The 115,343-nt window shown below is 36.4% G+C and carries 104 protein-coding genes and 2 tRNA genes (2 of these 106 running past the window's edge); 54 read left to right on the top strand and 52 right to left on the bottom strand.

Annotation, left to right across the window (positions count from 1 at the left end; genetic code table 11):
- The 5 genes from ABN763_RS11890 to ABN763_RS11910 all read right to left on the bottom strand — a co-directional run.
- A protein-coding gene (locus ABN763_RS11890) for a sodium:solute symporter (protein ID WP_410485689.1) crosses the window boundary here: on the bottom strand, positions 1 to 611 show its beginning. Its footprint begins 1,057 nt before the window's first position; the window shows 611 of its 1,668 coding nt (coding positions 1-611); it begins with the start codon at positions 609 to 611; its stop codon lies beyond the left edge, outside the window.
- A gap of 6 nt (positions 612 to 617) precedes the next feature.
- The gene (gene xylA, locus ABN763_RS11895) at positions 618 to 1,940 is read right to left on the bottom strand and encodes a xylose isomerase (protein WP_410485690.1); all 1,323 of its coding nucleotides are present in this window, start codon (positions 1,938 to 1,940) and stop codon (positions 618 to 620) included.
- A gap of 12 nt (positions 1,941 to 1,952) precedes the next feature.
- Positions 1,953 to 3,437 carry a xylulokinase gene (locus tag ABN763_RS11900; RefSeq protein ID WP_410485691.1) on the bottom strand — a complete coding sequence of 495 codons (1,485 nt, stop codon included), beginning with the start codon at positions 3,435 to 3,437 and terminating at the stop codon, positions 1,953 to 1,955.
- 71 nt (positions 3,438 to 3,508) lie between these two features.
- A complete protein-coding gene (locus tag ABN763_RS11905) occupies positions 3,509 to 6,163 on the bottom strand; it encodes a glycoside hydrolase family 3 C-terminal domain-containing protein (protein WP_410485692.1) in 2,655 nt (884 codons plus the stop codon).
- A 207-nt stretch (positions 6,164 to 6,370) separates the two neighbouring features.
- Positions 6,371 to 7,546, bottom strand: a complete 1,176-nt coding sequence (locus ABN763_RS11910) for a glycoside hydrolase family 5 protein (RefSeq protein WP_410485693.1) — start codon at positions 7,544 to 7,546, stop codon at positions 6,371 to 6,373.
- A 409-nt stretch (positions 7,547 to 7,955) separates the two neighbouring features.
- On the opposite strand from ABN763_RS11910, the gene hemN reads away from it, so the two are divergent.
- Positions 7,956 to 9,317, top strand: a complete 1,362-nt coding sequence (gene hemN / locus ABN763_RS11915; RefSeq protein ID WP_410485694.1) for an oxygen-independent coproporphyrinogen III oxidase — start codon at positions 7,956 to 7,958, stop codon at positions 9,315 to 9,317.
- 12 nt (positions 9,318 to 9,329) lie between these two features.
- Here the strand turns inward: hemN and ABN763_RS11920 are convergent, their stop codons facing one another.
- The 9 genes from ABN763_RS11920 to ABN763_RS11960 form a co-directional block, all read right to left on the bottom strand.
- Positions 9,330 to 10,037: a sulfite exporter TauE/SafE family protein gene (locus ABN763_RS11920; RefSeq protein ID WP_410485695.1), complete on the bottom strand. Its 708-nt coding sequence runs from the start codon at positions 10,035 to 10,037 to the stop codon at positions 9,330 to 9,332.
- Entirely contained in the window at positions 10,037 to 10,483 is a 447-nt protein-coding gene (locus tag ABN763_RS11925) for a FixH family protein (RefSeq protein ID WP_410485696.1), read from the bottom strand. The genes ABN763_RS11920 and ABN763_RS11925 overlap by 1 nt, the downstream gene beginning before the upstream one ends.
- A 58-nt stretch (positions 10,484 to 10,541) precedes the next feature.
- On the bottom strand, positions 10,542 to 11,963 hold the full coding sequence (gene ccoG, locus ABN763_RS11930; RefSeq protein ID WP_410485697.1) for a cytochrome c oxidase accessory protein CcoG: 1,422 nt from the start codon (positions 11,961 to 11,963) through the stop codon (positions 10,542 to 10,544).
- A 54-nt stretch (positions 11,964 to 12,017) separates the two neighbouring features.
- Positions 12,018 to 12,998 carry a cbb3-type cytochrome c oxidase N-terminal domain-containing protein gene (locus ABN763_RS11935; RefSeq protein ID WP_410485698.1) on the bottom strand — a complete coding sequence of 327 codons (981 nt, stop codon included), beginning with the start codon at positions 12,996 to 12,998 and terminating at the stop codon, positions 12,018 to 12,020.
- Positions 12,995 to 13,189 (bottom strand): cbb3-type cytochrome oxidase subunit 3, encoded by a 195-nt coding sequence (locus ABN763_RS11940; protein ID WP_410485699.1) that lies wholly within the window; start codon positions 13,187 to 13,189, stop codon positions 12,995 to 12,997. The genes ABN763_RS11935 and ABN763_RS11940 overlap by 4 nt, the downstream gene beginning before the upstream one ends.
- 3 nt (positions 13,190 to 13,192) lie before the next feature.
- Positions 13,193 to 15,397, bottom strand: coding sequence for a cytochrome-c oxidase, cbb3-type subunit I (gene ccoN, locus ABN763_RS11945; RefSeq protein WP_410485700.1), 2,205 nt, complete (start codon positions 15,395 to 15,397; stop codon positions 13,193 to 13,195).
- A gap of 15 nt (positions 15,398 to 15,412) precedes the next feature.
- On the bottom strand, positions 15,413 to 15,601 hold the full coding sequence (ccoS, locus tag ABN763_RS11950; protein ID WP_410485701.1) for a cbb3-type cytochrome oxidase assembly protein CcoS: 189 nt from the start codon (positions 15,599 to 15,601) through the stop codon (positions 15,413 to 15,415).
- 86 nt (positions 15,602 to 15,687) lie between these two features.
- Positions 15,688 to 16,071, bottom strand: a complete 384-nt coding sequence (locus tag ABN763_RS11955; RefSeq protein WP_410485702.1) for a hypothetical protein — start codon at positions 16,069 to 16,071, stop codon at positions 15,688 to 15,690.
- Positions 16,071 to 18,497 carry a heavy metal translocating P-type ATPase gene (locus ABN763_RS11960; protein WP_410485703.1) on the bottom strand — a complete coding sequence of 809 codons (2,427 nt, stop codon included), beginning with the start codon at positions 18,495 to 18,497 and terminating at the stop codon, positions 16,071 to 16,073. Before ABN763_RS11960 ends, ABN763_RS11955 begins: the two co-directional genes overlap by 1 nt.
- A 153-nt stretch (positions 18,498 to 18,650) precedes the next feature.
- Between ABN763_RS11960 and ABN763_RS11965 the strand changes: the two genes are divergently transcribed.
- The 4 genes from ABN763_RS11965 to ABN763_RS11980 all read left to right on the top strand — a co-directional run bounded on the left by ABN763_RS11965 (position 18,651) and on the right by ABN763_RS11980 (position 21,417).
- Positions 18,651 to 18,872, top strand: a complete 222-nt coding sequence (locus ABN763_RS11965) for a hypothetical protein (RefSeq protein WP_410485704.1) — start codon at positions 18,651 to 18,653, stop codon at positions 18,870 to 18,872.
- Between the two features lie 177 nt (positions 18,873 to 19,049).
- Entirely contained in the window at positions 19,050 to 19,358 is a 309-nt protein-coding gene (locus ABN763_RS11970) for an HPF/RaiA family ribosome-associated protein (RefSeq protein WP_410485705.1), read from the top strand.
- A gap of 121 nt (positions 19,359 to 19,479) precedes the next feature.
- The gene (locus ABN763_RS11975; protein WP_410485706.1) at positions 19,480 to 20,583 is read left to right on the top strand and encodes an adenylate/guanylate cyclase domain-containing protein; all 1,104 of its coding nucleotides are present in this window, start codon (positions 19,480 to 19,482) and stop codon (positions 20,581 to 20,583) included.
- 87 nt (positions 20,584 to 20,670) lie between these two features.
- Positions 20,671 to 21,417 carry a sulfite exporter TauE/SafE family protein gene (locus ABN763_RS11980; RefSeq protein ID WP_410485707.1) on the top strand — a complete coding sequence of 249 codons (747 nt, stop codon included), beginning with the start codon at positions 20,671 to 20,673 and terminating at the stop codon, positions 21,415 to 21,417.
- A 368-nt stretch (positions 21,418 to 21,785) separates the two neighbouring features.
- Here ABN763_RS11980 and ABN763_RS11985 read toward each other — a convergent pair whose 3' ends face one another.
- The 4 genes from ABN763_RS11985 to ABN763_RS12000 form a co-directional block, all read right to left on the bottom strand.
- On the bottom strand, positions 21,786 to 24,374 hold the full coding sequence (locus ABN763_RS11985) for a zinc-dependent metalloprotease (protein ID WP_410485708.1): 2,589 nt from the start codon (positions 24,372 to 24,374) through the stop codon (positions 21,786 to 21,788).
- Positions 24,375 to 24,520: 146 nt separating this feature from the next.
- Entirely contained in the window at positions 24,521 to 26,902 is a 2,382-nt protein-coding gene (locus ABN763_RS11990; protein ID WP_410485709.1) for a T9SS type B sorting domain-containing protein, read from the bottom strand.
- 133 nt (positions 26,903 to 27,035) lie between these two features.
- On the bottom strand, positions 27,036 to 27,620 hold the full coding sequence (locus ABN763_RS11995; protein WP_410485710.1) for a DUF1287 domain-containing protein: 585 nt from the start codon (positions 27,618 to 27,620) through the stop codon (positions 27,036 to 27,038).
- Between the two features lie 3 nt (positions 27,621 to 27,623).
- Positions 27,624 to 30,104 carry a M14 metallopeptidase family protein gene (locus ABN763_RS12000; protein ID WP_410485711.1) on the bottom strand — a complete coding sequence of 827 codons (2,481 nt, stop codon included), beginning with the start codon at positions 30,102 to 30,104 and terminating at the stop codon, positions 27,624 to 27,626.
- Positions 30,105 to 30,330: 226 nt separating this feature from the next.
- Between ABN763_RS12000 and bshC the strand changes: the two genes are divergently transcribed.
- Entirely contained in the window at positions 30,331 to 31,932 is a 1,602-nt protein-coding gene (gene bshC, locus ABN763_RS12005) for a bacillithiol biosynthesis cysteine-adding enzyme BshC (RefSeq protein ID WP_410485712.1), read from the top strand.
- 277 nt (positions 31,933 to 32,209) lie between these two features.
- Here the strand turns inward: bshC and ABN763_RS12010 are convergent, their stop codons facing one another.
- A complete protein-coding gene (locus tag ABN763_RS12010) occupies positions 32,210 to 32,755 on the bottom strand; it encodes a pyridoxamine 5'-phosphate oxidase family protein (protein ID WP_410485713.1) in 546 nt (181 codons plus the stop codon).
- Positions 32,756 to 32,912: 157 nt separating this feature from the next.
- Here ABN763_RS12010 and ABN763_RS12015 point away from each other — a divergent pair, with 157 nt between their 5' ends.
- On the top strand, positions 32,913 to 34,286 hold the full coding sequence (locus tag ABN763_RS12015) for a pyridoxal phosphate-dependent decarboxylase family protein (protein ID WP_410485714.1): 1,374 nt from the start codon (positions 32,913 to 32,915) through the stop codon (positions 34,284 to 34,286).
- Positions 34,287 to 34,368: 82 nt separating this feature from the next.
- Here the strand turns inward: ABN763_RS12015 and ABN763_RS12020 are convergent, their stop codons facing one another.
- From ABN763_RS12020 to ABN763_RS12030, 3 genes are all read right to left on the bottom strand, one after another.
- Entirely contained in the window at positions 34,369 to 36,324 is a 1,956-nt protein-coding gene (locus ABN763_RS12020) for a thiol-activated cytolysin family protein (protein WP_410485715.1), read from the bottom strand.
- 81 nt (positions 36,325 to 36,405) lie between these two features.
- On the bottom strand, positions 36,406 to 38,067 hold the full coding sequence (locus ABN763_RS12025; protein ID WP_410485716.1) for a hypothetical protein: 1,662 nt from the start codon (positions 38,065 to 38,067) through the stop codon (positions 36,406 to 36,408).
- Positions 38,068 to 38,396: 329 nt separating this feature from the next.
- A complete protein-coding gene (locus ABN763_RS12030) occupies positions 38,397 to 40,271 on the bottom strand; it encodes a tetratricopeptide repeat protein (protein ID WP_410485717.1) in 1,875 nt (624 codons plus the stop codon).
- Between the two features lie 353 nt (positions 40,272 to 40,624).
- Here ABN763_RS12030 and ABN763_RS12035 point away from each other — a divergent pair, with 353 nt between their 5' ends.
- The 5 genes from ABN763_RS12035 (at position 40,625) to ABN763_RS12055 (ending at position 45,290) form a co-directional block, all read left to right on the top strand.
- The gene (locus ABN763_RS12035) at positions 40,625 to 41,290 is read left to right on the top strand and encodes a hypothetical protein (RefSeq protein WP_410485718.1); all 666 of its coding nucleotides are present in this window, start codon (positions 40,625 to 40,627) and stop codon (positions 41,288 to 41,290) included.
- A complete protein-coding gene (locus ABN763_RS12040; protein ID WP_410485719.1) occupies positions 41,290 to 42,024 on the top strand; it encodes a hypothetical protein in 735 nt (244 codons plus the stop codon). Before ABN763_RS12035 ends, ABN763_RS12040 begins: the two co-directional genes overlap by 1 nt.
- A gap of 218 nt (positions 42,025 to 42,242) precedes the next feature.
- The gene (locus ABN763_RS12045; protein ID WP_410485720.1) at positions 42,243 to 44,159 is read left to right on the top strand and encodes a tetratricopeptide repeat protein; all 1,917 of its coding nucleotides are present in this window, start codon (positions 42,243 to 42,245) and stop codon (positions 44,157 to 44,159) included.
- Positions 44,149 to 44,787 (top strand): response regulator, encoded by a 639-nt coding sequence (locus tag ABN763_RS12050; protein ID WP_410485721.1) that lies wholly within the window; start codon positions 44,149 to 44,151, stop codon positions 44,785 to 44,787. Before ABN763_RS12045 ends, ABN763_RS12050 begins: the two co-directional genes overlap by 11 nt.
- Positions 44,788 to 45,059: 272 nt before the next feature.
- Positions 45,060 to 45,290, top strand: a complete 231-nt coding sequence (locus tag ABN763_RS12055; protein ID WP_410485722.1) for a hypothetical protein — start codon at positions 45,060 to 45,062, stop codon at positions 45,288 to 45,290.
- Between the two features lie 67 nt (positions 45,291 to 45,357).
- On the opposite strand, the gene ABN763_RS12060 is transcribed toward ABN763_RS12055, so the two are convergent.
- From ABN763_RS12060 to ABN763_RS12070, 3 genes are all read right to left on the bottom strand, one after another.
- Positions 45,358 to 47,730: a hypothetical protein gene (locus tag ABN763_RS12060; protein ID WP_410485723.1), complete on the bottom strand. Its 2,373-nt coding sequence runs from the start codon at positions 47,728 to 47,730 to the stop codon at positions 45,358 to 45,360.
- A gap of 164 nt (positions 47,731 to 47,894) precedes the next feature.
- Positions 47,895 to 49,622, bottom strand: a complete 1,728-nt coding sequence (locus tag ABN763_RS12065; protein WP_410485724.1) for a thrombospondin type 3 repeat-containing protein — start codon at positions 49,620 to 49,622, stop codon at positions 47,895 to 47,897.
- Positions 49,623 to 49,853: 231 nt separating this feature from the next.
- Positions 49,854 to 51,710, bottom strand: coding sequence for a tetratricopeptide repeat protein (locus tag ABN763_RS12070; RefSeq protein ID WP_410485725.1), 1,857 nt, complete (start codon positions 51,708 to 51,710; stop codon positions 49,854 to 49,856).
- Between the two features lie 200 nt (positions 51,711 to 51,910).
- On the opposite strand from ABN763_RS12070, the gene guaA reads away from it, so the two are divergent.
- Genes guaA through ABN763_RS12090 form a run of 4 tightly spaced genes read left to right on the top strand, consistent with a single transcriptional unit; the run spans position 51,911 to position 56,634 of the window.
- A complete protein-coding gene (gene guaA, locus ABN763_RS12075; RefSeq protein ID WP_410485726.1) occupies positions 51,911 to 53,443 on the top strand; it encodes a glutamine-hydrolyzing GMP synthase in 1,533 nt (510 codons plus the stop codon).
- Between the two features lie 4 nt (positions 53,444 to 53,447).
- Positions 53,448 to 55,661 (top strand): LysM peptidoglycan-binding domain-containing protein, encoded by a 2,214-nt coding sequence (locus ABN763_RS12080; protein ID WP_410485727.1) that lies wholly within the window; start codon positions 53,448 to 53,450, stop codon positions 55,659 to 55,661.
- Positions 55,658 to 56,068 (top strand): OsmC family protein, encoded by a 411-nt coding sequence (locus tag ABN763_RS12085; RefSeq protein WP_410485728.1) that lies wholly within the window; start codon positions 55,658 to 55,660, stop codon positions 56,066 to 56,068. Before ABN763_RS12080 ends, ABN763_RS12085 begins: the two co-directional genes overlap by 4 nt.
- A gap of 17 nt (positions 56,069 to 56,085) precedes the next feature.
- Positions 56,086 to 56,634 (top strand): DUF922 domain-containing protein, encoded by a 549-nt coding sequence (locus ABN763_RS12090; protein WP_410485729.1) that lies wholly within the window; start codon positions 56,086 to 56,088, stop codon positions 56,632 to 56,634.
- A 35-nt stretch (positions 56,635 to 56,669) separates the two neighbouring features.
- Here the strand turns inward: ABN763_RS12090 and ABN763_RS12095 are convergent, their stop codons facing one another.
- From ABN763_RS12095 to ABN763_RS12105, 3 genes are all read right to left on the bottom strand, one after another.
- Complete coding sequence (locus ABN763_RS12095; protein ID WP_410485730.1) at positions 56,670 to 57,248, bottom strand: hypothetical protein; 579 nt, start codon at positions 57,246 to 57,248, stop codon at positions 56,670 to 56,672.
- A 183-nt stretch (positions 57,249 to 57,431) separates the two neighbouring features.
- Positions 57,432 to 58,010 carry a hypothetical protein gene (locus ABN763_RS12100; RefSeq protein ID WP_410485731.1) on the bottom strand — a complete coding sequence of 193 codons (579 nt, stop codon included), beginning with the start codon at positions 58,008 to 58,010 and terminating at the stop codon, positions 57,432 to 57,434.
- 61 nt (positions 58,011 to 58,071) lie between these two features.
- A complete protein-coding gene (locus tag ABN763_RS12105) occupies positions 58,072 to 58,710 on the bottom strand; it encodes a GDSL-type esterase/lipase family protein (RefSeq protein WP_410485732.1) in 639 nt (212 codons plus the stop codon).
- 41 nt (positions 58,711 to 58,751) lie between these two features.
- On the opposite strand from ABN763_RS12105, the gene ABN763_RS12110 reads away from it, so the two are divergent.
- Positions 58,752 to 58,985, top strand: coding sequence for a DUF3820 family protein (locus ABN763_RS12110; RefSeq protein WP_410485733.1), 234 nt, complete (start codon positions 58,752 to 58,754; stop codon positions 58,983 to 58,985).
- A gap of 71 nt (positions 58,986 to 59,056) precedes the next feature.
- Here ABN763_RS12110 and ABN763_RS12115 read toward each other — a convergent pair whose 3' ends face one another.
- Positions 59,057 to 59,767 (bottom strand): DUF4197 domain-containing protein, encoded by a 711-nt coding sequence (locus ABN763_RS12115; RefSeq protein WP_410485734.1) that lies wholly within the window; start codon positions 59,765 to 59,767, stop codon positions 59,057 to 59,059.
- Positions 59,768 to 59,802: 35 nt separating this feature from the next.
- Here ABN763_RS12115 and ABN763_RS12120 point away from each other — a divergent pair, with 35 nt between their 5' ends.
- From ABN763_RS12120 to ABN763_RS12130, 3 genes are all read left to right on the top strand, one after another.
- Complete coding sequence (locus tag ABN763_RS12120; protein WP_410485735.1) at positions 59,803 to 60,744, top strand: MBL fold metallo-hydrolase; 942 nt, start codon at positions 59,803 to 59,805, stop codon at positions 60,742 to 60,744.
- A gap of 153 nt (positions 60,745 to 60,897) precedes the next feature.
- Positions 60,898 to 64,347, top strand: coding sequence for a methylmalonyl-CoA mutase family protein (locus tag ABN763_RS12125; RefSeq protein ID WP_410485736.1), 3,450 nt, complete (start codon positions 60,898 to 60,900; stop codon positions 64,345 to 64,347).
- Positions 64,348 to 64,506: 159 nt separating this feature from the next.
- The gene (locus ABN763_RS12130; protein WP_410485737.1) at positions 64,507 to 65,859 is read left to right on the top strand and encodes an MFS transporter; all 1,353 of its coding nucleotides are present in this window, start codon (positions 64,507 to 64,509) and stop codon (positions 65,857 to 65,859) included.
- 7 nt (positions 65,860 to 65,866) lie between these two features.
- Here ABN763_RS12130 and ABN763_RS12135 read toward each other — a convergent pair whose 3' ends face one another.
- Positions 65,867 to 66,262: a hypothetical protein gene (locus ABN763_RS12135; RefSeq protein ID WP_410485738.1), complete on the bottom strand. Its 396-nt coding sequence runs from the start codon at positions 66,260 to 66,262 to the stop codon at positions 65,867 to 65,869.
- Positions 66,263 to 66,376: 114 nt separating this feature from the next.
- Between ABN763_RS12135 and ABN763_RS12140 the strand changes: the two genes are divergently transcribed.
- Positions 66,377 to 66,823, top strand: a complete 447-nt coding sequence (locus ABN763_RS12140) for an Lrp/AsnC family transcriptional regulator (RefSeq protein WP_410485830.1) — start codon at positions 66,377 to 66,379, stop codon at positions 66,821 to 66,823.
- A 1-nt stretch (position 66,824) separates the two neighbouring features.
- Here the strand turns inward: ABN763_RS12140 and yidD are convergent, their stop codons facing one another.
- From yidD to folE, 3 genes are all read right to left on the bottom strand, one after another.
- Positions 66,825 to 67,070 (bottom strand): membrane protein insertion efficiency factor YidD, encoded by a 246-nt coding sequence (gene yidD, locus ABN763_RS12145; protein WP_410485739.1) that lies wholly within the window; start codon positions 67,068 to 67,070, stop codon positions 66,825 to 66,827.
- Between the two features lie 25 nt (positions 67,071 to 67,095).
- Complete coding sequence (gene cysS / locus ABN763_RS12150) at positions 67,096 to 68,577, bottom strand: cysteine--tRNA ligase (protein WP_410485740.1); 1,482 nt, start codon at positions 68,575 to 68,577, stop codon at positions 67,096 to 67,098.
- Between the two features lie 80 nt (positions 68,578 to 68,657).
- Complete coding sequence (gene folE / locus ABN763_RS12155) at positions 68,658 to 69,335, bottom strand: GTP cyclohydrolase I FolE (RefSeq protein WP_410485741.1); 678 nt, start codon at positions 69,333 to 69,335, stop codon at positions 68,658 to 68,660.
- Between the two features lie 132 nt (positions 69,336 to 69,467).
- On the opposite strand from folE, the gene ABN763_RS12160 reads away from it, so the two are divergent.
- Positions 69,468 to 71,288, top strand: coding sequence for a T9SS type B sorting domain-containing protein (locus ABN763_RS12160; RefSeq protein WP_410485742.1), 1,821 nt, complete (start codon positions 69,468 to 69,470; stop codon positions 71,286 to 71,288).
- Between the two features lie 2 nt (positions 71,289 to 71,290).
- On the opposite strand, the gene ABN763_RS12165 is transcribed toward ABN763_RS12160, so the two are convergent.
- Together ABN763_RS12165 and ABN763_RS12170 are read right to left on the bottom strand one after the other, a co-directional pair.
- The gene (locus ABN763_RS12165; protein ID WP_410485743.1) at positions 71,291 to 72,820 is read right to left on the bottom strand and encodes an OmpP1/FadL family transporter; all 1,530 of its coding nucleotides are present in this window, start codon (positions 72,818 to 72,820) and stop codon (positions 71,291 to 71,293) included.
- A gap of 40 nt (positions 72,821 to 72,860) precedes the next feature.
- The gene (locus tag ABN763_RS12170) at positions 72,861 to 74,015 is read right to left on the bottom strand and encodes a hypothetical protein (RefSeq protein ID WP_410485744.1); all 1,155 of its coding nucleotides are present in this window, start codon (positions 74,013 to 74,015) and stop codon (positions 72,861 to 72,863) included.
- A 102-nt stretch (positions 74,016 to 74,117) separates the two neighbouring features.
- On the opposite strand from ABN763_RS12170, the gene proS reads away from it, so the two are divergent.
- From proS to rpsT, 4 genes are all read left to right on the top strand, one after another.
- Positions 74,118 to 75,596, top strand: coding sequence for a proline--tRNA ligase (gene proS, locus ABN763_RS12175; protein ID WP_410485745.1), 1,479 nt, complete (start codon positions 74,118 to 74,120; stop codon positions 75,594 to 75,596).
- 98 nt (positions 75,597 to 75,694) lie between these two features.
- Positions 75,695 to 75,766, top strand: a tRNA-Glu gene (locus tag ABN763_RS12180).
- A gap of 33 nt (positions 75,767 to 75,799) precedes the next feature.
- A tRNA-Glu gene (locus ABN763_RS12185) sits at positions 75,800 to 75,874 on the top strand.
- A 33-nt stretch (positions 75,875 to 75,907) separates the two neighbouring features.
- Positions 75,908 to 76,159, top strand: coding sequence for a 30S ribosomal protein S20 (rpsT, locus tag ABN763_RS12190; protein WP_410485746.1), 252 nt, complete (start codon positions 75,908 to 75,910; stop codon positions 76,157 to 76,159).
- 234 nt (positions 76,160 to 76,393) lie between these two features.
- Here rpsT and rho read toward each other — a convergent pair whose 3' ends face one another.
- Complete coding sequence (rho, locus tag ABN763_RS12195) at positions 76,394 to 78,004, bottom strand: transcription termination factor Rho (protein ID WP_410485747.1); 1,611 nt, start codon at positions 78,002 to 78,004, stop codon at positions 76,394 to 76,396.
- A 242-nt stretch (positions 78,005 to 78,246) separates the two neighbouring features.
- Between rho and ABN763_RS12200 the strand changes: the two genes are divergently transcribed.
- A complete protein-coding gene (locus ABN763_RS12200) occupies positions 78,247 to 78,675 on the top strand; it encodes a DUF4293 domain-containing protein (protein ID WP_410485748.1) in 429 nt (142 codons plus the stop codon).
- A 182-nt stretch (positions 78,676 to 78,857) separates the two neighbouring features.
- On the opposite strand, the gene ABN763_RS12205 is transcribed toward ABN763_RS12200, so the two are convergent.
- Positions 78,858 to 79,574 carry a peptidylprolyl isomerase gene (locus ABN763_RS12205; RefSeq protein ID WP_410485749.1) on the bottom strand — a complete coding sequence of 239 codons (717 nt, stop codon included), beginning with the start codon at positions 79,572 to 79,574 and terminating at the stop codon, positions 78,858 to 78,860.
- A gap of 3 nt (positions 79,575 to 79,577) precedes the next feature.
- On the opposite strand from ABN763_RS12205, the gene ABN763_RS12210 reads away from it, so the two are divergent.
- Positions 79,578 to 80,219: an NUDIX hydrolase gene (locus ABN763_RS12210; RefSeq protein ID WP_410485750.1), complete on the top strand. Its 642-nt coding sequence runs from the start codon at positions 79,578 to 79,580 to the stop codon at positions 80,217 to 80,219.
- Between the two features lie 54 nt (positions 80,220 to 80,273).
- Positions 80,274 to 81,077 (top strand): lysophospholipid acyltransferase family protein, encoded by an 804-nt coding sequence (locus tag ABN763_RS12215; RefSeq protein WP_410485751.1) that lies wholly within the window; start codon positions 80,274 to 80,276, stop codon positions 81,075 to 81,077.
- 31 nt (positions 81,078 to 81,108) lie between these two features.
- Here ABN763_RS12215 and ABN763_RS12220 read toward each other — a convergent pair whose 3' ends face one another.
- Together ABN763_RS12220 and ABN763_RS12225 are read right to left on the bottom strand one after the other, a co-directional pair.
- Positions 81,109 to 81,741 carry a hypothetical protein gene (locus ABN763_RS12220; protein ID WP_410485752.1) on the bottom strand — a complete coding sequence of 211 codons (633 nt, stop codon included), beginning with the start codon at positions 81,739 to 81,741 and terminating at the stop codon, positions 81,109 to 81,111.
- 4 nt (positions 81,742 to 81,745) lie between these two features.
- On the bottom strand, positions 81,746 to 82,240 hold the full coding sequence (locus ABN763_RS12225; protein ID WP_410485753.1) for an RNA polymerase sigma factor: 495 nt from the start codon (positions 82,238 to 82,240) through the stop codon (positions 81,746 to 81,748).
- Between the two features lie 129 nt (positions 82,241 to 82,369).
- Between ABN763_RS12225 and ABN763_RS12230 the strand changes: the two genes are divergently transcribed.
- Complete coding sequence (locus ABN763_RS12230; RefSeq protein ID WP_410485754.1) at positions 82,370 to 83,653, top strand: NAD(P)/FAD-dependent oxidoreductase; 1,284 nt, start codon at positions 82,370 to 82,372, stop codon at positions 83,651 to 83,653.
- A gap of 6 nt (positions 83,654 to 83,659) precedes the next feature.
- Here the strand turns inward: ABN763_RS12230 and ABN763_RS12235 are convergent, their stop codons facing one another.
- Together ABN763_RS12235 and ABN763_RS12240 are read right to left on the bottom strand one after the other, a co-directional pair.
- Positions 83,660 to 84,358, bottom strand: coding sequence for a lysoplasmalogenase (locus tag ABN763_RS12235; protein ID WP_410485755.1), 699 nt, complete (start codon positions 84,356 to 84,358; stop codon positions 83,660 to 83,662).
- A 95-nt stretch (positions 84,359 to 84,453) separates the two neighbouring features.
- Positions 84,454 to 85,137, bottom strand: a complete 684-nt coding sequence (locus tag ABN763_RS12240) for a lysoplasmalogenase (protein WP_410485756.1) — start codon at positions 85,135 to 85,137, stop codon at positions 84,454 to 84,456.
- A gap of 193 nt (positions 85,138 to 85,330) precedes the next feature.
- On the opposite strand from ABN763_RS12240, the gene ABN763_RS12245 reads away from it, so the two are divergent.
- A complete protein-coding gene (locus tag ABN763_RS12245; protein WP_410485757.1) occupies positions 85,331 to 87,481 on the top strand; it encodes a TonB-dependent receptor domain-containing protein in 2,151 nt (716 codons plus the stop codon).
- On the opposite strand, the gene ABN763_RS12250 is transcribed toward ABN763_RS12245, so the two are convergent.
- Complete coding sequence (locus tag ABN763_RS12250) at positions 87,463 to 87,963, bottom strand: GNAT family N-acetyltransferase (protein WP_410485758.1); 501 nt, start codon at positions 87,961 to 87,963, stop codon at positions 87,463 to 87,465. The genes ABN763_RS12245 and ABN763_RS12250 overlap by 19 nt on opposite strands.
- Before the next feature lie 104 nt (positions 87,964 to 88,067).
- Between ABN763_RS12250 and ABN763_RS12255 the strand changes: the two genes are divergently transcribed.
- From ABN763_RS12255 to ABN763_RS12305, 11 genes are all read left to right on the top strand, one after another.
- Entirely contained in the window at positions 88,068 to 88,484 is a 417-nt protein-coding gene (locus ABN763_RS12255; RefSeq protein ID WP_410485759.1) for a DUF2141 domain-containing protein, read from the top strand.
- A gap of 118 nt (positions 88,485 to 88,602) precedes the next feature.
- Positions 88,603 to 89,235: a hypothetical protein gene (locus ABN763_RS12260; RefSeq protein ID WP_410485760.1), complete on the top strand. Its 633-nt coding sequence runs from the start codon at positions 88,603 to 88,605 to the stop codon at positions 89,233 to 89,235.
- Entirely contained in the window at positions 89,235 to 90,614 is a 1,380-nt protein-coding gene (locus tag ABN763_RS12265; RefSeq protein ID WP_410485761.1) for a 2TM domain-containing protein, read from the top strand. The genes ABN763_RS12260 and ABN763_RS12265 overlap by 1 nt, the downstream gene beginning before the upstream one ends.
- A gap of 110 nt (positions 90,615 to 90,724) precedes the next feature.
- Positions 90,725 to 91,072 (top strand): 2TM domain-containing protein, encoded by a 348-nt coding sequence (locus ABN763_RS12270; RefSeq protein ID WP_410485762.1) that lies wholly within the window; start codon positions 90,725 to 90,727, stop codon positions 91,070 to 91,072.
- 8 nt (positions 91,073 to 91,080) lie between these two features.
- Entirely contained in the window at positions 91,081 to 91,407 is a 327-nt protein-coding gene (locus ABN763_RS12275; RefSeq protein WP_410485763.1) for a 2TM domain-containing protein, read from the top strand.
- A 12-nt stretch (positions 91,408 to 91,419) separates the two neighbouring features.
- The gene (locus ABN763_RS12280; protein ID WP_410485764.1) at positions 91,420 to 91,746 is read left to right on the top strand and encodes a 2TM domain-containing protein; all 327 of its coding nucleotides are present in this window, start codon (positions 91,420 to 91,422) and stop codon (positions 91,744 to 91,746) included.
- 24 nt (positions 91,747 to 91,770) lie between these two features.
- The gene (locus ABN763_RS12285; protein WP_410485765.1) at positions 91,771 to 92,913 is read left to right on the top strand and encodes an amidohydrolase family protein; all 1,143 of its coding nucleotides are present in this window, start codon (positions 91,771 to 91,773) and stop codon (positions 92,911 to 92,913) included.
- Positions 92,914 to 92,986: 73 nt separating this feature from the next.
- On the top strand, positions 92,987 to 93,745 hold the full coding sequence (locus ABN763_RS12290) for a LytR/AlgR family response regulator transcription factor (protein ID WP_410485766.1): 759 nt from the start codon (positions 92,987 to 92,989) through the stop codon (positions 93,743 to 93,745).
- Positions 93,746 to 93,839: 94 nt separating this feature from the next.
- Positions 93,840 to 94,205 carry a MauE/DoxX family redox-associated membrane protein gene (locus tag ABN763_RS12295; RefSeq protein ID WP_410485767.1) on the top strand — a complete coding sequence of 122 codons (366 nt, stop codon included), beginning with the start codon at positions 93,840 to 93,842 and terminating at the stop codon, positions 94,203 to 94,205.
- Between the two features lie 22 nt (positions 94,206 to 94,227).
- Positions 94,228 to 94,551, top strand: coding sequence for a hypothetical protein (locus tag ABN763_RS12300; protein WP_410485768.1), 324 nt, complete (start codon positions 94,228 to 94,230; stop codon positions 94,549 to 94,551).
- An 18-nt stretch (positions 94,552 to 94,569) separates the two neighbouring features.
- Positions 94,570 to 94,941 (top strand): VOC family protein, encoded by a 372-nt coding sequence (locus ABN763_RS12305; RefSeq protein ID WP_410485769.1) that lies wholly within the window; start codon positions 94,570 to 94,572, stop codon positions 94,939 to 94,941.
- A gap of 15 nt (positions 94,942 to 94,956) precedes the next feature.
- Here the strand turns inward: ABN763_RS12305 and ABN763_RS12310 are convergent, their stop codons facing one another.
- From ABN763_RS12310 to ABN763_RS12330, 5 genes are all read right to left on the bottom strand, one after another.
- Positions 94,957 to 95,511 carry a DUF1572 family protein gene (locus tag ABN763_RS12310; RefSeq protein WP_410485770.1) on the bottom strand — a complete coding sequence of 185 codons (555 nt, stop codon included), beginning with the start codon at positions 95,509 to 95,511 and terminating at the stop codon, positions 94,957 to 94,959.
- On the bottom strand, positions 95,512 to 96,534 hold the full coding sequence (locus ABN763_RS12315; protein ID WP_410485771.1) for a YncE family protein: 1,023 nt from the start codon (positions 96,532 to 96,534) through the stop codon (positions 95,512 to 95,514).
- Between the two features lie 7 nt (positions 96,535 to 96,541).
- Positions 96,542 to 96,952: a peptide-methionine (R)-S-oxide reductase MsrB gene (msrB, locus tag ABN763_RS12320; protein WP_410485772.1), complete on the bottom strand. Its 411-nt coding sequence runs from the start codon at positions 96,950 to 96,952 to the stop codon at positions 96,542 to 96,544.
- Positions 96,945 to 97,445, bottom strand: coding sequence for a peptide-methionine (R)-S-oxide reductase MsrB (msrB, locus tag ABN763_RS12325; RefSeq protein WP_410485773.1), 501 nt, complete (start codon positions 97,443 to 97,445; stop codon positions 96,945 to 96,947). The genes msrB (ABN763_RS12320) and msrB (ABN763_RS12325) overlap by 8 nt, the downstream gene beginning before the upstream one ends.
- Positions 97,446 to 97,554: 109 nt before the next feature.
- A complete protein-coding gene (locus ABN763_RS12330) occupies positions 97,555 to 98,115 on the bottom strand; it encodes a collagen-like protein (RefSeq protein ID WP_410485774.1) in 561 nt (186 codons plus the stop codon).
- Positions 98,116 to 98,252: 137 nt separating this feature from the next.
- Between ABN763_RS12330 and ABN763_RS12335 the strand changes: the two genes are divergently transcribed.
- Both ABN763_RS12335 and ABN763_RS12340 read left to right on the top strand, forming a co-directional pair.
- Positions 98,253 to 99,071 carry a M48 family metallopeptidase gene (locus ABN763_RS12335; protein WP_410485775.1) on the top strand — a complete coding sequence of 273 codons (819 nt, stop codon included), beginning with the start codon at positions 98,253 to 98,255 and terminating at the stop codon, positions 99,069 to 99,071.
- Between the two features lie 94 nt (positions 99,072 to 99,165).
- Positions 99,166 to 100,470, top strand: a complete 1,305-nt coding sequence (locus ABN763_RS12340; protein WP_410485776.1) for an MFS transporter — start codon at positions 99,166 to 99,168, stop codon at positions 100,468 to 100,470.
- A gap of 127 nt (positions 100,471 to 100,597) precedes the next feature.
- Here the strand turns inward: ABN763_RS12340 and ABN763_RS12345 are convergent, their stop codons facing one another.
- The 4 genes from ABN763_RS12345 to ABN763_RS12360 are packed head-to-tail and all read right to left on the bottom strand — an operon-like array spanning position 100,598 to position 103,554.
- Positions 100,598 to 101,332 carry a head GIN domain-containing protein gene (locus ABN763_RS12345; protein WP_410485777.1) on the bottom strand — a complete coding sequence of 245 codons (735 nt, stop codon included), beginning with the start codon at positions 101,330 to 101,332 and terminating at the stop codon, positions 100,598 to 100,600.
- A 26-nt stretch (positions 101,333 to 101,358) separates the two neighbouring features.
- Positions 101,359 to 102,453, bottom strand: a complete 1,095-nt coding sequence (locus tag ABN763_RS12350) for a hypothetical protein (RefSeq protein ID WP_410485778.1) — start codon at positions 102,451 to 102,453, stop codon at positions 101,359 to 101,361.
- Positions 102,434 to 103,006 (bottom strand): hypothetical protein, encoded by a 573-nt coding sequence (locus tag ABN763_RS12355; protein WP_410485779.1) that lies wholly within the window; start codon positions 103,004 to 103,006, stop codon positions 102,434 to 102,436. The genes ABN763_RS12350 and ABN763_RS12355 overlap by 20 nt, the downstream gene beginning before the upstream one ends.
- Positions 102,997 to 103,554 (bottom strand): RNA polymerase sigma factor, encoded by a 558-nt coding sequence (locus tag ABN763_RS12360; RefSeq protein WP_410485780.1) that lies wholly within the window; start codon positions 103,552 to 103,554, stop codon positions 102,997 to 102,999. The genes ABN763_RS12355 and ABN763_RS12360 overlap by 10 nt, the downstream gene beginning before the upstream one ends.
- A 285-nt stretch (positions 103,555 to 103,839) precedes the next feature.
- Between ABN763_RS12360 and lon the strand changes: the two genes are divergently transcribed.
- The 4 genes from lon to ABN763_RS12380 all read left to right on the top strand — a co-directional run bounded on the left by lon (position 103,840) and on the right by ABN763_RS12380 (position 108,694).
- Positions 103,840 to 106,290, top strand: a complete 2,451-nt coding sequence (lon, locus tag ABN763_RS12365; protein ID WP_410485781.1) for an endopeptidase La — start codon at positions 103,840 to 103,842, stop codon at positions 106,288 to 106,290.
- A gap of 54 nt (positions 106,291 to 106,344) precedes the next feature.
- Positions 106,345 to 107,043 carry a (d)CMP kinase gene (gene cmk / locus ABN763_RS12370; protein WP_410485782.1) on the top strand — a complete coding sequence of 233 codons (699 nt, stop codon included), beginning with the start codon at positions 106,345 to 106,347 and terminating at the stop codon, positions 107,041 to 107,043.
- A 62-nt stretch (positions 107,044 to 107,105) separates the two neighbouring features.
- Positions 107,106 to 107,933 (top strand): LytR/AlgR family response regulator transcription factor, encoded by an 828-nt coding sequence (locus ABN763_RS12375; protein WP_410485783.1) that lies wholly within the window; start codon positions 107,106 to 107,108, stop codon positions 107,931 to 107,933.
- Between the two features lie 113 nt (positions 107,934 to 108,046).
- Entirely contained in the window at positions 108,047 to 108,694 is a 648-nt protein-coding gene (locus ABN763_RS12380; protein WP_410485784.1) for a CPBP family intramembrane glutamic endopeptidase, read from the top strand.
- A gap of 90 nt (positions 108,695 to 108,784) precedes the next feature.
- On the opposite strand, the gene ABN763_RS12385 is transcribed toward ABN763_RS12380, so the two are convergent.
- A complete protein-coding gene (locus ABN763_RS12385) occupies positions 108,785 to 109,165 on the bottom strand; it encodes a LysM peptidoglycan-binding domain-containing protein (RefSeq protein WP_410485785.1) in 381 nt (126 codons plus the stop codon).
- A gap of 299 nt (positions 109,166 to 109,464) precedes the next feature.
- Here ABN763_RS12385 and tgt point away from each other — a divergent pair, with 299 nt between their 5' ends.
- From tgt to ABN763_RS12415, 6 genes are all read left to right on the top strand, one after another.
- Entirely contained in the window at positions 109,465 to 110,595 is a 1,131-nt protein-coding gene (tgt, locus tag ABN763_RS12390) for a tRNA guanosine(34) transglycosylase Tgt (protein WP_410485786.1), read from the top strand.
- 3 nt (positions 110,596 to 110,598) lie between these two features.
- Positions 110,599 to 111,678: an LptF/LptG family permease gene (locus ABN763_RS12395; protein ID WP_410485787.1), complete on the top strand. Its 1,080-nt coding sequence runs from the start codon at positions 110,599 to 110,601 to the stop codon at positions 111,676 to 111,678.
- A complete protein-coding gene (locus ABN763_RS12400; protein ID WP_410485788.1) occupies positions 111,665 to 112,555 on the top strand; it encodes a DMT family transporter in 891 nt (296 codons plus the stop codon). The genes ABN763_RS12395 and ABN763_RS12400 overlap by 14 nt, the downstream gene beginning before the upstream one ends.
- 59 nt (positions 112,556 to 112,614) lie before the next feature.
- The gene (locus ABN763_RS12405; RefSeq protein ID WP_410485789.1) at positions 112,615 to 113,568 is read left to right on the top strand and encodes an acetyl-CoA carboxylase carboxyltransferase subunit alpha; all 954 of its coding nucleotides are present in this window, start codon (positions 112,615 to 112,617) and stop codon (positions 113,566 to 113,568) included.
- 170 nt (positions 113,569 to 113,738) lie between these two features.
- Positions 113,739 to 115,283: a replicative DNA helicase gene (gene dnaB / locus ABN763_RS12410; RefSeq protein WP_410485790.1), complete on the top strand. Its 1,545-nt coding sequence runs from the start codon at positions 113,739 to 113,741 to the stop codon at positions 115,281 to 115,283.
- A protein-coding gene (locus ABN763_RS12415; protein WP_410485831.1) for an asparagine synthetase B crosses the window boundary here: on the top strand, positions 115,267 to 115,343 show its beginning. The gene runs 1,240 nt beyond the window's last position; only the first 77 of its 1,317 coding nucleotides appear in the window; the start codon lies at positions 115,267 to 115,269; its stop codon lies off the right edge, out of view. Before dnaB ends, ABN763_RS12415 begins: the two co-directional genes overlap by 17 nt.

Below are 115,343 nucleotides of genomic sequence, written 5' to 3' on the forward strand. Positions count from 1 at the left end.
ACTTCTTGAAGTCCAAGAAAGGTGATAATAAGTGATCCAACAATAAGTATAACAGTTTGTAAGGTCTCTGTATAAATAACAGCTTTCATCCCACCAATAATTGTATAGATACCCGTAAAAATGACAATACCAATAGCACCACCCCAAAAGGAAACACCTAATAATTCAGAGACTACAATGCCTCCAGCATAAATGGTTACAGAAACTTTAGTAATTACATATCCTACTAATGAAAAAACGGATAAGAACCATCTTGATCTGCTGTCAAAACGTTTCTCAAGAAATTCAGGCATGGTGAATGCACCACTTCTAATATAAAAAGGAAGGAATAACCATCCTAAAAGTAATACTATCCATGCGTGCAACTCGTAATGTGCCATGGGAGTTCCAGATTCGAATCCTGTACCGGCCAATCCTACAACATGTTCTGAACCGATATTGGATGCAAAAATAGATGCCCCAATCACAAACCAACCTACGTTGCGTCCTGCTAGAAAGTAATCTTCTGTATTCTTATTTTTCTGCAGAATTACCCATACTGCTACTCCTACTAAGGCCAAGAAATAAATGCCCAGAACAATCCAATCACCAAATTCTAAAACCGACTCCATATTTCGTTAAATGTATTGGTTGATAATGTTTTCAAACAATTCTTGTTTACCGCTTACAAGTGGTAATTCACCATTTTCTCTAGCGATATCGTACAATTGATTGAAATCAAGGGAGCCTTGTTCAAATGCTTTTCCAGAGCCGTTATCGAACGAAGCGTATCTTTCCGCTCTTAACTTATTGTAGTTAGACGAAGAAGCTATTTTATCTGCGGTAATTAATGCACGGGCAAAAACATCGGCACCGCCTATATGTGCTAAAAAGATATCTTCAATATCCGTAGAGTTTCTTCTTATTTTGGCGTCAAAATTGATTCCGCCTCCTTGTAAGCCTCCTGCCTCTAAAAATACCAACATGGCTTCGGTCACTTCGTATATGTTATTTGGGAACTGATCGGTGTCCCAACCGTTTTGATAATCACCGCGATTGGCATCGATACTACCTAACATACCGGCATCCGCGGCTACCTGTAATTCATGTTGAAATGTATGTTGCGCTAGTGTAGCATGATTTACCTCAATATTAATTTTAAAGTCTTTTTCTAATCCGTATTGCCTTAAAAACGCAATAGATGTTGCTGTATCAAAATCATACTGATGTTTCATCGGCTCCATAGGTTTGGGTTCAATGAAAAAAGTACCTTCAAAGCCTTGAGTCCTCGCGTAATCTCGAGCTTTTGCTAAAAACATCGCCATATGATCTTGTTCCCGTTTCATGTTGGTATTGAGCAGACTCATATACCCTTCACGACCACCCCAGAAAACATAGTTCTCACCACCTAGTTCAATCGTAGCATCTAATGCTAATTTTACCTGTCCTGCAGCTCTGGCTACTACATTGAATTCCGGATTTGTAGCGGCTCCGTTCATGTATCTAGGGTTGGAAAAACAATTGGAAGTACCCCACAACAATTTGATACCGGAGTCCTGTTGTTTTTGCTTTAAATAAGAAACGATTTGTTGTAATCGATGTTCTGATTCAGTGAATGATGACCCTTCTTGAATGAGATCATAGTCATGAAAACAATAGTAGTCAAACCCTAATTTGGAGATGAGTTCAAAAGCAGCGTCAGCTTTTTGCTTAGCCGCTTCTAAAGCGTCACCGGCAATATCCCATTGATGTTGTAATGTACCAGGACCAAAAGGGTCTGCACCTGTTCCACAAAACGAGTGCCAATAGGCGACAGCAAACTTAAAATGCTCTCGCATAGTTTTTCCTGCAATGATTTGATCAGGATTGTAATATTTGAATGCCAAAGGGTTATCAGAATCTTTTCCTTCATACTTGATGGTATCAATCGATTTGAAATATGTATTGTTAGTGCTTGCCATTATGTTGTTTTCTTAATTTAAAATTTTGTGTAATGTTGCCTTCCACCGCTCATAGGCCTTGGTGTAAACCGCCTTTTCTTTAATAGGTTTAAATGTTTTAAGATAGTCATTGTTAGTAACCACTGTACTAAAGTTGTCGAAGGCTTTATCTGCCATCCCCGCTGCTCGGGCGGCTCCAACAGCACCAGTGGTGTTGTATAATTCAATTTCTTGGTCAATTAGGGTAGCTACTGTATTTGAAAAGATAGAAGACCTAAATAGGTTATCGTTACCTGTTCTTATCAAATTGATAGGTGTATGATCGTTTTTTAAAATTTCCATACCGTATACAAATGAAAAAGCGATTCCTTCAAGGGCGGCTCTACATATATGAGGTTGCGTATGTTTATTAAGATTGATGTTACTTAAGTGACTGCCAATAGTTTTATTGTCAAACATTCTTTCCGCACCATTTCCGAAAGGAATGAGCTGCAGATTATCTGCTCCTACAGGTACTTCCGCTGCGTGCGAATTCATTACTTCATAAGAATTCTTTGAGAGGTTTAAAATATCTTTCAGCCATCGGTATTGTATTCCTGCTCCATTAATGCAAAGTAATTTGCCTATTCTTGGTGCCGCCTCGGTATGATTAACATGAGCAAAATTATTCAGTTTTATACCTTCCGATGATTTCAGATTATCAGATATTGCATACAGCACTCCCGATGTACCACCAGTCGCTGCAACTTCACCTGGATTTAAAACATTAAGTGCCAAAGCATTATTAGGTTGGTCTCCCGCACGATATAGAATAGGAGTTCCTTTTCGTAAACCACTTTCCAAGGCACCTTTTTCAGAAACTTTTGATTGTACACTAAAGGTATCAACAACTTCAGGCACAAGCGAATGGTCAATTCCGTAATGGTCTAACACCTGTTTAGCGGGTTCAGAGCTCTTAAAATCCCAAAGCACTCCTTCAGAAAGGCCAGCTATTGTGGTATTTATTTCCCCTGAAAATTTATAAGCAATAAAATCACCAGGAAGCATGAACTTATCAATTTTGTCATAGTTAGCAGGTTCATTTCTCTGCACCCATGCTAGTTTAGAGGCTGTAAAATTTGCAGGAGAATTTAGCATGTGTTCCATACATGTTGTTTCGCCGATTTGTTTAAAAGCCTCCTCGCCTAAAGAAACGGCTCGACTGTCACACCAAATGATAGCGTTTCTAATAACTTCTCCATCACTGTCGACCGTGACCAAACCATGCATTTGATACGCAATACCTACACCTTTTATTTGTTTGTTGGTTATGTTGTTTTCTTTTAAAAGACGTTTAGATGCGTTACATACATGGTTCCACCACATGTTGGGGTTTTGCTCTGCCCAAAGAGCATGATCACTTATTATTTGCATCTCTTTAGCAGGTTCTTGAATGGTACATACAGCCTTTGCAGTAATACCATCTACCAAAGAAGCCTTAACTGAAGAACTACCAATATCAAAACCGATATAAAACATTGTAGTTAGGTATTACTAATTGTTGCAGTTTCATTTTATATGTATGAAAATACTAAAAGAAAATAAGGAGATTATAATTTTATGGGATTTCCGGAAATGGTGATATCTTCTACCACTACCTTAGCATCCCTAATTCGTGTTTCTGATGATTGTGCACCACCAGCTGAAATTTTGTATTCTCCGGGTTGTACTACCTTTTCTCCGTTATTATTAACAATACTTAGTTGATCTTTTTTAATAGTAAACGAGAGTGTTCTTTTTTCACCTGCTTTAAAATATGTTCTGTCGAAAGCGACCAGTGTTTTATGAGGGTTAAAAGAATCTGCATTTGGGTTTTCAATATATATCTGAACAACTTCTTCACCAGCTAGTGCCCCAATATTTTCGATATCGACAGTTATTTCAAGATTGTTACCTGATTCAATCTCATTAAGGACTTTCAGATTACTATATTTAAATTTTGAATAGCTCAGGCCATAACCGAATTCATATAACGGGTCTCCCTTAAAGTAGCGATAGGTTTTTCCTTTCATGTCATAATCGCTAAACGGCGGAATGTCGTTGATGTCCTTGTAGAAAGTTACCGGTAATCTTCCTGCCGGGTTGTAATCACCAAATATAACATCGGCGATAGCCGTACCTCCAGCTTGTCCGGGATACCATGCTTCGATAATAGATGCAACATTATCGTTTTCCCAATTAACAGAAAGTGCACTACCATTCAATAATACTAAAACGGTAGGTTTGCCTAATGCATTTATTTTCTTTATCAAATCGGTTTGAGTTTTTGGAAGCTTTGTATGTACACGATCACCACCGGAGAATCCATCTACTTTAACCTTCATTTCTTCACCTTCTAAAAGCGGACTTATTCCCATACACAAAACAACCACATCAGCATCTTTTGCATTGGCAATAGCTTCTTGCTGTAAATTATCGTTCGGTGATTCCCAAAGTAATCTCATGATTGCATGCTCGGTATTATCCTGAACACACTCAAAGCGAATCTTATATTGTTTACGAGCTTCTAGTTTGACATATTCATATATTTTTTTAGGGTGATGTACATCATGACGCTCCATTAAAAGCTTATCATCTAAAAACAACTTCATTGAAGAGAATGCCTCACCACCTAAGGCATAATTTCCTGTTTTATCAACAGAAAGGATACCTGTCCATTTAACAGCGTATTGGTCATAGCTCATATCATCAAATGGGGGAGTGGTACGCCATGTAAAATCTACGGTCTTATCTACTCTAGCGTGTTTCGGATTTCCTTCAAATGAAACATTGTCGTAGTACTCACCTTTTAATCCATTAACTTCTAAAGTACTGTCTGTAAATAATACCGATTCGGGCATAGCTTCGAATACTGGAAGTCCTTCTGCTAACTTACAACCTACTGCATACGTGATCTCGGCATTTGGTAGTTTTTGTTTTATTCCCGCCAAAGGGGTAATCGGTACTGTTGGATATCCGTTGTAGTTTCCTAATAACACCTCTAGATCATCAGCATTTGAACCAATCACGGCAACTTTTGTTACATCATTTTTATTTAGTGGAAGCAGATTATTTTCATTTTTAAGAAGCACTATTGATTTGCGTGCAGTCACTAATGCTGCCAGACGATGCTTTTCAGAATCAACAACGTCAAAAGGAATATGTTCATATTTAATAGCACCTTCAGGGGCAAACAAGCCAAGTTTTAATCGTGCAATTAATAATCGTTCAAGTGACACATCTAGTTCTGCTTCAGTAATCAAACCATCTTTGACCGCTGCTACTAAGGCAGGATACGAATCGCCACAATTTAAATCCGTACCAGCTTTTACTGCCACAGCAGAAGCTTCTTTCGCATCTGCACTTATTTCATGTGCTCCTTGATTATAAAAATCTTTAATTGCCCAACAGTCAGAAACGACATAGCCATTAAAACCCCAGTCGTCGCGTAACAGATTATTTAGTTCCTTGTTTCCACAACAGGGTTCTCCGTTATAGCTATTATAGGCACACATGATGGAATAAACCCCTGCTTCTTTCACTACTTTTTCAAAATGTGGGCTATACGTATTTAAAAAATCTTGTGGGCTAGGCACTGCATTAAAACTATGTCGATCTGCCTCCGGTCCGCTATGCACGGCAAAGTGTTTAGCAGTGGCAACCAATTTCAAATAATTTGGGTCATCACCTTGTAGCCCTTTAATAAATCGTACTGCTAGTTCTCCTGCCAGATAAGGATCTTCACCATATGTTTCCATGCCACGGCCCCATCTAGGATCACGAAAAATATTAATATTCGGTGTCCAATACGTCAGGCCTTGATAAATACCGCGCTTGCCTCTAGAAGCAAATTCATGGTGCTTTGCCCGGGCTTCATCTGATATAATGGCTGATATCTCTGACATTTGATTTTTGTCAAATGTTGCTGCCAAACCAATGGCCTGTGGAAATACCGTAGCCTTTCCGGCACGACCAACACCATGCAAGCATTCATTCCACCAGTTGTACTCCGGTATATCAAGCCGCTTTATTGCGGGCGACTCATAACTCATTTGTGATACCTTTTCTTCTAAGGTCATTGCCGCAATAAGTTCTTTTGCTTTTTGCTCAAAATTAATTGTAGGTGTATTTTCTTCCACTTTTGTTTTTGTATCAGATGAAGAATTAGAACATCCGAGGACAACAAATAAGACAGTTATTAATACGATGTATTTAATTGCATTCATTTAGGTTAGTTATAAACAGTTAGGATATAGATATTATTCAGCGTTCATTTCGTCTATCGATCAGGTAATTTAAATAAAGCATACCGCTCCTTCGGTATAAAACAGTTTACGTTTTTACCCGTTTTAATCGAAATGAAGAAAACTTAAGTTAATGATTTATAAGCAAACACCAAGATTATCTTGATATCACTACTATATTATGAAGGGTTATTCATAGGCCTTAACTATTGCATCAGCAATTTCGCCAAATGGCCAACTTAAGGTCTGTCTGTTAAAAATAGCCAGCCCATCATTAGAAACGCCACTATTCCCATTATCCCACCAAACACTGGCCAAACCTCTTTCTGCTGCGGCATTGGCGTAAAATGAAGCATGTTCCAGACGGTCAGCGGTATTATTTTGATTTCCTGAACTCCATTCGCCTAAAACAACTGCTTTGCCATTATCGACAAACTTGGCTTTAATACGATCCATTTCGGCAATAAGTTGTGCCTTGTCATCATCTGTACCCCACGTGCTATCAGTACCTTCCAACGTAAATGGAAACGGGAAATATGAATGAAGTGAAACTATAGTGTTCACATCGTTATTGGGTATTACCAAAGCATTCATTGTTATTGGTAAGGTGCTGGCAGCATAGGTAGATATCATAATCTTTCGGGTACTATTATTACCTCCGGTGGCTCTGATGGCATCAAGACTCGTTTTATGGTATTGGTTCACCATATCCCTTCCTTCTGCGGTACCTCCGCTCCATTCTTCAGCAGAATTTTCGAAACGTGGCTCGTTCAAAGTTTCAAAAATTAGATAATCACTATAATTCTTAAATCGATTTGCTACTTGAGTCCATAACTTAGAAAGTCGTGCTTTCACTGCATCGCCTTCATTGTAGGTAGGAATAATCCAGGTGTCATCATGATGCACATTGATGATTACATACATATTATTGGCTCTACCATAGTTAACTACTTCTTCAACACGATCTAACCAATCTTTTTCGATAGTGTAATTGGGTGCAGTACCTTGGTGAAAACGCCATGTTACAGGAACTCTTAGGATGTTAAAACCTCTGTTGGCCACTTCATCGATCATAGCTTTAGTAGTAACTGGATTACCCCATACTGTTTCGTTATCTCCTTCGGCATCTAAGCTGTTTCCTAAATTCCAACCTATTTTCATTTCGGCGACAATCTCCATTGAAGAGAGCCCTCTCATGGTACCATTATCAAACTCACTCGCTTCATTATCTCCGTTATCCGGATTTTCATCAACGGGTTGTTCCTCGACTGAGTCCTCTGTAGGAACAACAGTAACATTAACCGATTCAGAACGGCATGACAGCATCAAAAAGATTGTGATCAGAATAAAAGCGGAGTATTTCATGGTAGTCGCAATTTTAATTACAAAATTAACTGAATTAGTATCGATATATATACCAGATTTGATGTAAAAATTAAAAGAGATGTTGTATTTGGTGCTTCCTATCATACAACATAAACCTGAGACGCCTTAGCTAACAGTATGCTCAATTAGTAATTGTAATAATCGAGTTTTAAAGGTAAGTACCAGACTTTGCATAGTTCCTGCTGAATGGTAGATCGTTTTTCACCTTTTTAAATTATTTGAATGACAAATGTCATCTTTTTCATAACGGGGGTATCCTAGATTTGCGAAAGTTAAAAATTTGAAGTGTTGGGTACCATTCTTTCTAGTGCACTAAATCCTTTTTGATGCACTATTAAAACCGTATCATCAAAGTTCGAACAATCCTCTTAATACGTTATTATTGACCATGTGTACATTAGTTTCAAAATACAACGTAGCGGGACCTCGCTACACTAGTTACCCAACTGTTCCTTATTGGGACCAAGATCTGTTTAGCTTGCAAAGTTGGAAAACATCAGTCAAACGTAGCTTTGATGAAAGCAATGAACATGAGGGAACAAGCCTTTATATCCATCTTCCTTTTTGCGAAAGCATGTGCACCTTTTGCGGTTGCACTAAACGTATTACCAAGAATCATCAATTGGAAATCCCATATATCAAAAGTGTTTTGAAGGAGTTCAATATGTATGTAAATCTAATGGGACGCCGACCTACAGTCTCACAAATTCATTTGGGAGGAGGCACTCCCACTTTTTTTTCGCATGCGAATTTAAAATTCCTAATTGAAGGTATTTTTAGAATTGCAAATAGGGCAGAAAAGGTTGAATTTAGTTTTGAAGGACATCCTAATAATACTACCAAAGAGCACTTGGCTGTTTTGGCGGAAAGCGGTTTTACGCGGGTATGCTACGGAGTTCAAGATTACAACATTATGGTGCAAAAGGCTATTAATAGAGTACAGCCGTTTGAAAATGTAAAAGACGCAACCGTTAAGGCAAGAGAACTGGGCTATACTTCAGTTGGGCATGATATTATATACGGACTCCCTTTTCAGACTAAAGACCACGTGAAAAATACCATTGAAAAAACGATAGAATTAATGCCTGACCGTATTGCTTTTTATAGTTATGCTCATGTACCATGGATAAAGGGAAATGGTCAACGCGGATTTAAAGAGGAAGATCTTCCATCACCAGATCAAAAACGTTTGCAGTATGAGATGGGAAAGAAGATGCTATTAGATGCTGGTTATGACGAAATAGGTATGGATCACTTTGCATTACCTACTGATGATTTAAGTATTGCAAAAAGAAATGGCACTCTTCATCGTAATTTTATGGGCTATAGCGCTAGTAAAACTAAATTGATGATCGGCTTGGGCGTATCTGCTATTAGTGACAGTTGGTATGGTTTTGCACAAAATACAAAGAGTGTAGAAGCATATCAGGATCTGATTAATAACGATGTTTTTCCAGTGTATAGGGGGCATATACTTACTCAAGAAGATCTAATCATTAGAAGGCATATCCTTAATATAATGTGCTCTTTTAAAACAACTTGGGAGAGTGAAGCAGCCTTTTTTCCTGAGCTTCCTGATATTGTTACGAAGCTACTAGAACTGGAAAAAGACGGGTTGGTTGTTATAAGTCCTAAAAAAATTGAAGTTACAGAAAAAGGTAAACCGTTTGTACGCAATATCTGCCTTCCATTTGACATCAGATTACAGCGAAAAAAGCCGGATACAAAGCTTTTTTCAATGACCGTATAATTAAGTTCTTTGTTAATGGCAGCTTTGTTGGGAACTTACCTGCTCAACCGCTACGGTATTCGATGGAGAAATATAGGGTATACCTAATCCCAATCCTCTTAAAACAAATAATAGTCCTATAATCACAACAAACATAGGTATCCACTGCAAGATTCTTCTTTTTACTTGCTGTTTTAAAAAATTACCCAAATAAATAGCAGTAGTCATTAATGGGATAGTACCGAGTCCAAAAACTGCCATGTAGAGACTTCCTTCAACTATTTTCCCGCTGCCAATAGCACCGAAAATTGCTAGGTAGACCAAACCACAAGGTAATAACCCGTTCAGAAAACCAAGGGTAAAAAAAGTTCCTGGATCCTTTTTTTTTAACTGCGCGCCCATGGTCGATTTTAATTTGGATACCACTGTGTAAATTGGTTTTGAAAATTGATACCTTCCTAAAAATCGTTTAGGAATTAGCATTAGAGTAATCATTAGGAGTCCTATTATAATAGATAGGCGTTGTTGAAACCCAAATAACTCGAGCCGGCTACCTAGCCACCCAAACAGTAGTCCTAATAAGGCATAGGTGCCAATCCTACCAGTATGGTAACTGACAATTTCAAAGAAACGCTTGGTTTTGTTCTTTCTATCAAGAGGTAGTAGGAAAGCTATAGGACCACACATTCCCACACAATGGAAACTTCCTAAAAGCCCTAATATGAATGCTGTATAAATCATCAGTATAAAATTGATTTTTTATAGAGATAGGTTTTGTTATTGGTCTCCCATTGTATAGTAATGTTCCAGCGACCATCGACCAGTCTTTGGTCAGGTATGAGCAAATTAGATCCGGATAGGACTAATGGAAAGTCAAAATCCAGTTTCTGGTTCGACGGTCTGTAAAGGAACACTGTACCTTTCGTGTTTTCATTCTTAATTTCTTCAGGAAAATTAATTAGCCAACCTTTGGTTGTTTTCTGTCCCGTCAGTGCGGTAGAAAGATTGTTTAAGTTGCTTTCCTGATCTATCTCATTTTGGTATACCATTTCTTTCGCATAGTACTCTTCGGTTACCAAATCGTGATGGTATGCGTTGTCGGTGCTCATTGTAATAACCAAATACAAGATAAATCCCATAAAGCCTATCATTGCTACCACGATTCCTTTTCCCCAATTCCATTTCATATTTAATTTTTTTAGTACGACTCTAATTTTTACCACATTATTTTCGCTGCTGATCGGTCTAGTTATAACTTCTAGGTCCAAGAAAAGCAGTGGTTGTTGTTTCTATTAAATCTTCTTTACTATATACGCCTATTTCTAATTGATCTTTATCACCTTCTAGTGCGCTTGCATTAAGCTCAATGAAAAGTGTACCTTCTGCCAAGCCTTGCTGCGGAACACTGAATCGCTCATGTGAAACTACTTTAATGGTACCCTTATGTGACAATAGCTTAAAGGTGACATTGGCAATATCCTTATTTGTTTTGTTAACCAACTTATAGGTATATACATTGCTGATAATATTATTGGCCTTATGCTCATAAAGTTGTCCAGGTAAACGCAGAATACGTGCTTCCAAATCGTTTCGAAGAAAAAGCATTCCCACTAACACTGAAATGAGAATTGCAAGAACTGCACTGTAACCTTTAAGCCGGGGGCTAAAAGTGAATTTGGCTTTCTTTTCTATGTTTTCCTCGCTTGCATAACGTATTAACCCTTTGGGTAACCCCACATTTTCCATCATTTTATCGCATGCATCAATACAGGCAGTACAATTAATACATTCTAATTGGGTACCATTCCGTATATCTATTCCGGTAGGACAGACATGTACACATTGAAAACAGTCAATACAATCTCCTTTCCCTGTGCTAGGTCGATCTTCGTTCTTTTTAAACTTTGCGCGACCAGCCTCTTTTTCACCTCGTTTATGATCGTATGCCACCACGATCGATTTATTATCTAATAGTACACCTTGTAGTCTGCCGTAGGGACAAGCGATAATACATACCTGTTCTCTAAACCAGGCGAATACAAAATAAAATACTCCGGTAAAAATGAGTAGGGATATAAAGGTGCTTAAATGACTTGCTGGGCCATCAGTAACATAACGCAATAACTGGTCACTCCCAATTAAATAGGCTAGAAACACATTAGCAATCAAAAAAGAGATGATAAAAAAGACCCCCCATTTTAATGTGCGTTTTCTGATTTTTTCACCATTCCACGGCATTTTATTCAACCGAATTTGCTTACCTCGATCACCATCTATCCAATACTCGATACGCCTAAATACCATTTCCATGAAAATGGTTTGGGGGCATACCCAACCGCAAAATAAACGTCCGAATGCTACGGTAAAGAATACGACAAATACCACTCCGATAATCATCATAATTACAAAAAGATGAAAATCTTGCGGCCAAAATGGCTGACCGAAAATATTGAAGCGTCTTTCTAGTACATTAAACATCAAAAATTGATTTCCCTCAATTTTCAAAAAAGGGGATACAAAGAGTATCGCCAATAGCCCATAGCTTACTAGTTTGCGCCATTCGTAATAACGCCCCTCCGGCTTTTTTGGATATACCCAAGCTCTTTTACCCTCATCGGTAACAGTGCTTATACTATCTCTAAATATTTCGTTTTCGGGTGTTTCCATTACGTGCTTTGGCGCATAATTACAACGAAGCGATGCTATTTTACACAGCTCTAATTATTGGTCGTTAAGGTTTGCAGTGACCTCATTTGAAGCTTCAGTTTTTGTCTCTTCGTTTTCCATTGGGGTCTCTGGACTATCTGTTGGTATTTCTTCTACTGCATCTGGATCAATCCAAATTTCACCTTCTGCAGCTTTGGGATCTGCAGGAGCTGTACCTTGTAAACTCAATATATAACTAGCTACTTGAGCCATTTCAGCAGGTTTCAATTCAGTTTTCCAGGGTACCATACCTTTTCCTGCGCGCCCTCCTTCTGAAATAGTATTGAAAACATTTTTAATACCACCTCCCAAAATCCAGTGTTTGTCAGTTAAATTAGGTCCTATCCCACCACCGCCATCAGCTTTGTGACAGGCAACACAACGTTCGTTAAATATGGTTTTTCCGGTTTTAAGATCCCCAGCATCGGTTAGTAATATTACCGTGTTGACATCTACTAAGTCTTTTGCTGTTTTTTTCCATTCTTCAATTTCAGCTTTGGCGATAGCTACTTCATATTCATACTCTTCATCCTGCGTATAATCATTATAAATATGGAATCTTACTAAGTAAATAACACCAAAAATGATAGTGGCATAGAAGCCATATAACCACCATGGTGGTAAGCGATTATCTAGCTCTTTTATACCGTCATAGTTATGATCTAGAATAATCTCATGTTCTTCTTCAATAGGTTTACTTCCAAGAAGTTTTTTATAAGTTTCCTTAACCCATTTAAACTGGTTTTCCTCAGCTAAAGCCGCTTTTTCATCATACTCTTTTTTAGCATTTTCATTTAATGATAAATAGAGTACACGTTGTAATGCTGCTACGCAAACTTCTCCAATAATCATTAATAAAGTAAGCAAGCTTACTGCCGCCCAATACCAGAGTTTATAGAATGCTTCCGTGGGATCATCGGGAGAGGCTATGTACATTAATAAGATTCCGGATACAATTGCGAAAACCAATATCCTTATATATGCTGCTGTTTTCATAATTCAGTTGGATTTATGATGATATCATCATCAAGTGGAATATTACTTACTTCGTTAATGTGCTTCTTCTTTGCCGTAAACACCCACCAGAATAGGGCTGTAAAAAACAAGAAGAATATGATGAGGGAGATGATAGGGTAGATGGTGACCCCATCTATCTGTTCTAAATTTTGTTTTACAAACTTCAACATGGCTTATTGGTTTATGTTTAGTGCAGTTTCAGCTGCATTTTTTACTTTAATATCCGTTCCCAGTCGCTGTAAATATGCAATAAGAGCGACTACCTCTCGATTTCTCATATCGATAAACTCCTCACCATTTTCTTTCGCATATTTTTTATCAGCTTCGTAAGTTTTGACAAAGTCAGGGTCAGCGTACAAGTTTTTTTCAATTTGTATGCCTTGCTCCGTCATCCATTGTTGAGCACGCTCGATATCTTCCATTGTGTATGGAACACCAAGTGTTTGCATGGCTTTCATTTTAGCTTCTGTCTTAGTCTTATCAAGTGGATTTTTGATAAGCCATTTGTACGATGGCATAATGGAACCAGATGAGGTACTCTGTGGGTCGTAGAAGTGATTCAAATGCCAATTATCGCTATACTTGCCGCCAACCCTCAATAGATCAGGTCCGGTTCGCTTGCTTCCCCATAAAAATGGATGGTCATAAACAAACTCACCAGCTTTTGCATATTCACCGTAACGTTCGACTTCACTTCTAAAGGGTCTGACCATTTGTGAATGACAGGCATTACAACTTTCTCTAATGTAGAGATCTCGCCCTTCAAGTTCCAGTGGAGTATAAGGTTTCACACTTGAAATTACCGGTACATATTCATCGACCATTAGCGATGGAATAATTTGAACCATACCACCAATAAGAATGGCAATAGTAGCAAAGATGGTAAGCTTCACAGGACGACGTTCTAACCATGTATGATATCCTTCTTTAGTAGTTCGTTTTTTGGTTACCTTTTGAAGCGGAGCAGCTTCAGCTAGCTCATCCGTTACTTTTTTACCTGCCCTCGCGGTCATGATAACATTATAAACACCAATAAGAGCTCCTACTACAAACATGGTTCCACCAATGGCACGCATCCAGTACATTGGGATAATTTCACTTACAGTTTCTAGGAAATTACCATACACCAGCGTACCGTCAGGGTTGAATTGTTTCCACATGGATGCCTGTACAAAACCAGCTACATACATTGGTAATGCATATAAAATGATACCTAAGGTTCCTACCCAAAAATGAACATTCGCTAACTGTACAGAGAATAATCGCGTTTTAAATAGTTTAGGGATTAACCAATAGATCATACCAAAAGTCAAGAAGCCATTCCAAGCTAACGCTCCTACATGCACGTGGGCAATGATCCAGTCACTAAAGTGTGCTATAGCATTTACATTTTTAAGAGAAAGCATTGGCCCTTCAAATGTTGCCATACCGTAACCAGTAATAGCTACTACCATAAATTTTAGAACAGGATCAGTGCGTACTTTATCCCATGCTCCGCGAAGGGTTAATAAACCATTAATCATACCACCCCAGGAAGGTGCAATGAGCATTATTGAGAAAGCCACTCCTAGGTTCTGCGCCCAGTCTGGCAAGACAGAATATAATAAGTGATGTGGTCCAGCCCAGATATATATAAAAATAAGTGACCAGAAGTGTACAATGGACAGTCGGTAAGAATATACTGGTCGGTTAGCCGCCTTCGGTACAAAATAATACATGAGTCCCAAAAAGGGTGTGGTCAAGAAAAAAGCTACGGCATTATGACCATACCACCATTGGACAAGCGCATCTTGCACACCTGCATATACGGAGTAACTTTTAAGCGCGCTGACTGGTATCTCAATACTGTTTACTATATGAAGTACAGCAACCGTTACAAATGTTCCCAAGTAAAACCAAATAGCCACATATAAATGTCGTTGACGTCTTTTAAGAATTGTACCAATTAGGTTGGCGCCAAACGCTACCCAAACTAAGGCAATAGCAATGTCAAATGGCCATTCTAGCTCAGCGTATTCTTTAGAAGTTGTATATCCTAAGGGAAGAGTAATTGCTGCACCAACGATGATAGCCTGCCATCCCCAAAAATTAAAATTGCTTAACCAATCTTTCCACATTCTGGCTTTGAGCAATCTTTGAGAAGAGTAATATACCCCGGCAAAAATGGCGTTACCTACAAAGGCAAAAATCACAGCGTTGGTATGCAGTGGTCTAAGCCTGCCAAAACTTAACCATGAGATACCATCGGTTAAGTTGGGAAACAAAAACATAAATGCCAGTAGGAGTCCTACTGTCATTCCAATAACGCCCCAGAACAGTGTTGCCACAATGAACTTTCGCACTATTTTGTTGTCATAATAAAACTGTTGTACTTCCATAGTTATTTTTAATTTCTAGGATTCTTTTTCGGTTGTTGTCTGTTTATTATTGGCTGAAAGCCGAATTTCATCATCAAAAAGCATGCGTACAGAAGGAGTATAGGTGTCGTCATACTGCCCCTTTTTAACTGAAAAAACGAAGGCAATAAAAAATACGAGTGCCACTAAAACACTAATTGCTAAAAGCAAGTAAATAATACTCATACCTTACTGAATTTGGCCGTAAATCTAATTTTCATGTTTCTTTAAAAAGATGATAATTGTCAGCTTCTCTTTTTTTTTAAATTATTTCAATTTTCTATCTGGTTTAGAGCGACTTGTGCTTTTTTGTGTATGGTTTTTAATCGTTTAATTAATGGGCTGCTTACGATTCCTGCAAAAGGACAAGCGGACTTATAATGCTGCTCAAATTGTACTATTGCTGTACTAATATTTTTCAACATATTGGTTAATTGGGTTTCAGTAACATTCGGTAGCTTTCTTGTGGATTGTTGCTTGCACAAGTTTTCAAGTTGCATCTCTAATTGTTCTAAAAAATCGATTGCATCTGGGTCCTTTTTTTTATGGGAAGCCTTATAGAATAGACGAGACAGTTTATGTACTTCGTAATGGTTACTTGAAAGCGGAAAAGCATTAAAGAGCGTATTTTTTTCAGTAGTAAGTTGAATATTCATTAGTTGATAATTTTTGATTTTTTAGTTAGCTGTTTAGAAACTATATAGGTGAACAAAGTGGTAAAAACCACAATACTAATAGAGCTTAGCGGCATTAAAATAGCGGCTATTACTGGTTTTAAATGACCTGTCACAGCAAAACCTAAACCAATAAGATTGTAGAATAATGAGAATACAAAGGCATATTTTATGATACTAATTCCCTTCTTAGAAAGTGCCAAAAATGTGGGTAGTATACTAAATTGAGAGGCATCTAAAATACCATCACAGGCCGGCGAGAATACGTTGATGTTTTCTGACAAAGCCAAACCAACATCACTTTGTGCCAGAGCTCCTGCATCGTTAAGTCCATCGCCCAACATCATAACTTTCTTTCCTTGTTTTTGTAGGTTTTTTATGAATTGAAGCTTGTCTTCCGGTTTTTGGTCAAAATAATATTCGGTTTGTTTTGGTAGTAGATTAGAAAGAATCTTTTGTTCACTGTCGTTATCGCCGGAGAGCACGATAATGCTATAAGATCTTCCTAAAGAACTTAAAGTGTTTTTTAAGCCTGCCCTATATTTACTAAAAAAAGTATAGTAACCTTTATAATCTTCTTTAGTCGCAACATGTACTCTTGTTGCATTTTGTTCAATCGTACCTGCTGGATTATTTTTTGAGTTTGATTTATTTACATAAGAGTAACTTCCTGCATAAATGCGTTTTTCTGCTTTAGCACCAGAAATTCCTTTCCCCACTTCTTCTTCAAAGTCGTCTAAAGTATAGATGTTTTTCCCCTTTAACCATTGATATAAAGCCCGACTTAAAGGATGATTTGATGAACGTAAGGTACTGGTAAGCAAACTTTGTTCTTGATTGGTTAAAGTCTGACCATCGTATGTAATATTATTTTTAGTTCCTGTGGTAAGTGTACCTGTTTTATCAAATACCAGTGTATCTAGCTGCGCCATACGCTCGATCACTTCAGCGTTTTTAAGATATAATTTGTAGTTCCCAAAGTACCGTAAGAGATTACCCAGAGTAAAAGGTGCTGCCAGTGCAATTGCACAAGGACATGCAACTATAAGAATGGCGGTAAATACATTTAAAGCTTGAGCGGGTGCATACCAGAGCCAAAATACCAGTGCTGATAGGGCGATGCTAAGTACAATAAAGGTAAAACGTTTACTTATTTGATCTGTAAGTGACTGAAATGGTGTTGAATTTCCGAGATTGAATATATCTCTTGACCAAAGTTGTGTTAAATAGCTTTGTTCAACAGCTCGTACTACTTCGAGTTCTATGCTACCGCCTTCCTGTTTACCACCTGCGAATACTTTATCTCCAGAAACTTTCGCTACGGGTTGTGCTTCGCCGGTTACAAAACTGTAGTCTATAAAAGCATTACCTGAGATTAGAACGGCATCAACAGGAATTAGTTCGCTATTTCTAATTATAATACGATCACCAGCTTTTAATTCTCGTACTTGAGTTTGTTGTTCCTCTTGGGCACCGTTGTTTTTTGATTTAACTAATTGTGTTACCGCCAGCGGAAAGTATGACTTGTAATCTCGCTCGAAAGAAAGGTAGGCGTATGTTTTTTGCTGAAAGAATTTTCCAAGAAGTAAGAAAAAAACCAGACCTGCTAAACTATCGAAAAAGCCAGTTCCTAAATCCAATACAATCTCTATTGTAGAGCGAATGAAGAGCACCCCAATACCCAAGGCTATAGGTACATCAATATTGATTATCCTAGAACGTAATCCTTTAAATGCTGAGGTAAAATAGCTTTGCCCAGAATAGAATACTACAGGTACAGCAAAAGCGAACATGAGCCATCTAAAAAGATGCTTAAATCGCTCTAACCAAAACTCACTAACCTCAAAATACTCTGGAAACGAAAGAAACATGATGTTCCCGAAGGCAAAACCGGCCACTCCTAATTTGTAAATTAAGCTACGGTCCGTACGTTTTTTTGATTTGTTTTCGTCCTCAAGCGATATATAGGGTTCATATCCTAAACGAGCTAGAAGCCGCACAAGTTCGAAAAGAGTCAGGTAATTCGGATTGAATTGAATGCTGACAGTTTTTTCAGGAAAGTTGACTTGAGCATTAATGACACCATGATGAATTTTACCCAAATGTTCTAGTATCCAGATACAAGAGCTACAGTGAATTGATGGTATTAATAGGTTAGTTATTTGAATGTCCTGCTCGTCAAATTCAAGAAGTTTTTTTGCGATTTTTTCATCTTTAAGAAAATCGAATTTGCCTTCAAATCGAGATGGAGTTATGCCGGGAGATTGCTCTAAATCATAGTAATACGTTAAGTCACTCTCTTTAAGAATGTCGTAAACCGTCTTGCAGCCATGGCAGCAGAAGTATTTGTCCTGGTCAATAACTGGTGCGTCCTCGCAGTCATCACCACAATGGAAACAATTTTCCATATGTTAGAAATCTAATTTACTTATACCTAGGGGCAAATTTGGGTATTAAGTATTTCAGAAAAGATGATTATTGTCATCTACTGCTTAGGAATTTGTGAGTACATTAAGTGCTTTGTTTAATTATTTGTTATAAATTGTAAACAAAAAATAGATATGAAGTTCAATGGATTACACTGGCTTGGTATAACCACTTTATTGTTAATAACGGTCACTATTTTTGTATCGATGAAGCTGTCATTTGGACTCATATTTTATATTACAGTATTGGGTCAGTTACTTCTTATATATGCGGTTTATAAAGTATTGACCGATAATTATACTACTGACAAAACATTTGAGGATTTTTATGAAGACCGCCCAGATCTAGGTAAGTAGGTAATTTTCTTTTTGAAAAGTCACGTGATATTTTATTTCTAGAATTTTCACACGCAAGTGACATTTGTCATCTTTTGCATTATTTACAATAGCTAAGTTTATCTAAGTGAATAGTAAGTTATCGAACTAGACTATTTTAAATTTAATAATTGAGTTAACCATTTTAAGCAATAATGCATGAACAATAACATCAGAGTACAATTTGTAAAAATACCAGTGAGCGAAAGTCTTAATACTTATATTGAAAATAAAGTTTCTACATTAATAGAGCATTATCCATTTATTAAGAGCGGGACCGTGTTTATAAAAAAAGAACTGAAAAATATTGAACGAGAATGTGTTTGTGAACTAGAGCTTCACGTTCCCGGGAAACAACTTTTTGCGTCTAGTAACGAGCGTCACTTCGAAGCGGCGGTAAAAGAAACAATCAAGCAAATGACCCACCAGCTTAAACGAACCAAAGAGACGGTGTTTGTAAGACATTAATAACATATTTCCCATATATTCAAAAGCCATGAGCAACCTTGTTTCATGGCTTTTTTTCTGAACCCTAATAGCGTCATCTTATAATTATTCTAATGTAAGAGTATTTACTTACCTTGTTTCAATGAAGCTTTCTGCTAAATTTATCTGGAACCTTAAACGCATCATCCCATTTGGGATAATTTGGTTTTTTCTAGGTGTGCTTTTTTTACTGGTTGAACATTTGGCTTTGGGGCATCAGTCTAATGCATTAGATTCTGCCATAAAACTACAAACAGATGTGGTCATTTTCGCATTGTTAGTCATCACTCTAATAGGATTAATACTTGGTACGATCGAGGTATTGTGGTTGAAACGATTATTTGAAAAAAAGCAGTTCACCACAAATATTATAGGTAAGTTTTTTATCTACATCTTATTTTTCTTGCTGGTGATTTTTATCACGTATCCAATTGCTGCGAGCTTAGAGCTTGAAACGTCAATTATAGATAAGAGAGTGTGGGATAAATACGCTTATTTCTTTTTTAGTATTACTAATTTAAGTGCGATGATTCAATTGAGTTTTTCATTGCTTATATCATTGTTTTATGCTGAGATCAGTAATAATGTAGGGCAGAATGTTTTGCTTAATTTTTTCACTGGAAAATATCACAAGCCAATAGTCGAAGATCGAATTTTCATGTTTGTCGATATGAAAGATTCTACACCAATAGCGGAGTCTTTAGGTCATAAAAAGTACTTTGCTTTGCTTCGTTCTTACTATAATGACTTTTCTAATGCGATTATTGAGAATTATGGAGAAGTATATCAATATGTAGGAGATGAAATTGTAATCACCTGGAAATTGCAAAAAGGAATTGTGAACAATCGATGTATTCGATGCTTTTTCGATATGAAAAGCGACTTGAAAAAGAAAGATAAAAGGTATAAATCTACATATGGAATTTCGCCAAGTTTTAAAGCAGCACTTCATTATGGCAAGGTGACTACAGGGGAAATTGGCGCCTTAAAAAAGGATATTTTTTTTACAGGTGATGTGCTTAATACAACTGCACGAATTTTGGGACTTTGCACTATTTATAAAAAAGATCTTTTGGTATCTCAAAATTTGGTAGATAAATTATTGCTAAAGGAAGAATTTGATAGCCTTAATATTGGGAATATGGAACTAAAGGGTAAAAAGGAGACTGTTAAGGTCGTTGCGATTAGCAATAAACCTTTAAAATAGCATCAAGATTAAATTTTATTGCCATTTAAATTGAATATTCATTGGACGACCTTATTTTAGAACTAAATTTCTTTAGCATTATTCTGAATGCCTGTTGAACCAAGTTTATTTTATCTGTTTTTAGCAATTCTTCCCGTGGTTGCATTTTTATATGCTGCTGTGGGACATGGAGGTGCTAGTGGATATTTGGCATTGATGTCATTGTTTTCGTTTATGCCCGAAACAATGAAACCGACTGCGTTATTACTCAATCTATTTGTGGCTGGTATTGCCTTTTACCATTATTATAGAAGCGGTTATTTTAATAAAAAGCTCTTTTTGTACTTCGCAATTTCGTCAATACCTCTCGCTTTTTTTGGAGGAACGATGAATATTGATGCGGATGTATATAAAAAGATATTGGCCATACTTTTGATCTTTGCCATTTTAAAAATGCTGAATATTTTTGGAAAAGAAAGTAATACGGTAAAAGAAGTTAGATTATGGCAGGGATTGTTGGTTGGAGCGTTCATAGGCTTTTTTTCAGGTTTGATAGGAATAGGTGGTGGGATCATTCTCAGCCCGGTAATCTTGCTATTACATTGGGGTAATATGAAAGAAGCGGCAGCAGTATCTGCTCTATTTATTTGGGTGAACTCAGCTGCTGGACTAGCGGGACAGTTTAGCAATAATGGAATGGTATTGAACGAATGGTCGGTTGTAATGGTTGCGATAGCGTTAATTGGTGGAACATTAGGAGGCTATTATGGTAGTAAGAAAATGAGCAATAACCGTTTAAGGTATTTATTAGCTTTTGTGCTGGTCCTTGCATCATTGAAACTCTTCTTAACCTAATTAATCTATTGTATAAAAAAAATGAACTTTATAACTACCAATAAAAAGCACCCCTTTGAGTTAACAAAGTAGGTGCTTTCCTAACAATAACGTTGGTTAGTGTGCTTGTATTTTAGATTTGGTCACAAAATCACCAAAACTGTCTTTATATAAAATGTACTTAAGTGTCTGATTTATAACTCAAAGTTAATCGTTTTTTTGTCATTAAAAACAAAAGTATAATTAATGAAATTGATCATTAAAAACCTACTTTAATAAACTTTAGTGACGAATTGGTTTAAATGTTACTTTTTGCCTAACAGTATAAAAGCGTATAAAAAAGCCGTTGATGTTATCAACGGCTTTTATTCTCAAATTATGAGTAATCTTTATTTGATCTCTTTCAAAGTATTGTTTACCAATGTTTTTAAATGAGATTTATGCGCTTTGGTCGATACGTTTCCACTATTATTAGATGCCATTTGTCCAATCTTTTTAAGATTGTAAAGTGCCATCGATTTTGTAGCGTTGGTATAGCGACTGCTAGATTTTCCAGTTAATACTTCTATTAACATATTGGTATATTCTAATTGAAGGTTTTGGCGGAAAGAATTAACAGACCCATAAATGTCTGCAGCGAAGATACCATTATTCAATTCTGTCATATATTCAGCAAGGTCATATTTGTTGCCGTATAATTCTGAATCCGAAATACGTTGTAAAGTATTAGGATGCATTATATGGCGTAGTACATTACGTTGAAAGCGTAATACGGTTGCATGAATCTTAGGATCTTCTGGCCCGCCAAAGAAGTTATAACCTCTTCGTTGTCTCGCTAAATAATTATAAAGCTCATTCGGAGTTTTAAACGCGTTTTTGCCAAAAATATGGGTATTTATCGCCTTCATTGCTCGTTTCTGATCTTCGTAACTTACCGGAGTATATGGCTGAGTTTCTCCTGCTTGACCTGCCATGGCACGATCTACATAAACACCACCAATAAAACGCGACATTACATTACCAGCTTGTGCATATTGGCCCATTAAAATGGCATGTGCAATCCGCAAGTCATTATAAGTTTTACCTTTTTGAGTATATCGATCTTTAAGTTTACCAAACATGCGATTTACTAGTTTGATACGATCGATTGAGTATGTTATCTGATCATTAGAGAGATCACCAGTATTCACTCTTGGGTCAATCGCCTTACCCGGAGCTCGCATATCATCAGCATCATTACCAAAAATAAGCTCAGGCTTTGTTGATTGCTCTAACAATGCGTTCATTTCGGACTCATTCTTAAAAGGCTGATAACCGTACTGAATAGCCCAAACATCATAAGGCCCTACTGTAGTACTGTAATAATGTCCTTGTTTTGCAGGGTCATTTGTTACATTAATAGCCGTATAATCCATTACAGATCCGACTAAGGCTTTTCCCTTAATAAAATCAGGATCGCTAAGCTGTGCAGGGCTAAATAATTGACTCGCTTTCATGTTATGGTTAAGTCCTAATGTGTGACCTACCTCATGCATAATTAATTCTAGCATAGCCTCTTTCTTAAGGCCTTCCATTGCCAATGCATCTGCATTATTAAGAGCCAAAGCTGCCCTACCAAACTGCGTATTGTACTGCATCATTTGACCATAAGAGCAATAAGTATGGTTTTTCTTGTTTCTCCAATCTAGATGCATGTCTTTTCCTTGAGCGGTTACATCATCAAATAACTTTTCAACACGCACCCGGTTTGTGTGATATACAAACTCTAACATGATATCAGCTCCCATGATCTGTCCTGTCTTTGGGTTTACAAAGCTGGGTCCGTATCCGCCAAAAGGAGGTTGAGGTGATGAGGTCCATCGTAAAACGTTGTAGCGAATGTCACCTGCATCCCAATCAGCATCATCCGGTTGTACTTTTACTACCATTGCATTTTTAAACCCTGCTTTTTCAAAAGCAATATTCCATCGTAAAACGCCTTCTTTTATGGTTTCTCTAAATTCAACAGGAGTTGTATTCTCTATCCACCATGTAATAGGCTCTACAGGCTCAGATACTGCTGCGCTAGGATCTTTCTTAACTAAGTTCCATCGGTGAATCATGTCACGGTAATTCGTTGCACTAACCGAAGTCATATCGTTAGTTTGTGTCATGAAATACCCCACACGAGGATCATCGTATCTTGGCTCATAATCGTTTTCAGGTACTGCGATAAAACTGTGGTAAACGTCCACTCTTACATTTCTTCCATCCGTTACTGCATTACTTCCTCCGTTTAATACGGACGATTTTGAATATACATATGATACAGCTACATCGGTATTTTCAGGATAGTTTCGAATCGTTTTTATTTTGGTTTTTCCCTTGTCAAGATTACCAAGGGTAAAATCAGTTGGACGGCTTCCCGGAAAACGGGGTGGTTTTACTTGCGACAGTGTTTCCTTAACAAAAAGGTCTCCCGCTTTTATCAGATAAAGTCCCTTTTCCTTATCATGTGCTTCTATCTTAAAACTCGCTAAAGGAGCTTCACTAATATTTGCTTTTTTTGCTTTTGATAATGCACTATTTTCATCAAAATGGTACCCATAATTTTGGTATTCAAACTCAATTTTATCGTAAAACTTTTTTACTTTAAAAATTCGAGAACCACCATATGCACCTCTAAAACTAAAAGCGTCTAATACACCGTTTTCTATTTGATTGAAGTAGATAAATTCTTTGTCAAGCTGATCTTCTTTTACCAGTAATTGAATAGACCCGTTGGTAGTATCGCGGTAAATTGTGAAAAGCCCTTCGATTTTTTCACTGGCTTTTACAAGGTCTTCAATTTTTTTCTCCTTACTTTTTTTAGGAGCAGCAGCTGCTTCCGTTTGACCTTTTTTCTTTTTCTTTTTACGTTGTGCTTGTGCATCAGGTGTTGCAAATACCAAACATGCTGCGAGTAACAACATTTTTGATACAGTTGAAATCGATTTCATATTTTAAATTAGATTGATTAGAACAAATCTATAATTAGCCAAGCTAGCTTTATCATAAATTTTGGTTAAACTTCTAGTTTAAAGACGTCAAAAATGAGCCGTTGTTACATTCTACATAAAAATAACACAGATTCATTAGGAATATGCTAGCGTTTTAAGCTAAAATGCCCTTTTAAGTTACGACCATCTTCCAAAGTAATAGAAAACCAATAATCAGATGCTGGCAGAAATTGACCATTAAAGGTGCCATCCCAACCTGTGGCAAGTGGGCTCATTTGTTTTAACAGTTTTCCCATTCGGTTATAAATATAGATAACACTATTGGGTTGAAATTGTTCATTAACCCCGAGCATTTGCCAGGTATCATTATAGCCATCGCCATTTGGCGTAAAGAATTTGGGGAAACCGATCACCGATATTTGTTGATCGACGGTACCGCATCCATTTTTATCACGAACAAAAACATCATGAAAACCTGCGGAAACGTTATTAAAGGCGTTACTGTCCTGATAAGGACCGTTTGGAGTGTCTAACGCGTACTCATAAATGCCTTCTCCTGATACGGTTACTATTACTGTATTGTTGGTGGTACCATCATTGATTTCTATATTGGTAAAGGAAGCAATATTAGATTCATTGACCTGAAAAGTCTCTGTTTTTTGACACTGCACACCGTTTTGAGTTTCAAAAACAGTTAGCGAATAGGTTCCGCCAGAATCTATGCTAAACGTTTGATTCGTACCTAAAACAGTTGGGCTACCGTCTTGACGCCATTCATAAGCTTCGAAAATGCCACCATTGACAACTAATGGGTCATCAGGCAAAGAATTAAGACATACTTGATAAGTTTCTTGTAAAATAGGATCGGGAAGCTCATTAACAATTAATGCTACGGCTTCGATACCTTGGCAGTTTTGCATACCGCCCTCAGCGCGAACCCACACCGTTGTTTGTTGGGTAATAAGATCATCAGGAAGTTCATTTTGTTCAAACTCGGCATCGGCCAGCGTGGGGTAGAAGGCTAATGAAATATTAGCAGCTAAACCAAAATTAGTTCGTATTTGGTTTTTCTTTTCACTAAGATCAAAAGTGGCATTATTATCTAAAGGTACGCCATCACTATCCTCGCAACTAATCATAGGTGATATTGCGCCTAAATTTGCACCTACCGCATTAATGAATAAATTGGTAACGCTACTACAATTTTCTGGAGTGGTGACCACTACAAAGATCTCTTGACCTAAAGTATTGTTTTGATATGGTGCGTTTGCATCAATAGCATTTCTTGCTAAAGAGGCGTCCGCATTCGTTTCGTAAAAGCTTAACGTATAATTTGTGCCTACAGCCACTAGATCGTAAGCTTGATTCAAATTAAAATTACCAATACCATCATTATCGTTGTCACATTGTTCAAGAGTATTCCCACTTAAAATTTCAGGGGGGGTGTTGACTTCAATGTCAAAAGAAGTTGTTGAAAAACAATCGGGATTTCCATTTTCTTGCAAACGAATGAAAATGGTTTCAATTGCGCTGGTGTTTGTGTAATTTGTAGACAGACGATCGATATCGTTCTCTGCATTTTCTAAGCTAGCATGATAGGTAATCGTATAATCAGTATCAAGTAAGGTGCCCAATACAGTGCTGTTTACTTGAGAAAGATCTGTTGTTACAATCGCATCGAAATTATCATCGCAAATGCGTAGAATATCGGGTTGCTCAATTGGAGGATTCGCAATTCTTAATTGAAAATCTGTAACATTAAAACAATCACCACTATTTTCTTGTACACGTGCATAAATCTGTTGTGATGGGCCAGAAAAACTGTAGTTAGATACTATTGGATTGATGCCTTCAGTAGCATCAGCGATAGATTCATGATAGGTGAGATTCAAGTTTGTTTGCCCATCGAGAATGGTAGCGTTTAATGTCGAAAGATCAAATGATGTTGGACTTGTACGCGTACATATCTCCTGATCCCCCGGATTCTCTATTCTCGGTGGTTCTGCTAACTCATTTACATCGCCGTTAGTAGCAGATCCTACCCACTCTAATTCAAACGGACTTTGTCCAATAGGGCGATCTATCACGATAAAATATGATTCGCCTGCTTGCACGTCAAGCCAGTTAACAAAGCTATCACCATCTTGGCCGGGACCTTCAGAAGTATCTGGTAAACCCTCGATCATTCCAGTTCTATTATCTCCCTGTCCAGCGGCTTGTGGGTTGGTTGTGGAGCATCGTATAGCTTGACCTAGATTACCACACGTGGCATTAGGTCCATAGATAAAAAAATCATAATCAATAACGATATCATTACTTGTGGGAGTTAAAATAAACCCCAAGTTCCCATCAGCAATTACATTTACTCGAAGCCATAAACTATTATTTTCTTGGCTGCTGCATGTATTTGTACCATTTAGTTCCTGTGTGCCAACACCATCCGCGTTGGAATTGATGGTACCACTACCGCACACTACGATCGCATTTACACAATCATTAGGTGCCTGCCCAAAGACTGAATACGTCAAGAGAAATAATGGCAGGATAAAAAAAAGTCTTTTAATTGACAAAACTACGTGGTTAACAAGTTTGAATTAACATAACCAGGAGTAGAAAAGGGTGCACTAATATACTAATTTTCGCGACTGATCTTTACCCTCTTCAGGGAGTTTTAGGAAACGAATAATGCCCAATAATTGTAAAGTCAAACAGACAATCATCTAGTACTTGACCAGCTCCTATGTTATGACTAATCAAATACCTTTTGTTGTCTTTACTCCTTTTGTGTACTACAACACCAATATGGGTAAGGCCATTTTCTAAACGCCAGGCTACAATATCTCCTGGTGCATAATCGGTAGCATTTTCACTCATTTTTTTAGTAGTGCCAAACCGCTTGAAATAGGTCATTAGGTTGGGTACCCTACGATGGTCAATATTGGTGTCGGTTTTGCTGAGTCCCCATATTTTGGGGTATAAATGAAAGTTAGCTTTCATGTCTTGATGCACTAATTCTTGTAAATCGATTTCTAAGGTGCGGTATGCTCGAACTATGACATCCGTACAAACGCCTTTATCCGCAGGTATATCTCCGTTGGGATAAGGTATCGAAAAATAAGACCCGTCATAGGTAACCTCATTTTCAGTTAACGCGATAGCGGCGTTGGAAAGCTTTCTTCCAAAATCCTGCTGCCCTATTATGGTGGAAGAAACAAAACATAGTAGAGCAAGCAGTTTAAGTTTCATACATTATCTTTTATTAGTCAAGAAAACGGCATTGCTTATAAAAAGCTTACCATTTTCCCAAAAAGCTCTAAAAAGAGGATTGTCAACAAAGTATACAACACTACCTCTTCCCATTCGTTCTTCGCCAAAAACCAAGCTATTTGATTGCTTTTTAGCAGCATTGCTTCCGACAAAACCTGAAACAGGCTTGGCGTTATCACCTAAATAAACTGCATTACCTCCATTGTTGAATAATTGATACGAACTTGAGCCTAGTTTTAAAGTATGATAGTGTGAAGGATATCCGTAAGCTAGAGGGTGGGTATTATCAACCTTAGCTTTATAAATACTCCCCGTAATTAACTCTTTAATATATTCTCGTTCTTGAGTTTCATACGAATCTAAATTAGCAGTATCATCTTCATTTTTATCATCATCACTTTTGAACGATTTTAACTTGAAACCATCTTTATCCGCGAATGACCGTAGTGCGCTCCCAATGACGATTAATTTACCACCTCCTCGAATCCAATCTTTTAGTTTCGTCATCGTACTTTCGTTTAACGTACCGCTATACCATCCTTCCGGTAAGATTATCACGTCAAAATCATCATGGTCGACTCGCCCAAAATAATCAGTGTCAAGCACAGTAACCGGATACTTTAATTGAGTTTCGAAAAAATGAAGGGTCGCCCCAAAACTCAACGAAGAGGTTCCATCTCCTGAAACTAAAGCCACATTAGGTTTACCGACAAGTTTCACATCAGGAGAACCAAAATCTGGCCCCTGATCTACAAATCCCGTTTGCACAGGTGTAAGTTCCCGTTGCAGTCCATCAGCAATTTCAGTAACAGTTGCGTCAAAATCATCTAGTTTTTTATTGTCGCCACGAACAATAATCATAGTGCCTCGCTCGTAGTTTTTACCACCAATTGTAAATGGTCTTTCACTAAAACGAACGCGAACATTATTTTGAATAAGTTGCCCTAAAAACTCAGCATCTTTTACATGATTCCATTTCGCTAAATACGCATAAGCAGATTTATCAATATTTGTAAGTGTTGACGCTTTTTTGGTTGATGGGGTTGCATTCACCAAACTAGTAGATGCAAAGGCTTGTAGTCCGTATGCGCGGGGTAAACTCCAAGCAGTAATATCGTAAGTAAGCGAGTCACTTAGTTTGGCCTCTGGTTCAAATAGCGCTTTTACCATTTTTCCTTTGGGTTGATCAGTACTTACTACTAATTCTTTTCCATTTGTTTTAGTACTTCCTTGTCGATTTGTCTGATAGTCAAATCCTTTAAAAGAGCCATTATTCGCAAAACCATATTTAATTTCATGTTTGTCTAAAAGACTTTTTAGCGACGCTAGTTTGTCTTCTTCTCCACGAAGCACATAACTTTTATATTTCAGTGCACTATTATCAAAATAATTACGAAATTCAGCATTTAGCTTAGCCGCATTTTTAGCAGATATTTCTACCGTAGATAAGCCAGTCGTATGATGATGTAACAATCGGTCTTTTAACGTTAGTTCATCTCCTTCGTCGTTCATGATGCCTAGTCCTGCACGCCCATGTCCTGCCTGCTCATAGGTCATGCCAATGGCACCCATAAAGGTTGGGTAGGTGTCTCCGTAACTAGGATATAGTAAATCAAAGCGTTCGCCTGTAAAGTATAACCATCCCTCTTTATCAAAGTATTTCGCATGGTTTTTACCAATTTGTGTTTGAAAATCACGTTGCCAATTCGTAATAATTTCATGAAAAGGCTCTGCTGCAGGTGCAAAATAGTATGGTTCGTTAATACCTTGCTCATGAAAATCGACATGAACGTGTGGCATCCATTTATTATATACTTTAAGTCGTTGCTGACTCTCTATTTGCGATGCCCATGCCCAGTCTCTGTTCAAATCAAACAGGTAATGATTTGGTCTTCCTCCTGGCCAAGGTTCATTATGCTCTTTTGCCACCTGTGCTTTGTTATATGGCATACTGCGAGCTTGCTTAAACCAATTTACATAACGATCGCGGCCATCTGGATTAATACAGGGGTCGATAATCACCACCGTCTTTTCAAGCCAGGCTTGTTTTTTGGTAACCAACTCATAGATTGTTTTCATGGCAGCTTCAGTACTACTTGCTTCGTTACCATGTACATTATAGCTTAACCAAACAATAGCAATATCGTTGGTGTTTTTTCCCGATTCAATACCTATTTGCTGAAGGTTATTTTTTCGAATGGCTTCAAGATTGTCAATATTTTTTTGAGATGACACATACGCTACTTGCAACAATCTATTTTCATAAGTTTTGCCATATTCTTCTATGGTTACATTGCTCATAGTTGCGGCTACGTGTCTAAAGTAATCGACTACTTGATGGTGTCTGGTAAAATTGGACCCCAATTCATAACCTAAAAACTCACTAGGAGATTGAAGTTGTTGAGCCGAAATGTTTGATGAATAAATAAGAACAGAAAGGAACACTAATAAAATGCGTCTCATCTAAAAAAATATTGGATTAGTTAAAGCGTAAAGCTAATTAATAATTGTCTTGATATAGCCATTTATTAACGTATTTTTTGGATTTGGGTGCGCTACCAATTGTATATTTACTCAATAATCAATATTAATTTGTTTAGAGGCCTGCCTCGAAATTTAAATTATATTCATTATACACTGTCTTAGTGTATAATGAGATAGTTTACCAACATAAAATTGAATCGCCAACATGCCATCAGACTGTATCGATTTTAGAGCGACCGGTTATTTTTCGTCGCTTATTTGTGACTATTTAGATGAAAAAGAGTCTCTGAAACCATTTTATAACCGCTTTCCAAAAATCGATAATTTTGAAGGGCAAATAGCAGAAAAACAACAATACTTTTCTGAAGAAAAACGAAAGATTCTGGTCAATTCTTTGACTCAACAGTATGAAGCATTTGAGATTTCTGAGTTGACCGAGAAACACATTCAAGATCTAAAGTCATCGAATACCTTTACCGTTACAACCGGACATCAACTGAACTTATTCACAGGACCGCTTTACTTTCTATACAAGATTATTTCCACGATTAATTTATGTGAAGTACTATCAGAAAAATATCCAAAAAATAATTTTGTACCCGTTTATTGGATGGCCACTGAAGATCATGATTTTGATGAGATCAATTTTTTCAATTTTCAAGGAAAAAAGATTCAGTGGAATAGACCCGATGGAGGTGCGGTAGGTGAATTTAACACCAATGGACTAGCAGAAGTTCTAAAAGCTTTTACTAATGAACTGGGTGGAGGGCGAAATGCAGAGCAATTAGCTACTTTATTTGAGGAAAGCTATTTAAAAAACGATACGCTTGCCTATGCTACCCGATATTTAGCAAATACTCTTTTTGGAGCCTACGGTTTGGTTGTAGTTGATGGGAATGATACTAATCTCAAACGACTTTTTATTCCAGAGCTTAGGGAAGAATTACTAAACAAAACTTCCTTTAAAATGGTTTCAAAAAGTATCCAAGCCTTTAAAGAACTTGATGAAGGTTATAAGGTACAGGTGAATCCTCGGGAGATTAATCTGTTTTATTTAGATACCAATATTCGCGAAAGGATAATAGAGGACGAAGGTTCATATACAGTAAATGAACAATCGACTAAGTTTAGCAAAGAAGGATTGCTCAAGGAGTTAGAGGAATGCCCGGAAAAGTTTTCGCCCAATGTCATTTTAAGACCGCTATATCAAGAAGTTATCTTGCCTAATTTATGCTATATAGGAGGAGGAGGAGAACTGGCTTATTGGTTAGAGTTAAAGGAGATGTTCGATAGTTATAAGGTGCCGTTTCCTATATTGTTGTTAAGAAATTCGGCCTTAGTTAAAACTGAGAAACAAGATAAAAAACTGAAAAATCTTTCTATATCGGATGGAGAGTTGTTTTTAAAACGAGATTCATTCATCAACAGAAAAGTACGTGAAATAAGCAATATTGAAATCGATTTTAGTGAGCAGCGGGCGATGCTTCAATCTCATTTTTCAAACATGTTAGCGCTTGCTGCAAAAACGGATGCTTCATTTGAAGGCGCAGTCAAAGCGCAGGAAGTAAAACAATTAAAAGGCCTTGATCATTTGGAAAAACGTTTATTAAAAGCCCAAAAAAAGAAATTAAAAGACCAAGTGGTGCGAATGACAGATTTGCAAGAACAGTTATTCCCAGGTCAAAGTCTTCAAGAGCGAAAATTAAACTTTAGCGAGCTATATCTAGAATATGGCGAGCAACTAGTACCAGCACTAAAGAACGAGCTGGATCCATTCAAAGGGAAGTTTTTGGTACTAACCATATAATCCATAAGGCTGCCTATTTGATATAAGACCTTAATTAGCGCATTGAAAAGGACTGAAACCACCTTTTTCTCCCGAATTTTGGTCTGTAAAGTTTAAGTAAAACCAAAAATCTGCCGCGATCATTTGCTGACCATTAAAATAACTACCCCGCCGCCTATAGTTTAAGCATTTTGTAGACCTTCGAAAGTGCATTGGATAGCACCATCGAATCTATAAATAGACAAACTGATTAGTTAGATTATAATCAATAATTCAAGGATTATCTAATTCATAAAGGCTAAGCGACTACATATTTTGATTCCCATCCATCTAAATTTTGTGTAAAAATTACACGAGTATGGTTATGGGGTTGTAGTTGAAGATATTCAATTTGTTTTGGGATAAATTCAATCACAGTGAAGTAATCAGTATTGCTTAAATACTCAACTGCTGTAGGGTCATCAATTGGCGAGCCCGGTTTCTTTTTGGTTAAATATTCCTTTCTAGAGTGCAATGGCATGTTGTTCCATATTTTAGATAGAAATACTGGATCGTTTTTTAAAGTTGCAGTTGCTTTAAAAATTAGTTGAAGTTTGCTATTTGGGTTATAAAAAAGGAGACTTACGGTATCGTTTTCTTCAATTTGAGATACTTTGGTCGACCTTCTATCGGTATACACCCGAATACGCATATCATTTTTTACCTCTCTTACTTTCATAGTCCTTACAACAGGGGTAGTATCTTCAGCAATTGTCGCTAAAACGAAAAGACGAAACGGGTGTGCTGGATCGTCTAGAGCCGCATGTAATTCATGGTGTATTTTTGCTAGAATAATATCGGACATCGGGAACGTAAATTAGCTGTCTACAATTTAGTTTAGAGTTGTTCATTGAAAGATGATAAATATCAGTTTTGCAAAATTGAGACGATAATTTAGGGAATCTTCGTAGCGATACTTAAGGTTCTTTTTAGCAGTACTATCTTTATAGAAAATTTAGCAAATGCATGAGGTCGATATAGAATTAGTAGAGATGACATTAGATGTCATGAAATATGCGATTAACCGCATAACGGACCGGTCACCGGAGCTGGGTAGACCAAAGGCGGCAGAGGAGCTAAAATCATTAATTGGTGAGACTATAACCGAAAAAGGAATAGGGGGAGAAAAGGCATTTAATTTATTTAAAGATGTTTTAATGAAGGCCACTGTACCGATAGATCATCCTCGCCATTTGGCTTTTGTCCCTGCGGCGCCGACAAGAGCCGCTATTATGTTTGATTTAGTGACATCGGCTAGTAGTATCCATGGTGCTTATTGGATGGAAGGCGCCGGCGGTATTTTCGCAGAAAATGAAGCCATGAAATGGCTTGTATCCCTTACAAGGCTCCCCGCCGGCGCCTTTGGCGTTTTTACTAGTGGAGGCACGGCGGCTAATTTATCAGCTATGGTTACAGCAAGGGAGTTTTGGCGGGCAAAAGACGAATCTCATATAGGAGAAAAAGCGTTGATGATTACTTCTATAGGGGCGCATTCATCATTAAAAGCAATGGCAAAAGTTATTGATGCCGATGTATTGCTAATACCGTCAGAAGAAGAACTTAAAGGGTCGCAATTGCAGGATGCAATAAGTAATCTTACTCCACATCAACGAAAAAGACTTTTTGCTGTGGTGGCAACGGGAGGTACTACCAATGCAGGAATTATTGATGACCTTTCTGGTATTGCTGAGGTATGTAAAAAAGAAGACGTATGGTTTCATGTTGACGCGGCATACGGCGGTGGCGCATTAGCGGCACCTTCAGTAAGACCATTGTTTAACGGAATCGAACAAGCTGATAGTATTACGATCGATCCGCATAAATGGCTTTTTTCACCTTATGACTGCGGAGCGGTTATTTATAAAGATCCTGACCTAGCTAAAAAGGCCCACGAACAAGAAGGATCATATCTGGAAATTTTTAAGGATGAAGGCGCAAGGGGTTTTAATCCAGCGGATTATCAAATACAATTAACAAGAAGAGTACGAGGTTTACCTTTATGGTTTTCGTTGGCGATGCATGGTACTGACAAATATAGTCGTGCCGTAGAGCGAGGTATCAGCCTCGCGACAGCTACCGGTAAAATGATTAAAAAACGTAGCAAAGTCGAACTGGTGAGAGCACCTAGCTTGTCATGTGTGCTATTTAGAAGAAAAGGATGGTCACCTGAAGATTACAGAAACTGGACCTACAAAAACCATAAGGAAGGCATCGCCTTAGTCACACCAACCAAGTGGAAAACTAAAGATGGTTTTGAAACCGTTGCCCGTTTTTGTTTTATTAATCCACATACACGAGAAGAAGATATCGAACTAATTTTAGATACGATGAAATAAAAACTTAAGTCACCTCAATCAGGAATCAAAAGATTTCCAATTGAGGTGACATGAAGCTAATTCAAACCCTAATTATTTAATTCTAATTAACAACCCAAGGACCTTTGAAAAAGTCATCAATGGTCGCATTAGAGTACCATTCTTGTATTTCATCTCCTGCTTCATTAATGAAGAGATATCTTCCTGTATTGCCAGTAACAAAATTTACAGAAGCACCAACTTTATCAAATTGCACGCCTTCACTATTCGTTTGTCCAACAAACCATTCTTTTGTATCAAGTAGACCACTGAGGACTCTAGTATTATAATTATATGTTTGATAACTGTTCCCATCCTTACTAAATAGGGCAATGGAGGAAGAACCAATCCTCACACCAGCTCCTATACCTTCAGATGAAAGAAAAAACCGATCATCACTAATTATCAAATGCTGGTTAACCAGAAAGATTTTGCTTCCATCAGTACTGGCATTATTTACATTGTAACTTCCAATGGGTCCTGAGGGTAATGTATTTTCTGGTATTGTTGAAAAATCGATTTCAAGTTCTTGATAGTCAAACCCGTCTATATCAAAAATTAAGAGTCGGGTGTTGTTGTAATTTACCATTGCTCCAATATCTTCTAATTCTATTCCACCGAGTGGACCGTTAGGATCGGCAATATCAAAAATCTTTTTATCTCCCAATACACTTTGCGTATTGCCATTAAACCATGCGTATTGCTTACCATCTTTACTCACTACAACCACGTTACTATTACCAATATGTCCAAAGGCTCCAATTCCCTCATCAAAAAGATCAACTAAATCGGTGTAAAGACCTGGAGGTAAAACTCCTTTTAGTTCACATTCAACTACATCGTATTCGGTTGAAATATTAGTTCCTACGATTTTATCAGGACGTTCAACACTTCTCGCAACATAGGAAAGTGGTAATCCAGCTCTGATATCAGTACTTTCTGCCAATTTACTCGCAATAGTACTTATATTAGTTTCACCACTCAAGAAACTACTTTGAGCGTTTCCGCCATAGGCGATCACTTTTATTTTGAGTTCTTTTAACTCTTCCATTGCACTGGCTTCAAGTTCACCAGCAACTTTGTTGTTAAATGCGCCGTAAGCAACATTTAGTTTGGCTTCCATTTCTTTTCTACTTGAAGTAGATTCAATCAGCATATAAAAAATACGACCGTATGTAACATCTGATATAAAAGTAGCAGGATTGTCAGCTTGCACATAGGTGGCTAATTGTTCAGGTGTAACACTAGGATCAAAAATTTCTTCTAAACTAGTAGGTAAATCAAAAGACATAGTGTAGTACTGCTGTGTCAGTTTCACTAAAGTCCTATTGAATGATTTTTCTGTACTAAAAGACATATCTGCTGATACTTTTGTTGTAAAAGTGCTAATATCTAATCCCATTTCTAGGGCCATTTGTTGCTCAGATTCTATTTGGATAATATCGAGTACCATATTTGCTGGAACAACTCCTGTGGCATTCGAAATGATTTCGTTCATACCATCTTGAATACTACTTTTTTTGACTTCGTCAACTCCAAAACTCGACTCGGGATTTCCGTCGTTTAAATTATAAGAAACTGTTCCGCGGGCTCTTTTTACAACAATGGGTGAAGGTGTCGCATCCTTTAATGTTTTACCTTGAATAAGACTACCGGGGTAAATAACATTGGCGTTCGGATTGAATAAAGGGAAAGAGCCATTACCATCGGTTACACTTACTGTTTTAGTAGTACAAACAAAACGCTCCGTTATGGGTTCTGTACCTTCACCTTCTTCTGGATCACGAGTAACTGTTTCATCTGGATCCTCAACAGGGACTGGCTCACTTTCGCTAACTTGTTTAGAGGTTGGGAAGGGCTCTGGGTCGTTACCTACAGCAATTACTTCTGCAAAGGTTGCTGCAGCTGGTGGTTCAATTGGTGGATCTGTGGGTCCATCTTCATCTTTACTGCATGCAATAGCCAATGCAATAAAAAGCATTGCTACTAGTTTTTCGAATACGTTGTTTTGTGTTTTCATAATACTATTGTTTTGTGGTTTAACTGACTATTTATTAATTGCTTACTGAACTCGCATACTTCTTGTGGAGTTTGAATGAATTTAATTGGCGCAGGTTGTTTCAACATTTCTTGAAACTTTTTCCGGTTCTACTAGATCATTAATGGTAGCTATTCCCTGAATCGTTACTTCGATATAATCGTCTTGAATGTCGGTTATTACTCCAGTAAACCCATTAAACTCTAACTGGGTGCGAATTTCATTACCTGTAAGTGATTCATTATTTTTTTGATAAACACCCATTATTTTAAAGCGTTGTGCAATAGGGACTTTTACAAGTGTGTAGCTTTGGTATAAATCTGCAATTACAAGTGCTGAATTTCCAGGGATAGACTGATTTCGCTCCTCAGAAATTTCAGTTGATGTAGTTTCTTCAATAACTTCAAGATCAACAGCTGTTGTTGTTTTTGATCTGCTGAAAGTATATGATGTAGCTAGGTTACTTTCTATAGAGCCCTGAACACCAAAGAATGTTGTTGGTACTTCCGTTTCGAGATCAAAAGAAGTTTCATAATTAGTACCTGTACTTACTGCTATTGATTCGTTCCAATTTAAAACTTCTTTAGTCGTAACAGTTTTTGTTTGTCCTACTTCTTCAGAAAGGTTGTCAATGCTGCAATTTTGTAAGGTTTTATTGTAGGCCTCCTCGGTATCGTTAGCAGGCACAATAGGGCGTACATATTTAGTTTCAATGGGTTGAACATCCCAATCAATATCAAAAGATAAAACTCTAAAGTAAGCAGGTTCGGCATCACTATTTCCTGCATTTAACCTATCGTTAATTAGATACAAGGGATTTCCTGTAAATGTCGGAGTTATGGTATATAGCCCTGAATCAACTTTTTCAATTTTGAACTTGTAATTAGGTGGCGCACCAGTATTGTTTCCCCCATTTCTAATGAGGTTTGCCTTGCTCTGTATTCTAAGTTCTGAGTTAGCAGGGACAATATATAGGTAATGTATATCATCACCATTATGCACGGATATTGTAAATACACCTTCTTCATTAGGAACTTCCATAAACCTATAGGTTGTAAAAGTTTCGGTATTTTCAGAATCATAATCAAGATCTTCTAGTTTACTTGCAATTATTGGTGTATTTAAAAGAACGGTATTGGGAAAGTTTATAGAGTTAGGAGCTCCATAAATATCTTCGCTATCCTTAGAAACAATTTGTACATAGTATTTAACATCATTATTAAAAGCAACATTTGTATTATTGTTGTCTAAAGCATTTGCATTAATTTCTTGTATCGATGGATTTGAGGTGAAAGAAACTTCGGTAAAATCTTCAGTTGTTAATACGTTGTCATTTTGATCTAGAACGTTAATTGTAATGTCAACACCATTGCTTAGTTCGGTTTTTGCATCATTTGAAAGGTTTTCATTTTCAAAAGATAGACGTGCAATGTTGTTGAAAGCGTCAAATTGAACCTTCTGACTATAGTCTCCAGTGGTAGCTGTTACCTCAATGTCGGCGTTCGTAGGGGTATATCCCTTTCGGGCAATATCACGTGCACTTATGTAAATACCTATTTCACCAGCATCGGTGTCAAAGTCATCCAGGCTTATACCAGCTAATACTTGAATCATGGGGTTAGGAGGGTTAATAATTTCCCCACCATCATCTTTACTACATGCAAGTATTATGGTTATAAATAGCATCGCTAGAATTTCTTTGAATAACTTGTTTTGTGTTTTCATGATTTCTGAATGTTTTGTGGTTGAACTGATTAATACTTGATCGTTTTTGTGACCTACCCGGTAAGTCTGCGCAAAACATGAACCGGGCAAGACCACAAAACGGTGATGTTGATCTAACAACACAGCAAACCTAATCGGTTGATTTCGGGCCTCAAAAAAAGGACGGTGGACAAAGGGTGGACAGCTTAAAATTTAGGAAAAGAGAATTAGTAGAAAGTCTTTCGAAGTCCTTTAAATACTGCGCTAAGCGTATTGTTATGATTAAAATATGATAAAGCACTACATGCCTATTGCAAAGCGTAAAGCGAGCGAATAATTGGCTAAATAGGTTACAAATTCATCGCAAGATCCTGAAGAGAATCTTCGGTTTGAAGATCTAATTTTTTACGAAGTCGGTAGCGGGCTTTTTTGATTCCTTCGGTAGAAATATTTAAAATGTTGGCTATCTCTTTGCTTGATAAATTCATTTTCAGCAATGCCAATAGTCGAAGTTCATTGGAGGTTACCTGTGGGTATTTTGATTTTACATTGCCATTAAAGTCTTTATGAACTTCTTCGAAGTAGCGCGCAAAATTCTCCCAGTTATTATCATCCTGCAAATCAAAGTCAATACTTCTGATTAGTTGTTTAAAACCGTGACCATTTTCAGTTGAGGTTAGTTCTTTAGCTTTTTGTTTTAAACCTTCCAAAGTTTCATTTTTCTTGGCAAGGTGAAGGGCGTGGGTGGTCAATTCCTTCTTTTTAAAAGCTAACTCGGCATCAAGCTTTTCTCTTTCTAGCTTATTGCGTTTCATTTTTTGACGAATACCGTAAAAGGCTAATCCGAATAATAGCATAGACAATCCTAATCCACCACCCAGTAATACTTTTTGTAGGTCATCGATTTCGGCCTTTTGTTCTAGTAAGGCAATTTCGTTTTTTTGAATAGCTATTTGCTGTTCTTTTTCTTTAGTCTCGAATTCGGTTTTTAATCGCTCTATTTCTTTCGATTTTTCAATATTGTAAATAGTATCGCTGATTGCTTTGTACATTTCGTGATCCTGCAACGCCATTTTATAGCGACCTAGTGCCGAATAGACTTGAGACCGATCTCGATACGCTTCATTAAGATCGTCTTTATTGCCAATAGAATCAGCTAATTGGATTGCTCTATTTAGATAGGGGAGTGCTTTTTCAGGCGAATTTAATTCTTCATTATAAACATCGCCTAGACGTTTTAAAGCCCAGGATTCCGAAAGAGGATTGTGGGAAATTTTTCTTGAGTAATCAATAGATTTTTTTAAATAACCAATTCCCTTTTGTACTTGTCCTTTTCTTACATGAGTTTTTCCAATATTAAACAGTGTGATGCCGATAAGGCCATGATCATTAATTTCCTTCGAAACAACTAAACTTTCCTCTAGATAGGGTAATGCAATGTCGTAGTTTTCTATTACGTAGTTAGAGTTACCAATATCATTTAATGAAAGCGCTATTTTTCGTTTGTTGTTATGCTTCCGATAGGCAGCAAGTAATTCTTTTTTTATGGAAATAGATTTTTCGAAGTTATCAGTATAATGGTATAAAGAGGCTAGTGTACCCTTAACTTGGAGTATTTTGTCTTCGATTTTTAACTTTTCGGCATAGTCAAGCGCTTTTAAAACAGCTGTAAAGCCCTTTTCATATTCGGTTTGCCTCATATAAACAGATGCTCTTAGCCGGAGCAAATTCATTATTAAAATGGAGTCAGATCTCGAGGCGGTAGCGTATTTTTTGATATTTTCATCAATACTGGTTAATGCTTTATTGTAATCTGCTTTTAAATAGGCTATAGAGATTAGCTGATAGCGAGATAATCCAGCTTCATAGGTGTCACCTAATTCTTCATATATTTTAATTGATTTATTAAAGTAAAAAAGTGCGGAATCCATGCTGCGGTTAATTCTAAACTGTCTACCCTGGTGATAGTACGATTTAGCTATTCCGCTTTTGTAACCAATATTCTTGGCTATTTGTAAACCTTCTAATGAATATTGAAGTGCGATTTTTGGGTTGCTTTCCTTGTAGTAATCGTATATGGAATATGCGGTAAGTACTTTTAACGTATCTTCTTGTTGAGAGTTGAATACACCAAGTAAACTATCAAGAGTTCTATTTTGAGCATTCAAGGAATATATACAGCTTATAGCAAAAAGGAGAAATGTTTTTTTGAGTATGCATGCCATAATTAAAGATTAAGTACCAATGCCGCTAATGATTCTTCGGTTGTAATCTTTTAAAGATACTCATTTTTACCCCTTTAGTCGGGTATGATGTTCTTCATCCTGTTTTCATAACGAACTATCGAGTTCAGATCAGGGAAATCCCTGATTTTTCTATTTCAGGTGTTACCCTGAGTCTTTTTTATTGGTGCGTCGATAGCTTGCAACAAGTTATTAATCAATCAAATTATCTCATGAATTCACCAACTAAAAAAGAGCTTATTAAATATTTTGGAGCGGTCTTTTAAAGACTAAACAAGACTTAACATCCTCCAGATTGATCCCATTATTCACTAATCTTTTAAAAAATCATAATCATGTCAAAAATCATTTATAACAAGACAAAATCACACGGCAATAACGCCAATATTCTAAGTGGTGCAGGAGTAGATAAAATCAAAATTAAAATTCCTTCTGGGCAAAAGTTTTCTCATTTTAGCATTACACCTGCTTCGGGTCATTCAGGTGTAGCAACCTTTAATGTTATCAAAGCACCTAGAGCTAATGCAACGGGAAATCAAGAAATACATGTAATGTGGACCTACGGCCCCTTTAGCAAATGTCGTTATAAGTTAAAAGTGTATTCAAAAGTTGCCAATGCTCCTACAGTAAAACCTGTAGTAATTTTTGGAGATAGAAATTGGTATAGCCTAGCAACTGGATATATAAAGTCTAGACAACCTTTTACATTAAGACTTCAAGGGCCTGATGCACAAAAGTTATTTAACGTACTAAACCCGATGAATAATGCAATACTTAGTAGAGGTATTGTTGTTAATGAGGTAGTAGCAGTATCCATAACAGTAGCAGTTTGTGTTACAATAGTAGCGGTATCTGGTCTCGGAGTCTTAGGAGCTGTATTACTTTACGGCATACATCAAGGCTGTGAGATTGATGGTGAATTTGAAAACGGTGGAAATGTTACCACAGGAGGCTTAGGTCAAGTATTCAATATTGAATTGATGAAATGTGGGGGTAACTAATGAACCCTAAAATTGCATTAATTGATGGGTTTCCTTGTTCAACGCATGAGCGGGTTACGGTTTATCATCATCCCAAGATTACCTATTCATGGGACTCCGATTTTTTCGGAGTTCCTGAATTTAGAAGACATGCCGATAAGATGATTGGTGTTATCAAAGCTGAAAATGCAAATACTGATATTTTGGTTTTTCCATTTTATCCCAAGCATGAATCAAACACGAAGAATCTTGCTCTTTTAGCTAAAAATATTGAGCAGGCAATTGAGCATCAATGTACAATAATTTGTATATGTCTAGAGGTGGTAAAAGGAAAATCATTACCTCATGTGCTGAGTAGAGTGTATAAAAAAGCTAAAGGAAATGGGATTATTGTATGCGTTTCTGCAGGAAACGATGCTCCTTTTCTAAATCCTTTAATCGATAAGAAATACACGATTCCAATTATCGGAACCGCTATTGATGGAAAAATACCGGATCATCTCAAGATCAAATCGACAACCCCGGTTTTTGGGTTTTCCGTATTTGGTGGAACAGATGAAAAACCAGATCGCATAAATTGTAGTATCGCAACAGCACGTTTTTGTGGTTATTTATCTACTAAAATGGATCTTTTAGAAGCGTCTCCAAACAATAACTCCTTTAAGCATATAGTAGCGACGCTTCAGGACGAATTGATAGTAGTACTGAACGGGCTTTATCATATACCAAAAGTTCAGGTTCAAGCTAGCTTTTAGTTTCTCAGGGAATAACCTGAATTTTTAATCTCAGGAGTAACCCTGAACGTTTATTAACTAATTAGTCAAATCTTGCATTAAATCAATAATTAGACTTTTTGGAGATGTAATAAAATGAAGTGCGGTTTATCGGTAAAATTACCTGTAAATCAATTTCGTATATTTAAAAAAGAGTATCCTTACTTTCTCCCGGCGCCTAAACTCTTAAAAATTTTATTTTGAAAATTAAGCTTATAATTATTCTTAGTGCTTTCTTATTCACCTTTTCTTTTGGTCAGAATAGAGAAATAGATAGTTTACTAAGTGTTATCAAAACATCCCAAGTAAAAAAAGAAAGAGCCTCTGCTTTTCAGCGTTTAGCATGGTTACACATTTTAAAAGATGTTGATCAAGCGCTTCTTTACTTAGATTCTGCAGCTAGTATTTATACTATGCTTAGCGACAAAAAGGGAATTTCAAACGTAAATTATAAATACGGAGTAATTAATAGATTTCAAGGGAATCATAATGAAGCGTTGTTGTATTTATCCAAGTTTATGGAATATTCTACCGCTAATGAAGATCTGAGAGGGCAGGCCAATGGGAACTATCAAATAGGAATTGTACATAGTCAACTGGGTAATTATCAAAAAGCAATCGAGGCGTATTTTAAGACTTTAAAAATATATGAAAATGATAAGGATTCCACTGGTATTGCTTTTACATTAAATGATATAGGCATAGTATACAAAAACTTAAATCAGTTTGAAGAAGCTAAGGTCACATATAACAGGGCGATTGAAATTCAAAAGAAAAAGAATGATATCAATAATCTGTCAACTACCTATGTGAATTTGGGTAATATTTATAGCATAAATAAAGAATTTGATAAAGCGATTTTCTATTATCAAGAATCTAAAACCATTGACTCAATTTTAAATAATGAGTATGGTGTGGCTAAAAGTGATCAAAGTATAGGGGAGGTTTTATTAGAAAAAGGTAATGATGAAGATGCATATGAATATTTATTGAACGCTGCCCAAATACAGAAAAAAAATGGTTATAAAATTGATTTAGCTGAAACTTATGTGAAAATTGGGTTACTATTATTAAATCAAGAAAAGTATAGAGAAAGTGAAAAATACTTCAATAATGCCTTAGCACTTAAATCAAAATCGATTAAAAGCAACTATGAAATACAATTGGGTCTGTATGAATTAACTAAAAAAAGAGGTGATTTTGAGAAATCATTACAACACTACACAAACTTTATAACCTATAAAGATAGTTTAACTCGTGACGAGCAGTTCAAAACTATCAATGAAATACGTATTAAATACGAAACCGAAAAAAAGGATAAAGAAATCGCCGAACAGGATTTAGCGTTACAAAAAGGTAAATCACAGGCAACCATACTAACCATTATTGCAATATCGTCTTTGTTTGGTGTTATTTTAATTTGGTTTTCATTTCGTCAACGTCAAAAACGTAAAAATCAAGAGATCCTTGCCCTTAAACGAGAGCATCAAGTTAAAACGTTAGAATCGCTTATTGAAGGAGAAGAAAAAGAACGTACTCGTATTGCAAAAGAACTACATGATGGGGTTAATGGTGATTTGTCTGCAATTAAGTTTAAGCTTTCTTCCTTAATTCATACAAACAATACCACTATTGAAGAGGCAATGACTATGATTGATAAATCCTGTGAGCAAGTAAGAGCCATTTCTCATAATTTAATACCACCGTCTTTAGAAGATTTTAATTTGATTGAGGCACTCGACAACTTCACTCAAAAGGTAAATGATCTCCATGCCATAAATATTTCTTTTTTTCATATTGGTGAAATGATTGAAATTTCAAAGAAAAGTGAACTTAATATATTTAGAATCGTTCAAGAATTGGTAGGCAATAGCATAAAACACTCCGGTGGAAGTGAAATTAATGTTCAACTGAGTACGATTAATGAAATGATTCAAATATCGGTTGAAGATGATGGTAAGGGTTTTGATACATCAAACAAGCAAAACTCGGGAATTGGGTTACAAAATATTCAATCGCGTATAGATTATTTAGGAGCGGCAATAGATGTTGATTCTTCAAAAGAAGGAACTTCTTATCTAATAGAAATTCAAAAAAAAGAACTCGATGATCACTAAAATTGCAATAACAGATGATCATATCATGGTGGCAAAAGGCATTGCTTCTATGCTAGCTGATACTAAGGAGATTGAAGTAGTTGGAACCTATAAAACGGGTAGTCAAACTTTAACAAACATTGGTAATGATAAACCGGATGTGTTGTTGTTAGATATTAACCTACCGGATATTAATGGAATTGATCTTTGTAAAACACTACTAAAGTCGAACAAAGAATTAAAGATTATTGCAATCACCAATTACGAAGATACCTCTTTTGTAAAACGTATTTTAAAAAACGGTGCACATGGGTATTTATTAAAAAATACAGATAGGATCGAGCTTATTGAAGCCATGAAAACCGTTTTATCTGGTGAGCAGTATTTGCAAAAAGATATTCAGAAAAAACTGCTGAATCAAACATTAGGCAAAAAACCGGCAGACACTTTGTTTACTAAACTTACAAGACGTGAAAAAGAGGTTTTACAGGCCATATCAGAGGAACTCACCACTCAGGAAATAGCCGATAAATTATTTGTAAGTGCTAAAACTGTTGAAACGCACAGAATGAATTTAATGAGTAAACTAAATGCACGTAATAGTGTAGGTCTTATTAAAACAGCGATAGAGTTAGATTTGTTGCAGTAGGTCTCGACTTCTGTCGATCATGAACTTGACGAAAGGATCGCCCCGACCTTATAAAATCACCCGCTAGATCAAGTTTTTTTAAAAATATTATTTAATGGTTGATTCAAATTCCCAAAAAGCATCTTGTACAATGTAAATGCACCCGTTGATATCAAGATATAGACCCTTCATATTAGGGGAATTCTATTTCATGAAATTAAGGAAATACCCTATAGTTTTAAGGCTAACTATTTAACAACTTGCAGATAGTAGCAATTACAAAAACATCCATAATGAAAACGTCTGTTATTTTAATCGCCCTAATTATCGTAAATACATCTGCCTTGCTTTCTGAAATTGTTGCCTCCTTGGTGAGTCGAATACCAATTTGGTTGCTGATTAGTGTCGAGGTCTTGTTGATTATCGGATTTTATTTGAATTACCTTCTTAAGGATGTTCGTAATCAATGTGAAATCAGTTTTAACGATATAGATCTTTATAACATAAAGTCAGCTAAAAAATAGGACTTTAGAACGTTTGTTAAAGATAATCTCAATACATTTTTTTCAATCGAGATCCGTCGTGACTGCATCATTTCTTGGTTAAAAGCAATTGCTTTTTCTCAAAAGGAATCCGAGATGTTGTAATATATAATTCTGGTTTAAAATCAAGATGTTCTGTATCATAGCTCATTACAAAAACTTCAATTTCTTTACCGATCATACTCTTTTCTAATGGAATGTAATACGTATAGTTGCTATCACTGCGCCTGTTTACATATTCCCAAGTATTAGATTGATATGAAACCGCCCGGTCGGGAGCACCAATATACGTACCATTAACTTTTGCCGCCGCATAAGCTCCCTCAACACCATGTTTTCCTTCTAAAGCAACGCATAAGTAACTTCCTTTTGCCATTTCGGTTGGAGTGAAGGTAGTTTTCCAGGTTTTAACTGCTTTCATTTTGTCTGCATGTGCAAATAGGTTAGAAGCTCTCCAATTTTTTGAATTTAATTGTTTGCCATTTTTGTAGCCTTCAACTTCTACTATTCTTTGGGGGGCATACCCGATTCTAAGATATCGAAACGGTTTATTGATTTTAATATTCGCATTGGTATCGGCGATGTATGCATCTTTTGTCCAGTTGATTAAATCGGTTGAGGTTTCTACCCAATTACCTTCAGCAAGTAACTGAGGTTGCAGGTCAAATTCATTTGTAACGATTATTCTCAATTCATCTAAATCGACAATTTCTCCAAGATCTAATCGAAAACAACCGCCTTTTATCCGCTGTTCTACATTCCATTTATGGTTAATATTCAATCCGGTTTTTAAATCGCCATCGAATAGGTTTTTGTCCCATATTCCTTTGTTAATAAATACATCTTGCTCAAAAAATGCCTGTTGTGCTTTTTTAACTTGCGGAATTGACGACCAGCCTGAACGTTGGATAGAGCGAACTTCTAACGCATTATTATCGGCTGAAAATACAGTTGCTTCATACAAGGCGTCTACATCTTTTGGTACTGAAATCTCAGTAAACTCATTCAGTTTTCGATGATATGGCAGTTTAATTTTTTTTTCAGCAAATGTGATTTTAAGTTGTTTCCCTGTGGAAAGTTTAGACTGCTTTTTTCCATCAATTATCGCCGTTTGGAATTTGGGATTTTGAATTTGAATATTCGTATTTGTACCCGGCATTCCGTTCAGTTCCACAACGGTTTCTTTATCGTTATCCTTAATCACCTGATAATTTACTCCTAGAATAGTAGGTTCGTCTAAGCTTTTACCTACATAAATGAGGGCACTTCTAAATGGTAATACCTCAATTTCAATTGATTTCCCATATTCGGCATTGGCAATAAATTTTTCAGTAGGATGAAATTGTCGTACCTCAACAATTCGTGATTCATCTAATCCGATTTCTTCATTTAAATTAATAGTGACTTTTTTGGATTCCCAGCTCAAATTTCGCAACGTGACGAAACGTTGTTTTTCGTTACCTCTTGCTAATGCAAATGGGCCATATGAATCAGGAAGTTTCTTTGCATCCATTAGTATATTCCGATATTTTCGATGCAGGTTGTATATTCTTGCTAGTTTGGGAAATTCATCATCTCTTAAAAACCAAGGATTTGCATAAATCTCAGGCGCCAGTATTAGACTACGACTAAAGGCCTGTAGGATGAGGTCATCATCCCAATAATCTAAGCAAGATGAAATACAAACACCATGATCTTCGGTTAATCGTTTCAAATCAGGTGTATGTCCTCTCGAAAGAGCTGCGACTCTATGGTGTGTTCCTGTAGTCTTATTAGCCATATGCACATCGATATAGGTCTCATCACCTCCCCATAAAAAGGTGGTAGAATGCGGTTTACCTTTACCAAGATCAAGCCGGTGATCTAACAAGATTAAATCGGGACTATGCTTTCTTACCTCCGTCATCATTTGCACAAAAGCATCTTGTTTTTCAGGTCGTAGCGCTCCACAGACCGCATCAAACTTAAATAGTTCAAATTCGTAGTCTCTGGCTAGTGATACCATTTGTTCAATACGTGCTTTTTCCTCTTTAGGTGTGTCACCAAATCCATCAGGACCACCCCAAACACCCAGTCGAGTACCCATTTGTTTAGCTTTTTTATAAACAGGATCAAAATGGCTAGGAAATTGATTTTTAAACCGATCGGAATCGGTACTACCATAAAACCGCTTCCCGTCAATTGTACCAGCGTCAAAAGCGTAAATATCCAGTCGCATACCATATTCGTCTTGCATCCATTTGAAAAAGTCAAGATTGATTAAGGTTTGTGCTTCAGTCGGGCCTTCGTTACAGTTATTGATCCAAGAAAAGTACTGTGCTCGTGATGGGGATTGCTCATCAGCACCGGGGAATACGTTGGATTTTTGACCTACCGCGCAAATATTTACCAATAAAAAAAGGACTAAAAGAGCATATTTCATGATCGCATGGTTTCTTTTAATTGTAATGAGAAAGATACCAATTGCAATAAATCGGGACAAATAAGAATCGATTGAAATTTTTCATAAGCAAAAACAGACCCGAAGGTCTGTTTTTAGAGCAAATTCAAAATTAAAATGAAGTTAATATACCGACACTTCGATATTTAATTACAGCTAGAAGGAACATCTTCAACGGTACTTTTTGTCTCTAGTACTTTTCCAAGAGTTGCTGTACCTTTTATAGAGATATCCAAAAAATCGGGACCTACTTGAGTAACAACACCATTAAACTTACTAAACTGTAGTTGCGACTGTAATGCTTTACCGCTTACTGCGACCCCCGATTCTGTTGCTCTCAGTCGAACACGCTGTACGAATTGCACCCTAGTATCATTAAAAATTTGGGCTACGTCATATACCAATGATGCACTTCCCGAAGGTACAGTTACGGTTCTTTCAAAGAAAATATCTTCCTCAACTGATTCTTGTGTTTCGTTAAAAGATGAGTTTTCACTTGTCATGCTAACACTTGCTTCTACCGTTGAGCTTAATTCAGCATTATAGGTTGCAGAGTTTCCAAAAAAACCAGCTTCTACTTCCATGCCAATAGTTGCTGTTACACTAGTACTTACGCTGCCTGTTAACGAAAAACGTTCTTCCCAACCTACGGTATTTACACTGGTTGCTTTCTCAGCACTACCAATCGTTTGTGTTAATGAACCATTTCCGCAGTTGGTCAAGGTACTGTTTGCTCCAAAACTTGTTGTTGGTTGTCCCACCATAGGCGAAAGGTATTTTATACCTAAAAGTGATGTTTCCCAGTCTAGTGTGTTTGCAATGATACGCCAGTATGCTTCATTACCTTCATCATCCGCTGCCATTCCAACTCCACCTATTACCTTTAAGCTTTTACCAGTGATTTTAGATATAAATATGTACTTACCATCCGATTTTTTTTCGATAATAAACTTGTAGAATTCGGTGGTCGATGCATTCAAGACATCGTTTATATCATCAAAATTGAACATTTTCACAAGTTTTTCTGAATCATTGCTTACCCCTACAAAACGACCGTATTCCTGAAGTTTTATAAAATACGTATTGATTTCATCCTCAATAGGAATGAAATTGAAAATAAAGTCTGGTTCCTTATCAATACCCTCCCAAGTAACACCTGATGATCTTGTTAAAATATCATCAAAAGCAGGATTTCTATTTACTTTCATTGCCATTGCTTGTGGTGCGCCTGTCTCGTTTACCACTTGAACATAATAAGGTTGATTCTCGCTCAAGGCAATTGCTCTGTTTTCTGGTGTTTCTTCCAGATCGGTAACATTCAATTCGTTGGGTTGCGCATTTTCACTAAAGATTACAGCCGAGATATCTTGGGTGATTATCGGGTTGTTATTTTCATCGTTTATCGTAATCGAAACTGGAACACCTTCTTTTAATTCATTAACAGCGGCCTCAGTTAGATCGGCTACTGACAGCTTAATTTGCCCAAGGAATGAGTGTTCGTCTAGGGCTACTGTTTCGGAGTAATCTCCACTTGTCGCATTCACGGTTACGACAGCTTCTTTAGGTTTATAGCCCTTTTTAGCAATGTTTCTTGTATTGATGACCATACCAATATCGCCTGCATATTGTTCAAAATCATCTGGGGTGACGCCATTTGTTACTACAATTTCACTTTCTTCTTGTTCTGGGCATCCATTGTTACTAGCGGGTCCTGACTCATTAGGACAGTTATCGTTTGTGTCAACGACACCGTCATTGTCAGCATCAGCGATTTGTTCAACGGGGTCGGATTCTTCTTTACTGCAGGAAGTGCAGCTCATAAAAAAGACTGTTAATACAAGTAATAATGCAAATAATCTGTTTTGTGTTTTCATCTTTCTGATTTCTGTGGTTAAACGTGTTATTTTCATGTCTGTGACCTACTCGGGACTTGATCTGCAGTATCGTACCGAGTAAGACCACAAAACAGGATGTCATTTTTGATGACCGGACAAACATAATCGATGGATTATCTGTGCCAAAAAAACAGCGGGGTACAAAAGGGGTACATAAAAAAACACCTGTATTCACAGGTGTTTCGAGAGTTTTTGAGTTTGAGTATTACCTTAAATCGCGATAACTACTGCTTCTAAAGATTCGTTAGAGTCAATACCCATTTTCTTGCGAAGGCGTTGTCTTGCTTTTTTAATACCATCACTCGAAATATTCAGGATATTAGCAATTTCCTTGGATGATAAATTCATTTTTAATAACGCCATTAACCGAAGATCATTCGATGTAATACTAGGATATTTTTCCTGAGCATTGGCATTAAAGTCTTTGTGTACTTCTTCAAAATATTTACTGAAGTTTTCCCAGTTATTATCGTCTTGCAGGTCAAAGTTGATGGTTTGTATGAGCATTTGGTAGCCGGGATCTGCATCAGCATCGGCTTTTAACACTTTGGCTTTTTCTTTTAAGTCGTTTAAAACTTCGTTCTTTTTGGCTAAGTGAAGCGCATGGGTAGTTAATTCTTTAGTTTTGAATTCGAGATCACTTTCAATTTTCTCTTTTTCAATTTTATTTCTTCTTATTCTTTCGTGGAAACCATAAATGCCAAAGCCAATCAGTAATATCGATAATGCCAAACCACCGCCTAACATTGTTTTTTGAAGACTGTCTACTTTTTTCTGTTCTTCTAAAAGGCTTATTTCAGTTTGTTGTTGCGTTATCTGTTGTTCCTTTTTTTCGGTTTCGTAAATGATGGTTAATTCTTCTACTTTCTGTTGATTTTTGACCGTAAAAATGGAATCATATAATTTAACGTTATCGTGTAACGAAGATAACGCTTGTTTATAATCACCTAAGTTTTCTTGGGAATAAGACTTTTCATGATAAGAACCAATTAGCAAGTCAAAACTCTTTGAATTCTTACTTATAGTGATTGCCTTATCCAAATGGTAAAGCGCTTTTTTGTATTTCTTCTGTTTATTATAAGCTACTCCCAGATTACGATGATTAACTGCCAGTTGGTCAGTGTTATTCATTGATTTAGCAATAGCAAGAGATTCATTATAAAACGATATCGCCTCGTCATAGTTTTCTTGCTTTGCTTCTAGTACTCCAAGAAGCGAAATTGTATTGGCAGTATTAAAAGTGAAATTCAACTCTTTCGAAAGTTTAAGTGACTCCATTAAATGATCTCTGGCCTTATCAAAATCCTGAAGAGATGTATAAATATCTCCCATAAATTTTTGTGTCTGCGCTTCCAGAGTTTTGTTATTAGTTTCTTTGCAAACTTCCAGACTCTCTTTATAACTTTCTAAGGCTTCGTGGTATTTTTTTTGTTCTTTATATATTTTGGCTATCATTGTCAAGCTTTGGGCAATTCTAGCTTTGTCTTCTACTTTTTTATATATTTTTAACGCTTTTTGTATTAATTCAAGTGCAATATTATCGTAGCCCATAGCCTCGTAATACAGATACTTTATGGTGTACACATTTGCTAAATTAGCTTCATCTTTATATTTCATGAATACCGGTTCAATGGAATCGAGTAACTTGATTGCTTTTTCTCTTTTACCACTGTAATAGTCAAAATATGCCACATTTATCTTTTGCTTCATTATTCTCAACGTGTCTTTAGCAAGTGCATAGTATTTAATGCTTTCATTTACTGAATAACGAGCTGAATCAAGTTTGCCTTTTATATTATAATAGGCCGTTATATAGCTATATGCATTTCCTTGGTTTAAATAATCTTTTGTTTTTTCAGAAATTTCAAGTGATTTCTTTAAGTATGCTAAAAACTGATCTGGATCATTGTGTCTATATAATTTGGCTACTTCTAACAATGTTGCAGCTTTAGTGCTATCAACTTTTGTTGTTTTGACAATAGTTAACATACTATCCAGTTTTTTCTGGTCCTGTCCAAATAAGATGTTTGTTGTTAAGAAGAGTATAAAAAGACACCTATATTTCATGTTGAATGATGTTTGGTTATCAATATAAAGATACCAATTAAGAGACGAGCTAAAATATAATAGGGTAGGACAAAAGGGGTACATAGCCAATTAAAGTACCGTTTTATTGAATTTTTCTTTTGTTAAAAAGTAAATGTTTAGGACTTAAAACTTTCCACTTTGAAACTTTTGCACTTTCTACTGAAATCCTATTTTTGCGCATGCAAGACAACGTCCTTATTTTAGACTTCGGTTCGCAATACACCCAGCTTATTGCCCGAAGAGTCCGAGAGCTTAATATTTATAGTGAAATTAAGCCATATGATAAAGTTCCAGAAGATTTATCACCTTTTAAAGCGGTTATTCTTTCAGGTTCGCCAATTTCGGTGAGAAGTGAGCAAGCCTTGCATCCCGATTTATCAAAAATTAAGGGAAAAATTCCGCTTCTTGGAGTTTGTTATGGCGCGCAATACCTAGCACATTTTAATGGAGGTCGCGTAGCAGAATCCAATACAAGAGAGTACGGTAGAGCTAATCTTGCCTCTATCAAGAATAACGAGCCTTTCTTTGAAGGTATAAAGGCTGGAAGTCAGGTATGGATGAGTCATTCTGATACGATAAAAGAACTTCCTGAAAATGCAGTACAACTAGCAAGTACTGCTGATGTTGATAATGCTGCATATAAAATTAGTGGCGAAGACACCTATGCGATTCAATTTCATCCTGAAGTATACCACTCGAAAGATGGGACCAAATTACTGGAGAATTTCTTGGTTAAAATTGCTGGTTTACGACAAGAATGGACTCCTGATGCCTTTGTTGAAACAACAGTGCAAGAGTTGAAAGATGAGATTGGTGATGAAAAGGTAATTCTTGGTTTGTCTGGCGGAGTGGATTCTACCGTAGCCGCTGTGCTACTGAATAAAGCTATAGGAGATCATTTGCAATGTATTTTTGTAAATAACGGACTTTTACGCAAAAATGAATTTGAAAATGTGCTCAAACAGTACGAAGGAATGGGCCTTAACGTTAAAGGAGTTGATGCTTCGGCACGTTTTTTGAAAGCTTTAGCAGGAGAGTCTGATCCTGAGGGAAAACGTAAGATCATAGGTAAAAGTTTTATAGAGGTATTTGATGACGAGTCGCATAAGATAGAAGATGCAAAGTGGTTAGGTCAGGGTACAATTTATCCAGATCGTATCGAATCAGTTTCAGCCTCAGGCGGCCCTTCAGCAGTTATAAAAAGTCATCATAATGTGGGAGGCCTTCCAGATTATATGAAATTGAAGATTGTAGAGCCTTTAAAAATGTTGTTTAAAGACGAGGTGAGAAGAGTAGGAGCATCCTTAGGGATTGATCCGGAACTTTTGGGAAGACACCCGTTTCCCGGTCCAGGCTTAGGAATTCGTATATTAGGAGATATAACCGCCGAAAAAGTGAGTATTTTACAAGAGGTAGACCATATTTTTATTAGCGGATTGAAAGAGCATGGTTTATATGATGCTGTGTGGCAGGCAGGTGCAATGTTATTACCGGTTAACAGCGTCGGAGTGATGGGCGATGAACGTACATATGAAAAGTGCGTGGCATTACGTGCCGTAGAAAGTACTGATGGTATGACTGCAGATTGGGTTAATTTACCCTATGAGTTTCTGCAAAAAATATCAAATGAAATAATAAATAAGGTAAAAGGCGTTAATAGAGTAGTGTACGATATTAGCTCAAAGCCACCAGCTACTATTGAATGGGAATAATTATATGAATAAGATTTTAAGTGTGATCATCCTGCTTTTTCTAGGATTTCAATTATCCTATGCTCAGGACGAAAATTATAGAAGACATCGCGTTCAGGAAAATGAAACATTAGAGAGTATTGCAAGGGCGTATAAAGTAAGTCCGTTTGACATTATTAAGTTAAATCCTAATGCTAAAGACGGCATAGATACTACGATGGTGCTGCGCATACCCTCCAACGCCTTGGTGAGTGATAAAAAACCACTGAGAACCGTTTCTTTTGTTGATTATAAGGTAAAACGTAAAGAGACCATTTTTGGAATTTCTCAAAAGTTTAAGGTCAGCATAGATGATATTAAAAAGCATAATCCTACCTTATATGTTGATGAGTTGCAAAAGGGTAGTGTAATCAAAATTCCTCAATATAAGGAAGAAGTTACCACGGTAACAATACCGCTAGGTGATGATACTCCTAAAATGCCTGAGGAACAGGTTCAACAACAAATACCTTCGTTGTCAGCTTTACGGAAACCTACAATAAAAGACTCGTTGGTTGGCTTTAAAAAACATAAAGCCAGAAAAAGAGAAACGTTGTTTAGTTTGTCGCAGAAATACAACATTGCGATCGATTCTATTAAAAAATACAATCGATTTTTATATGGTTCTCAATTGAAGAAGGGTGACAGACTTCAAATTCCTGAATACATTCAGATAAAAGAAGAGTCTCCTTTTGCAAATATTGATCTTGTAGAGTATATCGTTTTACCCAAAGAAGGGAAATGGCGGGTAGCCTATAAATTTGGAATCACCCAAGAAGAGTTGGCATTGTACAATCCACAAATGGGAGAGATGCTTCAAGAGGGTGAAATTATTTTGGTTCCCAATAAATCATCTGATGAAACGGACAAGGTTGATGACAATTACCATTATTATGAAGTAAAACAAGCGGAAGGTTTTTATCGATTGAAGGTAAAACTAGGTTTGGATGAAGATACCATTCGTTTACTGAATCCTGAAATTGATGCTTTAGGCGGACTTAAAAAAGGAATGATTTTAAAAATCCCTAAAAATAGTGAGGGTGATTTTAACGTGACTGATTTGTTATTGACAGAACGTTTTAACCTAATTGACAGCATTCAAATGGGGCATACATCAAATGTCGCTGTGATGCTTCCTTTCAAGTTAAATGAGGTCGACTTACAAAATCCAGCTGATGCGCGTGAAAAAATTAAAGCAGATGAGCTAATAGCAAATACTTTGGATTTTTATACGGGTGTTTTAATGGCGGTTGAGAAGGCAAAAACCTATGGCTTATCAACCAATTTAACGGTGTATGATGTCGAGTTCAATAATAAAAAGTTAGATGATATTTTGTTGATTAAAGACTTTGAAAATACCGATGCTGTCATTGGGCCTTTTATCCAAACCAACGTCAACAAAGTAGCCGGACATTTACGTTCGTTAAATATTCCTGTAATGTCTCCTTTAGTATCTAAAGACCAACAGCTTTATAACAATATTTTTCAAACAATGCCGCCAACCAACGTGCTTCGAGGGAAGATGATAAACTATATCAAAAATAATATTGGCGAACGAGAATTACTTATTATTGCTGATGAAGATCAGGAAGCTATTAAGCAGCAACTCCTGTTAGAATTCCCAGATGCATTAAGTATCGACCTGATACAAACTGAGAAAGAAAAAGAAGAGAACAGAGGGAAGTTCGTCAAAAGAGACGTACTGGAGGAGTTGTTGGTTAAAGAAAAGGAGTACTGGGTCTTATTAGAAACGAATAGTAAAGTGCTCGGAGCAAACGTTACTTCGTTACTCAATGCTTTTGTGATCGAAGAGTTTAATATTACCCTATTTACAACTTTGAAAGCTAGTTTTTATGAAGAAGAAGTAATATCTAATTCGCATTTGGCTAACTTAAGCTTCCATTTTCCCTCAGTAGAAAAAGTACAAACTTTAGGAGGAAACAACGATTTTGAAAAAGCATATAAACAAACATATTATATAGCTCCTAGTAAATGGGCGGTGAGAGGTTATGACTTAACAGTGGATACACTGCTAAGACTTGCATATAATAAGAATATGCAATCAAGCTCATACCTTATAGGAGAGACGGAGTATGTTGAGAATAAGTTTCATTATCAGCGTATGAATGACAAAGCATTTTATAACAGTGGAGTTTATATCATGAAATACGACGGATTTTCAACCAAAGAAGTACGATGACATCTATAGTAAGATACGACGGCGACCTTCGCACGACCTGTGTACATTTAAAGTCGAACAACGATTTTATCACGGATGCACCAACCGACAATAATGGAAAAGGAGAAGCGTTTTCTCCAACAGATACTGTAGCAACTGGACTTGCCAGTTGTATGCTCACAGTAATGGGAATTAAGGCTAGAAATATGGAGCTAGATATGCTGCATGCATCTGCTCAAGTTACAAAGCATATGGCTTCAAATCCTAGGCGAATAAGTAAGATTGAAGTCGTATTGAATATGCCGTTTGATTTTGATGATAAGACTAAGAAAATTCTCGAAAATACTGCTAATACTTGTCCTGTGCACTATAGTTTGCATCCCGATATTGAAAAGGTTGTGACTTTCATTTGGGGCAAAAAAGAGTAATTCGTAAGACAAAGAAAATGACAAAGCAATTTACAATAGTGGTTATTGTTTGGTTGCTTTTTTCTTTTAATACTATCGCGGCACAAGATGAAAATACGATTCGTTGGAGTTCCGAACGCAAACTAACATGGAATGATTTTAGAGGGGAGCCTGAGATTCATTCGTCGCCAGCAGCAGTTACAGCTTCAGGAATTGATCATGGTTTCTCTGCCAGTTTAGTTGGTCAGAAAGTAACTTATGAAAGTCAAGTACATTGTTATTTTATTCCTGAAAAATCATGGTACAAAAAGCAGCTAGCTGATGAGGCTTTATTAGCACATGAACAACTTCATTTTGATATCGCCGAACTACATGCTAGAATGCTTCGTAAACGTATTTCTAATTACAAATTTACACCCAACATTAAAAAAGAGATGAATACACTCTACTCCAATACGGTAAAGCAGTTAAAGGAGTTTCAAAAGAACTATGATCAGGCGACTAACTATTCTATTAATACTAATCAACAAAAAATTTGGCAGGCAAAAGTAGCAGCCCTTTTAAAAGAATATAGCGACTATCAATAAAGAGTTCGCCATAAATCAATAATGATCGTATAGGTCTAATTTGCTTTTTCGAAGGAAATCGTAGAATTAAAATTAAATATACTAGGAGTGCCTTCAACATCAAAACTACCCTCTGTGGTAATTTCCAATACAAGTGTTTGACTTGTTATATTAAGAATAGTGATTTTATTTTCCCGAAAACTTATATTCTGAGCCCCTTCAATAAGATCAACAATATCTGGTTGGAATATGTTATTTCCCAGGACCAATTCATTGCCGCTTATTTGATAAGTAGTTGATCCGGAAGGTGCTTGTACTTGTGTTTCTTCAACGATATCATCCAAAGAAGGTACTCTGATGGTAAGGACCGATGTGTAACTTCCGCTACAGCTCACAGTTTCTGGCCCTTCTTCAAACACGCAGTCAAAATTCTCGTCCTTAGAAACTGAATCAAAACTGGTAACTATTGGGATATTTTGAACAGTAGTGGTGGCATTTCCATCAAATTCAACACTGACTAAATTCCAAGTGCCGGCAATACTATTATTGTTAATGGGATTATCATTACCATCATCTAAATCACAGGAAACAAAAAGTAAAAGAGTAGCGGCAAAAAGCAATTTTAAAAATTTCATGATTTACAAATAGTTTTAATATGTACGTTTAGATATACGAATTTATTGTAATACTAGATTATTTCTCGACACATGAGGCAATTTCTATTCCCTAAATGTCATATTTCGCAGATTTTTATCTAAAAAGTATAGCGATTATCAACAATATGATAATCGCTATACCTTAAAAAATAACCTATTTTATTAATTTACTTTCGTTAGCGTTGCTGTTGCCTTAAGATCAAATTCAACTGTTGCACCTTGTTGTTCATATGTACCCTTGCTTACAGATTCTATGACCATTGTTGTTTCAGAAATTGATTTTATCACAGTGGAGTTTTCATCGAACTGCACATTTTCAGCGATCTCGACGCCACTTGAGTCGCTGTAGTTGAAAAAATCCTCCCCTAAAACTAAGGTATTCCCATTTTCTAAGATATAGGTTGTGCTACCGTTTGAATCAGGTACTACGGCCTCTTCCGTTATCGGATCTTGGCCCGGAACACTGATTGTTAAAACAGTTGTATAGCCACCTTCAAATGAAATCGTGTTTTCAGTGAAAGTATAGGCTAGATCTTCGTCTTTTGAAGTACCAGTGAACGTTGTTGAAATTGAAATACCTTCCAGAGATATCGCTGTTGTACCTTCTGTTTCTATGCTTGAAGTATCCCAAGTGCCAACTAGGCTATTAGTATCTGTATTTACATCAGATTCTGTATCATCACTATTACAAGAGATAAACAATAGTAAGGTGCTTGCAAAAAGTAGTTTGTAAAGTTTCATTATGATTAAATTATATACGCAATTATAACGTTTTTTTGGATCGTTAATTATGATGTTCTGGTTAATTTATGAAGGAACTTATCACTTTTTTCCAAATTTTATATCCCTTTTCATTCATATGCAGATCGTCGTCTAAAAAAATATCCTGAATCGGGCGATCATTATCAATCATTGGGGACCAAACATCAACAAAAGAAAGGTTTTCTGCTAGGCATAAGTCTTTTAAAGCATTATTTAACTTAACGTATTCTCCTTTTAAATGCCATCTAGCGATGCTGGGTTTCGGCGATATAATGAAGAGCTTAGTATTGGGTAAACGCCTTTTAGTCCAACGTATAAAACGTTTGAAGTGTTTCAAAGTCTTTTTAGGAGAAGTGCCTCTGGCTATATCGTTATCTCCTTCATAAATAAAAAGTTTTATCGGTTTAAAGTCTCTTACGAGTTTATTTCTATGTCTGATAAGATCAATCATTTCAGAGCCACCAAAACCAGTATTCAGTATGGAGACTTCTGGAAATGTACTATTAATAGCATGCCACATGCGAACACTGCTACTACCTGTAAAAATAATATTGTCAGTATTGCTTTGATAAGAACTATATTTTAAGCTTAGAGCATTCACCTCTTGCTTGAGGGCTCGCTTATGTTGTGAGAATAAAAAAAATGGGAACAATATGAATAGTATTAAGTAGTGTCGCATGAGGAATATTTGGTTTAAATTTACCAATACTTTTGTAGTAAATGGAGTTTAAACCTGACAAAGAAGCTTTAATAAAGTTAATACAGTACAAAATGCCTTTCGGGAAGTATAAAGATTGGTATTTAGTTGATATCCCTGAATATTATTATACCTGGTTTCGACAAAAAGGGTTTCCCAAAGGTAAACTAGGGGAGATGATGCGATCAGTTCATGATATGAAATCGAACGGTTTAGATTCCTTATTAGCTGATTTAAAGCAAAAAATAAACAGTTAGATTTGGAAATTTATCAACCAAAAAAATATGGATTGAATCAACTGCTACATGAAGTCAATTACTATAGCCTATTAACGCCCATCTTGTAGTGCAAAAACCTTTCTTAATAAATCAGTGGTTCGACTTCCAATCTTATTTCTGATCTCTTTTTCTTCCACTGCTATCATGGTATAAACACCTTTCAATGCTTCATTTGTAACATAATCAGTTAGATCAGGATTCACATCATTTACTAAGGGAAGACCGTTGTATTTGGTGATAAGGTTGGTCCATATTTTGTCAGCTCCTACTTTTCCAAACGATTGTTTAATCACAGGATTAAACTTGTCATAAAGAGCAGCATTTGTTCTCGTTTCCAGATATTGTGTGGCAGCGTTGTCTTCACCTAATAAAATATTTTTAGCATCATTAAAGGTGATTCCCTTTACGGCATCAACAAAGATTGGGGTAGCCTCCTTGACTGCATCTTCAGCCGCCCTATTAAGTGCCTTTAAACCTTCATCGGCCAATTTATTAAGACCAATGTCACGTAGTGTTTTATCAACTTTTCGCAGTTCTTCTGGGAGTAAAATTTTCACTAGCTCATTTTTATAAAAACCATCTGTTTGGGTGAGTTTTGTGACCTGTTTGTCGATACCGAAATCTAATGCTTGGCGTAAACCAGCACCAATATCAGCATTTGATAAAACCCCTCCGTCTTGCGGAAGTTGATTTACAACTTGTTGTAATTCTGCACATGAAGTGATAGTAAAGATGATTAAGACTGGTAAAATTTTTCTCATTTTTTGGGTATGTTTGATCAATCAATTCAAATATAATGAATTATATACGTTGCTTTTTATTGCTATTGGTTGTAGGATGCACAAATAAGACTGAGGATAAAGAATCGTCAGCGGCAGGTTCAAAAATCTATTTGACCGTTTTAGGAATTGTACAAGATGGTGGTTACCCACATATTAACAATCCTAAAGAATTTGAAGCGGTTAAGCAAGATAGTAAGAATAGGAAATACGTTGTTTCTTTAGGGCTGGTCGATACCTATAATGGTAAGAAATTTCTTTTTGAAGCTACCCCCGACATGCCATTTCAGTTAAATCACTTAGAAAATGAACATTTAAAAACACAGCATATTATTGACGGTGTTTTTCTCACTCACGCACACATAGGTCATTATGCCGGTCTTATGCATTTTGGTCGTGAAGCTATGGGAGCTGTAAACATTCCGGTGTATGCTATGCCTAAAATGAGACAATTTTTAGAAAATAATGGTCCATGGTTACAGTTAGTAAAACTGAAAAATATTCAGTTAAACACAATATTTAAGGATAGTACTATCAATATAACTTCAAGATTAAAAGTGACTCCCTTTCTGGTTCCACATAGAGATGAATTTTCTGAAACCGTGGGATATAAGATTGAAGGACCTAATAAGTCGGCATTGTTTATTCCTGATATTGATAAATGGGAAAAGTGGAACAAAAATATTGTAGATGAAGTTAAAAAGGTAGACTATGCTTTAATAGATGCTACCTTTTTTGCTGATGGCGAAATTCCAAGACCCATGTCAGAAGTACCTCACCCGTTTATTCAAGAAACCGTCGATCTGTTCAAAGATGAAACATACAAGGAGAGGTCGAAGATTGTTTTTATTCATTTCAATCATTCTAATCCAGTCCTAGAGTTAAATTTTGGAGCACGAAGAAAGTTAGAAAAAGAAGGTTATCAATTTGCATTTAGGGGAATGAATTTGCCACTTTAAATGTCTTATTTGTCATATTCTTTATTAATCTTTTCAATTAATAAAAAAAAAGCAACTATTTAACAAAGATGACAATTACAGAATTGCTAATCAACCTTCGTGTTTATTGAAAAATCTGTAATTTTACAGCAATAAATTGACTTAATTTTATCAATGGAACAAATAGCGCCCTATAAGCCCAAAAACAAAGTACGAATTGTAACTGCAGCTTCATTGTTTGATGGACATGATGCCGCAATCAATATTATGCGGCGTATTATTCAAAGTACTGGGGTAGAGGTTATTCATTTGGGACATGACCGTAGTGTTGAAGAAGTGGTGAATACGGCAATTCAAGAAGATGCAAATGCCATTGCAATGACATCGTACCAAGGGGGACATAATGAATATTTTAAATATATGTATGATTTGCTGAAGGAAAAAGGTGCAGGTCATATTAAGATTTTTGGCGGTGGCGGAGGTGTAATTCTTCCAGAAGAAATTCAGGAGTTAATGGATTATGGAATAACAAGAATTTATTCACCTGATGATGGACGCGAAATGGGTTTACAGGGTATGATTAATGATCTTGTTGAAAAATCGGACTATCCTATCGGAGATCGCTTGAATGGAGAGGTAGATGTACTGGAAAGAAAAGATCCAAAATCTATAGCGAGAGTCATTTCAGCAGCTGAAAACTTTCCAGATGTTGCGCAAAAGGCACTAGATGTTATTCATAAAAAGAATGAAAACTCAGTTACCCCAGTTTTAGGTATTACAGGTACTGGTGGTGCTGGTAAGTCAAGTCTGGTTGACGAATTAGTGAGACGTTTTTTAGTAGATTTCCCTGAAAAAACGATTGGTTTGGTATCAGTCGATCCTTCCAAAAGAAAAACAGGTGGCGCATTATTAGGAGATCGCATACGAATGAATGCCATTAATTCGCCAAGAGTGTATATGCGTTCGTTGGCAACAAGACAGTCTAATCTTGCACTTTCAAAATATGTGAATGAAGCTGTTGAAGTTTTAAAGGCAGCACATTATGATCTGATCATTCTAGAAACCTCAGGAATTGGTCAAAGTGATACGGAAATTTTAGAACATAGTGATGTTTCTTTATATGTTATGACACCCGAGTTTGGTGCCGCAACGCAATTAGAAAAGATCGACATGCTCGATTTTGCTGATTTAGTCGCCATTAATAAGTTTGATAAAAGGGGTGCATTAGACGCTTTACGTGATGTCAAAAAACAATACATGCGCAACCATAACTTATGGGATACTCCTCAGGAGGAACTCCCTGTATTCGGTACCATAGCTTCTCAGTTTAACGATCCAGGTATGAATACGCTCTATAAGGCGATTATGGACAAGGTAAATGAAGCTACCGCAGTCAGTTTAAAATCGACTTTCGAGATATCAAAAGAGATGAGCGAGAAGATTTTTGTAATTCCCCCGGCGCGAACTAGATACCTTTCTGAAATCGCTGAAAATAACAGATCTTATGATAAAACGGTTGATGCACAAGTAGATGTTGCACAAAAGCTATATGGCATTTATAAAACTGTTGAAACAGTTAGTAATGTTAACTTGAGCGGTGTGGAAGGGTCTTTTCTAACGAAAACTGGTCTCGATGAAAATGAGATTCTGAAGCAAGTGCAGAATGAAGATCGTGACTTTACGAATCTATTAATTGCCCAATTTAATAAAACCAAAATGGATCTTGATCCTTATAATTGGGAAACGATCCTCGGTTGGAGCGAGCAAGTGAATAAATACAAACAGCCTATTTATTCCTTTAAGGTAAGAGATAAGGAGATTAAAATAGAAACACATTCAAAGTCTCTATCACATATTGATATTCCTAAAGTTACGTTGCCAAAATATCAAGCATGGGGTGATATTTTAAGATGGTGTTTGCAGGAAAATGTTCCTGGAGAATTTCCTTATGCTTCCGGTTTATATCCGTTTAAAAGAACAGGTGAGGACCCAACTAGAATGTTTGCAGGTGAGGGTGGACCCGAACGTACAAACCGACGTTTTCATTATGTAAGCCTGGGTATGCCGGCAAAACGACTTTCCACGGCATTTGATTCGGTAACATTGTATGGTAACGACCCCGATCATCGTCCAGATATTTATGGAAAAATAGGTAATTCAGGGGTTTCTATTTGTTGTTTAGATGACGCGAAAAAACTATATTCTGGTTTTGACCTTTCGCATGCAATGACATCTGTTAGTATGACGATTAATGGGCCTGCACCTATGTTATTAGGTTTTTTTATGAATGCGGCTATCGATCAAAATTGTGAAAAGTATATAAAAGAAAAAGGACTTGAGCAGGAGATAGAAGCAAAAATAGCCACGATTTATAAGGAAAAAGGGATCGATAGACCTCGATATCAAGGTGATTTACCTGAAGGTAATGATGGATTAGGATTGATGCTGCTTGGAGTAACAGGTGATCAAGTGCTATCAACGGAAGTTTATGGTAAAATAAAAGCTGAAACCCTATCGCAAGTTCGTGGTACGGTGCAAGCTGATATTTTAAAGGAAGATCAAGCACAAAATACCTGTATTTTCTCGACTGAATTCGCTCTGCGATTAATGGGTGATGTTCAGCAGTATTTTATAGAAGAAAATGTCAGGAATTTTTATTCTGTTTCTATTTCAGGTTACCATATTGCTGAAGCCGGGGCCAACCCCATTTCTCAGCTCGCATTTACTTTAGCCAACGGATTTACTTATGTAGAGTACTACTTGAGTAGAGGAATGGATATTAATAAATTCGGACCTAATTTATCATTCTTTTTTAGCAATGGAATTGACCCAGAATATGCTGTTATTGGTCGAGTAGCGCGAAAAATATGGTCAAAGGCGATGAAACTTAAATATGGGGCAAATTCTCGTGCTCAAATGTTAAAGTATCATATTCAAACATCAGGTAGAAGCTTACACGCTCAGGAGATCGATTTTAATGATATTAGAACAACCCTACAAGCGTTGTATGCCATTTACGATAACTGTAATTCATTGCATACCAATGCCTATGATGAAGCAATCACTACGCCAACAGAAGAGTCTGTGCGCAGGGCTATGGCAATACAACTCATTATCAATAAAGAATTGGGGTTAGCAAAAAACGAAAACCCCATTCAGGGCTCATTTATTATTGAAGAGTTGACCGATCTTGTTGAAGAAGCAGTGTTGTTAGAATTTGATAGGATTACAGAACGAGGTGGTGTTCTTGGCGCGATGGAAACCATGTATCAGCGTAGCAAAATACAGGAAGAGAGTTTGTACTATGAGACGTTGAAGCACACGGGAGAGTTTCCAATTATTGGTGTGAATACTTTTTTAAGTAGTAAAGGTTCACCGACAATTACTCCGTCTGAAGTTATTAGGGCAACTGAGGAGGAGAAAGAATTCCAAATAACTACATTAAACAATTTACACATCGCTTCTAAGGATAAAGCAACTGAAGCTTTAAAGAAAGTGCAGCATGCTGCCATTAATAACCAAAACATTTTTGAAGAGTTAATGGAGGCTACTAAAGTTTGTTCGCTAGGCCAAATAACCAAAGCTCTTTTTGAAGTAGGAGGGCAGTATAGAAGAAATATGTAGGCAGAGAGGCAACTCATTACAAGCGACACTGCTATACGAGGAATACGAATTGCGTGTCCCGTTTAGTATCGCGATCGTATTAATGGTAGGTTGGATAGCGAATTCTTGTGTCAAGAAATGCTTTGTTAATTCATTATCTTTATACAAACCAACTACTTAATGGCTATCTCAGGTTTTTTAAAGTCAAAAATTTTCCCAATTCTTCTTGTGAATTTTATCGGAATACTTGGCTATAGCATTGTAATTCCGATTCTTATTTTTATTGTGATAGACCTGGGAGGAAATGGCTTTGTTTATGGGATTTTAGGTGCTATGTATCCGTTTTTTCAGTTTATAGGAGCCCCTATTCTTGGAGGGTTATCGGACAAAATAGGAAGAAAAAAGGTGTTAATAATCTCTCAGGTTGGAACATTCATAGCTTGGTTACTTTTTCTATTGGCATTTGTTTTACCAAAAACAACACTGTGGGAGCAAAGCACCGATGTTACAGGTGAATATGTAATGACCTTACCATTGCTTGTTATATTCCTCGCCAGAATTTTTGACGGATTTACAGGGGGAAATGTTTCTGTAGCAAATGCTTATTTATCCGATATTTCAACCGATGAAGATAGAAATAAGAATTTCGGACTAATGGGGTCATCTACCAGTACAGGATTTGTATTAGGCCCTGCATTGGCTGGAGTTCTTGCCTCAACTATACTAGGTGAAGTTTTGCCATTATTGTTAGCGGCTATAATTTCGTTAATTGCAATTATTGTAATTAATACGCGATTAAAAGAGAGCAACCCTTGCGTTGTTGATACCGGAGATGCAGGTATTAAATCGTTTCGTCGTTTTTTTCAAGTAGAACATAAGGATTGTTATACAAAAGGTGAAAAGATGCAGATAAAGGAGTCGCAAAAAGGTTTCAAGACAATCTTAAAAGTACCGGGAGTACCTATTTTGTATTCGGTTTATTTTTTAACCTTTCTGGCTTTTAGTCTATTCTATGCTGGATTACCAATATATGCAAATACAATTTTAGATTGGTCAGCATCGCAGCTGGGCATTTTCCTTGCTTATTCCAGCCTTATTATGATCGTTGTTCAAGGACCAATACTATCTCGTTTATCAAAAAAGTGGTCCAACTATGGATTAATATTAGTAGGATCTATCTTTCTATCTGTGAGTTTTCTGATGTTATCCAGTATCAATATCCTTATTCTGTATTTAGCTTGTACCCTGTTATCAATAGGTAATGGACTTATGTGGCCTAGTTTTCTGGCGTTGCTGGCAGGGACGGGAAATAAGAGCATTCAAGGTAAAATACAAGGATATGGAAATAGTATGGGAAGTTTTGCGAGTATGTTAGGTTTGATTCTAGGCGGAATATTATTTGAAAGTATCACTACTACTATTTTTACTATTGGTGGGTTTATTTTTTTATTGATAACGATTTTTCTGTTAATCAATAGATTAAAGGCTAAAAACAAACCAAAAGAAATCTCAGAAAGAGCGGTTGTTTCTTAATATCAGTTTAGAGTGTGAGCATCCAAGTGCGCTGTAACTTTCTAAACTTTTTGAGCTCTTTCTTTAAAATGGGTAGGTAATCCTTTCCGTTGCTGTTTATCCTTTCTAGCCGTTTGCAATTATTGTATAGTTTACTTACCAAACGATTTACGGCTTCGACATGCTCATGCTTTTTATCAGAAAAACGAGCGCGCTCTGCATTTACGATTTCAGGAGTTAAGCAAGCGGATTGTTGAACGATATCTCCAGAGAAATAAATATGTTCGTCTTCTTCACCATTTTCAGATAAGGTACAAAGATCATGATTGATGTATGTGGATATACTTCTGGAAAGCACAATAATATCCATCGCCTTTTGATATAAAGGCATTTCCGAAAAATAAGAGTGAATATGCTGTGACATGATCTAACTAATAATACAAAGTTAGTGAGGGTTTTAAAGATTTATATTTAAAATCGAAAGCATATATTTTTTTTACTTTAAATTTGAATGTTTTATAAGATGATTTCTTTTGATATGGAGGTAGATGCTTTAAATTGGCAAATTTTGAAATGTTTGCATGAAAATGCAAGACAAAGCAATGCTCAAATCGGTCGTACGGTGGGTCTTACCTCTCCTGCGGTTGCTGAGCGCATTAAGAAAATGCAAGATGAGGGGTTAATCAAAGGATTTACCGCCAAAATAGACCACAATAAAACAACGAATCAGTTAAAAGCGGTAATCACCCTAAAAGCTTTTATGGGAAGATTAAAACCTTTTCTTGCCAAAGTATCAGATTTTAAAGAAGTACTGAACTGCTATCGCATAACAGGCAATGAAAATATCATTATGGAAGTTGTACTTCGAGATCAATTTCATTTAGAAGAACTCATTGATAAACTCATTACCTATGGTGAAACTAAAACCCATATTGTATTATCACATGTGGTTGACAATAGATTAATAAGTGAGAATCAGATCTAACTTAAGCTTCGTTATTATCTCTTTCTGGAACAGGATCATAACCTGAACCTCCCCAAGGATGACAGCTAAAAATCCGCTTTGTCGCCAACCAACCTCCTTTGAACAAGCCATGTTTTTTTAATGCTTCTATAGTATAGTGTGAACATGTTGGTGAATAGCGACAGGTTGCAGGAGTTAAAGGCGAAATAACAGTTTGATACACTCTTACAAGAAAAATGAAAGGTGCTATCAAAATCTTTTTTAACATGCTATACTGATCTGCGTTTAAGTACCTAGCTAATTGTAAATGTGGTACCATCTTTACCGTCTTTAAGCTCGATACCTAGTTCGGTAAGTTCATTTCTAATTTTATCAGAAGTAGCAAAATCTTTGTTGAGACGGGCCTCTGTTCTTAATTTGATAAGTAGCTCTACTACACCACCCAATTTTTCCTTACCATTGCCACTAGCAGTAGATTTGTTTTCAAGTCCTAGCACATCAAAAGTAAAAACATTCATAGTATTTTTTAACACTTGAAGCCCCTCTTGATCTATGGTCTCTTTTCCTTCTTTAATTAAGTTGATATACTTAATTCCTTCAAATAAGTGAGCAATGAGGATTGGTGTATTAAAGTCGTCATTCATTGCATCATAACATTGCTGTTCCCATTTTGCAATATCAATTGATGAACTATCAGATACCTTCAGATAGGCGATGAGTTCTATTCCGTCCATTAAACGGTTATAACCTTTTTCCGCAGCAAGAATGGCGTCATTACTAAAGTCTAAAATACTACGGTAATGGGCTTGAAGCATAAAAAAACGTGCAACAGCAGGTGAAAATGCTTTATTTAAGTGCGGATTATCACCGGTAAATATTTCAGTTGGTAGAATATTATTCCCGGTTGATTTTGCCATTTTCTTGCCATTTAAGGTAAGCATATTGGCATGCATCCAATAATTAACAGGGCTGCAACCGTACGAAGCTTCAGCTTGCGCAATTTCACATTCATGATGTGGGAACTTCAAATCCATTCCGCCACCATGAATATCGAATCGTTCGCCTAAATACTTAGTGCTCATAGCGGTGCACTCTAAATGCCAACCGGGAAAACCATCACCCCAGGGGCTTGGCCACCGCATAATATGTTTAGGCTCTGCTTTTTTCCATAGTGCAAAATCTTGCGGATTTTTCTTATCACTCTGTGCTTGCAATTCTCGGGTGTTGGCAATCATATCTTCTATTTTGCGACCACTTAACTTACCATAATCATTGGTTTCGTTAAACTTGACAACATCAAAATATACAGATCCGTTTATTTCATAAGCAAGTCCTTTTTCTAGAATATCCTTAACAATCTCTATTTGTTCAATAATATGTCCGGTTGCTGTGGGTTCAATACTTGGAGGTAAAAAATTGAACTTGTTTAAAATATTATGAAAATCAACTGTATATTTTTGAACCACTTCCATCGGTTCAATTTGTTCTAATCTTGCTTTTTTAGCAATTCTGTCTTCACCTTCATCTGCATCATTTTCTAAATGTCCAGCATCGGTAATATTCCGTACATACCGAACCTTATAACCCAAATGTTTAAAGTATCTGAATATCATATCAAAAGACATGAACGTGCGTACATTTCCTAAATGTACATTGCTGTATACCGTAGGGCCACATACATACATACCTACATGTGATTCGTTAATAGGTTTAAATTCTTCTTTTTTGCTGCTTAACGAGTTGTAAATGCGAATGGTTTGTTGCTTAGGTTGCATAAATAGCGTTTATGTGTACTTCAAGAAAAGTGAAGTTTACAAAAAGTTTGATTTAATAATTGATGAATGTTTGTCTTTGACTATAAAGGTGTTTCCAATTTGATGTAATCTAAGAGTTCACGACGAATCTCTTTTTGCTTGAATTTACCACCAAACTCCGCCGTAACAGTGCTGCTTTCAGTATGGTTTACTCCACGCGAATTAACGCAAAGATGTTTTGCGTCAATAATGCAAGCAACATCATCGGTATTCAGTACCTGCTGAAGTTCTTTAACTACTTGAATAGTCAAGCGTTCTTGAACTTGAGGGCGTTTTGCATAGTATTCTACAATACGATTCATTTTCGATAAACCAACAACGGTACCATTTGATATATATGCAATATGCGCGCGCCCTACTATAGGAAGCAAGTGATGCTCACAAGTAGAGTAAACGGTTATATTTTTTTCTACCAGCATTTCGCCATACTTGTATTTATTTTCAAAAGTTGAGGCTTTAGGTTTTCTTTTAGGATGTAGTCCACCAAAAATTTCTTTTACAAACATTTTGGCAACTCTACGAGGTGTTCCTCTTAAGCTGTCATCAGTCATATCAAGACCCAAAGTATGCATTATACTTGCTATGTCTTTCTCTATCATATCCATTTTTGTGGCGTCCTCTAGTTCGAAAGCATCATTTCGTAAGGGTGTTTCAGATGAGGTACCAACATGGCTATCACCCAACGCTTCAATTTCTTCCAGCACTTTATCTAATTTCATTGTTTTTAGACAAATAAATAATAATTGATTGCAAAGATAGTTATTTATTGCGGGACAAGTTATCTAATATTGATAGATGACTTTGCCAAATTAATCCCAAATATTTGAGCGAAATGTGTGTATTATGCGCTTATGAATAAAGCAAAGGACCTACTTATATTACTTGTTGCTATATTGGGAGTTAATATCCTAAGTGCACAAGTATGCGATATTGCTAAGCCTATTTGTTCTAATCAAGCGTTACAAGATAACAATGCAACAGATCCTTCTCCCGTAGAAATACAGGGGGTATGTGCTAATTTAACTGGTCAACGTACACTTTGGTACTTTATTAAGGCCGAAACCGCTGGAGAATTTACTTTTCAAATTGAAACGTCTAATAGTGTTATAGATTATGATTTTGCAGTTTATTTAAATGCTGATTGTGATAATTTGGGTACCGCCATCAGATCTTCATTTGCCTTACCAGCTACTAGTGGCCCGAATATAACCGGTTTGAGCTCCAATGCGACCGATGATTGTGAAACCCAACAGAATAGCGATGGTCAAGTACGGGCGATTAACGTTCAAGTGGGTGACGAGATTCTTATTGCCGTTGATCGTTTTTCAGACGTGGCAGACACTTTCCAAATCCTTTTCAACACCGGAGACAATAACAGTATGACTACTGACCCGCCTCCATTAAATTTTAATTGTGAGTTTGATCGTGATTTTTTTGCTGATACTGTTTCTGAGTGCGATGGCAATACTGTAACGCTGGATGCTACTATAGAAGATGCTGACACCTACGAATGGTTTTATGATAATGATACTTCTGATGGAGTGCCGGCTCAACTGCTTGCAGCAGAAACGAATTCGACATTAGAAATAACTTCAGGAGATGGAGAATATAGTATTCGTGCAACAAATAATGAAGGTGTTACCTTTTTAGATGCCATCACTGTAGGTTTTGTGACCGTTCCAGTGGCCAATACTATAGCAGATATTTTTGCCTGCCCTAATGGAGCTACACCAGGAATTTCCGATCAATTTGATGTTTCAGCAGTAGAAGCTACTTTAATTGGAGGCCAAACAGATGTATCCGTTAGTTTTACCGATGGAAATGGAAATGCTTTAGCCAGTCCGCTACCAAATTTTGTTACCAATAGTATTGCTAACCAAGAAACGATTACCGCACGTATTGCTAGTACTATAAATAGCAATTGTTTTTCGGAAACTACTTTCAACTTAGTAACGTATCAGCCACCGATTGTTCCTGTGTTAGATGATCCTGGAGCACCTTTTTTATGTGCTACCGGAGGTACTACTACAATTGGGACCGATTATAATAATTCTAATTATTCCTATGTGTGGTCGACAGGTGAGATCACCCCTACTATAACCGTAACATCAGCTGGTGAATATAGTGTGGAAGTTATTAATAATGAAAACGGGGTAGGATGTTCTACCATACAATCGATTACTGTTGGAGAATCTGATGTCGCCACGATTACCAACATTGAAGCTACTTTTTTTGCTGGAAATACCATCACAGTTACAGTAGAAGGTCCTGGAGATTATGAATTTCAACTAGGTTCTGGTGTATTTCAAGATTCCAATGTTTTTGAAAACGTCAGAGGAGGAGAATACGTGGTCACAGTAAATGATAAAAATGGCTGTGGCAGCGTTCAACAAACAGTAATTGTAGTAGATTATCCAAGGTTTTTTACCCCAAATAGCGACGGATTTAATGATACCTGGACCATTTCTTCGGACAGTTCGGTACCTATCAATTCAATTTTTATATATGACCGTTTTGGGAAATTACTAAAGCAGTTAGCGCCAGGAGGAAACGGATGGGATGGAAACTTCAACGGTAAACCATTGCCATCAAGTGACTATTGGTTTACCGTTAACTATACTCGGGATAATGTTCCTTTGGAGTTCAAAGGTCACTTTACCTTAAAGCGCTGATTTTATAGCTTGAAGGTTACCGTTACATTTACGTTGTTTATTGTGTTATCAATGTTGGCAACACTTGTTAATCCTATAGGATATAACGCTTGTCCGAATTCCTGCTGTGTTCTATCGTACGAAACATCTATTCTGGTACCCCCAAAACGATATCCTAAACCAGCAGAAAATCCGGTTTTCTCACTTGCTACATTCTCATCTTTAAAGGGACTGTCTTCAAAGTGATAACCGCCTCGCAAGCTCCATTCTTCTAGCCTAATTTCACCACCAATGCGATAGCTATTTACCGCTTGAAGCTGTGATTCAATGTTGTTATTCTCAACATTAAAGGCTGGGTCTGAGGTAGGCCGTAAACTAGCACTACTAAAATCAGTATAGCCGTAATCAAAACTTAGTAGTCCGTATTTATCGAATACGTAGGCAACACTTCCGGTTACTTTCGCAGGAGTATTAAGCCGATATTCTTCAAATAAGTTAATCACTCGGGGTCTCAGGTTTTCTTGAATTTCACCATTAGCGTTATTAGGGTCTGTTCTGAAAACTGTCAATGCTTCACGAGTTTCGTCTTGTAATCGATACCATGTTGGACTTTGGTAAGAAGCTCCTAAGCGCAGGCTAGGACCAACTTTTGCGATAGCACCAACTTGTAACGAAAATCCTGTTCCAGAGGTGAATACGGTGTCTTCATAGAGTACTTCTTTTACCGTAGAAGTTTCGTCAAAACCAATATCAGAAATTCTTCGAGTTTTTTCATAGTCCAAAACATGTGAGTTTAAATTAAGACCTAGATACAAATTGTCTTTGTATTGGGTTGCAAAGTTGAAGTTAAATTTTCTGTTATAACCAGAAGTAGCTTCTGTATATTGCTGATCCAAAGTATTGTAAATCGCAGCACTATTGTAGGCGGTATTGTCAGGATCATTATCGTCCACAGGATCGATCAAAAATCCTTGAAATGCTAATAATGCCTTCTGAGCTGCTTCAGTTTCATTTTCTCCTAAAAATTGATAAAGTTGATCTAGAGATTCGTTATCTCTTAAATTCAATAAATCTAATGGGGTTCCCTGGGCCAATTGATTAAAGTATTGATCGATACCCGTGGTTGCATTGTTACTTGCGGCAAATAACTGATTATTGAAGTCATTTGTGTTTTGAAAATTAAACCCAATAGTTAATTTACGCCACGGATTATTATCGGTGCTTTTAAAAACAAATATCGCACCTGCTTGACCTAGGTCGAATGTATTATCATTTGTTTCTCTTAGGCTATTAAAGTAATTAACATCATTTACTTTATTGGAATTACCTAAGGTCCCAGCGGCTTCACTATGGGCAAAAACCGCCCCTCCTGCTGGGTTAATAGATGTCGCTGAAAAATCACCACCTAGGGCACCAAATGCACCGCTCATACTTCTAAATCGAGCAGTTCCCCCCAAATTATCTTGACTAAATAGCAAAGCGTCATTTAAGGTTTGGGCATAGGTTGTACTGATAGCAATAGCTGCTATGATTGAAAAGAATATCTTTTTCATACTATATTGTAAATAGAACTGATTTTAAATTGAAACCGAATTAAGAACGTCCACCTCTTCGTCCACCGGAGCTACGACCTGAACTTCTACTGGAACTTCTTCCAGAGCTTGAACGTGCCGAACTTCTAGATGAACCACTGCTTCTTGAATAGCCTGAACTGCGTCGACTTGAACTTGATCTTGAATAACCTGAACTTCTTCTAGTTGTTCCGCTAGATCTTGAGTAGCCTGAACTACGTCTGGTAGCTGTTCCGCTGGATGATCTACTAGTTCCTGATGATCTTCGAGAAATACCACTTGAGTTTGATCGACTATAGGTTCCTGAACGTCTTGCAACTGATGTTCCTCTCCGTCTTACAGTGCTGCTATTATCAACGCCCACACGTCTCCCGCGGTACGTAGAACTACGTCTTGCTGTGCTGCCACGTCTTACAGCTGAACCTCTGCTATTCGCAGTTAATGCATTACCAAGCCTATTATAATATGCCGACCTTCTTCCGTTATTGAACGCTATGCGATTATTATATCCGAAGCGACCAAAACGACCATAACCCCAGTAGTTGTTCCATCCCCAACCAAAACCAGGACCCCATCCGCCAAAAGCCCATGCATTATTCCAGCCCCAGCCCCAACCGGGACCAAAACCACCAAACCAAGGATCGTTCCATCCCCATCCCCATCCAGGTCCGAAGCCACCGCCCCAGCCCCAACCGGGTCCGAAGCCGCCCCAGCCCCATCCAAAGCGATTAAATCCTCCCCAGCCGAATCCAGGACCCCAATTGTTGCCCCAAACGTTTATTGATATTGACGAAGGGTTATCCCCCCAACCAACACCTTGGTTGTCGGTATAGGTTAAACCCTCTCCGCTAAGTTGATCGGGTTCGTTTACACTTGAATAAGAGTCGATATCGGTAAATACCGAATCGCGCTCCATTTGAGCCGCTGCTATTTCATATTCATCTGCTTTACGGTCAAAATAGTTTTTATAAACGTCGGTTGTTGTATTTTCTGTAGGAGGCGCAACTTGTCTTTGTTGAGTCACTCTTTTCCTTGTTTGTGCATCAGCTGATACATAAATACCATCATCGTAATAAGATGATTGCTGGTACGATCCACAGGAAGCGAGAATTAATATCATTACCACTAAAAAAGCAGCTTGTATATGTTTGGCGTTCATTATGTAGTTGCGTTTCATAACTCCATCGAATTTATTGTTGAACATTACAAATTTAGTTAGTTTTGCGCTACTAAATTTTTATTTAACAAGGTCACAAATTTTGTGCCAAACTACTGGTAAATGGCTAAAAAACTAACGAAAAGAAGCGAAGATTATTCTAAATGGTATAATGAATTGGTAGTAAAAGCTGATTTAGCTGAAAATTCGGCTGTACGTGGTTGTATGGTAATAAAACCATATGGTTATGCTATTTGGGAAAAAATGCAAGCGGAATTGGATAGAATGTTTAAGGAGACGGGGCATCAAAATGCATATTTTCCGCTCTTTGTGCCAAAAAGTCTTTTCGAAGCTGAAGAAAAAAATGCCGAAGGTTTTGCCAAGGAATGTGCGGTAGTTACCCATTATCGTTTACAAAATGATCCGAATAAAGAAGGGAAGTTGCGAGTTGATCCGGAAGCAAAGTTGGAGGAGGAGTTAGTAGTTCGCCCGACTAGTGAGGCAATTATATGGAATACCTATAAAGGTTGGATTCAATCATATAGAGATCTTCCAATTCTTGTGAACCAATGGGCGAATGTGGTTCGTTGGGAAATGCGTACCCGCTTATTTCTTAGAACGGCTGAGTTTTTATGGCAAGAGGGGCATACTGCCCATGCAGATAAAACCGAAGCTGTTGAAGAAGCCGCACAAATGCAAGAAGTATATGCGACTTTTGCAGAAGAGTTTATGGCAATGCCAGTAATTAAAGGAGTAAAAACAGATAGTGAACGTTTTGCAGGTGCAGAAGAAACCTATACTATTGAGGCATTGATGCAAGATGGTAAGGCATTACAGGCCGGAACATCCCATTTTCTAGGGCAGAATTTTGCAAAAGCATTTGATGTCAAGTTCGCTACAAAAGAAGGAAAACTTGATCATGTTTGGGCTACTTCGTGGGGGGTGAGTACTCGCTTAATTGGTGGGTTAATAATGACGCATAGTGATGATCACGGATTAGTGTTACCGCCAAAGTTGGCGCCCATACAGGTTGTGATCGTCCCTATTTATAAAAGCGAAGAAGAACTTAACAGAATTTCGGAAGTTGCTAAAGAATTGCAGCGGGATCTTAGAAATGTCGGGATTAGCGTAAAATTCGATGATCGTGATACGCATAAACCAGGTTGGAAGTTCGCTCAATACGAATTGCAAGGAGTGCCTTTACGAATTGGTATTGGCCCTAAAGATTTGGAGAAAAGAACAGTTGAATTAGCCAGAAGGGATACACTTACTAAAGAGTTTATTGCGAAAGATGATGTTGTAAGTAAAGTGAAGAATCTATTAGTTGAAATCCAAGATGCGCTTTTTGCCAAGGCTGAAGCCTATAGGAATGAGCATATAACGGAGGTCAATAGTTTTGAAGAGTTTGAACATGTAATTCAGGAAAAAGGTGGTTTTGTATCTGCTCACTGGGATGGTACGGAAGAGACTGAAGATGAAATAAAAAAACGCACCAAAGCAACCATTAGATGTATACCTAATAACGCTGATAATGAGCAGGGTAGTTGCGTATTTAGCGGTAAACCTTCTTCTAAACGAGTGTTGTTTGCGAAGGCGTATTAATTGCTCTTAAAAAAGTAGTTTATCCTCTTGCAGATATTGGAAATAGTTGTATTTTTGCACCCGCCTACCGAAATAGGTATTTCCTAATTTGGTTTTATGGCCCGTTCGTCTATCGGTTAGGACGCCAGGTTTTCATCCTGGAAAGAGGGGTTCGATTCCCCTACGGGCTACTTTCTTGATTTAGAATTCTAAATTGAAGAAAAGGCCCGTTCGTCTATCGGTTAGGACGCCAGGTTTTCATCCTGGAAAGAGGGGTTCGATTCCCCTACGGGCTACCATTAAAATAATAATAGTATTGTAATACCATCATTATGGCAAACCATAAGTCAGCTTTAAAAAGAATTCGTAGTAATGAGACAAGACGTCTAAGAAATAGATATCAGCACAAAACGACTCGTAATGCGATTAAAAAATTAAGAGAATTAACAGAAAAGAAAGATGCCGAAGCATTATACCCTTCTGTTGTTTCAATGATTGACAGATTAGCAAAGCGTAATATTATTCACGCTAACAAAGCCGCTAACTTAAAATCTAAATTAGCAAAGCACGTAGCTGCGCTATAAGTTTACGACTTTTTGCTTGAAAAAGATTCAAAGGCTCTTACTGCACTGCGGTAAGGGCTTTTTCTATTTGTAGTTATTTCTGTATTCGTAACCTCATTAAGTTCTCATAATAAATCAATAATCTCCTTTTAAAAATACCGTTGAGATTAGTATGATTACCTTCTGAAAATCAAATGAATAAAAAAACCTGCAAGTTTTAAAGTTTGCAGGTTTTTTATTTGTTACAATGGATTGTTACTGATTCATGGTCAGCAAAAACTCCTCATTGTTTTTCGTCTGTCTAAAGCGATCATTAATAAATTCCATAGCCTCGACAGGATTCATATCAGCTAAATATTTACGCATAATCCACATTCTCTGGATGGTTACTTCGTCTAACAATAAATCGTCACGACGTGTACTTGATGAAGTAAGGTCAATAGCAGGGAATATTCTTCGGTTTGCAATCTTACGATCTAATTGAAGCTCCATGTTACCGGTGCCTTTAAATTCTTCGAATATCACCTCGTCCATCTTCGATCCTGTTTCCGTCAATGCTGTAGCAATGATCGAGAGTGATCCACCACCTTCAATATTACGCGCGGCACCAAAGAAACGCTTTGGCTTATGTAATGCATTTGCATCAACACCACCACTCAATATTTTTCCTGATGCTGGTTGTACCGTATTGTAAGCTCGCGCCAAACGAGTAATAGAATCTAATAAAATCACTACATCGTGACCACATTCTACCAGGCGTTTCGCTTTTTCCAATACAATATTGGCAATTTTCACGTGCTCGTGCGCTTCTTTATCGAAAGTAGAAGCAATTACTTCACCGCGTACGTTACGCTGCATATCGGTTACCTCTTCCGGACGTTCGTCAATAAGAAGAATCATTTGATACACTTCGGGATGATTGGCTGCGATAGCGTTTGCAACATCCTTTAGCAACATAGTTTTACCAGTTTTTGGTTGCGATACAATCATACCACGCTGTCCTTTCCCAATAGGTGAAAACAGATCCATAATTCTGCTAGAAATGGTACTTTGCTTTTCAGCAATATTAAATTTTTCTTGCGGAAATAAAGGTGTTAAATGCTCAAACGATACCCGGTCGCGAACCACATTAGGATCTAAGCCATTAATCTTTGCAACCTTAATCAAAGGAAAATACTTTTCTCCTTCTTTTGGTGGTCTTACATTACCAAGAACAGTATCTCCTGTTTTTAATCCGAAAAGCCGAATTTGAGATTGCGATACATAAATATCATCAGGCGAGGATAAGTAATTATAGTCAGATGAACGCAAGAAACCATATCCGTCTTGCATGATATCTAATACGCCTTCACTTTCAATAATACCATCAAATTCAAAATCAGGTTCGCGGTAGCGGTTGCGTTCTTTTTTAGATTGCCCATTACCGGTGTTCTGATTATTTTGATGCTTATTTTGATGTTTTTGATTACGATTATCACGATCTCTGCGGTCTCTTTTTTGGTTTTGACCTTTATCATGATCTTTGGAAGACTCTTCCCTTGGTTTACTATGATCTCCTTGTTTTGGTTGTTTATCCTTTGAAGCTGTATTAGCTGATTCTTTTGAATCTTTCTGGAGATCTAAACTTACTTGTGCACTATCTTTTTTATCAGATTTTTCGTTGGCAGTCTTGTTTACACGTTTCCTTTTAGGTTTAGCAGCTGGTTTTGACTCTGCATTATCTTTTGGGTTGGCTGCCTGTATATCAAGTATTTGATAAACTAGGTCTAATTTTTTTAATGTACGGTATTTGGGGACATTAAGATTTTTAGCAATTTCCTGTAACTCAGGAAGCTTTTTTTGCTTTAATTCTGAAATTTCGAACATGTATAATTAAAATAGTATAAAGTATATTTTGTAATGAAATTTGATGACGGAGAGCCAAAAAATTGATGGGGTGTCGCAGCTAAAGACATTCGTGGCTGCGTTGTTCATGCAATGATACAACAATATTTGATATTTCAAAATAATTCAAGCAGATATCAAAGCTTTTTTTAATAATATTAGTGGTTAAATGGGTTTTATATTTTAAATATTCATTTATTTTTGCAATCCTAAAAGCAAGAAACGTGCTGCAACGCATTCAAACAGTATACTTATTAATTGTATCTTTGGTTATGGGGCTAGGTTGGTTATGGACACCACTATATACCAATGCAAAAGATGAGCAAGTGTTTGCAATAGACAATATATATGTGATGTGTGCTTTTATTGCCTGTTCCGTTTTAGCACTAATAAGCATATTTGCTTTTAAGAAGAGACAAAATCAATTTGTGTTAAACAGATTGAACATGATATTTAACGTTACTTTATTAGGAGTATTGGTGTATTGGTCACTAAGTATATCTGGAGAAACTTCGGTTTCTGAGAAAGGTATTGAGAAACTTATTCCTTTTGGGTCTTTTTTGCCGATTATTTCTATCGTTTTTCTTGTATTGGCTAACAAGGCAATTAAAAAGGATGAGGATCTTGTAAAATCAGTTGATCGACTTCGATAAACCTATAATCTTAGTAGTATTAGTGCGTAAGCCCTGACGATTTTCGTTGGGGCTTTTTTGTTTATAGGGTAAAAGGTAAAGGGTGAAAGGTGAACGTTCTAAAAAATTCTTCAAGTTAAATTATCGGATGATATTAATGTTGCCGAAGTTTGCAAAGAGTATCGATTTAATACTTTTATCAACTATCTAACTACATCAACTTGCATCAAAATATTGTTAAGCGGCCACTCTTGCTTGTCTACTGGCTGTTCGGCAATTTTATCTACTACATGCATCCCCTTGGTTACATAACCGAAAACAGTATGACTACCATCTAAATGTGGAGAGCCTTTAGCTGCTTGAACGATAAAAAATTCATAAGGAGATGATAATTTATGTGGATTATCATTCTCGCTACTAGGCATAGAAACTGCCCCACGACGATGTTTGTGGTTAGGTCTGAATTCAGGTGGAAGTAAATAACGACCAATATCCCTTCGTTTTCTTCCAATTTTTGGATTATCAGAACTACCACCTTGTATTACAAAGCCTTTCGCTACACGATGAAACTGTGTGTCATTATAATATTGTTGCTTTGCCAAAAAAATCATGTTTGCGCGGTGATAGGGTGTATCTTTATTTAAGGTAATCTCGAACGATCCAAATTCAGTGGTTACACGAACAACACGCTCTTTATTTTCTTTTTCAAATTGTTGTAAAAACGGGATAGCCGTTTCCTTAGACATTATTGGCCCTTTATCCGCTTCCTCTGTAACCGTTTCTTCTATTTCCTGTTTAATCAGGGCTGTATCTTCAATAGCATGTTCAACCGACTCTTCTTTTGAAGTTTCTTTCTTTTTACCAGTGCAGGCCACTACAAAAAATAGTAGTAATATTGTTATGCGATAAGCGTATTGCATGCTATGAAATTTGATTCTTTTTTAAAGGCGATTCCAAAAATAAAAAATCTGGACTTACCGGGTGAGGAAGTACAGCTTAAAATGGCTCCAATTCAACGAAGAGAAGAGCTTAAAGCGATTACTTCAAATCCCAAAAAACCCAAAAAGGCTGCTGTACTCTGTCTTTTTTATCCTGATGAAAGCAACCATAGTCGTTTTGTACTTATTTTGAGAAAAACGTACAAAGGTGTACATAGTAATCAAGTGGGGTTTCCAGGAGGAAAGGTTGAAAAAGATGATATTGACCTAGAGTATACCGCTCTTCGTGAAACCGAAGAAGAAGTTGGTGTACCTGCTGATGAAGTTGTGGTGTATAAGCAATGTTCGTCTATTTATATACCACCAAGTAATTTTGTGGTTCAACCATTTATTGGAATGATTCATAAAACACCCTTCTTTGTACCCCAAGAAAGTGAAGTAGAAGCTATTTTGGAAGTACCATTAGCAGACTTTCTTTCAGAAAAATCGGTTATTTCTAAGAACCTAAAAACTTCGTATGCTTCACAAATCGAAGTACCCGCTTTTTTGCTAAATGATCAGGTGGTTTGGGGTGCAACTGCAATGATGTTAAGTGAGATTAAACAGCTACTCAAAGAAATTTTATAGGGCAAACTTAATTTTGTTTGTAAATTTGCTGTTCGCTAAAACCTAAATTTATATATGGCCTTGTTTAAAAGGAATCCTTTCGGGCACATACTTTTTCTTAAAAAATTTGTTATTCGAATGTTCGGGGTTTTGACCCATGGCCGCTATCGTGGTTTCAATTCTTTAGACATTGAAGGTTCTGATATTATTAAAGACCTTCCGGAAAATGGCGTATTATTCGTATCGAACCATCAAACTTATTTTGCCGATGTGGTAGCCATGTTTCATGTATTTAATGCCAGTTTAAAGGGGCGAGAAGATTCGATTAAAAATATTGGCTATATCTGGCAACCAAAACTAAACATCTATTATGTTGCGGCTTTAGAGACGATGAGTTCAGGACTATTGCCAAAAATTTTGGCCTACGCTGGCGCTATTAGTGTATCTAGAACTTGGAGAGAAAAAGGAAAAGAGATTAAGCGGGAAGTAAATGCACAAGATACAGAGAATGTAGGGATTGCTTTAGAAGATGGTTGGGTCATTACTTTTCCGCAAGGGACAACCAAACCTTGGAAACCTATTAGAAAAGGCACAGCACATATTATAAAACAATACAAACCGATTGTTGTGCCTATAGTTATTGATGGATTTAGACGATCGTTTGACAAAAAAGGTCTCCGGATCAAGAAAAAAGGGATTCTGCAATCAATGGAGATCAAAAAACCCCTAGATATTGACTATGAAAATGAGTCTATTGAAGAAATCGTCGAAAAAATTGAATACGCTATTGAGCAACACCCTTCCTTTTTAAAGGTAATTCCTACCGAAGAAATTGAAGCTGAAGAAGAATTAAATAAGCAGCGAAAGTGGCAGTATTAAGGCTGTTTACAATTACCTATTTCTAATAAACTCAAACCTCTAGTTTCTTTAACTCTTTGTAATTTTTATGGAGGGTTCTTAATAAGAGTCCATACACTAGCTGATATAACAGCCAGATTACTCCAATAATAAAGATCGTTATGACCAATATGATAGCAATTAAAATTAAATAAGCGACCAAATGGTTGTTTTTCTCATATAGATCTAAAAATATAGGTGAAACAGAAGTAGCTAAAAATAAACCGGTCATAACAAACAAACCACCTGCGACTAAACTTACAGTAATATAATTCTTCACAGTGCGTCTAGCTACGATTATATTTTTCATCAACGTCTTAGCGTCGTCATCCACACTAATCTTCTTGTAGTTTTTATAAAACTTGACAGCATAATAAATAATAATAAGACAGGCGACTGTTTCAAAAACAACAGGTAGCCAACTGTAATCGTGTTGACCATCATTAAGAATAAAATTCTCATTAGAGTGGGAAAAGGACCAAATTGTTGAGATTATACCAATCAACAGCTCTATCACACTAATGTAAAAAATCCATTTTACTTTTGACGAGGATTTTTTATATAACATCTTATAAATATCGTCTTTTGAGACTTGCGGATCTTTGCGCAAGTTCCAGTCTTTTTTAAGCAATTCTAATTCATCCATAACATTACGGATTTAGTATTTTTTTAAGTTTGGTTTTCACCCTATTCATTTTTACACGGGCATTCACTTCGCTAATACCCATAGTATCTGAAATTTCCTTATAATTTTTATCTTCTAAATACAAAAAGACCAAAGCTTTTTCAATATCATTTAACTGATGAATGGCCTGATACATTAGCTTAAGTTGCTCTTCCTCGGTATCATCATATTCCTGTGCTGAAAGCTTAAATTGAATACTGTCAATTTCTTGAGTGCGTATCGCTTTTTTAGACTTTCGATAAAGAGTTATCGCGGTATTTAATCCAACTCGATACATCCAGGTACTAAACTTGGCATCGCCTCTAAACTTCGGATACGCTTTCCAAAGTTGAATAGTAATTTCCTGGAAAAGATCGTTATGCGCATTGTAATTATTAGTATAAATACGGCAAACCTTATGAATGATATTCTGGTTTTCTTCCAGCAATTTCACAAAACTATGTTCAACTTCTTTCGTCACGCAGGTTAGAGTTATGTTTATTTGTAGTCTTTCCTTATGCAACGTTACACTTTTTTTAAATTATTTTTAACGTCTATAACTAGATATCCAATTAGCCATTTTATTTTTACCAACTAATCAGTATAGTACATGAATATTCCACAGACTAGCTTTCCTAGAATAGTTGTTATTGGCGGTGGATTTGCAGGCATATCGTTAGCTAGAAAACTAGCAAAACATGAGGTGCAAGTGGTGTTATTAGACAAGCACAATTATCATACGTTTCAGCCATTATTATATCAAGTGTCAACTGGAGGTTTAGAACCAGATTCTATAGCATATCCAATAAGAAAGGTCATAAAAAACTTTCCTAACTTCTATTTTAGGTTAGCAAGTGTAAATCATATTCAAACTGATGAGAACTTGCTTCATACAAATATTGGGAGGTTAAAGTATGACCATTTGGTAATCGCTACAGGGTCTAAAACCAATTATTTTGGTAATAAACAGGTGGAAGCTAATAGTATGGCGATGAAAACGGTTCCGCAGTCCCTTAACTTACGCAGTCTGATATTAGAAAATTTTGAAGAAGCCTTATTAACTGATGATTTAAATGAGCGTAATGCCTTAATGAATTTTGTAATCGTGGGAGCTGGACCAACCGGTGTTGAGTTGGCAGGTGCACTTGCAGAAATAAAAAAAGGCATTTTACCTAAAGATTATCCGGATCTCGATACTAGGCAAGTACAGATCAATCTAGTGCAAAGTGGTGATAGGGTATTACCGACTATGAGTGAAAAAGCATCAAAGAAAGCGGAACAGTTTCTAGAGAAACTTGGAGTAAATGTGTGGAAGAATGTTCGTGTAACTAACTACGATGGACGTTTGGTAACGACCAATACAGATATTGAATTTAAAACAGCAACGATGGTTTGGGCTGCAGGTGTCAAGGCTGCCGATATTCCGGGTATAGATGTTAGTTGTTTGGCGGATAGATCATGCCGTATAAAAGTCGATAGTTTTAGCAGAGTAGAGGGATATTCAAATATATATGCTATTGGAGATGTTGCGGCGATGCTTAACGATACCTACAAATATGGTCATCCTATGGTTGCGCAAGTGGCCATTCAACAAGGTAAAGCGCTGGGTGAAAATCTGATCAGAATGATAAAAGGTCAGGAAATGGAGCCCTTTGTTTATAAAGATAAAGGATCGATGGCGACTATTGGTCGAAACAAAGCTGTTGTTGATATGCGCAAACTTCGTTTTGGCGGAGTATTTGCTTGGTTTATCTGGATGTTTATACACCTTTTTTTCTTAATTGGTTTTAGAAATCGAATGGTGGTTTTTATAAACTGGGTATATAATTATGTGCGCTTTGATCGAGAAGCTAGACTTATTATTAGACCTTATAAGCAAAAGAGCGCAAGATAAGTGTGATTATTTTTCACCTTCTAACGGATTGAAAAGTTGCCTGCTATTATCTAACAACAACCCCTTGATAATAAAGAAGTTTCCAAGCCCATAACTTAACATTACTAAGGTTCTTTCAAACGGAACTGGTAAATAAAATACTCTGAAAGCAATAATACATTCAGATATGATAAAGAGTATTGCCCCGGCAAAAACCAAATAGTAGCTAGTTTTATTTGTGGTCCCGTATCGTACATAGGTAGTTTGAACCATATAGAAGGCGATTACCATAAAAATTAATACAGGTATCAGAAATATTCCAACCCCATCATAAATAATTAGTAAAATACTTATGCACACACCAATTACAACCATCCAATAGGGTATGATCGCCTGTATTCGGTATGTAACCTTAGAATAAAAAGCAATAAGGTACATGATGTTTGCTGCCATAAATAATACGAAGCCCGTTGTGAATGCAAAAAAGTTATCTATATACAATAACGATATATCACCTAAGATCATAAAAAAAAGAGCAAGTATAATAGGATAACGATCCACCTTATTAAAATTGCTACTTTTTAAAAAGAAGTATATCAGCAACGATCCTATAACCAAAGGTTTACTTATAAACCGATATGGCAAGAGCGTCTCTGAATTGGTCAAAATAATGTCAGCAGAGAGTATTGTAAAAAAGATAAAAGTAAATTTTTTATCCCATGACATAAGGCCTGTTTTAGCTTATTGCACGGGCAAAATAGTAAAAACGGCAATCTAATACTTAACTATTTTTTAAAGTTTATAAACAGTTGTTCTAAACACTAAACTGTTATTTCTTTCTGTACCTTTTCCGTAAGCATCCCCAATACTATGAGTAAATGTCCAATTCCGTAACTAGCCATCTCAAGAGTATATTGATATTTTACAGGCATGTTAAACTTGTCAAAGCCAATTAAACTAATTGAATACAAGTAACATAAGGTGCCTATAAATACAAGGTAAAAACTAGTGTTGTTTACCACTTTGTAACGCATTAAAGCAACATTGGCCATACTTACCATTACAATAAAAAATATCATCATTGGCATTAAATACAAATCAAGTTCTGTGTATAAATAAGAAAGCATCACAAAGAAATATACTCCACAAATTACCCAAAAGGGTATCAAAAGTTTGTAGTTGAATGCTGTGTTAGTCAAAAACGACTTAAAATAGAAAAAGTTTGCGACCATAAAAGCGACGAAACCTATATTGAAGAAGATGTCATTATCAAAGCCTAAAAAGAAAAGATCACCAGTGATCAAAAGTATTAAGGCAATAATCATAGGTTTTCTGACATCCTTATCAAAATGCTTGCTATTAAAATAGTAGTGTGTTAGTAGAGATATAATTACGAGAGGTTTACTCACTAATCGGTAAGCTGCTAAGTGTTCATAGTTTTTGAAAACTAAATCCACTGTCAAGATCAATAAGAATAGCCCTATGAATGACCATTTTCGCTTCATATAGATGCGTTAGTAAGGATAATAGGTCGTTATAAAACTAATTAAAAAATAGAAAATATAGAATATCATTGAATAAATAAATGTTATTGCCAGGTTTATACAATTCGCACCGCAATTTTTACAGTTTGGTAAGTTAAGTTGGTTTCAAGAATGATTTCGGATGACTTTTGGATCATCAATCAAAATAATTACAATGAAATCACTTTTAAATTTAATCTTACTTGTCACTACTAGTTTTTCTTTTGCACAAATTACCGTAAATGGAATGGTGACAGATAAGCGTATGATTCCTATTGAGGGCGCCAATGTTTATTTAAAAGGAACTTATGATGGCGCCTCTACAGGAGAGGATGGCACCTTTAGTTTTACAACTACCGAAACCGGAACAAAAACACTGGTGGTGTCTTTTATATCATTCGAGACTTTTGAATTATTGGCAGAAGTTAATACAATGAATGATGTAACTATTCAACTTAAGGAAGCTGTGAATACGCTAACAGGTGTTACACTTTCTGCAGGTACGTTTGAAGCAGGAGATAACTCAAAGGTGTCTGTACTGAAACCTTTAGATGTAGTGACAACCGCAAGTGCACTTGGTGATTTTGTTGGAGCGCTACAAACCTTACCAGGAACGACAGCTGTAGCCGAAGATGGTAGGTTATTCGTCCGTGGCGGTGGCGCTGAAGAAACGCAAATATTTATTGATGGAATTCGGGTATTTACACCATTTACACCTACCTCGAACAATATTCCGACAAGGGGACGTTATTCTCCATTTCTTTTTAAAGGTATTAGTTTTTCTACTGGGGGATACTCAGCAGAATTTGGTCAAGCATTGTCAGGAGTATTACAATTAAATACCATTGATGAACCGGATCAAGACAAGACAGATATCTCATTAATGACCGTCGGAGGAGGGGTTGGACATACCAAAAAATGGGAAAACAATTCATTAAGTGTAAATGCCTCTTACATTAATCTTGCGCCATATATATCGATTACTCAAAGTCGGGATACTTGGAATAAACCTTATGAGGGTTTGGCAGGAGAAGCTGTTTTTCGTCAGAAATATGAAAATGGGATTCTAAAATTATATGCGGCAACCGATTATTCTAATTTTGACCTACTTCAAAATAATATCAATTTCCCAGAAGGATTTCGCTTTGCATTGACTAATAGAAACTCATATTTAAATGGTAGCTTTAAGTATTTCTTTGACAACGATTGGACGTTGCAAACCGGGCTTAGTTATACTAATGATAATACAAATGTCTTAGCTGATCAAGCCACCATAAAGGATGATGAAAACTCAATCCATCTAAAAGCAAAAGTACGCAAGGGATTTACAAGTAGAGTAAAATTAACTTTCGGTACGGAGTATTTTATTACTCGATTTAAAGAAAAGTTTTTTGATACCAATACGAATTTTACAACCAGATTTAATAATGACTTATTCGGAAGTTTTGCTGAAGCTGATATTTTTATTTCGAATGATTTTGCCTTTAAACCTGGAATACGAGCAGAATATGCTCAAAATCAATCAAAGTGGTATATTTCACCAAGGCTTGCTTTAGCCTATAAAACTGGAGACCATTCTCAGTTTTCACTTGCTTATGGTGATTTTTACCAAAATCCATTAAACGAATTTCAAAAGTTCACGAGTGATTTAGAGGCTGAAAAGGCTACTCACTACTTGTTGAATTATCAGTATAGTAAGGATCGCAGAATCTTAAGAGCTGAGGTTTTTCATAAAGAATATGATAATCTGGTAAAATTTGATGGTAACTTCCCCACTTTCGATAGTAACTTTACCAATACAGGAGGTGGTTATGCATCAGGATTAGACCTTTTTTGGAGGGACGGTAAATCAGTGAAAAACCTAGAGTATTGGTTAAGTTATTCGTATTTAGATACCGAGAGGGACTTTAGAAATTTTCCCGAACGAGCAACGCCTAATTTTGCATCGACTCATAATGTGTCTGTAGTAGGTAAATTATGGGTAGACAAATTGAAGTCACAAATTGGATTAAGTCACACCTTCGCTACCGGTAGAAGCTATTCTGATCCTAACCAAGGAGGATTTTTAAACCAGAAAACGAAAAGTTTCAATAGTTTGAGCTTTAATTGGGCATACTTGATAAGTCAACAAAAAATCTTATATTTTTCTGTGAACAACATATTAGCTACCAGAAATGTCTTTGGCTACAATTATGCGAGCAGCCCTAATGCGAATGGTGTTTTTGAAAGACAGGCATTACGACCTAATGCTGACCAGTTCTTTTTTGTCGGGTTCTTTTGGACCATTAGTACAGATAAAAAAAGCAATCAGTTAGATAATTTGTAAATCCGATCGATACACTGATCTTTTTCGTTCCACTCTTCTTTTACAAAATTGAAAAGCTGGTCAAGTATTTTTACGGTTGCCAGATTTTCCTTATCAGCGTAAGCAAATAAGCTGTCAACATGCATTTTTGTAAAAGCGATGTCAATAAGGGCTTTAGCAACTTCGGTTCCAAAGCCCTTACCCCAATAATCGGGTAAAAACCGGTAACCGATTTCCCATTCCTTTTTTTCGTTCTTAATAATAGCACCTGTACCGATGAAACGGTTGTTGAAATCAACTGCCCAAACCCAAAAATCATTCTTTTCTTTTTTATAAGCAGCAATTACTTTTTTAAGGTCTTTTTCATTTTCTTCTCTTGAAAAAATAAAACCAGTAATGTGTTGCATTACCCGAATATCATGTTGCATTTCATGAAATAGCTCAATGTCATTTTCGGTTAAATAACGTAAATGCAAACGGTCGGTATATACAGAAGTAATCATATTAAACAATTCGGCTCTCAAAAACTACAGTTGGGTCAACAAGATTACGAAAACTTAAGTATCAAGCGCATCTTTGATGTAAGAAATCTATAAAAATCTAAACAATGAAAAAGCTTTTAACTGCCATTTTGCTTATGGCAATGACATCCTTAAGTTTTGCTCAAGAACAAGGAACCATTATGGTAACTGTGTCCAACGCTTCTTCAGATGAAGGTAAAATATTAGTAGGTCTTTACAAGTCTGAAGATAGTTTTTTGAAGAAAACATTTAAAGGTACTAGTGCTAAAACTGTTGATGGTAAATGTGAGGTACTTTTTGAAAACATCCCTTTTGGCGAATATGCGGTTTCAATTTTTCATGATGAAAATGACAACAATCGATTGGATACCAATTTTATGGGAATTCCAAAAGAGGATAACGCGTGTTCTAACCAAGCAAAAGGGTTTATGGGACCGCCAAAATACAAAGATGCTAAATTCACGTTAGACAATAATTTAAAGCAAATACTAATTAAGCTTTGATATAGAAATACTTTGGTCGACGGTTCAGTAGGCGAAAATTACAGTTGAGTACTATCTTTTTTTAATCCTGATGAGGTCATCTAAAATTTGTACAAGTAAAATCAAAAAAACATACAAAATGATAAGAATAGTTATTTTATTAGTGACATTAGTTATAGGCAGTGTAGCTAACATTAATGCTCAGTCTAAGTACGAACAAGGCATGGGCAAAGCATTTGCACTTTGGACAGAGAATAAACCCTTTGAAGCATCTAACGTGTTTGAGCGTATTGCCGAAGTAGAATCAGAAGAGTGGTTGCCACATTATTATATCGCCATGATTAATGCACTCAATTCTTTCGGAGTAACAGACAAAGAAAAGTTGACTTTGCAACTAGAAAAAGCAAAAAAACACATTGAGGAGGCTGAACTTATTTCGCCAAATAATCCAGAAATCATAATTATTAAAGCAACAATTAATACAGCCTGGATCGCCTATGACGGAGCTACTTATGGTATGACGTTAAGCATGAAAAATGCTGAGTTATATAAAAAGGCATTCGAACTTGCACCAGATAACCCTAGGGTTGTACTATCTAAAGCCGAGTGGGATATGGGATCTGCTAGATATTTTGGTCAATCAATAGAACCTTATTGCAAGGATATCGAACGATCCCTTGAACTTTTTGCTACCTTTAAAGCAGAAAGCACAATGCATCCCAGTTGGGGGAAAGATCGTGCTAAAGAAGTGCTTAAACAGTGTAAGGGATAATGACTTTAAAAAGCTTTAAAACACATTTTATCAGGGCCAATCTTATCGGTGTTGGCGTCTTTATATTATTAGCTGCAATCCAGTATTTTAATGGAAGGACGTATTCGTTAGGTGGAGATTTTATAGAAATATTTGGCTTTGAAATTGAGTATAATGAGCAATTACTATTCAACATTGTTAGTAACCAAATATACTCAGTTACGCTGTATATGGTGAATATGGTCATTATTTTGACTGCTATGAGGCACTATGGAAAAGGGCTTTTTACAATAAAGAAAATGTCCTGGTTAATCCCTTTGTCCATTGTGGTAACCATTATAACGGTTTATATACTTAACGTTTTCTTATATGTCATAAGATTCAACTATACTTTTTCGGAAGCTTTAGTGAGCCAATCAGCAGGTGATTATATTTTTTCAATTATTGTGACGACAATAATTACCAGTATTTTCTACTACATTTTTTATAGAGAGTCGACGCGTAGTGCAAAAGTAAAAGAGCAAAAAATAATCGCTAGAACAGCTTCAGCACAGTTCGATGCTTTAAAAAATCAACTAGATCCTCATTTCTTGTTTAATAGCTTAAATGTATTAACCAGTTTAATACATGAAAACCCGGACCAGGCTGAGCGTTTTACCACGTCACTTTCTAAGGTATATAGATATGTATTAGAACAAAAAAATAAAGAATTAGTAACTGTAGATGAAGAGTTGAAATTTGCCCAGCTCTATATGTCACTTTTGAAAATGCGATTTGAAGATAGTATTGTAGTCGATATTCCTGAAAAAAGCTATAACCCAGAGGCAAAAGTGGTACCACTATCGCTTCAGCTGCTACTAGAAAATGCTGTAAAGCATAATATGGTAACACCATCGAAAAAGCTTCATATTAAGATTTTTGAAAGAGACGGTGTTTTAATTGTACAAAATAACTTACAACCAAAACAGGTGGTTAAAAAAAGTAGTGGAGTTGGATTACAAAATATCAAGCAACGTTACGGATTACTAACCGATCGAGAAGTAAAAATCAATCAAACAGCAAGGGATTTCGCAGTTGCCATTCCGATGCTGACAAAACAAACAGCAGTTATGAAAACCCAAGAAACATATTTAGAAGATAAAAAATACCTAAGGGTGAAAGAACGTGTAAAAGCGATTAAAGAGTTTTATATACATTTTTCAATTTATTTGATAATGATTCCATTTTTTATCTGGATAAACTGGATATCGACCAGCTTTCCGTGGGCAATTTTTCCAATTGTTGGCTGGGGAATTGGTGTTGCCGGCCATGCTATGGAAGCCTTTAATTACAATCCGATACTTGGTAAAAACTGGGAAAAAAGAAAGATAGAACAGTTTATGGGTGATGATGATTTCTAAGAATACAATTCAGTAATCAAAATTTACAATTGGGTATAATTACTTTTAAAATAGATGAGGAATGTGCGAATTTAGTCCTGTGATCAGAAAAAAATATTAAGATGATAGCGATGGAAAATTTTAAGAATGAAAACAAATATATACGAGCAAAAGAACGAGTAGAGCAACTAAAAAAGTTCTACGGTAAGCTAGGTACGTATTTAGTAATTATTGCCATGTTAGCCGCCATTAATTATTATACAAATGAATTTAGAAATGCTTGGTTTTTATGGGTTGCCGGATTTTGGGGACTAGGAATTATTATTGATGCCGGCAAAACCTTTGGGATTAGTCTCCTTTTTGGAAGGAACTGGGAGGAGCGCAAGATTCGAGAGTTGATGAACGAGGATGATAAAAAAGAAGATAGACCAAGAACTGAGGTTAGCCGAAAAGAAGCTGGGAAAAACTGGTGGGAATAAGTACTATGATGAATAAAGAATATAAACAAAAACACGTCTTAAAACGCGTAAAGGATATTAAAGGATTTTACACGCATTTGGTGGTCTATATTTTAATCAATGCCTTACTAACTATAGTACATTTATGGATTGATAGTAAAGGCTATTATGGAGAGAATCCTTATGGGATAAACTACTGGGGAACACCTTTATTATGGGGCGTTGGTTTACTGATACATGCTTTTAAAGTATTTGGCCTTAGCAATTGGGAAGACAGAAAAATAAAGGAGTTAATGGAAAAAGATAACCTTACCGCCGAATATCAAAAAGAAATTGATGAAAGCCGGTGGGAATAAAAGATCGAGAAAATGAAAAATTATAGTCAGCAAAAATTGGAACGTGCACGTAAGCGTGTTAAGGACCTTAGGGGCTTTTACTCTCATGTATTAGTTTATATTATCATTAATATATTCATTGCCATTGGGCACTATATCATTGAGTACAAATATTTTCCAGAACAAGACTTTTCGGGATGGAGTTATCTAACTACTCCCATTGGTTGGGGGATTGGATTATTAGTTCACGGTCTATGGGTACATAGAGTAGGATTCAGCTTATTTAGAAATTGGGAACAGCGAAAAATAGAACAATTAATGAAAGAAGACCAAGAAGATTTTGAAAACTACAAAGGCTAATAACTACTAAATAACCAGTCAATCATGTCATCTATTAAAAGCGTACTTACGTTATTAGTTGTTTTTGGGGTTACTTTTTTCTTAAAAGCCCAAGACGGTTTTATTATTAAAGATGTCACTATTTTTAATGGCGAAAATGTACTTTCCAAACGCTCTGTTTTAATCGAAAACGGAAAGATATCATCTATTAAAAAGCGAATACAAAAGAAACTTCCGACTATTGACGGTAAAGGGAAATTCTTAATGCCAGCATTGACAAATACTCATGTTCATGCATGGATGCCAGGTTTGTTAAACGAAGCAGCAAAATCTGGCGTCCTAAATGTACTTGATATGGCAGGAGCTGAACCCTTTCAGCAAATGCTTAAAAACCTAAAAGATAGCACTAATTATGCGCGCTATCGTGTGGCAGGGTACGCTGCTACTGCTGAAGGTGGACATGGTACTCAGTTTGGTTTTCCTGTGCCAACTCTTGAGAAACCGGAAGATGCAAAACAATGGGTTGCTGATAGAATAAAAGCAGGGGTAGACCACATAAAAATAATTGTTGAACCATGGCGTCCAACTTTAGATCATGAAACCGTAGCTGCAATTATTAAAGAAGCAAAAGCGAATGATAAAGTGGTGGTGGTACATGTATCAAAAATGGACGATGGTTATAAAGTATTCAAATCAGGTGCTCATGGTTTGGTTCATATTTGGAGGGATAAAAAAATGAGCGATTCTCAAATAGCTGAATTAGCCGCAGGTGATTTTTTTGTAATCCCGACCATTTTAGTTGGGTATAAGGCAGTCACTGCAATGGCAAAACGGTCAGAAGAAGAGGCCCTTAAAAAATTAGAATGGCTCAAAAAAGAAACGAAGCGATTGTATGATGCAGGCATACCTATTTTGGCGGGTACGGACCCTCCTAATGCTGGTATTAATATGGGTACAGATCTTTATAAAGAAATTATCTTTTTTGTAGAAGCGGGTATACCAGCGGTTGATGCTTTACGCTCTGCAACTTCTCTTCCAGCTGATCAGTTTAGAATGAAAGAATTAGGATATATTAAAGAAGGGTTTGTTGCCGACATGATTTTATTGGATGGCGATCCAACTGAAGATATTCATAATATAAAGAAGATTAATACGGTCTGGAAAGCCGGACAACGAGTAAAACGATAAAACACAAAAATATAACTACATCTAATTTTTCTTTTACCTTAAATTTAGATTTTAAAAATTGGAAATTTAATCAATGAACGTACTAATTATTGAAGACGAAAAACCTGCAGCTCGCCGACTCAACAGAATGCTCGAAAAACTTGGGGTGAATGTAAGTCAGATGCTTCACTCTGTAGAAGAATCAATTAACTGGTTTCAAAATAATCCGCATCCTGATCTTATTTTTCTTGATATTCAATTAAGTGATGGATTGTCATTTGAAATTTTCGATGCTGTCAAGGTCAACAGCGCAATTGTTTTTACCACTGCATTTGATGAATATGCATTACAGGCTTTTAAACTTAACAGTGTGGACTATTTGCTGAAACCTATTGATAATGAAGAGCTTGAAAATGCAGTTGATCAATTTAAATCTCAAGCACCCAAACCGCAAGATGTTCAGTTAAATTTTGAAGACATCAAGAAATTACTTAGTGCTAATCCAGTTGAGAGAGACTACAAGAAACGGTTTACGGTTAAGATTGGTCAACATCTAAAAATGATCGCTGTCGACGAGATTGAATGTTTTTACAGTGAAAATAAAGGCACCTATGCTCATACTACTGATGGCAGAAATTATTTATTAGATACAAGTTTAGAAAACCTGGAAAATGAGCTGGAGCCCGATACTTTTTTTAGAATAAGCCGTAAATTCTATGTAAATGTAAACGCAATTAAGGATATTATTTCATACACCAATAGTCGACTGCAAATAAAACTAAATAGTTACAATGAAGCGGAAGTAATAGTAGCTAGAGAACGTGTAAAAGATTTTAAATTGTGGTTGGAATAATAGGCTAAATGTTTTTTGAGATTTGTTTAGGCGAATGGGTCACCTCTTGAATGTTGAAAATTCCATACATTTAAGTTCACAAAATCAGCCAACCATGAAAGTTCTTAAAATAATAACAGCCATAATTTTTGGATTGTTTTTACTATTCGGAGCATACAATCACGTAGCGAATCCGGAGTTTTATGCTCCAATGATTCCAGACTTTATCCCAGAAAGTGTGGCAAATATTTTAGCCACAATTACCGAGCTCATTGTTGGTGTTTTACTGATCATTCCGAAATACCAAAAATGGGGAGGACTTGGTTTCGCAATTCTTATGTTGGCTTTCCTTCCAATACATATTTGGGACTTGACGAAAGAACTACCAGCTGTAGGTTCTAAAACCGCTGCTACTATTCGACTAGTTATCCAATTTATTGTTATAGCTATAGGATGGTGGATTTATAAGAAATCTAAATAAGTCAAACTTTTTATAACTAGTTATGTGGGAAAAGAAATTAGAAATTTATGATGCGATAGTGGCAAGATGTCCAAGGTTTGAACGTAAAGGAAAAAAAATGATCTATACTTCAGCTAACGGGTATATGTTTACTTTGTTGAATAACGCAGGGGAGATTGGCGTTCGTTTTTCAAAGGAAGTACAGGAAAAGTATTTGAAAGAATTAAATACGACCCTGTATAAATCATATGGTGCAACCATGAAAGGGTATATTCTAATTCCTGAAAGTATGTTAGGTGATTTAGATAAAGTTGCAACCTACTTTGATGAAAGCTACGACTATGTAATGACTTTAGAACCAAAATAATTTAAAAAATAACCAACCATGAAATTAGGAGCATTTTCAATAAGTTTAGCAGTAAAAGATATTCATGTATCAAAAGATTTTTATGAAAAGCTAGGTTTTACTGTTTTCGCCGGTGAAATAGAAAAGAACTATTTAATAATGAAAAATGGAGAGCACTTAGTAGGACTTTTTCAAGGAATGTTTGAAGGTAATATTTTAACTTTTAATCCCGGGTGGGACCAGAGCGCAAATAAATTAGATGCATTTGAAGACGCACGTGATATACAAAAGGAATTAAAATCGAAAGGAATAGAAATGTCAAAAGACATTGAAGAGGGGACCAGTGGACCTGCTAGTTTTTTTATGACAGATCCTGACGGTAATGCCATATTGATTGATCAGCATGTCTAACTAACATTTAAAAGCTTATTTTATATCATCGGTAAAGTGCCTTTTGCCTTTCTTTTGTGCCATTTTCTCTTGAAAGAAAACTTCTGATTGGCCTTTGGGAATTGAAAGTGATTCCCATGTATCACCTAATAATTGTTTGCCGATAAATACCATTTGTCCCACGTGATAAGCATAATGGTTCAGTTGTCTGTTCAATGCCTCAATAATAGTATGACCCTCGTTACGAATATAAATAAGATCTTCAAGTTGTTTTTCTTCTAAAGGGTTCACTGCATCAAAAACGACCCTCCAGCCGGCTTCCCAGGTTTCTAACAAATGCGATTTACTCTTAATAGTATTCTCAAATTCCGTATCACGCTTACGCCATGTTTTTTCACCGTCTTCGGTTAAAAAGTTGGTAAAACGCGACTTCATATTACCAGTCATATGCTTTACCAAAAGCGCAATACTATTGGTGTCTTCATTAGGTTGCCAGTGAATTTGATTTTCATTAAGTCGCTGAATCACCTTTTCACCTAATAACTTATAATAAGCAAATTGTTTTTTAGCGCTTGATAGATAACTTGACATTTACTGCAGTTTTATGTTAGAGTAGCCCAGGCCATCGGGTTCTTTACCTGCGGTTAATCTTCCTGATATTTTCATTGTTGACAGATCGATTACTGTAATAATATCAGCATTTGTATTGGCAATGAAGGCGGTCTTATTATTAGGATGAATGAGTATTCCTACTGGCACTGGACTTTGGTCAAAATCTTGAAATAAGCGTGAAGCTTCTTTTTCCTTAACAGAAATATTCATCGAAATGGTAGTAAGTAATTTCTTCGTTTTGGCATCAAACACATTAAGATTCCCTGTTTGTGCGTTTGAAACAAGGGCATATTTACCATCAGAAGTGGTCTTTATGCGAATAGGAAATTTAGAAGAAACTATTTCATGCGTAGTTTCAAGTGTTTTTACATTTAAAACAGTAACCGTATCGTTAGATCGGTTAGTGACCCAAACTTCTTTACCATCCGCAGAAATTGCAATGCCTTCAGCACCTTTTCCGGTTTTAAGAATGCGGTCTAATCTGTTCTTATCAAGATCAATTACCGATACACTATTAGACCTGATATTTGCAACGAAAGCTCTATTCATTACAGGTGAATAAGCTACCATATGACTTGTTTCTTGCTCGGTATCTATCGCTTTACGAATCGCACCTGTATTGATATTAACTTGAATTAACTTTTTACTACCCTCGCAAGTGACTAACACATTGGTATCGCTTATAAACTCAATTCCGTGTGGAGATACATACTCTAAAAGGATCGTTTTAATGACCTTTTTTTGAGGAATGCTTATCACCGTTAAGGATTGCCCGGGTTCATTTCGATTGCCATAATTAGTTATGACGGCGAGCGTATGATCGGGTGAAATAGCCACTTCATGTGGTCCTATTCCGGTTGGTAAAGTGACCACACTTTCGTGCGAGGTCAAATCTATTAGGTCAACAGTATGGTCCGATTTATTTAATACAACCAATGTGCCCTCTTGCGCACCAATATGCAACCCGTAAAATAGCAGTATAATGGTTAGAAGTTTTTTCATAGTGGTTTTAGAAATCGGATTGTTTTTCGAAATCAATACTAAGTGAGTTAACACAATATCGTTGTCCGGTTTCGGTAGGCCCGTCATTAAAAACATGTCCTAAGTGCCCCCCGCAATTTGCACATACAATTTCGGTACGGATCATTCCGTGCGAAGTATCACGAATGTATTCAACGGTACCTTCAATGGCTTCATCGAAGCTAGGCCAGCCACACCCTGAATCAAACTTAGAATCGCTTTCAAACAACTTAGTATCACAACCTTTGCATGTATAGGTGCCAGCATCATAGTGCGAGTTGTATTTGCCAGTAAAGGGTCTTTCTGTGCCTTTTTTTCTTAAAATGACGTACTCATCATCGCTCAGTTGCTGTTTCCAATCAGCGTCGGTTTTTTTAACAGGATAGTTTTTTTTACTCATCTTTTTCCGGAATAAACTTTAGGGCGGCTCCATTTATACAATGTCTTTTTCCAGTTGTGGCTCTGGGTCCATCATTAAATACATGGCCCAAATGACCTCCGCAGGTAGCACAATGCTCTTCGGTACGAGCATACCCTATTTTATAATCAACATCATAGGCTACATTGCCTTTAATTTCCTGGTCAAAGCTTGGCCATCCCGTACCGGATTTAAATTTGTTGTCACTTTTAAACAATGGGGTTTTACAGGCTGCGCATACATAAGTGCCTTTTCTTTTATTATCCAAAAGTTCGCTGGTAAATGGTCGCTCGGTTCCTGCTTGTCTTAAAACGTAGTATTGTTTGTCTGTTAAAGAAGCTTTCCACTCCGCATCTGTTTTAGTAACGGCATATACTTTTTCCTTTTTTTCAGTAGTCGATTCCTTTTTTTGGGCATTGCCGTTACACCCAAAAAACAGTATACTAAGTACTATTAAAATTGATGTTCTTTTCATGGTCTATTTTTCAAAATAAGAAAGTCTATTCTCAGTGTCCTAAAGATACTGAGAATAGACTTAATTTTTATAATAACCTTACAGCCTTATGCTTTTATTTATGAAATAATTAAAAGTTAAGATCCTGTATGGTGGTGGTATCAAACTTTATGCTATTAAGTTGCTCGCCTAACGTAAGCGGATCTATTTTTCCACTGGAAACCAGATTAGCCGGTACAATTGCGATTCTAAATACTTGATCTTCTAGATCTGCTGGCGCCAAAGTCGATAAATCAAAATCACCTTCTAAAAACAAATCAATGTCAAAAAAAGTGTGCTCAAAATTATATTGAAAAATTCCTTGATCTACTAATCTTGTTTGTGGTAGCGGTCTCCAAAGATCGGCAGTACTACCATCATTGAGGTCTACTTCATCCCATAATATGTAGGCAAGTACCACATCATCTTCACCAACGTCCAGGTCACCAAATTCAAAACGGAACCTAAATTCATTTGCTGCATTGAAATCACCTTCAATATCAACTATTTTCCCTTGTATGTTTACTCCATCCAATCCATCAAGACCATCAAGTCCGTCACGTCCATCAAAGCCTGGAGGCCCTTCAGGACCTTCACAAGATGTAAATAATATAACTGAAAGGGCAAATACTGTTTTTAATACGTTTTTCATCTGATTGAATTTTAATATGATGCGTTTGGTAGATCAATAACTATTCCAAAAATTATATTCCTGTTAATTATTCAATAATTGGGTTCATTCATCATACACAGTTTTTTGTAACTTTAACACATTCAAATACGAAGAATATGAAAAGAGTAGTCACCCTAGCGGTTGTTTTTTTTATTGCATCAGCATGCAAGACAAATCCGTTTACAGGAAAACAATATGTAAGCCTTTACGGTAACAATCAATTGTTTCCGATGGCCTTTCAACAGTATGATCAATTTTTAAATGAAAATAAAGTAGTAACAGGTACGGAAGACTCCGAAATGATAAAAAGAGTAGGACAACGAATGGCAGTAGCGGCTGAGCGTTGGCTAAATGCTCTAGGTCAACAAGGTTATTTGACAGACTACCGATGGGAATATAATTTGGTGAATAGCGATCAATTGAATGCCTGGTGTATGCCAGGTGGTAAGATTGTTTTTTACACGGGAATATTACCGGTTACTCAAACCGAAACAGGAGTGGCTGTTGTAATGGGTCATGAAATTGCTCATGCGTTGGCAAATCATGGCGCTCAGCGTATGACTGCAGGAACAGGACAGCAGTTATTAGGTGTAGCAGGTAATGTAGCATTCGCCAAAAATGAAAAGAACAGACAATTATTCAATCAAATATATGGTGTTGGAAGTCAAGTAGGTTTTATGCTACCGTTTAGTCGTAGTCATGAAAGTGAAGCGGATGCCATCGGACTCACTTTAATGGCTATTGCCGGTTATAATCCTGATGAAGGAGCAGAATTATGGAGGCGTATGAAAGCAAAAAGCGGAGGGCAAGCACCACCAGAAATACTAAGCACACATCCTAGTAGTGATACACGTATAGCTAATTTAACCGCATTAGCGCCAAAAGCAAAAGAGGAAGCGAAGAAATTTGGTATTACCAAGTTTAGAAGCAATTAAAATTTGTTATTACACTCTTTATCAGAATAGTTGACTTCTAGAACAAAATTTGACTTATATTGGTTGTCAACTAGATAACTAATAATAAATTTGTATGCCAGCACTAGAGAAAGGAAGTAAAAAACTACTTCACGCCTGGGCTTTTTTCGATTGGTCAATATCAGTTTACAACCTTATTATTTCTTCTGCGATATTCCCCATTTTTTATGGGGCTCTTTTTCGAGATGCTGGTATTGATAAAATCACCATTTTCGGTGGAGAAATCGAGAGAGCTCCACTGATAAGTTATGTTACTGCAGCAGCATTTCTTGTAGTTTCTTTCATTACACCTTTGCTAGCTGGAATTGCTGATTATATTGGTAATAAGCGGGGTTTTATGAAGTTCTTCACCTATTTGGGGGCAATATCTTGTATCGGACTTTATTTCTTTTCATTAGAACATATTTACTTTGGATTACTGTGCTACTTTTTAGCATTGGTTGGCTTTTGGACTAGCTTTGCTTTTTATAATTCATATCTACCAGATATTGCTTATCCTGAACAACACGATGCCCTTAGTGCAAAAGGCTATTCATTAGGCTATATTGGAAGTGTGATTTTGCTGGTTGTTAATCTTCTAATGATCTTAAAGTACGAGATGTTTGGTTTTGAAAGTGCTGCAGCTCCTACAAAAATATCGTTCATAATGGTAGGATTATGGTGGATGGGTTTTGCACAATATACTTTTAAATATATGCCCAAAGGAACTAAAACGGAAGGTGCACTTAATAACGTTTTATTTAACGGCTTTAAAGAACTAAAAGCTGTTTATAATTCGCTTTCCGATGATAAGCGGCTAAAAAGATATTTGATAGCTTTTTTCATCTATAGTATGGCAGTGCAGACGGTGATGTTGGTAGCTACCTATTTTGGCGAGGAAGATATAAATTGGGGATCCGATGATGAGCGCACAGTAGGATTAATAGTGAGTATTTTATTGATTCAATTGGTAGCTATTGTGGGGGCAACGCTGACCTCAAAGCTTTCAGAAAGAATAGGAAATATCAAAACACTAATCATTGTGAACGCCATATGGATCATTATTTGCATCGCCGGATATTTTGTGATCACTCCACTTGATTTTTATATTACTGCTGGGGTTGTAGGGCTGGTGATGGGTGGAATTCAAGCGTTATCGAGATCTACTTACTCTAAATTTTTACCAGAAACAGAGGATACTACTTCTTTCTTTAGTTTTTACGATGTAGCCGAGAAAATTGGTATTGTAATTGGTATGGCACTCTACGGAGGTGTGGCGCAAATAACGGGTTCTATGAGGAACTCGATCATTTTCTTAGGCCTATTTTTCTTGGTGGGCATGTTATTGCTTTTTAGAGTACCCACAAAAAAAACAGCATAAAAAAACCCTGTTTTGCCTCAAAAAACAGGGTTTCGGTAAAGTATTTGATGATTGGTTTACTTCTTAATACGTTTTATTAACGTAACTTTTGATTGATGATTGTATTGATTGATGAATAATTTGAGGCTTAATTAGCTCTTTCAATATCTCCTGAACCTGTTACTTTACTATCTTCTTTTTTAGGATTACCGGTATACCGAATATCTCCCGATCCAGTAATTCTAGCGGTTAAATAACCATCACAATGTGCTCTGATATCTCCTGATCCTGTTACCTTAGCACTTACATCTTGTGCTTTTACACTAAAAGCATAAATATCTCCTGATCCAGTGACGAAGTATTCCGCATCATTGGTACTACCATCAAGACGCAAGTCACCTGAACCCGTTACTTTTCCTTCTAGGGTATTGACATCTAATTTAAGATTAACATCTCCTGAACCGGAAACACCAGTTGTAAAGTTAGATGCTTTAATAACATCTTTACTTACTACATCACCTGAACCAGATAAAGTTACCATGTCTAAATCTTCAAAAGGTACTGTAACGCGTATTCCTTTGTTCCAGGTTGTACGTAGGTTATATCCTTTTTCAACATAAATTTTAAGCGAAGATCCGTTTACTTCGGTAATGATATATTCTAAAAGGTTTTCTTCGGCTTCAACGGTTAATTTACCTTCATCACCTGATACTAGTTCTACGTCAAAAAAGCCAGCTACACGCACTTGATCATAATCCGATGTATTTCTAGTTTCGGTTTTGACATTACCATTACCTCTTACTTTTTTATTACCCCACCATTGGGCGTTTGCTGTCGTTATTGCAAGCACAAAGGCTGCACAGAATAAAGTTGTTTTTTTCATTGTATTGTTATTTTTATTGTTGTTATTTAAAATTGCTTTTCAAACTTAATACCACCGTATTCGGAGTTGATTATTACCTTATTACCACTATTTTGCTTACCGTAATATCCACTGTAAAACTTATCTGATGACTTTGATACTTTTCTGATATATTCAAAATCGTCATCATCGCCACTTACGCCGGCATATTCTAAAGTGAGCTCGAAATCGAAATGATAGTCAGGTGCGTACCCTATTCGTATACCGGTATAGTCCGAGCGTATATCAATATTTCCTGCATCACTATCCATCTTTTCAATTTTGACCGATCCGTAGTCAGATCTAATAGATACATCACCGTGAACAGTACCTAAGCGGGTAGTCAGGTAGTCACCAGTACCCTTAAAATCATTTACTTCTTTAACCTTTAGCGAACCATAATCACAATTATATTCCACTTTTTTAACATTTTCAACTGCAGATTGGGTATAATCTGCGTTAATCACAACCGATTCTGCCTTATCCAAAGTAAACCCAGAATAGTCGGCATTTATTTTTCCACTTTTCATGTACGCAATGGTCGATTTTGATGTATAATCAAAGTTCAAATAATTTCCATCAGCCATTAACTCTCCTAAAGTAATTTTCCCATAATCACAGCTTATAGTGGCAACACCTTCTATTTTATCAAGACTAATACTACCATAGTCATTGTTGAGATTAGCGTCATTAGTAACGGGCATTTTAACAGTGTAGTTAATTTGCATATTTACGTTGTTATTCTTGGTCCATTTCCACCAAGAGCTTCCCTTGTCTTTATTAAAGATAGTCCGTGCTGAAACTAAGTTGTTAGAAGCTTCAAAATTTACGTCAATTTCTTCCAGCTTGCGCTGAACCTTTTCCTCATTGTTACCATTGGTTTTTACATGTACTTCAATGACAATTCTATTCTCATTCCAAGAGGTGACGTTTACATGACCGTAGCTATTATTAATTTTTAGTGTAGCGTTAGGGCTTACGGTGTACTCTTTTTTGATTTTCTTTTCTTTGGTATATCTACCCTTCCAGCCTCCATCGTAACTAAAAGCAAATACTGGTATAAGAAGGGCAATAAGTAATGATTTAAATAATTGTGTTTTCATTTTCAAGGTTGTTAAGGTTTTTTACCGCTTCAATTCGTTCTAATACATTTTCAAGCAGTTCAATTCTGTTTTTTAGATTGATGATCATTGCACTTATAATGCGTTTATCAGCACCATTATCAATGATATCTTGGGTTAGCAAGCTGTAATCGCTTTCTAATAGTTTTAGTTGCTCTTTTGCATCTTCAAAAATTTGTTGTGTACTCTCGTCGACCGAACCTGCAATTTTTTCTAATTCTTCATTAATTAATGAAGTAAAATAGACTTCGGTTTGTTGCATTTCAGGAGAAACTTCGGCTAGATCGTTTTGTGCTGGCTTATTTTGAAGACCGAAATACAATCCGAAAAGCACTATGAAGGAAGCGGCAATCAAAAACGGTTTTTTCCAACTCAACTTTCTTACTTTAACTTCTTCCTCTTCAGCTAGGTCATGCTGATCTAGACTTTTTAGTTTATCCAGAAATCTGTTTTGATGACCTTCTTTTGGCGATTCTATATCAAAATCGTCTTTAAGATTATCAAACAATTCGTTTATGTTGTCATCTACACGCATACTTCAACTAATTTTTTTCGCAAACTTTCTTTGGCTCTAGAGATCGTTGTGCGACAGTTAGCATAACTTAAATTCATTATTGTACAAATTTCTTCATAATCATAACCTTCAATTAAATGCAGGGTCAAAGAAACTCGGTAATTATCTTTCAGCTTGTTCATGGTTTCCAATACTTTTTGAGCCTTCAAGCTTGTTATCATGTCATCCGAAGTAACTCCCTCGTTATCTTCGACCGTTTGCATTACATTTTCAAAGGGCACCTTTTGGTGTTTTTTTTGTTTGTTGTAATGATAAATACTGTTGTTTACTACAATACGTTTTAACCAAGCGCCGAAAGTAACTTCTCCTTTAAAAGATGCAAGCTTTGTAAACGCGTTTAAAAATGATTCTTGCATGACATCTTCAGCTTCCTGGTCGTCCTTTACAATTCGCACTGCGGTGTTATACATCGCCTTGTAATAGCGATTGTAGACCTCCATTTGCGCGGATTGGTTACCGGACATACACAATGGTAATAACTGTTCAATATTTAACTTTTGTTGGCTCAAAAAGTTTGGTTATTTGTTATAAAGATGAGACGTTTTTTTGATTGTTACAGTTTAAGTTAATTTTTTTATTCAAGACTAAAAGTGAACCTGCCGAGTTGTTGGGTTGAAATTTCATTTAAGAGCTTTCTTACCACATCTTCTTTGGCATAGCCTTTGTCGTTTATATGATGATTTAGCAAGCAAAGAGGTTGATACTGTTGAGATTGAAAGCTTTTGCTAATGAATAGACTAATATTAAAAATGAAAAGCCATCATAAATAATGACATTATGGCTTATACGAAGATATGAGTAAATCAAAATTTTTGAGCATTGACAGTTTGTCATTTCAAGCAATTGACGAGGAGGCAGATTTAATTCCGTTAATGACCCCTGAAGATGAAGAAGAAATTAATAGGCAAGAACTACCCGAAACCTTACCTATTTTGCCTTTGCGAAATACGGTACTTTTTCCTGGTGTAGTTATACCTATTACTGCAGGTCGTGACAAATCGATTAAACTAATAAAAGACGCCAATAATGGGAGTAAGCTAATAGGGGTAGTATCTCAAAAGGATGAGAGTATTGAAGACCCAGCACCAAAAGATATTAATACCTTAGGTACGGTGGCCCAAATATTACGTGTACTAAAAATGCCAGATGGGAACACAACTGTTATTATACAAGGTAAAAAACGTTTTGAGGTAGCTGAGGTGCTTACCGAAAAACCATACCTCACAGCAACAGTACGAGCTGTTCCTGAAGTTCGACCTGAATCTGATAATGAGGAATTTGGGGCTATCATCGAATCGATCAAAGATTTAGCTTTAGAAATCATTAAAGAAAGTCCAAACATACCTAGTGAGGCTTCTTTTGCAATCAAAAATATAGAGAGTAACAGTTTTCTGGTCAATTTCGTAAGCTCGAATATGAATCTTTCTGTTGCCGAAAAACAGGAGATTTTAAGCCTCTCTGATTTAAAAGAACGCGCTTTGGCAACCCTAAAGCATATGAATGTTGAATATCAGAAATTAGAGCTGAAGCAAGATATTCAGTCTAAGGTTCGTTCTGATATGGACCAGCAACAGCGGGAGTATTTCTTACATCAGCAGATGAAAACCATTCAAGAAGAATTGGGCGGGGTTAGTAATGAGCAGGATTTTGAAGAAATGCGCAAACGCGCCAAGAAGAAAAAGTGGGATGATAAGATAAAAGAGCATTTTAATAAAGAGCTTGCTAAAATGCAGCGTATGAATCCGCAGGTAGCTGAGTATTCGATACAACGAAACTATCTTGATCTTTTTCTTGATTTACCATGGAATGAATTTTCTAAAGATCAGTTCGATTTAAAGCGCGCACAAAAAATACTTGATCGGGATCATTATGGACTAGAAGATGTCAAAAGACGTATTATAGAGTATTTAGCAGTTATTAAACTGCGTAATGACATGAAGTCGCCTATTTTGTGCTTGTATGGACCACCAGGTGTTGGTAAAACTTCACTTGGGAAGTCGGTTGCGGAAGCATTAGGTAGAGAGTATGTACGAATTTCCTTGGGTGGTTTGCGAGATGAAGCAGAAATACGTGGTCACCGTAAAACGTATATTGGTGCTATGCCCGGGCGTATCATACAAAGTTTGAAAAAAGCAGGGACCTCAAATCCAGTTTTTGTCTTGGATGAAATTGACAAATTATCATCTAGTCATCAGGGTGATCCTTCTTCTGCTATGTTAGAAGTGTTAGACCCCGAGCAGAATACAGAGTTTTATGATAACTTTTTAGAAATGGGGTTTGACCTTTCTAAGGTTATGTTCATTGCAACTGCAAATAGTTTAAGCACCATTCAACCTGCATTGCGTGATCGTATGGAGATTATTAATGTTACTGGCTATACAATAGAAGAGAAGGTTGAAATAGCGAAACAGCACTTATTACCTAAACAGATTGCAGAGCATGGGCTTTCTAAAAAAGATATCAAACTTGGTAAAAAACAGCTCGAAAAAATAGTTGAAGGCTATACGCGAGAAAGTGGTGTTCGTGGTCTTGAAAAACAGATTGCGAAAATGGTGCGCTATGCGGCAAAGAATATTGCGATGGAGGAGGCATATGACACAAAAATTTCTTCCGAAGTGGTCGAGGAAGTCCTTGGTCCACCACGTCTTGAACGAGATAAATATGAGAACAATGAAGTGGCGGGTGTTGTTACGGGCTTGGCATGGACTAGTGTTGGAGGCGATATTTTATTTATAGAATCTATCCTTTCAAAAGGAAAAGGCAACCTTTCCATAACAGGTAATCTTGGAAAGGTAATGAAGGAGTCAGCTACTATTGCGATGGAATACATCAAGGCAAATGCATCGACTTTAGGAATTAACCCTGATATTTTTGATAAATACAATGTTCATATTCATGTACCTGAAGGGGCAACTCCTAAAGATGGACCAAGTGCAGGGATAACAATGTTGACCTCTTTAGTGTCGCTCTTTACACAAAGAAAAGTGAAGAAGAGTATAGCGATGACTGGTGAAATTACCCTAAGGGGTAAGGTACTTCCTGTTGGTGGTATTAAAGAAAAAATATTGGCAGCTAAACGAGCACGCATTAAAGAGATTTTGCTGTGCGTAGATAATAAAAAAGATATAGAAGAAATCAAACAAGAATATTTGAAAGGGCTCACTTTTCATTATGTTAACGATATGAGCGAAGTGCTTAATTTGGCACTTACAAACCAAAAAGTAAAAAATGCTAAGCAGTTATAAATGCGGCTTGTCTAAGTTTTAGTATCTTCATCCTCCACACAAAACTAAAACAACATGAAAGGTGTCATTGTAGCTATTGACGGCTATTCCAGCACTGGTAAAAGTACCTTGGCAAAAAGACTTGCTGCTGCATTAGATTACATTTATGTAGATACTGGAGCTATGTATAGGGCAGTCACCTATGCTGCCATGAAAAATGACATCATTACTGATGGTCATATCGACAGAGATGCTTTAAAGAGTTTACTTGGTAGTATAAAACTATCTTTCGAACTGAATAAGAAAACTGGAAATGCCGATATTTTCTTGAATGGCGAAAATGTTGAGGTTCCTGTTAGAACACTTGAAGTTTCTGTGCATGTTAGTAACATCGCAGCCATTTCTGCGGTGCGTAAAAAACTGGTACAGCAACAGCAAGAAATGGGAGAAAACAAAGGCATTGTAATGGACGGTAGAGATATAGGTACCGTGGTGTTTCCGAAGGCAGAAGTGAAGTTTTTTCTAACAGCCTCTCCAGAAAAAAGAGCCTTACGCAGATATAAAGAGTTACAGGATAAAGGTGAAAAAGTCTCGTACGACGATGTACTGAAGAACGTTCAAAATAGGGATTACATTGACTCACACAGAGAAGATTCACCGCTTAAAAAAGCGGATACTGCTGTCGAGATAGACAATAGCGATATGGGCTTGGACGAACAGTTAGAGCGAATGCTGAGTTATACCAAGGATATCATTGAGCAAATAACTAATTAGAAAGTAGTAATAAGAAGTTTTATACTAAGCTTTAAAATTAAAAAGGTAGGACTGAATCTTTAATGAAAACAGTATTTAGCTCTTTTATAAAACAAATTAGTTTTTCAAATTTTTGGGTTAGAAATGGCTTTGTAATTGTAATCATTTCCATTTTGGCAAACCATCTTATTGAGCCAGAAAATTTTCCATTTCATAACGATTATGAATTTCCTTTATTTCCGATTGTTGTTTCAATTATAGGTGGAGGTATAATGATTTTGATTGCTAGCGTTAATTTCAAGTATTTTAAAAAGAAATACTTTACTGAAAAAATTAGCATACGAGTGCTATTACGTTTCCTTTTTTCAACTTTAGGGTATATCACTATACTATATCTCTTTTTATATTTTGGATTAAATGGTTTAATTAATGGAATTGATTCATATAGTATTTATCATTTATTAACGGGGCTTACGGTCTCCCTACTCATATGCACTCTAGGAATTGCGCTTTTGTTTTCAACCGATATTTATAAACTTCATAAGCTTGTCTCGATAAAAGGAACACTTAAAGTGCAACAAGGAGGTAAAATAACATTAATTAAGTATCCTGAAATTGCCTTTATATATAGTGAAAATAAAATAGTACATATTGTAAAAACCGATGGAACAACAATTATTACGGATTTTACCTTAAATGAAGTTGAAAGCAAAATCAGCGAGCAAAGTTTTTATAGAGCAAATAGACAAACTATTCTTCATCATCGTTCTGTTGAACAAGTACAGTCAATAGAAAATGGGAAATTATCCTTAATGCTCAAACCTGCTGTTAACAGCAAAAATGCTTTTCAAATAACCATTAGTAGATACAAAAAACAAGAATTTATGAACTGGTTTAATGATAAATTGTAGAATACAATGATTATTCGGCGGTTATTTTAATACCATTCAGTAAAAATAAGTTGTAAATAGCCTTTTACCTTGCTTGATCGTTTTTACTTCGCTTAGAATTAAAAACGATAAAAATGAGCAAGACCTTTTTAACTTCAAAACTAACACCTGTAATCGCTATTATTCTTTGCATAATTTTATATGCATCAGGGTATTTTCAAATGATCATAGCTGGGCTAATATTTATATTAGCCAGTGCCCTAGAGTATAAAAAAGACTGTTTTCAATCCTTGGGCTTTCAGCGAAAAAACTTCAATGTAAAAAGTCTGTTAGTAGTGGCTCCAATATTGGGTGTAGTTTTTTTTCTTTTTTATTACTATGTCATGGTACCGGGGGTAACATATCTTACAGGACAGCCAATCGACTATTCTATATTCGAAACCTACAAGGGTAACCTGCCAGCAACATTAGGTTTACTCGCTCTTATCTGGGTGTCGGCTGCTTTTGGTGAAGAAATTGTATTTAGAGGATATTTAATGAAGCAGTTTACCAAGTTTTTCGGATCAAGTAAAATTAGCCTGATTATTAATATTCTACTTTTTGGATTTCTATTTGGATGGGTTCACGCGTATCAAGGAATAACTGGCCAAATAATAACTGGTATTATAGGTATGGTTTTGGCGATTATTTTTCATATCCGTAATAACGATTTATGGTTCAATATTGCTGTTCATGGTTTTATTGATACCGTTGCTGTCGTATTTATATATTATGGGATATAGTTAAATCATCAAAACAATTAAAGTCTTCATGCAATATAAAAAAGGCTACCTAATTAATTCGGTAGCCTTATACTATAAAAATCTATTCTGTTACAAATTCGGAATTACTAATTCTTGATCAGGGTGAATAAGATCTGGGTTTTTAAGAATATTAGTATTCGCTTCGAAAATTTGCTTGTATTTCATCGCATCGCCATAGTAGTGCTTAGCAATTTTCCCTAAAGTTTCGCCTTTTTGTACCGTATGGCGCGCGTAAACACTAGTATCTTCAACTGTAATATTTGCTTGGATATCGGATGGCGATTCACCACCAATCTCTTTTATTTTATCCCATAAAAGATTTTTCTCATATTGATTACTCGCTTGTCCTTTTATTTTTAATACTCCACCTTCTTCATTAACAGCACCATCTTTGATACCTAATTTCTCACCTAGGTTTAGTACTTCTTGATATTTGGCTTTTGCACTCATAGTATAAAGTTTATTGGTTTAATTATTAATATAGTTAAAGATACATTTTTTTAAAAAGCCCTAAAAATTGTTTGATTGGTAATTCCTGTTTTAGATTAAATGCATGTTTTACGGATAAAAACATGGAATATTGGGTAGATCTTATAAATCCTGAAAAAATCAAATCATGAAAAGCTAGTTTTAAATTCTTCAATATCAAATTGAGAGTGGTCAACGAAATGAGCGCTATATTTTACCTTTTTAATAACATGCTACGTCATGCAGTTGGTTATCTTTGCCTTTTTGATTTTTGAAAGTGAATGAAATTTGATCTCTTAACAACTGATGCGAATAGTAAGGCCCGTGCAGGACTTATTACCACGGATCACGGTACTATTGAAACTCCTATTTTTATGCCGGTTGGCACTGTAGCTTCTGTCAAAGGGGTACATCAACGGGAACTAAAAAATGATATTAATCCAGACATCATTTTAGGAAACACATACCACTTATACTTGCGTCCGCAAACCACAATTTTGGAACAGGCAGGCGGTTTACATAAGTTCATGAATTGGGATCGAAATATATTAACCGATAGCGGTGGTTATCAGGTATATTCGCTTTCTGCTAACCGAAAGATTAAAGAAGAGGGTGTGAAGTTTAAGAGTCATATAGATGGCTCATATCATGTTTTTACACCCGAGAACGTGATGGAAATTCAACGCACCATTGGAGCCGATATTATCATGGCTTTCGATGAGTGCACTCCTTATCCATGTGATTATCAATATGCCAGGAATTCCATGCATATGACCCATAGATGGTTAGAGCGCTGTATTTCGCATTTAAAGAAAACACCATTAAAATACGATTATAACCAGACCTTTTTCCCAATTGTACAGGGTAGTACATATAAAGATCTTAGAAAACAGTCTGCAGAGTATATTGCGAACACACAACAATTCGGGAATGCGATCGGAGGGCTATCCGTAGGTGAACCTGCAGAAGAAATGTACGAGATGACAGAAGTGGTCACAGACATACTTCCTGAAGATAAGCCCAGATACTTGATGGGAGTGGGAACGCCTATTAATATTTTAGAAAATATTGCTTTAGGGGTCGATATGTTTGACTGTGTTATGCCCACGCGTAATGCTAGAAACGGCATGTTGTTTACTGCACACGGTACCATAAATATCAAAAACAAGAAATGGGAAGATGATTTTTCTCCAATTGATGAAATGGGAATTACTTGGGTAGATACTGATTATACAAAGGCGTATTTAAAACATTTATTTTCAGTAAATGAATTATTAGGAAAGCAAATTGCTACTATACATAACCTAGGATTTTATTTGTGGTTGGTACGAGAAGCTAGAAAACATATCTTAGCAGGCGATTTCCGCACATGGAAAGATATGATGGTTAAACAAATGGACAAACGCCTATAAACTGTGCTTACACTCATTGACCGATATATCATCAAAAAGTACCTATCGACCTTTACGGTACTTTTTATCATGTTCATACCCATCGCAATTATGGTCGATGTGTCTGATAAGGTTGATAAATTTCTAGAGCGAAAAGTACCATTTGATGCAATCGTAGGATATTACCTTGATTTCACTGTTTATTTTGCTAATCTCCTTTTTCCCATTTTCCTTTTTATATCGGTTATCTGGTTCACTTCTAAGATGGCGAATAATACCGAGGTGGTGGCGATGTTGAGTTCCGGTATCTCATTTTCACGATTTTTACGTCCATTTATGATCAGTGCAGGTATTATTGCTGCTTTTGGGTTTTTTATGAGCGTGATACTAGTTCCTATATCGAGTCGCGGTTTTTACGAATTTAAATACAAATGGCTAAAAAGGAAGGACACTTCTAGAGAAACGGTCAATTTGTACAAGCAAATTAGCCCAAATGACTTTATCTACTCTAGTAGCTTTGATCTTGAGAAAAAACGAGCAAATCGATTTACCTTAGAGCATTTCGAGGATAATGAATTAAAAATTAAACTCACAGCTTCAAATATCACTTGGATAGAAGAAGATAGTTTATATCGTCTACGTAGATATACAAAGCGAATTATTGGACCTGGAGATGATATTATCGAACGTAAACGAGAACACGACACCATCTTCAATTTTGATCTCGAAGACCTTACTCCCAATAATTATACGGCAGAAACATTGAGTTATACGGCACTTAATAAATTCATAAAGCAAGAAACGATGCGGGGTTCATCAAATATTAATCGATACTTAATGGTGAAGTATAAAAAATGGAGTTTACCGTTTTCAGCATTTGTACTTACCGTAATAGCGGTTGCTGTTTCATCAATAAAGCGTCGTGGTGGTATGGGAGTAAACTTGGCATTCGGTATTATTATCGCATTTACATTTATTTTTTTAGATAAAATACTAGGTGTTTTAGCCCAAAAGTCAGGTATGGAGCCCATTGTTGCAGTCTGGCTACCTAATATTATGTTCGGTATACTGGCAATTTATCTATTAAACAATGCCAAACGCTAAGCTAAAAAACTACCTACATCTTCACTTTATTGTTTTCATCTGGGGTTTTACTGCGGTCTTAGGAGCCTTGATAAGTATTGATGCTGTTCCTCTTGTTTGGTATCGAATGCTGATGGCAAGCGGTATTATATTGGTATATATCACTTTTCGAAAGGTACACTTAAAAATTAGTAAAAGACAATTGTTATGGTATGGTATCGCCGGACTTATGATTGCTGTTCATTGGTTGGCATTTTTTCATGCAATTAAAATTTCGAATGTATCAGTTACGCTAGCGACAATGGCAACAGGAGCATTTTTCACTTCCATTTTAGAACCAATTATTTATAAACGAAAGTTTATTTTGTACGAACTAATTCTCGGATTATTTGTCATTGCCGGTCTTGCTGTTATTTTTCAATTTGAAGGAGACTATTTTTGGGGTATTTGCTTTGCGTTACTCGCATCCGTACTAGCAGCACTTTTTTCTATTATTAATGGCAAATTAGTACAACAAAACAATCCCATCACCATTTCTTTTTATGAATTATTAATCGGTGTTTTGGGCATTACTATGTATTTACTTATAAATCAAGAATTTTCATCTGAGTTTTTTGTGTTAAGCACTTCAGATTGGTTATTTATTGCGCTCTTGGCTTCATTTTGTACAGCCTATGCTTTTATAGCATCTAATGCAGTAATGAAATATTTAAGTCCATATACGGTAATGCTCACCATTAATTTAGAACCTGTGTATGGTATTTTATTGGCGTGGATTGTTTTAGGTGATAAAGAACAAATGAGCATACAATTCTACTACGGAGCAATAATTATAATAATAACTGTTGTTGTAAACGGAATTCTTAAGAATCGAAAGTCAAAAACAAGCAAAGGGTGATAGCCATAATGGCCAAAATTCCTATTTTTGTTCTCTAACTAAAATCAAATAAAAATCTAATGGAATATTTGGATTTTGAATTACCTATTAAAGATCTTGAAGAACAACTTAGTAAGTGCCAAGTAATAGGTGTTGAAAGTGAAATTGATGTTACTGATACGTGTAAGCAGATTGAAAAAAAACTGCAAGAAACGAAAAAAGACATCTACAAAAATCTGACGGCTTGGCAACGAGTTCAATTGTCAAGACACCCGTCAAGACCTTACACGCTTGACTACATAAATGCGTTGGCCGGCGATTCATTTTTAGAGCTTCACGGTGATCGAAATGTTCGTGATGATAAGGCAATGATTGGTGGTTTGGGTAAAATTGATGACCAAAGTTTTATGTTTATTGGTCAGCAAAAAGGATTCAATACAAAAACACGGCAATATCGAAATTTCGGGATGGCAAATCCTGAAGGGTATCGAAAGGCTCTTCGTTTAATGAAAAGTGCAGAGAAGTTTGGAATTCCTGTGATTACACTAATTGATACTCCGGGTGCTTATCCTGGCCTAGAAGCTGAGGAGCGTGGGCAAGGAGAAGCAATTGCACGCAATATTCTGGAAATGACGCGATTAAAAGTGCCTATTATTACCATAATTATTGGTGAAGGGGCATCTGGTGGCGCATTGGGGATTGGTGTTGGTGATCGCGTATTGATGCTTGAAAATACATGGTATTCGGTAATCTCTCCAGAATCTTGCTCATCGATCTTATGGAGAAGTTGGGAATATAAAGAACAAGCTGCCGATGCTTTGAAGTTAACAGCTGCTGATATGAAAAAGCAAAAGTTGGTGGATGAGATTGTAAAAGAGCCTTTAGGTGGCGCACATTCTGATCGTACTAAAACGTTTTTAACGGTGAAAAAGTCAATTTTAAAATCTTTTGAGACTTTAAAAAAGTTATCACCAGAGGAATTGATAGATCAGCGAATGGAAAAATATACTAATATGGGAGTGTATAATGGCTAACTAGCTACTTTTACACTTGTTATCAAAATCCAAGGTTTATGACTTTGGATTTTTTTTATCAATATTAACAATATATTTAAGTTATTAACAGTTACTTTGTTAACGAGTAGTGAAGATTCTCCCTCCCCACAATTCATGCTCTTGTTAACCTTTTGTTTACATTCGCAGCCATGGAAAAACTGAACCCTATACAGGCCCTAAAGCTAGATAAAAGTACCGTTGTAGGACTTGAACGCGGCAAGGTTCCTCCGCAAGCAACTGATTTAGAACAGGTTGTGTTAGGAGCTATGATGATTGATAAGAAAGGGGTTGATGAAGTAATTGATATCCTCGCACCTGAAGCCTTCTATAAGGATGCACATCAACACATTTTTGCCGCTATCTATACACTTTTTGAAAACAGCGAACCTGTTGACTTATTAACTGTTTCTGCACAGTTAAAGAAAGATGCGAAACTCGATTTGGTAGGAGGGGATTTCTATTTGATTCAGTTGACCCAAAAAGTATCTTCCTCAGCGCATATCGAGTTTCATGCACGTATTATTTTACAGAAATTTATTCAACGCAGTTTGATCAAAATTTCAAGTGAGATTATTGAGGACGCGTATGATGAGACTAAAGATGTTTTTGATCTTTTAGACAATGCCGAATCAAAATTATACGAAGTAACACAGGGGAATATTAAAAAATCTTCAGAAACTGCCCAAAGTTTGGTAATACAGGCTAAGAAAAAAATTGAGGAAATTTCGAATAAAGAGGGGCTTAGTGGGATTCCTACCGGTTTTGATAAATTAGACAAACTAACATCGGGTTGGCAACCAAGTGATTTGGTTATTGTTGCTGCACGTCCAGGTATGGGTAAAACAGCCTTAACCTTATCGATGGCCAGAAATATAGCAGTTGATCAGAATATTCCTGTAGCCTTTTTCTCGTTAGAAATGGCATCAGTACAGTTGATAACCCGACTTATTTCATCAGAAACTGGGCTCTCTTCTGAAAAACTTCGAACCGGAAAGCTAGAAAAACACGAGTGGGAGCAGTTAAATGTAAAAGTAAAGGGTCTTGAAAAAGCACCGCTTTTTATTGATGATACCCCATCATTATCCATTTTTGACCTCCGTGCAAAGGCAAGGCGTTTGTCATCGCAACATGGTATTAAGTTGATTATGATTGACTATTTACAACTAATGACTGCAGGTAGCGCAGTAAAAGGCGGAGGAAATCGTGAACAGGAAATTTCGACTATTTCTAGAAACTTAAAGGCGTTGGCAAAAGAACTGAATGTTCCCGTTATCGCTTTATCACAGTTATCGCGGGCAGTAGAAACTCGAGGAGGCAGCAAGCGACCCTTACTTTCGGACCTTCGTGAATCTGGTGCGATAGAACAAGATGCTGATATTGTATCATTTATTTATCGTCCTGAATATTATAAAATTGATGAATGGGACGATGAGGAACGTTCACCAACAGCCGGTCAGGCAGAGTTTATTGTAGCGAAGCATCGTAATGGTGGGTTGGATAATATTAGGTTAAAATTCATCGGTCATTTAGGTAAATTTGATAATTTAGAGGAATTCGATTCGCCTTTTGAGTTTCAGTCGAAACTCAATGCAGATGGTGACGATCCGTTCATACCTGATCGTTTTCCAGATGCCAATGAGGCGTTTGGTAGCATAAACGAGGATTCTCCAGATGATAATGACGTACCGTTCTAATACTAGTTTGAAAAATATACAAAAGGCAAGATCTCTTTACATAAGGTCTTGCCTTTTTTT

Source organism: Spongiivirga sp. MCCC 1A20706, assembly GCF_046524175.1.
GTDB lineage: Bacteria > Bacteroidota > Bacteroidia > Flavobacteriales > Flavobacteriaceae > Spongiivirga.

Bases quoted from the DNA above. Each gene is read 5' to 3' on its own strand.
- ABN763_RS11925 (WP_410485696.1), bottom strand. From the start codon at position 10,483: ATGAAATGGAATTGGGGAAAAGGAATCGTGGTAGCAATGATAGGCTTT.
- ABN763_RS11975 (WP_410485706.1), top strand. From the start codon at position 19,480: ATGAAGCTTTCTGCTAAATTTATCTGGAACCTTAAACGCATCATCCCA.
- folE (WP_410485741.1), bottom strand. From the start codon at position 69,335: ATGAAATTAGATAAAGTGCTGGAAGAAATTGAAGCGTTGGGTGATAGC.
- ABN763_RS12215 (WP_410485751.1), top strand. From the start codon at position 80,274: ATGGCCTTGTTTAAAAGGAATCCTTTCGGGCACATACTTTTTCTTAAA.
- ABN763_RS12405 (WP_410485789.1), top strand. From the start codon at position 112,615: ATGGAATATTTGGATTTTGAATTACCTATTAAAGATCTTGAAGAACAA.
- ccoG (WP_410485697.1), bottom strand. From the start codon at position 11,963: ATGGAAACACCCGAAAACGAAATATTTAGAGATAGTATAAGCACTGTT.
- ABN763_RS12265 (WP_410485761.1), top strand. From the start codon at position 89,235: ATGACTTTAAAAAGCTTTAAAACACATTTTATCAGGGCCAATCTTATC.
- ABN763_RS12335 (WP_410485775.1), top strand. From the start codon at position 98,253: ATGAAAAGAGTAGTCACCCTAGCGGTTGTTTTTTTTATTGCATCAGCA.
- ABN763_RS12130 (WP_410485737.1), top strand. From the start codon at position 64,507: ATGGCTATCTCAGGTTTTTTAAAGTCAAAAATTTTCCCAATTCTTCTT.
- ABN763_RS12040 (WP_410485719.1), top strand. From the start codon at position 41,290: ATGAACCCTAAAATTGCATTAATTGATGGGTTTCCTTGTTCAACGCAT.
- ABN763_RS12080 (WP_410485727.1), top strand. From the start codon at position 53,448: ATGAATAAGATTTTAAGTGTGATCATCCTGCTTTTTCTAGGATTTCAA.
- cmk (WP_410485782.1), top strand. From the start codon at position 106,345: ATGAAAGGTGTCATTGTAGCTATTGACGGCTATTCCAGCACTGGTAAA.
- ABN763_RS12230 (WP_410485754.1), top strand. From the start codon at position 82,370: ATGAATATTCCACAGACTAGCTTTCCTAGAATAGTTGTTATTGGCGGT.
- ABN763_RS12210 (WP_410485750.1), top strand. From the start codon at position 79,578: ATGAAATTTGATTCTTTTTTAAAGGCGATTCCAAAAATAAAAAATCTG.
- ABN763_RS12070 (WP_410485725.1), bottom strand. From the start codon at position 51,710: ATGAAATATAGGTGTCTTTTTATACTCTTCTTAACAACAAACATCTTA.
- tgt (WP_410485786.1), top strand. From the start codon at position 109,465: ATGAAATTTGATCTCTTAACAACTGATGCGAATAGTAAGGCCCGTGCA.
- ABN763_RS11940 (WP_410485699.1), bottom strand. From the start codon at position 13,189: ATGTTGAAGTTTGTAAAACAAAATTTAGAACAGATAGATGGGGTCACC.
- lon (WP_410485781.1), top strand. From the start codon at position 103,840: ATGAGTAAATCAAAATTTTTGAGCATTGACAGTTTGTCATTTCAAGCA.
- ABN763_RS12355 (WP_410485779.1), bottom strand. From the start codon at position 103,006: ATGCGTGTAGATGACAACATAAACGAATTGTTTGATAATCTTAAAGAC.
- ABN763_RS12020 (WP_410485715.1), bottom strand. From the start codon at position 36,324: ATGAAAACACAAAACAACGTATTCGAAAAACTAGTAGCAATGCTTTTT.
- ABN763_RS12380 (WP_410485784.1), top strand. From the start codon at position 108,047: ATGAGCAAGACCTTTTTAACTTCAAAACTAACACCTGTAATCGCTATT.
- guaA (WP_410485726.1), top strand. From the start codon at position 51,911: ATGCAAGACAACGTCCTTATTTTAGACTTCGGTTCGCAATACACCCAG.
- ABN763_RS12285 (WP_410485765.1), top strand. From the start codon at position 91,771: ATGTCATCTATTAAAAGCGTACTTACGTTATTAGTTGTTTTTGGGGTT.
- ABN763_RS12140 (WP_410485830.1), top strand. From the start codon at position 66,377: ATGGAGGTAGATGCTTTAAATTGGCAAATTTTGAAATGTTTGCATGAA.
- ABN763_RS12050 (WP_410485721.1), top strand. From the start codon at position 44,149: ATGATCACTAAAATTGCAATAACAGATGATCATATCATGGTGGCAAAA.
- ABN763_RS12305 (WP_410485769.1), top strand. From the start codon at position 94,570: ATGAAATTAGGAGCATTTTCAATAAGTTTAGCAGTAAAAGATATTCAT.
- ABN763_RS12000 (WP_410485711.1), bottom strand. From the start codon at position 30,104: ATGAGACGCATTTTATTAGTGTTCCTTTCTGTTCTTATTTATTCATCA.
- ABN763_RS12115 (WP_410485734.1), bottom strand. From the start codon at position 59,767: ATGAGAAAAATTTTACCAGTCTTAATCATCTTTACTATCACTTCATGT.
- ABN763_RS12220 (WP_410485752.1), bottom strand. From the start codon at position 81,741: ATGGATGAATTAGAATTGCTTAAAAAAGACTGGAACTTGCGCAAAGAT.
- ABN763_RS11935 (WP_410485698.1), bottom strand. From the start codon at position 12,998: ATGAAAACAGCAGCATATATAAGGATATTGGTTTTCGCAATTGTATCC.
- ABN763_RS12160 (WP_410485742.1), top strand. From the start codon at position 69,468: ATGAATAAAGCAAAGGACCTACTTATATTACTTGTTGCTATATTGGGA.
- ABN763_RS12300 (WP_410485768.1), top strand. From the start codon at position 94,228: ATGTGGGAAAAGAAATTAGAAATTTATGATGCGATAGTGGCAAGATGT.
- ABN763_RS12105 (WP_410485732.1), bottom strand. From the start codon at position 58,710: ATGCGACACTACTTAATACTATTCATATTGTTCCCATTTTTTTTATTC.
- ABN763_RS12260 (WP_410485760.1), top strand. From the start codon at position 88,603: ATGATAAGAATAGTTATTTTATTAGTGACATTAGTTATAGGCAGTGTA.
- ABN763_RS12065 (WP_410485724.1), bottom strand. From the start codon at position 49,622: ATGAAAACACAAAACAGATTATTTGCATTATTACTTGTATTAACAGTC.
- ABN763_RS12290 (WP_410485766.1), top strand. From the start codon at position 92,987: ATGAACGTACTAATTATTGAAGACGAAAAACCTGCAGCTCGCCGACTC.
- ABN763_RS12035 (WP_410485718.1), top strand. From the start codon at position 40,625: ATGTCAAAAATCATTTATAACAAGACAAAATCACACGGCAATAACGCC.
- rpsT (WP_410485746.1), top strand. From the start codon at position 75,908: ATGGCAAACCATAAGTCAGCTTTAAAAAGAATTCGTAGTAATGAGACA.
- ABN763_RS11970 (WP_410485705.1), top strand. From the start codon at position 19,050: ATGAACAATAACATCAGAGTACAATTTGTAAAAATACCAGTGAGCGAA.
- rho (WP_410485747.1), bottom strand. From the start codon at position 78,004: ATGTTCGAAATTTCAGAATTAAAGCAAAAAAAGCTTCCTGAGTTACAG.
- ABN763_RS12315 (WP_410485771.1), bottom strand. From the start codon at position 96,534: ATGAAAAAACTTCTAACCATTATACTGCTATTTTACGGGTTGCATATT.
- dnaB (WP_410485790.1), top strand. From the start codon at position 113,739: ATGGAAAAACTGAACCCTATACAGGCCCTAAAGCTAGATAAAAGTACC.
- ABN763_RS12385 (WP_410485785.1), bottom strand. From the start codon at position 109,165: ATGAGTGCAAAAGCCAAATATCAAGAAGTACTAAACCTAGGTGAGAAA.
- cysS (WP_410485740.1), bottom strand. From the start codon at position 68,577: ATGCAACCTAAGCAACAAACCATTCGCATTTACAACTCGTTAAGCAGC.
- bshC (WP_410485712.1), top strand. From the start codon at position 30,331: ATGCCATCAGACTGTATCGATTTTAGAGCGACCGGTTATTTTTCGTCG.
- proS (WP_410485745.1), top strand. From the start codon at position 74,118: ATGGCTAAAAAACTAACGAAAAGAAGCGAAGATTATTCTAAATGGTAT.
- ABN763_RS12270 (WP_410485762.1), top strand. From the start codon at position 90,725: ATGGAAAATTTTAAGAATGAAAACAAATATATACGAGCAAAAGAACGA.
- ABN763_RS12350 (WP_410485778.1), bottom strand. From the start codon at position 102,453: ATGAAAACACAATTATTTAAATCATTACTTATTGCCCTTCTTATACCA.
- ABN763_RS12025 (WP_410485716.1), bottom strand. From the start codon at position 38,067: ATGAAAACACAAAACAAGTTATTCAAAGAAATTCTAGCGATGCTATTT.
- ABN763_RS12095 (WP_410485730.1), bottom strand. From the start codon at position 57,248: ATGAAATTTTTAAAATTGCTTTTTGCCGCTACTCTTTTACTTTTTGTT.
- ABN763_RS11960 (WP_410485703.1), bottom strand. From the start codon at position 18,497: ATGGAAAATTGTTTCCATTGTGGTGATGACTGCGAGGACGCACCAGTT.
- ABN763_RS12345 (WP_410485777.1), bottom strand. From the start codon at position 101,332: ATGAAAAAAACAACTTTATTCTGTGCAGCCTTTGTGCTTGCAATAACG.
- ABN763_RS12030 (WP_410485717.1), bottom strand. From the start codon at position 40,271: ATGGCATGCATACTCAAAAAAACATTTCTCCTTTTTGCTATAAGCTGT.
- ABN763_RS12245 (WP_410485757.1), top strand. From the start codon at position 85,331: ATGAAATCACTTTTAAATTTAATCTTACTTGTCACTACTAGTTTTTCT.
- ABN763_RS12110 (WP_410485733.1), top strand. From the start codon at position 58,752: ATGGAGTTTAAACCTGACAAAGAAGCTTTAATAAAGTTAATACAGTAC.
- hemN (WP_410485694.1), top strand. From the start codon at position 7,956: ATGTGTACATTAGTTTCAAAATACAACGTAGCGGGACCTCGCTACACT.
- ABN763_RS12055 (WP_410485722.1), top strand. From the start codon at position 45,060: ATGAAAACGTCTGTTATTTTAATCGCCCTAATTATCGTAAATACATCT.
- ABN763_RS12135 (WP_410485738.1), bottom strand. From the start codon at position 66,262: ATGTCACAGCATATTCACTCTTATTTTTCGGAAATGCCTTTATATCAA.
- ABN763_RS11955 (WP_410485702.1), bottom strand. From the start codon at position 16,071: ATGAATATTCAACTTACTACTGAAAAAAATACGCTCTTTAATGCTTTT.
- ABN763_RS12330 (WP_410485774.1), bottom strand. From the start codon at position 98,115: ATGAAAAACGTATTAAAAACAGTATTTGCCCTTTCAGTTATATTATTT.
- ABN763_RS12085 (WP_410485728.1), top strand. From the start codon at position 55,658: ATGACATCTATAGTAAGATACGACGGCGACCTTCGCACGACCTGTGTA.
- ABN763_RS11985 (WP_410485708.1), bottom strand. From the start codon at position 24,374: ATGAAATCGATTTCAACTGTATCAAAAATGTTGTTACTCGCAGCATGT.
- ABN763_RS12310 (WP_410485770.1), bottom strand. From the start codon at position 95,511: ATGTCAAGTTATCTATCAAGCGCTAAAAAACAATTTGCTTATTATAAG.
- ABN763_RS12295 (WP_410485767.1), top strand. From the start codon at position 93,840: ATGAAAGTTCTTAAAATAATAACAGCCATAATTTTTGGATTGTTTTTA.
- ABN763_RS11995 (WP_410485710.1), bottom strand. From the start codon at position 27,620: ATGAAACTTAAACTGCTTGCTCTACTATGTTTTGTTTCTTCCACCATA.
- msrB (WP_410485772.1), bottom strand. From the start codon at position 96,952: ATGAGTAAAAAAAACTATCCTGTTAAAAAAACCGACGCTGATTGGAAA.
- ABN763_RS11910 (WP_410485693.1), bottom strand. From the start codon at position 7,546: ATGAAATACTCCGCTTTTATTCTGATCACAATCTTTTTGATGCTGTCA.
- ccoS (WP_410485701.1), bottom strand. From the start codon at position 15,601: ATGAGTATTATTTACTTGCTTTTAGCAATTAGTGTTTTAGTGGCACTC.
- ccoN (WP_410485700.1), bottom strand. From the start codon at position 15,397: ATGGAAGTACAACAGTTTTATTATGACAACAAAATAGTGCGAAAGTTC.
- ABN763_RS11905 (WP_410485692.1), bottom strand. From the start codon at position 6,163: ATGAATGCAATTAAATACATCGTATTAATAACTGTCTTATTTGTTGTC.
- msrB (WP_410485773.1), bottom strand. From the start codon at position 97,445: ATGAAAAGAACATCAATTTTAATAGTACTTAGTATACTGTTTTTTGGG.
- ABN763_RS12235 (WP_410485755.1), bottom strand. From the start codon at position 84,358: ATGTCATGGGATAAAAAATTTACTTTTATCTTTTTTACAATACTCTCT.
- ABN763_RS12375 (WP_410485783.1), top strand. From the start codon at position 107,106: ATGAAAACAGTATTTAGCTCTTTTATAAAACAAATTAGTTTTTCAAAT.
- ABN763_RS12125 (WP_410485736.1), top strand. From the start codon at position 60,898: ATGGAACAAATAGCGCCCTATAAGCCCAAAAACAAAGTACGAATTGTA.
- ABN763_RS12100 (WP_410485731.1), bottom strand. From the start codon at position 58,010: ATGAAACTTTACAAACTACTTTTTGCAAGCACCTTACTATTGTTTATC.
- ABN763_RS12170 (WP_410485744.1), bottom strand. From the start codon at position 74,015: ATGAAACGCAACTACATAATGAACGCCAAACATATACAAGCTGCTTTT.
- ABN763_RS12240 (WP_410485756.1), bottom strand. From the start codon at position 85,137: ATGAAGCGAAAATGGTCATTCATAGGGCTATTCTTATTGATCTTGACA.
- ABN763_RS12165 (WP_410485743.1), bottom strand. From the start codon at position 72,820: ATGAAAAAGATATTCTTTTCAATCATAGCAGCTATTGCTATCAGTACA.
- yidD (WP_410485739.1), bottom strand. From the start codon at position 67,070: ATGTTAAAAAAGATTTTGATAGCACCTTTCATTTTTCTTGTAAGAGTG.
- ABN763_RS12280 (WP_410485764.1), top strand. From the start codon at position 91,420: ATGAAAAATTATAGTCAGCAAAAATTGGAACGTGCACGTAAGCGTGTT.
- ABN763_RS11920 (WP_410485695.1), bottom strand. From the start codon at position 10,037: ATGATTTATACAGCATTCATATTAGGGCTTTTAGGAAGTTTCCATTGT.
- ABN763_RS12340 (WP_410485776.1), top strand. From the start codon at position 99,166: ATGCCAGCACTAGAGAAAGGAAGTAAAAAACTACTTCACGCCTGGGCT.
- ABN763_RS12060 (WP_410485723.1), bottom strand. From the start codon at position 47,730: ATGAAATATGCTCTTTTAGTCCTTTTTTTATTGGTAAATATTTGCGCG.
- ABN763_RS11965 (WP_410485704.1), top strand. From the start codon at position 18,651: ATGAAGTTCAATGGATTACACTGGCTTGGTATAACCACTTTATTGTTA.
- ABN763_RS12255 (WP_410485759.1), top strand. From the start codon at position 88,068: ATGAAAAAGCTTTTAACTGCCATTTTGCTTATGGCAATGACATCCTTA.
- ABN763_RS12015 (WP_410485714.1), top strand. From the start codon at position 32,913: ATGCATGAGGTCGATATAGAATTAGTAGAGATGACATTAGATGTCATG.
- ABN763_RS12250 (WP_410485758.1), bottom strand. From the start codon at position 87,963: ATGATTACTTCTGTATATACCGACCGTTTGCATTTACGTTATTTAACC.
- ABN763_RS12090 (WP_410485729.1), top strand. From the start codon at position 56,086: ATGACAAAGCAATTTACAATAGTGGTTATTGTTTGGTTGCTTTTTTCT.
- ABN763_RS11900 (WP_410485691.1), bottom strand. From the start codon at position 3,437: ATGTTTTATATCGGTTTTGATATTGGTAGTTCTTCAGTTAAGGCTTCT.
- ABN763_RS12120 (WP_410485735.1), top strand. From the start codon at position 59,803: ATGAATTATATACGTTGCTTTTTATTGCTATTGGTTGTAGGATGCACA.
- ABN763_RS12400 (WP_410485788.1), top strand. From the start codon at position 111,665: ATGCCAAACGCTAAGCTAAAAAACTACCTACATCTTCACTTTATTGTT.
- ABN763_RS11980 (WP_410485707.1), top strand. From the start codon at position 20,671: ATGCCTGTTGAACCAAGTTTATTTTATCTGTTTTTAGCAATTCTTCCC.
- ABN763_RS12010 (WP_410485713.1), bottom strand. From the start codon at position 32,755: ATGTCCGATATTATTCTAGCAAAAATACACCATGAATTACATGCGGCT.
- ABN763_RS12205 (WP_410485749.1), bottom strand. From the start codon at position 79,574: ATGCAATACGCTTATCGCATAACAATATTACTACTATTTTTTGTAGTG.
- ABN763_RS12275 (WP_410485763.1), top strand. From the start codon at position 91,081: ATGAATAAAGAATATAAACAAAAACACGTCTTAAAACGCGTAAAGGAT.
- xylA (WP_410485690.1), bottom strand. From the start codon at position 1,940: ATGGCAAGCACTAACAATACATATTTCAAATCGATTGATACCATCAAG.